The organism is Veillonella sp. 3_1_44 (assembly GCF_000163715.1).
GTDB lineage: Bacteria > Bacillota > Negativicutes > Veillonellales > Veillonellaceae > Veillonella > Veillonella parvula_A.
Genome location: NZ_GG770200.1, coordinates 518,686 through 634,028, shown reverse-complemented (window position 1 = coordinate 634,028; position 115,343 = coordinate 518,686). Strand labels below are relative to the sequence as shown.

Genomic DNA, 115,343 nt, shown 5'->3' with positions numbered 1-115,343 from the left:
GATCAGCTCCCATTCGCTGAGGCCCATGCAAATGTCCCAAAGCAGTATAGTGAAAGTCTTTAAAGACTTGAGGATTTACCTGTTCACTACCACCTACAGACAAGGTACGCTCTGAGCCCCCTACTTCACCTCCCATAACAAAGGCATGGCTAATGGCGATACTGCACATCCCCTTAGGTACTTGTTTATACAAGTGGTCGCTCCAAGCCTGATACATTTGGTCATAATTATGCAGGTTCAAAACGCTTTCACAATTTTGTTCATAACACGGTGTTACTATGTCAGCAATTTCAGTATCGGTAGTTTCTGTATTAGTAGACTCTACATCAGCAAATAAAGCCTCTCCTATGCGCCGGGGTTCACTAAAAGGCATAGGACAAATTGCCACCTTGCCATCTGTCCCTTCAAATTCAAAAGGCATCAACGCGTGATGAGGAGAGCCCCAAATATGGATACCCGATTGGCCCAACATAGAGCGCCCCATTTCAAGACGTTCCGCCCCATCGTGATTACCGCTCACCACAAAGAGAGGCACCTTGCAGTCCATAGCGAGACGAGTGATGATGGAGTCCCACAATTCGATAGCTTCAATGGGTGGCACCGCTCTATCAAAAATATCCCCTGCGAGCAATATACCATCGATGTTTTCATCTTTCAAAATATTAAAAAACTGATGTTCCAACACATGAGCTTGGTCCTCTGTTAAGTACTGGCCATAAAAAATACGCCCTAAATGCCAATCAGCAGTATGTAAAAAACGCATTTTGTCCCCCTTTCCAGCTCTCCCTATACCTTACACAATGTATGTATTCAAAGGCCAAAACAAGCTATTAGTCCCATAAGTTTATGGAAATTCAATAATTTTATATAACTTTAATAGCCTTAACAGTTTTAATAACTTTATGTATTTGCAATAACTAGTATAGTATCAGGTATTCTACATATTTATTATATAACTAAATTAACTTCTGTATTTTAATTATTTATTCTCTACGATAGAGCGTAGCATAGAAATTTCCTTTGCGTACCCGTCCAATTCATTTGGTGTTTCCAAATAGAATGGCAAGTTCGTCAATTTAGGATGTGTTACAACGCGAACAATAGCATCGATACCAATATGTCCTTCCCCAATTTTTTCATGACGATCTTTATGAGCACCCATAGGATTTTTAGAGTCATTCAAATGAATGGCTTTCAAACGATCAAGACCTACAATTCGATCGAACTCGTCAATAACGCCATCGAGATTATGTACGATATCATAACCCCCTTCGTGAATATGGCAAGTATCAACACACACACCCATGTACTCTTTTAGTTTTACGCCATCGATGATGCGTGCAATTTCTTCAAAACGAGAGCCAATTTCTGTACCCTTACCAGCCATTACTTCCAAGAGGACTGTTGTCTTCATACCTGGGAATAAGATTTCATTCAAGCACTCTACAATGTACTCAATACCTTGATCTACGCCTTGCTTCACATGGCTACCAGGGTGAAAGTTATACATTTGACCTGGTAAATATTCCATACGCTCTAAATCTTCCATCATAGATTGCTTCGCAAAAGCGCGTAAATCCTCTTTGGCGGCACATGGGTTATAAGTATACGGTGCATGGGCCAACAAGGTACCAAAGTTGTGTTCTTTCATATATATACTAAGGTTATTCATATCCTCAACATCGAGAGCTCGCATGCTACCACCGCGAGGGTTGCGCGTAAAGTATTGGAACGTATTGCCCCCAATTTTAGTCGCTTCCTTGCCCATATGTAAATAACCTTTGCTAATTGATAAGTGACTGCCTATTACAAACATAATACTCCTCTATATATGACTATACGATTTCTACAATTTTATAATTATAAAACGCCTAACTCTAATATCTATTGTATTATGCTTATAGCTATTTTTGTTACTATAGCTATTCTATAACACTAATAGATAAAGATATATGATAACTAATATAACCCCTGCCGTGAAGGAGCCCTTCAACAACAGGGGTTATCTATTAATGACTTTCTTTTTTTGCACACTCAGGGCAAACACCTTCGAAGGTAATATGTTGACCTGTGATTTGATATTCACTACCTTGATCAGCAATCGTTTTGATAGCTTTCAAATCAATGCCCATCATGTCCTCTACCTTATTACAACGAATGCAACGGATATGGGAATGAGCTTGTGTGTCCCAATCGTAATGAGCGCGCTCATCACCAACTTCTAGAATTTTAACAAGACCGATTTTTTCAAAAATCTCCATCGTCTTATACACTGTAGCCAAGCTCATGCTTGGATGTTCTGGGCGCAACGTATGATACAACATCTCTGCTGTTGGATGATCATGATGACCACGCAAAGCATCATAAATCGCAATACGTTGTGGAGTTACTTTAAACCCCTGGCTACGCAAAATTTGTGCGATATCCATAATAATCTACCTTTCTCCACTTGGAAATCTATAAGGCATAGGCCATTATCGACCGTTTACAAGAAATAATTATTATTTATTATACCAAAATTCTCAATACTTATCAAGATAAATAGTATTAACTATTAAGTAATAAAAAATGTGGATTGACAGAAGCAACCCACATCCTATTAGTCTTTAAAGTAAGGTTTAAAACCTTCACTTTGATGGCGAGTTTTTTTCTCGCCACGCGGACGATCAAATTTACGATCATCTCTGCGGCGGTCACCTTTACGGTCATTGCGACGATCACTTCTACGATCATCGCGACTGCGACGTGGGCGGTCATCTCGACGACGATCACCATCACGACGGCGACGATCACTTCGACCACTTTCACGACGACGGCGTACGCGCAATGGTTTTTCTTCTGTAATATTTACAGGAGTAGTATCTGGTTCTTTTGTTAACAATTTAAGAGCTGCCGCCAAAAGTGTTACGGAATCTGTATCATTCAACAATTCCTCAGCACTAGATTTGAAAGGCGCCAATGCTTCTAAATTATCTGTCATTTCAACGAGGCTTTCAATTGCCAAACGTTGTTGACCTTCAAGAACTTCACCTAAGGAAGGTGCACGACGACGTGCAATTTTACGTTTTGTTAAACGCTCGATAGCATGTAAATGCTCCATTTCACGAGGGATAACGAACGTGAAAGCTTGACCTGCTTTACCGGCACGACCTGTACGACCTACGCGGTGTGTGTAGCTTTCAGGATCTTGAGGCATATCATAATTATATACATGAGATACGCCAGAAATATCAAGACCACGAGCTGCCACATCTGTAGCCACGAGAATATCAATGGTACCTTCGCGGAATTGGCGAATTACGCTGTCCCGTTTTTGTTGAGACAAATCGCCATGGATGCCTTCCGCCATGTAACCACGTTTCTTAAGACCTTCTGTCACTTCATCAACACGACGTTTCGTACGCGTGAAAATAATAGCAAGTTCAGGTGTTTGGATATCAAACAAACGACAAAGAACATCGAATTTTTGACGGTCTTGCACTTCGATATAGTATTGTTCGATCAAGTCCATCGTAACTTGAGTCGGTTTCATGCGAATCAATGTTGGCTCTGTCAAATATGTTTCAGCTAATTGTTGGATAGCTTTAGGCATCGTAGCAGAGAACAACAATGTTTGATGGTCTTCTGGGATAGCACCCAAGATTTTATTGATATCATCAACAAAGCCCATATTTAACATTTCGTCGGCTTCGTCCAATACCACAACTTTCACATGGTCAAATTTAATAGAACCACGATCCATATGATCCATCAATCGGCCAGGAGTGGCAACGATGATTTGAGGGTTCTTTTTCAAGGCACGGAACTGACGATTAATATCTTGACCACCGTAGATTGGTAGTGCTGTGATATTCGTGTACTGAGCCATTTTGTTAAGCTCTTCAGCTACTTGAATAGCTAATTCTCGTGTAGGGGATAAAATAACTACTTGAACGTGACGCTCATTCCCGTCTACGCGTTCCAATACAGGCAAGCCAAATGCTGCTGTCTTACCAGTACCTGTTTGAGCTTGACCGATCATGTCCTTACCGCTCATGGCAACTGGGATAGCTTCCTGTTGAATTGGCGTAGGCTCTTCAAAGCCCATATCGTTTAACGCTCTTAGAACAGGTTCGCTAATCATTAATTGTTCAAATTTTTCTAACATCTAAATGTGTTTCCTCCTATCGCGCACGAACTATGCGCATTTAAGTAGTATATCATATTTCGAGGGCGAGCGCTATAAAAGTAATTCTGAATCTAAGCTAAATAGGATTTCTTTTCCCCTTAAAATGTTCAATCAACACAATTCCACCTGATACACATAACAAAACAAGATATGACAAATAAATAGGCATATACAAGCATTCAACAAGAACAACCCATATAATTAATAATAATTTAGAAATCCATTTTGTTGTTATTCTATCCGCTATCATAAATATAGATAAATTGATAATTACTTTAATAATTATCGCAGAGATAATAACTACTGACGTAAATTCTTCTCTATAAGCTGTCAGTTCATATAAGGGATATAATAAATAACTTAATAAAACGCTAAGTATTATTAAAAACCAAATATTGAGTCCCTTTAAAAGTTTAGATTTACTATAGTAAAATACGCCAACCAAAAGAAAAAGCAAAACACTAAGCAATATTCCTATAATTAATAGATAATCTAATTGAATCATGAATTATACTGTCCTTTAATCATTTTTTATTTCTAAAAATCATTCCATAAGTGCCCATACAAAACAATACTATATTGATAAAATCTGAATTGATATATTTACTACTAAAAGAACATATTCTTTAATGCATAACCTAAACCAGCAATACCAAATAATATAGAAAAAATAGCAAAAAGACCACGTTTATAATACAAACTATTCCGCTTTTGATAAAAACCTGTGCATATAATAAAAAGTACGTAAACTCCCCAAACAACACCATATTGGGCAATAAATAAATAATCTTTATCAATTAAAAATTTACAATTTAATAGGACTACACTTACAATTGCAATTATTGTTAAATACTTGGTTAAATTACCAAAAGCTCTATGCTTTTTAATATATTCATATTCTTCATCAATGACACGTTTACTAAGCTCAAGTTTATATAACCCTATAGATAATGACATAGATATAAAAATCCAAAAATATCCTAATATTTCAAATTTGTTCATTTTACACCATCCACTATATGGTTACTTACTCAAATACTGCTGCAGGGTTTGATTTTCTAATGGCCCTAATTGTAAAGCCTTTCGATTTTTAATCGCATCAATGGTTAATGCTTCAAAGGTAATTTTATCAAAATCAGAAAACTCGTTAAAGGAATTAAACACGATGAATCGTTGATTTAGTAAATTAGTTAATACCTCTATGTCTTTCGTTCTTACTTTATTTAACTCATTTCGTGCATAAGATTCATATCGCTCATCACCTGCATTATTCTTGCTAAACCGACCTATATCAAGATTATCAGAATAATAGCTATATATAGCCTTCTGATAGAAATCAATTTTAGTCAATTTCCCGAATTCAAAATTATAATAAGCATTATTTCTTAAAATATGCTCACTACCATACTCACCAATAATAGTCCCTGTAGAAAGATCTACTATATCATTATGCTTAATCTGATTTTCCTTTCTATACGATACATAGAAAGGTAGTTTTATAGGATGTCCAGCGTGTAAACTTATATATCGTTGTTTACTATCAAAAAAGATTTCATGCCATATATCTCTATCACTTTCATCAAGACTAGAAATATTAGGGTATAACTCATCAAGACTCACATTAAATTGCGTTTCTTTAGCATCTATCCGAGGAATGAAAGTGTTATATTTATTTATATCTTTATTCCAAGCATCTAGCAAACTTACATTTTCATCAAAAATACCAATACCGTCTAAAGTTATGTAATAGAGTTTATTATTCACCTCATGAACAGCAACTACATTATCAGCAATCTTACGATTTTCATTGCCATAGTATAATCCGCTCTCTTGAAGCTCACTTAAATAGATCAAACTATTTTTAAAGTCGCCACCTACCAAGAAATATATCAATACTCCCCATATGAGGATATAAAGCACTACTATTATGGCAACAATATATCCAATCCATTTAATTACTCTCTTCAAATTCATAATAGTCCTCTATAAATAACACGATTTTATATGGCTACAATTATAACATACCCTATACTTTTATATATAATAGACTATTGTTAAGTACAAAAAAGCGCCTCTTTCGGGCTGCTTCTTTATTATGATTTATTGAGAATTGTGTGGTATTAATCAGCTATATAAGTAAACATTTAATTTAGATATAATATAATTAAAATAGTGTACTCCAAAATGTACTCCAAAATTCTGCCAATAAATTAAACAATGTCTGTTAAGCAATTACGATTTACTAAACTTCCTAAAGTAGTATAAAAGGAATATACCATGAAACCTTTTACCCTAAAACGATTTATATTATTGCCACTGATTATACTATCCCTCATACTAACAACGGGTTGTCATCTTCTCTCACATTATAGTGAAGATGAGGTACAACAATATATAAATGAGGATTATCCTAATCTAACATATCACTTAGAGTCTCATAGGAACAATAGGTGGCAAGTCACCTTTGACAAATATCCACAAATGCCCATTGAAATATCTGAAGTCATGCACACCTCTGCACCTGTTGTACCACAAGTTGATCGAGTACTGATAACCAACATTCCGCTGATAACTGCATTCCCATTAATGAAAAACTATCTAACAGCAGAGGAGCTATCCTATGCCACATATGATACATCTTCTTTGTATATTGAAATGCCTATCCCCTATTCGGCTATACAAAACCAAGATGTAATAAACTTTTACAATCGCATGGATCAATTCTGCAAAGAATATGCTGCAACATATCCAGATTTCAAAGAAAAAATATATATTAGAGTCATCATAAAACCATCTGATGGATCTGATGCACCGCAAGAATATAGAAGAATATTCCGCTTATCCCAATATTAATAAAAGAGGTACCATCTAGGGTACCTCTTTTACGTATGAGACGACGTTATCATTTGAAATGTTAGAATTATTATATGTAACATCATTTCATATTGTCATTAATTCTTATAACTCGTCTAAAGAAATCATATCCGCCATTTATATTATTGCCAATTACCATTTCACTATCTTGAAAGTATGGTGAAACAGGTAAATAGCCCCAAATAACGCCTAAGCCTCCACATATATTGCGGCCACCGTCTCCACCTTTATAGGAAAATTCACCTTCATCATAGACGATTTCTCTACAATACGGATCATCACCTATAATCAAGCCAAAAAAGTTTTCCTTTTCTAATGTATACTCTCCATCATTATCCATCCATTCCATATGTTTTAAGTTCATAGAAAAATCTATATTGTTCCCCCATGGAAAAATGGTCCTACACCCCTTGCCAGCTAAATACTCCCACTCTCTTCGCGTCGGTAAAGAGTACCCATGATTTTTTATGTTCTGTAACAATTTCTTAAATGTAGTTTCTTCATAAAGTTTACCATACCAATGGTTATCGTCTGTTTGATATAAACAAATGGTATTATGAATCATTATTTCAGAAAGCCCCTTGCTTTCGGCTTTTTCTATCATCTGTTGCCACTCTTTATTTTGCCTGAGTTCCTCATCTGAAATAGGTATCCAACAAGTTTCACTATACTCTTTTTGTACCAATAATGGATGGATAACAAACTCATCTTCTTGAGTAAAATTATGTTTAAAATACGTTTCTATGTTGGATAGTACCTCTTCATCTTCTAGTGTTTCGCAAATCTTAGTTTGAACATCGTCTTCACTAAAGATTTCCTCTTCATATCCTTCGACAAATGGATAGGCAAGCTCCGCTAAATTTTCATCATTAAAAATATCCTGCAATGGTTTATTTTTAAAATCAAACCCTAACGTAACAGTATCGCCAGGAACAAATACAAAGTCTATACCATCATGTGAACGATATACTGCCGTATATGTGGATTGTCTAAATGCAGCAAAGTGTTTAAAGGATATTAATTCTAGATTATATATTTCGCCAATCTGATATAACAATTCCTCCTTATCACTAATAGATAACAGATCATATTGGGGATTATATAATTTTTTGATGGGAATAGACCTCATTATTTCACCTATCCTTATTTTTACACATATACGTACACAACAATTATCCGAATCCTCTTTATCGTAAAAGTGTATTTTATCTATAATAATATTATAATGAATAACACAAAAGGCACCAATAATTAAATTGGTGCCTTTTTTATGTAATTATAGGTAGAGTCTATTCAATTATTAATCTAAATCGTAGAAACCAGATGGTTTATCGCTCAAGTTTACGATGATGTTTTTCATTTGAGTGTAGTGCTCAAGGATAACTTTGTGAGTTTCACGTCCGATACCGGATTGTTTGTAACCGCCAAATGGAGCGCCTGCAGGGATAGAGTTATATGTATTTACCCACATACGACCTGTTTCGATACCGCGAGCTACGCGGATAGCACGGTTGATGTTTTGCGTGAATACGCCACCGCCAAGACCGTATAGGCTGTCATTAGCTTGTTCAATCACTTCTTCTTCGCTGTGGAATTTGATGACAACGGCTACAGGACCGAAGATTTCTTCGCGAGCTACGCGCATATCATTTGTAGCATCTGCAATAAGTGTAGGTCTTACGAAGCACCCTTTACCAAGTTCACCATCAGTAACACGTACACCACCGGCTACAATGCGAGCACCTTCTTCTTTTGCAAGGTCTACATAGCTAAGTACTTTGTTCACTTGATCTTCGTAAATTAAGGAACCAAGTTGTGTAGATTCTTCCCAAGGCAAACCGACTTTTACCTTATCGAATAGTGCGGCAAGTTCAGCTACGAATTTATCGTAAATTGTATCTTGTACGAAGATACGGGATCCTGCGCAGCATACTTGACCTTGGTTGAAGAGGATACCAAGCATTGCCCCATCAAGAGCCTGTTTCCAGTTCGCATCGTCAAAGAAGATATTCGCAGATTTACCACCTAATTCCAATGTGGCAGGAATCAAGCGTTCAGATGCTGCTTTATATACATCTAGACCTACCTCTGTAGAGCCTGTGAAAGCAAGTTTACTGAAACCTGGATGATCGAGGATATATTGACCGGATTTAGAACCTTTACCAGTTACGATGTTTACAACACCTGGCGGCAAGATTTCTTTCAAAATATCGCCAAGTTCTAATAAGCTAAGAGACGTGTGGCTAGAAGGTTTGATAACAACTGTACATCCTGCTGCAAGAGCTGGAGCCAATTTCCAAGCGGCCATTAGGAATGGGAAGTTCCAAGGTACAACTTGACCTACAACGCCAATCGGTTCGCGAACGATGAGGCTCAATGTATTTTCGTCAAATACTTGTGCAGAGCCTTCTTCGGAACGAAGCACGCCTGCAAAATAACGGAAATGGTCAGCCCCAAGTGGAATATCCACATTCAATGTTTCGCGGATAGGTTTACCATTGTCGTATGTTTCAACTTGCGCCAAATGTTCTTTATGCGCATCGATAGCATCCGCAATTTTTAACAAATAATCGGCACGTTCTACTTGAGATACTTTTTTCCATGTTTTGAAAGCTTCTGTTGCAGCCTCTACAGCTTTATCAACATCATCATTCGTCGCCTCTGCACAGATAGCGAGTTGTTCGCCATTAGCAGGGTTATATACATTAAATTCAGCACCGTCAGATGCCTTTACCCATTCATTATTAATTAAAAGTCCATATCTTTCTTTAAGGTTCAAGCTCATTGCATTACCTCCTCTTTAGGAATATGATTTAGGAATTCCCCCTCTTTGATTTCATCATACTCCTCATATCTAAAATTTTCAATCAGATATATTATTTTCGATATATCTATTCTGCATTAATATACATAGATTTTAGCTATATAGAAAAACCACACCCTCTAAAACCATAGAGGGTGTGGTTTTTAGTATAATGACTTTTAGTCAAGAATGACTATCATTTAAAATCTATTAATGTAGATTAACTAGACTTCTATTAAATTATGAATTACGAAGACTCCCATTATTACGAGAGCCATTATTGTGATTCTCATTTTGACGTCCACCATTATTACGGTTATTATTTCGGTTATCATTATTTCGACGCTGACCGTTATTATTTCTATTACGGTTATTATCGTTATTCTTCGGCTTTTCTGGTTGCAATGCTTTTACAGACAAACCGATGCGATTGCGTTTTACATCAACAGAAATAATTTGTGCTTCGATAATATCACCTACAGCAAGCACATCAGATGGATGCTGACGACTGTTGCAAAGCTCGCTGCGATGTAATAAACCATTCGTTTTAAGCCCAAAGTCTACAAAAGCTCCGAAATCAACTACGTTATGAACGGTACCTTTTACAATGGTGCCTACTTTAATATCTTCTAGGCTCACTACGTGCTTTCTAGTAAGCGGAGCCGGTAAATCTTCCCGAGGATCACGACCTGGTTTTGCAAGAGCCGCTAAGATATCCCTAACAGTCGGCACGCCAGCATCAAGTTTGGCAGCCATTTTCTCAGCATCTACAAGAGGTAATTTTACTTGCAACACTTCTAATTGAGCTTTATCTTGTAAGTCTTTTAACGTAAAGCCTAACTCACCAATGATGCGCTCTGCCAATTCATAAGACTCTGGATGAACAGATGTATTATCCAGTGGATTTTTACCATGTTGTAAGCGCAAGAAACCAGCACATTGTGTAAAGGCGGCAGGGCCTAAACGAGGCACTTTTAGCAATTCCTTACGGCTTTTAAATACACCATTCTCTTGACGGTATGCAACAATATTTTTAGCCACCGCACTAGAAATGCCTGCAACATGTTGCAAGATAGCTGGGGATGCAGTATTTAGCTCTACCCCAACATGGTTTACTACAGTTTCAACCACTTGATCTAAGGTATGAGTCAATTGTTTTTGGTTTACGTCATGTTGGTATTGACCTACGCCGATAGATTTTGGATCAATCTTAACAGATTCAGCCAATGGATCTTGCACACGGCGTGCAATAGATACAGCACCGCGAATAGTAACGTCTAATTCTGGTAGCTCATCGATAGCTAATTTAGATGCAGAGTATACAGATGCGCCTGCTTCATTAGTAATGATATAGTGGCAATCTAATTTTTCCTCTTCAATCATAGTAGACGCAAATTGCTCTGTTTCATAGGATGCAGTACCATTACCGATAGATAAAAGAGTAACCTTAAACTTACGGATTTTATCAGCCAATACCTTTTGAGCTTCCTTGCGAAGCTTTTCACTATTTGTTAAATAGTACGCACCGTAATCAAGCACATTGCCTTGTTGATCGATAATCGCCATTTTACAGCCAGTACGGTAACCAGGGTCAAGGCCCATGATAACATGTCCGGCCAATGGTGGTTGTAACAATAGATTTTTGAGATTTACACCAAATACCTTGATAGCTTGCTCATCGGCTTTTTCCGTCAATTCATTGCGAATTTCACGCTCTAAAGCTGGGAAAATAAGACGTTTGTACGCATCAGCTACAGCAGCCGCTTTATACTCTGCAAAGATCGACTTCGGATTTTTCTCTAACTTTTGTAACATATAAGCAATATAGGTGTCACCTGGTACAGTTAGAGCTAGTTTTAAAGCACCTAATTTTTCACCGCGATTTACCGCCAAGATACGATGGGACGGCATTTGACGTACGGGCTCAGCATATTCAGCGTATTGCAAAAATTGTTGTTGTTCTTCCTCTTCACCGCTCAATTCAGCTTGAATAAAGCCTTCATTCCACATCTTCTTACGCAAATACGCCCGGAAGTCTGCACTATCACTGACGATTTCCGCTACGATATCAGAAGCGCCTTGTATGGCATCCTCTGGCGTAGGAACCTCTTCTGTTATGTATTCTTTTGCAATCTCTAACGGATCTCCAGAGGTAACCGTATCATTGATAATCATATCAGCCAATGGTTCCAAACCACGTTCGCGGGCAATCATAGCACGCGTACGTTTCTTTGGACGATATGGCAAGTATAGGTCTTCTAACTCTTGTAGCTTTGTAGCAGCTTCCAAAGACTTCATCAACTCGTCTGTCATCTTTTCTTGCTCTGTAATAGAAGCAATGATTTCTTGACGACGTGTTTCTAAGTTGCGCAAGTATTTAATGCGTTCTTCAATGGTGCGCAATTGCTCATCTTGCAATTCGCCCGTTACCTCTTTACGATACCGCGCAATAAATGGCACCGTATTGCCTTCGTCCAATAATTCTACGGCAGCTTGCACCTGCTTTGGCTTAACATTTAATTCACTCCCAATAAGGGCAAACATTCTTTCACTCATTTAGCTGCCTTTCTGCGATAGGTTACAAAACGATGAGGATATTGATTCTTTTCATCCACAATGCCGTCTACAACGGATTCGATGGTGAAAGCATCCTCTGAGAATTCAGGGAAAAATGCATCCCCATCAAATTCATGGTCTACTTCAGTGATATACATAGTATCTACATAAGGTAGAAAAGCTTCGTATACTTGAGCGCCACCAATAACGTAGGCCGCATCAAGCGCACGTGCTGCTTCAGCAGCCGCCTCAGGGTTATGGAAAATCTTAACACCTTCTGGTGCATCAAAACCTTTATCACGAGTAATTACCCAATGCTCACGATTTGGCAACAAGAACGGTAAGCTTTCAAAGGTCTTACGGCCCATGATAATAACATGTCCTGTTGTTTTTTCCTTAAAGAATTTCAAATCATTTGGCAAATGCCAAATCAAAGTATTATCTTTACCGATTACACGATTATGTGCTACGGCTACGATTAATGCTAACATACTGCCCTCTTTCAGTTAATACTATATGGCAACAGTCATAAATTATACTATTTAGCAATGTCTATGAACACAATACTATATAGCAATAGCCATACATATTATGCTATTTAACAATTGTCATAAATACAATGCTATACAGCAACAGTCATGGATAATTTACCTAAATGTTCATATCCATCTAAGGTAATGTCCTCTGGTGTGAAGTCATAGAAGTCTTTTACCTCAGGATTCACGATAATTTTTGGAGCAGGCAACGCTTGTTCACGACGTGCTAATTGCTCACGCAATGCATCTACGTGATTTTCATAGATGTGGGCATTGTTGATAACATGTGTAAATTTACCGGGTTTTAGGCCGGTTACTTGACCGATCATACATTGTAATGCCGCATATTGAGCCGTGTTAAATGGGACGCCAAGCCCCATGTCGCCACTGCGTTGGATGAGCATGCAGTTCAAGTAACCATCCCCTACATCCCATAAGGTTTCATACGCACATGGTTGCAACGCCATATCCTCTAAATCTTCAATATTCCAAAGGGTTACAATCATTCGGCGGCTATCAGGATCTTCTTTAATCGTTTTGATGAGCTTATCTAGTTGTTTGTACTTCGCAATTTGATAGCCGTATGCTTTACCAATAGTACCATCTTCACGCATCCATTCATCCCATACGTGCACATTCATTTCTTGCAATTTGCGCACGTCATTGGACTGCATTTGCCAAATCCACAATAATTCTTTTACAGCTGTTTTGAAAGCTACAAATTTAGTGGTTAAAATTGGAAATTCCTCTTGCAAGTCAAATTGCATGATTTGTTGAGGCAATTTGTACGTTGCAATGCCTGTGCGATTTTGACCATAAATGCCATGATCTAAAATATTTTCAATAATACCGAGGTATTGTGTATCTGCTAAGCTCATTTATCCCCCTAGATCTATTTATAATAAGCAAAAAATACTAATGTATATCTTGATAATCTTACTAAAATATATAGTACTATCATACTAAAAAATATACAGTACTACCATATATACAGTAAAATTTATTATCCCTTATATTCTGCAATGGCCTGTAAAAAGGTAAGTCCATATTTTTTTAATTTTGCTTCCCCTACGCCTTTAACATTTCCAAACTCACCTAATGTTGTAGGTCGTAAATTTGCCAAATCTATGAGTACTGTGTCAGGGAAGATAAGATACGGTCTAAGACCCGCTTTTTCTGCCAAGCGTTTGCGATGTTGACGTAAATGTTCAAATAAGCCGCCCGATGTAGAGCTGGATTTTCCTCGCACCACTGAGGCAGCAGACTTACTGTTGCGAGAAGGCACAAACACTTGTTGTCTAATTTCCTCTACCTCTTTATGACCTGCTAGCACTTCCTCTGCACCAGCCGTTAAGGATAATACAGGATATTTTCCCGTCGAACTGCGCAAGTAGCCAGATGCTACAAACTGTTGGATAAGTCCTTTAATAGATTTTTCATCTACATTACTCAGTAAGCCAAAGACTGGCAATGCATCATGACCAGCACGCATAATCCGATCCGTTCGCTCTCCGCGGACGATAGAGGTTATCATTGATGCCCCATATCGCTCATCGGTGCCCATGATGGCACGGAAAATAGCCTTTGCTTCTTTCGTAACATTGACCTTATCAGCAGAGCCTTTACAAGAGCTACAATTATCACAGGTTGTCCAAACAGTACTTTCACCAAAGTAATTAAGCATATATTTACGCAAGCAATTACTACAGAAACAGTAATCAATCATGAACTGCAATTTGCGTAATTCCACATTTTGTCGCTCAGGCGTTTCGATAGACTGTTCAATTAAATACTTATGAACCTGCACATCCTGCCCACTATAAAGCAAGATACATTCAGCAGGTGCCCCATCACGGCCAGCTCGTCCTGCCTCCTGATAATAGGACTCCATATTACGCGGCATTTGATAATGTAGTACATAGCGTACATTGCTTTTATCAATACCCATACCAAAGGCATTCGTCGCCACCATAACCTGCAATTTATCGTCTGCGTAGGCATTCTGCATTTCGCGGCGCACCTCATCGTTGAGTCCTCCGTGGTAATGTCCCGCTTTGATGCCCGCACGGGTTAAATTTTCATACACACGATCTACATCCTTGCGCGTTGCACAATAGATAATACCATTTTCATTGGCGTGCTGACGCACATAATGAACAACGTAATCCATCCGCTTTGGTGTGCGGATAACAGAGAAGGATAAATTAGGCCGATCAAAACCCGTCACGTATACATTAGCCTTATCTAGGCCTAATAATTTTTTTATATCGTTTTCTACATATTTCGTCGCCGTCGCTGTGAAAGCCCCCACGATAGGTCTCTTTGGCAATGAATTGAGCCACTCACCGATAAGGCGATAAGACGGTCTAAAATCATGACCCCACTCAGAGATACAATGAGCCTCGTCCACAATGACTTGAGCAATCGGTAACGCTCGCAGTACATTACAAAAAAAATTAGAACTCAACCGCTCTGGTGCAATATATAAGAGTTTAATCTTACCACTACGTACTTCGTACATGGTCTTATTAAACTCAGATTGTGTAAGTGTACTATTGATGAGCGCTGCTGGTATATTCTGCACCAAGAGACCATCCACTTGATCTTTCATAAGAGAAATGAGAGGAGAAAACACAATAGTCAAGCCCTCCTTACAGAGCGCAGGTATCTGGAAACAGATAGACTTCCCAGCCCCTGTCGGCATGATTCCAATTACATCTTCATTCCGCAACAAGGATGCAATAGGAGCCTCTTGAGCTGGTCTAAAGGAGGTATACCCAAAGTAGGTCTCCAACATGCGCAATGCTTGTTGTTTCGTCACAACTTGATGTTGTCTAGATACATCTTGTTTTCCGCCTACCTGTTGTTCCATAGGGTCCTCCTTTCACGTTCCAGAAATATAAGTATTAATTTCGATTACTACTGACAAATATTTCGTACACTCAATACGAAATATCGTTTTTTCATTCTTTTATTTTATCATATTTCATTCGGTATGGGGCTTATTAATATATGATTTCATAAGTAATCAGCTAATGCGTATCTCTAAAATATATAGCCTAAATTAATATAGGAATCTTATTGATATCACCAATTTTTTACCCTCTAAAGTACTAATATGTGGTACAATAAAAATTATTTACTATACTATAGAATATAACTAGAACCTAAGGAGGTCTTATATAGGCATGACACAAGACAACTTAATGATTATTATCGCCTTTGCCTTATATCTAGGACTCATGATGTATATCGGGGTCTACTATTATCGCAAATCAAACAGCATTGGTGATTACATCCTCGGTGGCCGACAACTAGGACCATGGATCACAGCACTCAGTGCAGAGGCATCAGATATGAGTGGTTGGATGCTCATGGGTGTGCCTGGTCTAGCGTATACTACGGGGATTTCTGGTGTATGGATTGCCGTAGGCCTCACATTAGGCACATGGGCGAACTGGAAATTCGTTTCTAGACGCTTACGTAACCATACTGAGGTAGCTAGTGACAGCTTGACATTACCGGATTATTTGAAGAATCGTTTCCACGATCAATCTCATTCGGTAGCTGTCATTTCCGCCTTATTTATCTTGATTTTCTTCTTGATTTATACATCATCGGGCTTTGTGGCAGGGGGCAAATTGTTCAATACCATTTTTGGTCTTGATTACACCGTATCCCTCTTTATCACCGCCGGCATCGTCGTATTTTATACCTTCCTTGGCGGATTCCTTGCCGTATCTTGGACAGACTGTATTCAAGGCGCATTAATGTTCTTTGCTATCTTGGCAGTACCAATTACAGCAGCCATGTACATGGGTGGCCCTATTGAAACATTCCAACTCATCCAACATGAGTTTCCACAAGGACTTAGCTTGTTTGGTAATCCTTCTGATTGGTTTACTTGGGCTATCGGCCTAATTTCTTCTCTTGGTTGGGGTCTTGGCTACTTCGGTCAACCTCACATCCTAGTGCGCTTTATGGCTATCTCTGATGCGAAAGAGCTTAAGAAATCTACGAATATCGCCATGGTATGGGTTATCTTATCCCTTATGGCAGCTATTGCAGTAGGTCTCATCGGTCATGTTTACATGCTGCCAGATAAATTAGTAGGCACTGATGCGGAAACAATATTCCTCATCATGACTGAACGGCTCTTTACTCCATTTGTAGCAGGCCTTATCTGGTCCGCTGTATTGGCCGCTATTATGAGTACCGCATCTGCTCAATTATTAGTAACAGCCTCTGCTATTTCTAATGACTTCTATGCTAATATCATCCATCCAAAAGCAAGCGATAAAGAGCTTGTATTAGTAAGCCGTATCGTAGTACTTCTAGTGGCATTGATTGCCATCTATATGGCAATGGACCCAGACAGCTATATCTTGACGATGGTAGCCTATGCTTGGGCAGGCTTCGGCGCAGCCTTCGGTCCAGCAATCTTGTTCTCCTTGTTCTGGAAGCGCATGACGCGTCACGGCTGTATCGCTGGTATTGTTGTAGGTGGTTTAACAGTACTCATTTGGAAACAATTTGGATTCTTTGGCCTATACGAAATTGTGCCAGGCTTCATCCTCTCTTCTATCGCAATCTATATTGTAAGCCTCATGGGTAAATTGCCTCCACGTTCGGTTCTAAAAGACTATAGAGAAGCAGAAAAAATGCACGTTCTATAATATAACATAAAAAAGCTAGTTGATTCATCGATCAACTAGCTTTTTATTTATGAGTATTGGTGTAAACCTTCCTCAATTGCTTCTTTCACCTCAGCTACTAAAGAAGCTGGAGAAAGAACTTTTACACTTTGCATATATTGGAGCGCCCAATATTTAAAAGCGTCATGATTAACACGTACGCGGCATACAACATTATCAGCTGTTATATTTGTAAACTCTACATTGCCATCGAACCAATCTAAAATTTGATTTACGATGGAACGTCTAGCTTTAAACGTAACAGTAATAGATTCACCACCGAACATATAAATATGTTCCTTTACGTATTGTGACACGTTAAAGGTGCGTTGTTGTTGGTATCCCTTTATCTCCCGTAAAGGTTTTCTACGTTCATTTAGCACAGTAATATGTGCAATTCGATCAACGCGTAATGTAGACATATCATCATAACTTTCGTGATTTCCTACCAAGTAATAATGTCCTCGATTCATTACTAGTTGGAATGGATTAAATACATACTTCCGTTCCTTATGATCTGGCCCAAGATTAATATGTAATCGCTTATCCACATCTGGTTGGCAATAGGCCAATGAAATTTTTCTACCCTTTTGTATTGCTTCTTCTATGAGATCAATATTAAGAAATAAATCTTGGCTTCTATGAAGGTACCCCGTATTACTTTCAATATCAATACCATGAGGCTTAAAATAGGAGCTACCCAATTTTGCAACACGCCCGATTAAATCTTTACGTTGAGATGCAGTAATATGGCGAGATGCCAATATACCATCAATCAATAATCGCAATTCAGAATCTTCAAAGGTATGAATCATATAGAAATCAGTACGTCGAATTGTGCCATCTGCTCCCACAGCAGACTCTTCACATTGAATACTAAAATCTCCAGATTCATATAAATCATTTAAATGACGGCCTAAGGTTTTCCGATCGACGGATACCTCGTACCGTTCGGCTAATATACTACGAATCTCCTCTTGAGATAACGTATGATTAGCATCTGTTTCGTCTTTCAGGATTTCTAGTATGTATACTAGAACTGCCTTCTTAGATGCCATAAAAGACTCCTTTTACAAATAATACAATTAATACAACTTTATCAACTAATACAATTTATAGAATCATCCACAACACATCGGATGATATTTACAAAATACCCATACACATTATACCATACTTTCATGAACGGTTCATTTTTTCCTCATTAAAATTATCGATTTACTATACTTTTTCAGCAATATAAAATAACTAAAAGTAATAAATATAAAATAAAAGTAAATTTAATTATATTAAATAAAACCCGTTAACACTTAGTACATATATATGTTATAAGTGTAACGGGTTTCTATTTTAGCTATAAAATCAGCAGAATATAATACAGACCCATAGCAACAGAATCAAATAAAGGGAGCTATCACTTAGGAAATACTACCTGTTTTCTTACTTCTAACAAAGCCCAAATGTTCCATGCGCGTTGTTAATTCATTATAAAAAGCTTCAGCCATGGCATTTTGATGCTTTGTAGGTTGAGAGGGATCTGCACTAAAGAGAGCATCTTTAATCTTTTTAATTACCGTAGATTTCGCTTTTGGTTTGTTCAACAACTCCATAAATAATAAATCCTCTTCAGAAATATCACCAATAGCATCATTGAACATATCTGCTCCATACATATATTCACTGCCACCATGAACAATAGCTTTTACAAAGTTTGTAAAACGGGCAGGAATATAAGATAAGCCCTCCATATACTCTTCTTTTACAGGGAATGTTTTATAGAAACGAATACCACCGCGCACCATATGCTCTACTACGGCTTTATACAAGCTACATACAGCATGTTCTAATTCGTCATCAGATGCATTAGCCGCCTCATGAGCCGCTTTCAAAATAGCGAGGGCTTCAATCATATTAAATGTACCTCCGTCTTTGATTAGAGCTTGGAACGTATCTCTTACAAGCTCATTTTCAAACATTTCTAGTGCTTCCTCATCAAAGAGAATTTGGAAAACAAAGCTATTTACAATAGTACGTACAGGAATTGTATTCACTTCAGCCGGATTTGCAACAGCAAAGTTGATATCTTTGGCAACGCTAGCTTTACAAATAATAGACTTGCGGAATGTCGTATCTAGTATAAAATCTAAATATTGTTCTTGATCCACTTGACTATTAGGTGCCAATTGCTCAAGTTTAGCTGCAATACTTTCATCATAGGTACGAACCATAGATAGTGTAAGGTCTGCATCGCATACATACGCAAGATCATGCGCTTTCAAATGATCATTGAATTGATAGAAATAGCATGGATCATTATGAGGCTCTAGATGATCATGACCTACATAATAGTCATCCTTTTGCATAATAGAGCGCAATGCACCAAGGAATTTACTATTTCGTTCTTTAAGATTATCATAGTTAAGAATTTGAGCACCTACAAGACTGCCTACAGTCTTCCCGCGCAACACCTTTTCCTTATGGGTCAACTTATCTTGGCCACGATTAGCAAATAGCATAAGCTGACGAACCTCTTCCATGGTATGCCAGCCTGGATACGTATTGTACGACACATAGGCAATGCCATTATCAGCCAAATGACTAGAAATAATATTGAGCAATTTATCCTTCATTTCATCACTAATCCAAGAGTAGAATCCATGGGCAATAATGTAATCGAAGGTCCCCATCGATTCCTCAAAATTCAAGATGTTTCCTTGTATCAAGGATACATTATCTAGTTTGGCATCACTGATGATTTGATTGCCCTTCTCTACTTGGTCTTGTGAAAGCTCAATCCCTACAAAGGTCGCCTCTGGATTAAATACGGCTTGAGAAATAATATTACCGCCATAAGTAGCACCTAGTTCAAGAACGCGAGCTGTCTTCGCAGGTGGAGTATTTAGCCCTACAAGAGCACCATACGCTTCTAAATAGGCCGGCGTCGTAAAAGGAAATGGATAGGATTTATAGCCTAACTCTTTATATATCGTTTGTTGCATGTCTTCCGTTGTCATTTGTGTATTATCCTTAGCCATATGTACCTCTATATTTAATATTAGAATTATCCAAAATATGTATTACTAAAATTATGCATGACTCCTTATCATTATACCAAATTCCTAGTATATTACCTATGTTTTAAGCAGTTAATACGTAAGTAATACAATAGCAACTAGCACTATAACTGATTTATGGAAGATACTTAATATGATATTTAGAAAACTAAATTTACATACAAAAGAGGCACCCTCGAAAGGGTGCCTCATATAGTTTTCAGTCGTTAAATAACGAATTATTTTACGTCTTCAAAACCTTTTTGTAAACGAACATAGCTTAAGCGACGTTCTTTAGCATCTTGTTCAGTTTTAGCGAACAATTCTTCTGCCACATCTGGAGCAGCTTTAGCCAAGGAAGCGTAACGAACTTCACCTTTAAGGAAGTCTTGGAAGCTTTCAGTTGGTTCTTTGGAATCCAAGGAGAATGGATTTTTACCTTCTTCTTTAAGTTGAGGGTTGTATCTGTAAAGATCCCAGTAACCAGCTGCAACAGCTTTACGTTGTTCTTCTTGAGCTTTACCCATACCAGCTTTGATACCATGGTTGATACATGGGCTGTAAGCGATAATCAAGGATGGACCTGGATATGCTTCAGCTTCTGCAACAGCTTTCATCAATTGGTTTTTATCTGCACCCATAGCTACTTGTGCTACGTATACATAACCATAAGACATAGCCATCATGCCAAGGTCTTTCTTCTTAGTACGTTTACCAGAAGCTGCGAATTGTGCAACTGCTGCTACATTAGTGGATTTGGAAGCTTGACCACCAGTGTTGGAATATACTTCTGTATCGAATACGAAGATGTTGATGTCTTCGCCAGAAGCTAATACATGGTCAACACCACCGAAGCCGATATCGTATGCCCAACCGTCACCACCGAAGATCCAGTGGGAACGTTTGATTAAGAATTGTTTTTTCTCAAGAATTTCTTTCAATTCAGGAGTTGTAGCGCCTTCAGCTTCGATAGCTGCCACTAAACGTTCGGAACGTTGACGAGTAGCTGCACCAAGGTTAGCAAATTCAATCCATTGTTCTAAAGCTTCTTTCAATTCGCCAGTAGCAGTTTCAACTGCTTTAGAAGCCAATTCTACTAATTGTTGGCGGATTTTCTTAACGCCGATGTACATACCATAACCATACTCAGCATTATCTTCGAACAAAGAGTTTGCCCAAGAAGGACCATGACCTTGTTGGTTAGTTGTGTATGGAGATGCAGGCATGGAAGCACCCCAAATAGAGGAACAACCAGTCGCATTGGCAATCATCATACGGTCACCGAACAATTGAGTTAACAATTTAGCATAAGGAGTTTCACCACAACCTGCACAAGCACCGGAGAATTCGAACAATGGTTGTTCAAATTGGGAACCCTTAACAGTTTCCTTTTTCATAGGGTTTTCTTTTACAGGAAGGTTAACACCATAGTTCCAAGCTTCAGCTTGTTCGATTTCAGTATCGATGGATGTCATCACGATAGCTTTGCCCTTAGGAGCTGGACAAATATCAACACAGTTACCGCAACCCAAGCAATCTAATGGGGATACAGCGATACGGAATTGAAGGTCTTTAGCGCCCAATGCAGGGATTGTATCGAAATGTTCTGGAGCCGCAGCCACTTCTGCTTCAGTTGCCAAAATTGGGCGAATTGTAGCATGAGGACATACGAAGGAACATTGGTTACATTGAATACAGTTTTCAGGCAACCATTTTGGAACGAACAATGCAGGACCGCGTTTTTCGAATTTAGCAGTACCAGCAGGCAATGTACCATCTTCATAGCCAGAGAATGTGGATACAGGAAGATCATAACCAGCTTGTGCATTGATTGGTTGTGCAATATTTTGAACGAAGGATGGGCAAGATTCGCAACCAGGTTTAACTGCATGATTGCCATCATCTACTGCATCTTTCCAGCTAGCAGGAACATCTACTTTTACCAAAGCGTTAACACCTTGATCGATAGCAGCATTGTTCATGTCAACGATATTTTGACCTTTTTTACCGTAAGAAGTTACTACGGATTCTTTAAGGTATTTAACAGCATCATCTACAGGGATGATTTCAGTCAATTTGAAGAATGCAGCTTGCGTTACCATGTTGATACGACCGCCCAAACCGATTTCGGAAGCGATTTTCGCAGCATTGATGATGTAGAAGTTCAATTCTTTTTCTGCGATTTGACGACGTAATTTAGCAGGTAAATGTTCATCCAATTCTTCAGGAGACCAAGTACAGTTCAATAAGAATGTACCGCCTTTTTTGATGCCGCGAATCAAGTCGTATTCATGTACATAAGATTGACGGTGACATGCTACGAATTGAGGTTCAGTAATCAAGTAAGGCAAGTTGATTGGGTTTTTACCAAAACGAAGGTGAGACATTGTTACGCCACCAGATTTTTTGGAGTCGTAGTCAAAGTATGCTTGAGCATACATATCAGTGTGGTCACCGATGATTTTGATAGCGGATTTATTCGCACCAACTGTACCGTCAGAACCGAAGCCCCAGAATTTACATTCAGTCAAGCCTGGAGTTTCAACTTCTACGCCTTCAGCACGATCTAAGGACAAGAATGTAACATCATCATTGATACCCAATGTGAAGAATTTCTTGCCATTTTCAGCAGCTAAGTTATCGAATACAGCAACGATATCTGCAGGGATAACGTCTTTGGAGCTCAAACCATAACGACCAGCGATAACTTTTACATTACGGCCACCGTCAACTACAGCTGCTTGTACGTCTAAGAACAATGGTTCAGCCAAAGCACCTGGTTCTTTAGTACGGTCAAGAACTGCAATGCGTTCTACAGTTTTAGGAAGAGCTTTCAACAAACGATCTGTTGCGAATGGGCGGAACAAATGAACGTTGATAAAACCAACTTTGCGGCCCAATTTGTTGAGGTAATCCACAGTGGATTCTACAACTTGAGCGGAAGAGCCCATAGTTACAACAACGTCAGTAGCATCAGGAGCACCATGGTAGTTGAACAATTGGTAGTTAGTACCTGCCAATTTGTTAACTTCGTTCATGTAGTGTTCTACAACGTCAGGAACGTTCAAGTAGAATTTGTTGGATGCTTCACGATGTTGGAAGTAAACGTCAGGGTTTTCAGCAGTACCACGAGTTACAGGAGCATCTGGATTCAAAGCATTTTTACGGAAAGCTTTAACAGCATCCATGTCAACCAATGGTTTTAAATCTTCATAGTCCCAGATTTGAATTTTTTGAATTTCGTGGGATGTACGGAAACCGTCAAAGAAGTTGATGAAAGGTACGCGAGTTTTAATAGCTGTCAAGTGAGCTACAGCGGACAAGTCCATTACTTCTTGTACAGAGGATTCAGCTAACATAGCACAGCCAGCTGCACGAGCAGCCATTACGTCTTGGTGGTCACCAAAGATAGCCAAAGCATGTGCAGCCAATGCACGAGCAGCTACTTGGAATACACCTGGAAGTAATTCGCCTGCTACTTTATATAAGTTAGGAAGCATCAATAACAAACCTTGGGAAGATGTGAAAGTTGTTGTTAATGCACCAGCTTGTAAAGAACCGTGGGTTGCAGCAGCAGCACCTGCTTCAGATTGCATTTCTACAACTTGAACAGTGTTGCCGAAGATGTTTTTTCGACCAGATGCAGCCCATTCATCAATGTGTTCTGGCATTGGAGAAGATGGAGTGATTGGATAAATCGCAGCAACTTCTGTAAAACCATAAGAAACGTGAGCAGCCGCTTGGTTGCCGTCCATAGTTTTAAATTTACGACTCATGTGATTATTGCCTCCTTAAGCATTTAGCAAAAATAGAACACTTGCTTAATCTATCATTATGTTTAGGAATAACAACCATTACAAACTTGCGCACATGAAAAAATAATGCAATAATATATATGTTATATATAATATGGCATTATGTGTGAGCATACTTTTTTGTGATGGGCACAACCATAATTCCTAATATCATAACTTGATATAGCCCTATATGCTAATTATAACGTGCTGGGCCCTATCAACGCAACACATACAGTGACTGTCGCTTTGCCAATATTGCTATCCATGCTTTACATAAAGTAATAGCTAATTGCATTACAGTAATAACTATTCTCATTTAGTTAGGTCACGTCCTATAACCAAGTTTTATTTTTAGGGGGTTAATTATGGATTTTCATCATTTGAAATACTTCGTTGAAGTAGCTGATCAAAAAAGCTTTAGTAAGGCTGCAAGGAATTTACACATCTCCCAATCTGCAATCAGCCGTACAATTAAAGCTTTGGAAGACGAACTTGGTGTTGTTCTCTTCATGCGTAATGCTAAATCTGTAGAACTTACTGATGGGGGTACCATCTTCTTAACCCACGCTAAACGCGTTGTGTTTATGTTTGAACATCTAAAAACTGATTTTGAAAACGAGTTTCGTTTGGAACAAGGTTCCATCAGAATTGGTATTCCACCAATTACTGATGCTCCCATTTTTGCCCAGTTATTAGGTGAATTTAAAAAAGTATATCCACAAATCGAATTGGAACTCTACGAACAAGGTTCTAAAAAGGTTGAGATCAGCGTTCAGGAAGGTTTAATTGATATTGGCATCATCTGTACTAAACCAAACCCTAAAGAATTTGAATCCTTCTACCTTACGAGTGACCCACTGTCCGTTATCATTCCAAAATCTAGCCCTTTAGCAAAAGAAAAAGAAATTCGCCTAGAAATGCTAGCTGATGAATCCTTTGTATTGCATAAAGACGATTTCAACTTACATGATGAAATCATCAAAGCTTGTAAACACACCGGCTTCCAACCGCACATCGTGTTTGAAACAAGCCAACGTGATCTCATGTTACAAACGGTTAGTGCAAACCTTGCTATCGCATTATTACCATCTCGCCTCTGCCCTGAGGTAGGTGAAAATACAGAGGTTGGTTCTAAGGTTGTCGTAAGACCTCTCGTACCTGAAATTATTCATACTCTTTATGTAATTTGGAAAAAGGGTCATTACCTCTCCCACGCTTCTCGCTTGTGGTTAGACTTTGTAAACTCCAAATTACCATTACCTGGATTACAACTCGAGGATCGTCAATAATGAACAAACCATCTGGGCTCGCATCTAAATTGCGAGCCCTTTTGAAAGCTAAAGAAGCTCCCATGTGGGGCGTTATCATTGTGCTGGTTATCGTTATCATATTCCAGCAAATACAAATCTCTGAATTACAATGGCGTGTCGATGAAGACCACGATGGCTCTACCATCGACAGTGTAGCAGGTCGTCTTTACATTCTTGAAGGGATGGCTAATAAGCATAGTGATCAACTAGACGAAATCCTAAAAGATATTCGTCAACTACAAAATGACGGTGCCAAGTACGACTGGGAACTAAAACAACTGCAATGGTTGCATCCAGAGCTCAAAGTACAACCACCAGAGGCAAACCCACGCCCATTCAAATCCACAGATCTAAACCTCGATATGAATCCTGGGAAAGTGCCTGATGTAACAAAACAAAATCAATAAAGAAATCAGGAATAAATAAAAGCACCTTACATACCTACAAAAGTCATCACAAATGACTCTTCTTATAGGATATAAGGTGCTTTTATCGTTATTCTATTATAGATTTAATCGCTAGTTTTCCCATACATCTCTGCAATGACAAGTTGCTTCTATTTGCGATACGCTTCTAATTTATATGCATATTCACTTAAAAGCTCCTTTGAATAAATTTTTTCATTTTTTGAATCTCTAACTTCTTTCCAAATAATAGATGCTACTTTTAATTTATTCGAATAATTGCCACTAGATTCATCTGCACAAAAATCCTTAAAAAATTGATTCCATTGGCAAACCGAATTATCATACTTTGCATAATCTGATTCACCATAATATACTTTCAGCAAATCTCCAATTGTAAAGCTTATATTTTTTTCACTTTTTACTTTTCTCCAAGCAGTAGCCATATCAGCATTAAATTTAAATCGTGAAACACCTATTAAATCAGAGAAATATTCTCTAAACTTCGTATTAAAGGAAAAATTACATTCAAGTAATGGTGTATCTAAAGTAATAGTTTCCACTTGCCTTCTTCTATTTTTTATTGATGATTTTTTAATTAAATCGCCTTTAAAGTACTGCTCAATAATATGATTGAGTTCTTGTTTTGTTCCTCTATATTCTAATCCTAATGATTTACATATTTGTGAAAGTTCATCACGATACCAATAATATTTTTTAAATTCATCAAATGATGTAATTTCATCAAACTTAGGTCTACACTCTTTCAATATTCTGTCTCCTCAAGTTTAAATAATACTATTTTATAAATTGTAACATAAAATTGAATAGTATCCAAAATCACACCATTGAAGCATTCGTTAAATATTTTCCTATTAAGTTGTCTATAATCTAGTTATCTATAATATAGCTCTACTTAATCCTCTTTATGCTCCATAGATTTTGGAAGTGTCAAAATTAATAGACCAGCAAGGAACATACAAGCCCCCATTACATAGTAACCATAAGCAAAGCTACCAGTGTGACCATTGATAAATCCGAGCATATAAGGACCTACCCAGCCCCCCATATTACCTGAAGAGTTAATGAGTCCCATCGCCCCCGCTGCAGCAGCGCCAGATAAGAAGGTTGTTGGCATGGTCCACCATACACCCATACCACCGTAAACACCTACTGCAGTTAAGCATATAAAGAATAAGCTAACTTCTGGAGATGGACTGTGTGGTGTTGCTAAGAAACCAATAGTACCAATGAACAATGTAGTAGCAACGTGCCAACATTTTTCATTGCGCTTTTCAGAAGAGTAACCACAGTATATTTGTACAAGTAAGGCTGCTGTCATTGGAATAGCAATAGACCACGCTACCACACTTGGTGGCCATCCAGATAAGCTTTTAAGAACTTGAGGCATCCAAAAACTAAAGCCCCAGAAACCAATAACCCACAAGAAATAGATTAACGCTAAACGCAATACTTTTGGGTCTTTTAACGCTTGCCAAATAGTATATTTCTTTACGGCTTGCTTTTGTTGCTCTTCTTTTTCAAGCTCGGCTTTAATATATACCTTTTCTACATCAGTTACCCAAGATGCATGTTCAGGACGCTCTTTCATCCAGAATGCGAAAATGAACGCAAAGATCACAGCAGGAATAGCTTCAACGATAAAGAGTGTACGCCAACCATGTAGACCAAAGAACGTTGTATCCAATAAAATACCTGCCAATGGCCCACCAATGATGTTAGAGAACAATAAAGATGTCAACATCAAGGAGATTGCCTTCGCGCGCTCCTTTGGCAAGAACCAATTTGGAATGAGTAATGAATAAATTACAGGATATAAAGAGGCTTCACATAGACCGAGTAAGAATCGATAAATATAAAACTCCAACTCTGTAGTCATCGTCGTCATAAGAATACATACGAGACCCCAACTAAACATGATACGAGCCACCCAATGCATAGCGTTACAGCGAGCAGCTATTAAGGATGCTGGCACTTCAAATAAAACGTAGCCAATAAAGAAAATACCGGCCCCCATACCGAATACCTCTGGCGTTAACCATGGTAAATTCTCTTTCATGGTCAAGCCTGCATAGGCAATATTAACACGGTCTAAGAAGGCAATGATGGAAACAATAAATAAAGGTAAGACTACGTGTAGCATACGCCGCTTTGTAAAGTCTTTGAAATCGATGGCCCCACTTTGAGGCTCTGGTGTAGATGAGTTCATATAATTCCTTTCTACTACTTAAGATATTACATACCTTACTATCTTAAGAAAACAAAAGTCCTCTGTCAATGGAATTATATAGAATATAGAAATAACAAATAGGAATAGTAACACCAAAATAATAGCCTTTAAAAATAGAAAAAGGATATTTGCTAGGAATGACTGTATAAAACAAAAAGCACTTTATAGTATAAATATATCTCTATCACAAGATAAGAAAATACTATAAAGTGCTTTCATATTAATTTGTACTAACAGGATCATAATCAGCAGGCACAGGAGCAACGATACTTACAAAGATAACATCTTCTGTCCCAGTATTTTTTGCGCCATGACATTCACCCTTTTTAGATACTATAACTTGTCCCTTTGTAAAAGGCACCTCTGTATCAGGCGTTGGATAAAATACCCCCTTACCTTGCAATATAACCCATATATCATCAGAGTTATGATGGTAATGCTTTGGTAAGGTTTGCCCAGGTTTAATAACCCATACTGAACCACCTGTGGAATCAGTTTGATAAAATGGAGTCCTAACAGCTTTCTCCAAACTTTCAACTTTCACAAGTTCCATATCAAAAACACGTTGATCATTCATAATGCTCACACCTTTCATCGATTTACAACTAGCGAGTTCCAGATGCATATTCGCCCATATTAATATCTATAACAGTTCGAACAGGTTGAATCAAGGAATCCTCATACTGAACCGCCCATTTAATATCTGGATTCATATCTCCATTTTCTAAGCCTGCAATCGTTTGCCCGTCATCAATAGGATTATCATGCTCAAAGATATAATACAATACACTATACGCATGATTTACAATTTCATCGGGGTTCATACCGTGAAAATGATACTGCAAATCAGGGTAGAATAAGGTACTCATACCTAACGTATCAACCATCATATCATCTGTGCCTTGAATGCTAAAATATCGCACATTCACGGCATAATAAATAAAACGTGTTACAGCTTTATCTGGGTGATTTTCGATTGTTTCACGACTTAAGAACTTACGAGATGGTCCAAAAACAACAGCCTTGCAAGATGGATATAACTCTAATAGTGCATCTACATATTTTACGAGCATATCAGCCCGTTCTTTAGGCTCTAAACCTGATGCCAACATATCTGTAGCAAATACTCTATATTGGCACTCATCTAGCAACTCGTCTACATTTGGACAATCCCACACCTGACTACGCTCAAAATCATCTAGTACAGGTTTGTCGATTTTCTCACAATTCGTCACCATCAATGTCGGTGGAATATCAGCATCATTATCTTCATAATGAACCTTATAATTCTGAGGTGCAAAACCAGCAGATTCAACGCCATAACTAAAGCAATCAACAGGACCTAAATGCTTTGTGAATACCTCTACCATTGTATCTCGATTAGGCATATCACACTGCTTTGGCATTAATAACTCAACGAAAAACAAACCGCCAGGGCGAACAGAATCATCTGTTAAATCTTGTTTAAATACTTGAGTCATACACGCTCTCCTAAATTAAAACATAATGTAAAATATATCTTTCACTTTATAGTATATCAGATGTTTATAAGTACTACAATTACGTAACCACTGTTTCATAAATAATAAATAATCTATATTTCTACTACATGTTAGCGTAATATCGATATACTGTGGCATCACGATTATATAATCTAAAGATAATGACTCATACTCAAGTTCAAACGTCTTATTATTCTCCAAGGTTTGTAGAAATCGCGCATATAAATAATCAATACTTTCAGAATGATTACCAAGTTTGCAATTTCCCATATCAAATAGGTTACGATAGGAAGTGTCCCCTGGTAGCACAGACATCCAATCTAAAGCATATTCTGATACACCGAACACCGTTTTTTCAGGATTAGGTCCATCTAAATCATCCTGTAACCAAGCAGATATTATTTGGTACATATTTAGTGTTTCATATTCGCTTACATCACTATAAAACTCACTTAGCCCCTCTAGGTTAATCTCTAAATTGGCAATACAACGATACATAGAAACTACCTCCTAAAGATCTCCAATCTTCTTATAGTAAAAGTATAACTATATCTATGTACCATTTTTATCTCATTAAGTTTTGACCCTGTATCTAAAATTAACACTAAATCATTTATAACTACAAAAAGACCCTCTCCATAAGTCCGAGAACTATGGAGAGGGTCTTTATATTATCTAATCAGCATAGGATGATGAGCCGATGGCCTACCTGTTACGGTTTCCCTCGAACTCTCAGCACTACTTAATTATAGAGGTTTACGAACCACGTCAAGAATGGAGCCATCGCGGTATTCAACGATTGCCACGATGTCTTCATCTTTGTCGGATACAGGGATATCTTGTGGTTTACCTACTAAGTCAAATGCTAATTGTTGTAATTCTTCAATTGTGTAGATAGGCAAGTTGCTATCTTTGAAGCGTTCAATCAAATCAGTACGAGCTGGGTTGATTGCAATACCGTATTCAGTAACGAGTACGTCAACAGAGGAGCCTGGTGTAATAACAGTAGCGACTTTGTCACGAATCATTGGCAAGCGGCCGCGGATCAATGGGCAAGTAATAACTGTGCATTTAGCACCTGCTGCTGTGTCGGAGTGACCGCCGGAAGCGCCCATCAATACACCGTTGGAGTCAGTCATTACGTTTACGTTGAAATCAAGGTCGATTTCAGTAGCACCAAGGAATACTACGTCTAAGTAGTTTGTAGTGCAGTCTGTCCAAGGGTTAGCATACATGGAAGCGGACATTTCGATGTGTGCAGGGTTTTTATCCAAGGATGCAGCTGCAGTAGTATCGAATGTTTGAGTATCGTAAATAGCACGAATCAAGCCTTCTTCAAGCATACCAGTCAAGATACCAGTAGCGCCACCAATAGCGAAACCACCTACTTCACCGCGTTTACGAAGTTTTTCAGCGATGAATTTCGCTACAGTCAATGGAGCCCCACCAGCGCCCAATTGGAATACGAAACCGTCTTTGATGATGCCAGCTTGGTCAAGGAATTCACCAGCTAGTTCAGCAATTTTAATTTGGATAGGGTTTTTAGTGAAACCTACCGCACCAGAAGCGATACCTTCTGGATCACCAATGCTTTCAACCTCAACAACATAATCTACGTCAGTTTGAGGGATTGCATAGTTGTGTACATAGTCAACTAAGTTATCAGTGATGATAACAGTTGTGTCTGCATAATGGGAGTCAACTTTAGCATAGCCAAGAGCACCACATGCGGATTTACCCATACGACCAGTTGCATTACCGCGTGGGTCAGCTGTAGGAGCACCCATGAAAGCTACGTCGATATGAACTTCACCAGATTCGATAGCACGAGCACGGCCACCATGGGAACGAATCACTACAGGGCGTTTCAATACGCCTGGGTTTTGAGTTAAGAATTTACCAAGACGATCGCGCAAGCCAGATGTTTCGATAGCTGTTACAGTACCGTCTTGAATCATTTCTACCAAGAATTCATGGCATGGGGACAAGGAAGAAGACGCAATTGTAATGTCTTTAATGCCTTTTGCTTGAACGCGTTCCATAACCATTTTCATTACATAGTCACCGTTGCGCAAGTGATGATGGAAGGACAAAGTCATGCCATCTTTTACGCCAGCTTTTTCGATTGCTTCATCGATGGAAGCAAGTACTTTATTAGTGCCAACACGGCTCATGTGTACAGGTTTACCTGCACGATGAACTTTAGGTTCAATGACGAATTCACCTTGATATACTTCGCGACCTTCTAGTGCTGGGATATTTGTTGGGATATCGCGACCTACTTTATTTAACATCGTATTCTGCTCCTTCCTCTAATTCAACTTTAATGCCTGCTGCACGTGCTTTATCAACTACGCGTTGTGCACGAACTACGATAGGACCATCGATCATTTTACCATCTACGGAGATTACGCCTTTATTGTTGCGCAATGCATCTGCATAGCTGTTCAATACCTTAACGGAATGAGCGATTTCTTTTTCGTCAGGAGTGAATACTTCGTGGATAATTTTGATTTGGCTTGGGTGGATACAAGATTTGCCATCATAACCCAAAGCTTTAATGAATTCAACTTCTTCGCGGAAACCTTGTGGGTCTTTCACATCGGAGAATACAGTATCGATTACGCGGATACCTGCTTCGCGTGCTGCATGAAGGATTGTTTGACGAGCGAACAACAATTCAACAGCTGGTTTATGTTTACCTGTGCGAAGGTCTGCACGATAGTCTTCAGCGCCAAGAGCGATAGCAACTACGCGAGGGCCGTGGCAGATTTCACGAACATTGTATAAGCCACGAACGGATTCGATAGCTACGATAATATTGATTGTACCTTCTGGCCAGCCGTTAGCTTTTTCTACTTCTTCAATTTTCTTCGCTACGATTTCAACTTCAGAAACATCTTCAGTTTTAGGTAAACGAATCATATCAGGTTTAGCTGGAACGATAACATCAAGATCGTCATAGCCATAAGGAGTTTGTGTAGGATGGTTGATACGAACAACTGTTTCTGCACGGAATTTACGGGATTTCAATGCTTCTGCAGTTAAAAGACGAGCTGTGTCTTTTTCTGTAATTGGCACGGAATCTTCGATATCGATCATGATGGAGTCAGCACCGTGAATATCTGCACTGTTAATCATTTTAGGTGTATTACCTGGTACGAACATCATGGAACGAGACAAACGTTTTTTAGCAGCCTCTGTTAATGGGTTTGTTTTAACTTCTGGGAATGTTTTATCGTTAGCCATTATGCTTTGCTCCCCCTTTCCAATGCGCCCAACACGCGAGCTTTAATCGTGTAATCCCAAGCGTTTTTATCTTGTACGGTTACTTTTACGCCATCATAACCGGCTTCTTTCACTGTGTTCAAGATAACAGATTTAATTTGGTCGCCATATTGACGCATAACTTTGGATGTTAATTCGATTTCGATACCGCTAGCAATCGGTTCAACCGTTACTAATGCATCATTTTTTTCGTCGAAGCCAGCTTGTGCAGCTTTTACTAATTGTGCCATGTTGCATCCTTTCCTTGTGAAACATTTATAAAACTCAAGTCTGTACAGGCTCGTCGCGAGAGCCTATACAGACATTGAATACTAACAATTAAATTCTAACACTCCATAGTAATGATTTCTAATTACATGAAACCAGCGATTTTCCACCAAGGGATACCGATTACGTAGTTCAATACTAAACATACAACAGCGGAGATAAGACCAACTGTCCACCAGTCTTTTACATTGTTGTAACCAGCGGAGAAGATGATTGGACCAGGAGCCGCACCGTAGTGAGTTACGGAACCGCCATAGGAATTTGTACCAATTAAGATGAACGCTAATAATGTAGGATCGATTCCTGCGTTAATACCAACGATCAAGAATACTGGAAGCATTGCAGAAATGTATGCTGTACCTGATGCGAAGAAGTAACGAACCGCAACGGAGATTACAGAGATAAGGATAAGCATCATGAATGGATCTAAACCAAAGTTCATGTGAGTTTCTAAGAACTTAGCCAACCATTCGAAGAATTTTCCTTTGGTCAATGCAGAAGATAAGCCCAAGATGCCACCAAACCAAATCAATGTGTTCCAAGCTGCTTTAGTTTTGAGCAAATCATCCCAAGTAATAATGCCACATACAAATGTAGCAATCATCGCTACGATAGCCACTGCTGTAGCATCAATTTTAATACCAAATGTTGGAAGGATCCAACCTGTGATTGCAAGTAGTGCGATGGCGATAAGGCCTTTTTCAGACGCTTTCATAGGACCTAATTCTGCTAAACCATCAGCCGCAATTTTCTTGTTATCAATTTCTTTGACGGATGGACGTTCATACATATAGCCGATGAACGGAATACACATTAACATAATGAAGCCAGGTACGAACATAGCTAATGCCCATTGTCCCCAGTTCAAGGATACACCAGTCAATTTAGTAATGAAGTCTAATGCCAATAAGTTTGGCGCCATTGCTGTAGCGAATAAGAAGGATGTTACCTTTGTTGCAAAGTAACCATTCTGTAAAAGGTACGCACCTGCTTTTTTTGCAGTCTCACCAGGGTAAGAACCAACAGCTTCAGCGATGGACAAGTTGATAGGATATACGATACCTGCTGCACGAGCTGTGTTGGATGGAGTTGCTGGAGACAAGATCAAGTCAAGGAATGCCGTTACATAACCAAGACGAAGTGTTGTACTACCAAAAGCACGAACCAAGTAGTATGCGATACGATGACCAAGGCCAGTTTTACCAAATGCAACAGATAATGCAAAAGCTGCAAAGATTAACCATAATGCTGTATTGCTGTAACCAGCTAATACATCTTTAGTGTTGCTCAATAAGATAGAAGATGTAGCAACACCTAATAATACCGTAATAGGAACTGGGAATGGTTTTAATACCAAGCCCACGATAGTTGCTAAATAAATACCAAATAATTGCCATACTTGCGGTTTGAGACCATCTGGTGTGCCACCAAACCATGTGATTGCGACGATAGCAGCCATAACGCCAACGCGCCATAATTTGTCTTTCATGTGTGTCTTTCCCTTTCTGAATTAATTTAGGCATACATAAAATCATCTAGTCTTCAACAACATAATCGCTCGCGACGTCGATTACATTGATTAAGTCTACACTCATTATATATGTTTAAAAGAAATATGAATAATAGATTACCTTTATAGGGGTTATAAAAACTTTTATATCTACTAATCATACTTTTTATGCATTTTAAGCATAGAATTATAGTCCCAAATGAAAAAAATGCATGTATACCTCCTCAAAAGGATATACATGCACTTACATGGTACTATATTAATCTTAATCTATATTATGAGTTATTATATCGAAAAAGTCCAATACTGAAATAGCATGGATAAACAGTTAGAAAACCTCATAGATATGCTCTATTGATAATTCCTAGGACTTATATTCTCTAAGTATACTATTATCTACAACGGTGTGTTCCTTGTAATAATTACGGACATGTTCAATAAAGGTTTTAACAACGATTAAATTTTCCGAATCTTTTGTGTACACCATATTGGTATCACGGGTGATATATTCACCATTTTTACTGCGTAATGGACTCACATAGATATCTTTGTCCTTACAGGATCCAAGTCCCATATACGTCAAGATAGACCATCCTAGACCTGCGCGCACAAAGTGACGACACGTACTCATAGAATTTACGTCCATCGCCACACTTGGAGGCTCGTCAAAATGTTCTGCACACCAAGTTTCAATAATATTTGCCACCGATGCATCTGTTTGGTATTTAATGAACGGTACCTTTACTAAGGATTCAGGCGGCACTAATTCTTTATATACAAGACAATATGGCTCTGCTAGTAACAGTTCAGACTTACCAGACACGTCATAGCCACCACGAGCAAAGGCGACCATACAGTCACCAGTATTAAACATTTTTACCACTTGATGGCTGAAAGCAGTCTTCACTTGGATATGAACATCAGGATATTGTTCGCGGAAAGCTCTCAATAAAGCCGGTAGTTCATAATCTGCAAAGTTGATAGATGATGCGATTTTCAAGGTCCCTTGAATCTTGCCAGAAGCGGAGTTCATAGCGTGCTCCAAAGCCTCTTCTTCTTGCATCATTCGCTTACAGTAATCATAGAAAATTTCGCCTTGTGCCGTGAGGGCAATCCCCTCAGCAGTCCGCAACAACAGAGAATGGCCCAAGGCTTTTTCCATATGGCGCAACCGATAACTCAACGCTGGTTGCGATAAAAATAATTTTTCTGCAGCCCTTGTAATATTGCCTTCATCGACAACAGTAACAAAGGTTTGCCATTCTCTATCGTCCATACAAACTCCTTTATTATCGCTTATTACCAAAGATGCGTAATAAGGATAAGAATAAGTTAATGAAATCTAGGTATAGGCTCAAAGCGCCTGTGATTTCAATGCGGTCTAAAATTGTTTCATCCTCCATGAGCGCCACTTGTGTCACATTATTCTTAATGCGGTTCACATCGATAGCTGTAAAGATAGAGAATACTACAACACCTACATAACCTAGAACTAAACTAACAGTATCACTAAAGCCACTGAGTACAGTCCAGTTAAAGAAGCGGGCCCCCATCATCACCAAGGATACGATGATCATGCCGAACAATGCCGCCATCACATATGGTGTAAGGGATGATAAATTACGTTTAGTTGTAGCCCCTACCACTGCAAAGCCAATGAAGAAAGCAAGCGTACCTATTAACGCCGGAATAACAACATCAAACACATTGTATCGCAATGATACCAAAGTCAATGTGAGACCATTCAAAGCACTATAGAGGAAGAACATACCTCGTAACGTCATTACATTAGCAGAATATGCACGAGCACTAAAAAGGAATACCACACCTAGCTCTACTAATAAGATAATATTAAAATTTTGGTACGCAAAGCGTAACCAATTTGGATTCACTAATGCAGCAAAGCCAACACCAATAGTTGTAAGTAAGCCTACAACCATCCATAAAAAAGAGCCTTTTAATCGTTGGGATACGATACTTTCAACCTGTGCAACCTCAGCTGCAGTAGGTCCTGTTACATTATATGGATTCATACTATCCCTCCTTATTTAATTATCACTTATAGAGATTATCGAGCATTGGCAATGCCCGCAAACACCTTACCACGTTCGCCATCGATAGTCACTTCTTGACCTTCAAGAAGCACTTCATGAGCATTTTTAGCGCCTAAGATAACAGGAATACCATAGGTAATGCCCGCAATAGCGCTGTCCGATGTATAACCATCTTCTACGGCAATAATGCCACCTGCTCGTTTTGCAATAGCCATCAATTCAGGCTCAATTGTGCCTACCACAAGGATATCACCATCTTTGAAACTTTCATAATTACCCTTATGATTAGCCGCAATGTATACATTACCTGTAACGGATTTACGTAAAATACCATTGCCAGACAAGAGTACTCGACCTGCAATGTGAACGCGAATCATGTTTGTAGTACCGGTTGCACCGGATGGCACACCAGCGGTAACAACTACAAGGTCACCAGACTCGATAGCCCCAGTACCAAGCGCACCAGTAATGGCTTGTTTTACCATTTCATCGGAGTTGATAATTTCATGTCCCTTAATAGCCTCTACGCCCCAGCATAATTGCATGCGACGAATAGTTTCCTCATGAGGTGTGACAGCGATGATTTTACAATCTGGACGATGACGCGCCACGCTAAGTGCGGTGTGGCCAGATTCAGTACATGTCAAAATAGCAGCGGCCCCGAGATTTTGAGCTACGCGCACACTAGCCAAGCATACGGCGCTTGTAGTAGTCATTTCTTCATCCTCACGAGCGCGGCTATAGCTATCGTAAATAGCAGCCTTTTCCGTTACCTCTGCAATGCGAGTCATGGTCGCAACAGCTTCTATAGGATAGGAACCATTGGCTGTTTCACCAGATAACATAATCGCATCGGTACCATCCAAAATGGCGTTAGCTACGTCACTTGCTTCCGCACGTGTTGGACGTGGATTTTGAATCATAGACTCAAGCATTTGTGTCGCCGTAATAACGGGTTTACCCAAGTTATTGCATTTTTCAATCATCATCTTTTGAAGTACTGGCACTTCTTCTGCAGGGATTTCTACACCGAGATCGCCACGCGCAACCATGAGGCCATCAGCTACTTCCAAGATTTCATCGATATTTTTAACGCCTTCTGCATTTTCGATTTTCGCGATAATCTTGATATCTTTTTTCTCAGACTCAAGAATGCGGCGAATAGCCACAATGTCTTTACCGCGTTGCATGAAGGATGCGGCCACAAAGTCTACCCCTTGTTGACAGCCAAAGCGCAAGTCCGCTTCATCCTGTTCAGATACAGGTGGCAAGCTTAGTGCTACACCTGGTACGGCTACACGCTTGCGGTTGCCGATTTCCCCGCTATTTTGAACAGTTGTAATGATATTATTGCCTTCGATAGCATCGATGGTAAGTGTTACAAGCCCATCAGCCAATAGAATTTTATCCCCTACGGACACATCACCTGTAAGACCTTTGTGGTTCACGGAGCTAAGCTCTTTTGTGCCTTCCACATCATCTGTAGTCAACGTAAATGGTTGACCAGCTTCGAGGAATACCTTGCCTTCTTTAAATAGACCGAGACGAACCTCAGGGCCTTTTGTGTCGAGCAATAATGCGATCGGTTTATTCACAATCATCGCTGCATCGCGCACCATTTGCATGCGTTCTGCTTGCTCTTCATGGGATCCGTGAGAGAAGTTAAAACGAGCTACGTTCATGCCCGCCCGCATCATATCTTCTAAGATACCAAATTTATCCGTTCCCGGACCTACAGTACATACTATCTTTGTACGTTTCATCTTTCCTCCTATGAAAGCACATCCAAGATTGGATCTTTCATTTCTTATTATATCAATGTTGGTGAAAGCTATCTGTGCCCCACGCAACATATGTCTTTCTACACCGTTTATATACTTATTACATGTTGCATATATATGCTTATCACATGTCGCACGTGTGTTAACCTTATATGTTTACTGTACCTCTACGGAGCCCTCGCCTAGAATAGCTTCAATAGCCTTGATGGATTCATCACTGGGGTCAAAGCACATATTCGGTGGTAAATTAATGCGTTTCCGTTGACGGTGTAAATATAACGATGTTGGCACGGAGCCTGCTGTATTTACTAGCACACGTTTTAAGGCTTCACTATTTTCCGGCGTATCATATTGACTATAAATATGGATTGCCACCTGTTTTGCCTGATTATAGTTTACCTTTAGCGGCGTAATACGGTCTGCAATGATTTGCACGCCCTTTTCATCCGCATCAACGCGACCTTTTACCTTAACAATCATATCAACCGCAAGGAACTGTTGGCTTTGACTAAAGACCTTAGGGAACGCCACTACATTCGCCGCACCAGAATAATCTTCGATGCGAAGAATGGACATAAGCTCATTGCGCTTTGTCATGCGGTCCGATTTATTTTCAATGAGCCCCCCAAAGGTAATGGTTTGACCATCATATTGCTCTGGATTTTCTACAAGAGCCCCTAGTTCAAAGAGACCTTCTAATTCCTTCGCATAACCTTGCAATGGATGACCTGTAATATAAAAGCCAGTGTATTCCTTTTCATCCTTTAACTTATCGTCTTCCGATAGATCCTCCACATTGGGAACTGGAATAAACTCTACCGCCTCTTCCATATCACCAAAGAGACTCATGGTCCCCATAGCGGCATCCTTTTGCTCTTTAGCGCCAACAGCTTGAGCGCTTTCATACATGTGTAGCAACTGATTCCGATTTTCCTGGAAGCCATCCATGGCACCGCAACGGATGAGACTTTCAAGAAGTCGTTTATTCACAACTCGATTATCTACCCGTTTACAGAAGTCTACGATATCCGTATAGAGACCATGCTCATTGCGCTCGCGAATCAAGCGATCGATAGCATTGTCCCCTACGTTCTTGATACCACCAAGTCCAAAGCGAATAGCGTCGTCTTGTACGGCAAAGCTACGTTCAGAATAGTTAATATCTGGACCTAGTACCTTAACATTATGCTTCTTGCAAGAGTTAATATAATACGTCAACTTTTGCATATTCTGCATGAAGCTCGTCATGGTAGCCGCCATGAATTCAGGAAAATAGTGTGCTTTTAAGTACGCCGTTTGGTACGCAATATACGCATAGGCCGCACTATGTGATTTATTAAAGCCATAGCCTGCGAAGTATACGAGCAAGTCGAATACTTCGTTCGCCACAGATTCTTCTATACCATTGTTAATGGAACCTTGAATAAAGGACTCGCGCTGTGCCTTTAGAACAGATTCCTTTTTCTTGCCCATGGCACGGCGCATCAAATCCGCTTGACCAAGGGAGAATCCCCCCATAGCGGAGGCAATCTGCATAACCTGTTCTTGGTACAGGATTACACCAAAGGTATCTTTCAATATAGGTTCCAAAATTGGATGTAAGTAGGTAACCTCTTTTTTACCATGACGGCGGTCGATAAAATCCGCCACCATGCCAGAGCCTAATGGCCCTGGACGGTACAAAGCTACCAACGGGATTAAGTCCTCAAAATGCTCAGGCTTAAGATCCATTACAAGCTTCGTAATACCTTCCGATTCGAGCTGGAATACACCAGAGGTGTCGCCCTTTGTGAGGAGGTCGCAAGCCGCCTTATCATCGAGCGGGATAGCATCTAAATCGAGGTCAATGCCACGGTTAGCCTTGATGAGCTTTAAGGCATCCCCCATAACCGTTAAGGTGCGTAGGCCCAAGAAGTCCATCTTTAAGAGGCCTAATTCCTCGATGTTATCCTTATCGTATTGCGTAACAAAGCCTTCATCATTGGCATTTTGTACCGGTACGTGGTCATCTAGAGGGTCTGCAGAAATTACGACGCCCGCCGCATGAGTGGACGAATTACGCGCTATGCCTTCTAGCTTTTTACCAAAATCAAATAACTCTTTTACATTTGAATCCGATTCATACAGAGCCTTTAAGTCCTTGCCTTGTAACGCCTTATCTAAGGTAATACCCAATTCGTTAGGAATCATCTTAGCAATACGGTTTACCTCCGCTAGAGGTAAGTCGAGCACACGACCTACGTCACGGATAACGGCACGAGCAGCCTCAGTACCAAAGGTAATAATCTGAGATACGCGAGCTTGACCGTATTTTCTCGTCACATATTCGATGGCTTGACCACGCTTTTCATAGCAGAAGTCAATATCGATATCGGGCATGCTTACCCGCTCAGGATTCAAGAAACGTTCAAAGAGCAAATCGTATTTCAATGGATCAAGGCCTGTAATCCCTAGTAGATAGGCTACTACAGAACCAGCTGCCGAACCACGTCCAGGACCTACTAAGATATCATGCTCACGGGCATAGCGTACATAGTCCCATACGATGAGGAAGTAATCCTCAAAGCCCATGGTGCCAATAACATCTAACTCGTAGTCGAGACGTTTTTGTAATTCTTCAGAGGTCTCTCCATATAGGCGAGGAATTTCTCGTTCACAAACCTTACGTAAATACGTTTTAGAGGTTTCCCCTTCTGGCACATCAAAGTGCGGCAAGTGATGTTCATCAAAATTAAACTCTACATTACAGCGGTCTGCAATTTTTAAGGTGTTTTCAATGGCCCCCGGAATATGTCCAAATAGATCTGCCATTTCATCCCCAGACTTGAGATAGAACTCATCATTCGGGAATTTTAAGCGGTCTACCTCAGCACGGCGACGACCTGTAGAAATACATACCTTTATATCCTGCGCGTCTGCATCCTCTTTTAAGACATAGTGAAAATCGTTAGACGCTACAATGCCAAGACCATATTCCTTGCTGAGCTTAATGAGTTCCTCTTGCGCCTTTGCCTCCTCTGGCAAGCCATGGTTTTGAATTTCTAAGAAGAAATTATCCTTGCCGTATGTCTCGATATACCACTCGATGGAGCGTTTAGCGCCTTCCATATTGTCTTGCAAGATATACTGAGGAATCTCCCCTTGAATACACGCACTAAGGGCAATAATCCCTTTGCTGTATTGACGTAATAGATCTCGATCTGCACGAGGACGATATAACATACCTTCCGTAGATGCTTTAGACACGATTTTAACGAGATTACGATACCCTTCCATGGTCTCAGCCAATAGGATGAGATGTTTTAATCTTTCACGGCTGCGACCTTCGGGACGATCAAATCGGCTATGTTCCGTTACATACACTTCACAACCGATGATAGGCTTAACGCCTTGAGCCATACATTCTTTGTAGAAATAAATGGCTGCGTACATATTGCCGTGATCTGTAATGGCAAGGGCGGGCTGATTTAGCTCCTTCGCACGACGTACCATGTCAGGCAAACGACTGATGCCGTCAAGCAAACTAAACTCTGTATGACTATGTAAATGTACAAATGGCTGCATGGTACACCTCCTTTAAGGGCGATGAGCAAAATACACGTTCAATGACTTCTTACGAGCCTTCCAATCTGGCAAAAACTGTGCCACGAGATTGTGAAAGTTCTTGGAATGGTCTAAATATTTAAAATGAGCAAACTCATGAACCATAACGTACTCAATATACGCCTGTGGTCCCTCTAACAAACGGGTGTTCATCTTGACGAGCTGCTTTGCAGGCGTACAAGAACCCCAACGACTCTTCATGCGCTGCTGTTTTATGGTTGGCATAGGCACATCAATATGTTGCTTTTGAAAGCGCTGATACACGACCTTTGCCCAATGGACGAATACCTTCTCCCCTAAATTACGCCAATAACTTTGCATTAATTTATGTTTAGCTTCAAAGGTCGTACCCTGAGGTACAACCATGGTAAGGATGGCTTTTCCGTCAAAACCGATATGAGGCTTTCCGTCCTGCTCAACTAGGCGCAACGTAACGGGAATACCAAGAATTGATAAGCTTTCACCATTCACATACTGCAATGCATCGACGCGCTTGGCATTCAATGCATCAATCTTGTAACGAGCCCGCTCAATGAAGGGCATATTCTCGATGACAAACTTGTCCACCCTATAATCCGGCACATACCCATTCGCCGAAACATGGATCACACCATCCTTTGTAATGCGCATGTTCATGTTCTTCACACGCTTGATGGTTAACTCATATTCAATTATGTCGCCATTATAGGTAATAGACCTAGTTATTGAAGTATTCATACCTTTTATTTTATCATAAAACACTCATAAAATCGTAAAAATCTAGTGATTTTAATAGAACTACTTAGATTTTGAGTAATACTGATTTTTAATACGGGCTTATAAAAATGACACCTATATCTTCCCCATATGGGGGATATAGGTGCCATTAAAATAATCTGTAATATCAAATTATTTATTAGTGTATAAAAGTCTTAATAAATATATCACAAGTTTGTCTTACGGTGCATATAAATTACCTAAAAATATTAAGTACTATTATTTTACTTTAACAATGATAGAACGATTAGGATATCTCATCTTCTTATCTTTCAACTGATTATAAACATCCTGTTCTTCTAAAGTTAAGTCATTCTTATTAGACCAAATATATGTTAGTGTTGGTTTCTGTTCTCTTTTCTCTATTAAACATCTATTTAAAATATTATTTTTATATATTTCATCAGTTTGGTCATCAAACAAATAATGAGTTTGACCTGAGTTTAAATCAAGCTTTAAAAAACCTGTTTTTCCATAACTATATAAATAATCTGATTGCGCTTCATAAGAGTATCCATTATGTTCTAATGTAACACCAGTTTGAGTATCTAGTATATAATTTTCACCCTTTGAATAACCTAAAAAATAACGAGGTTCATATTTATAAGAATTAGATTCACCAATATAAATTATTGAACCTACTATTAAAAGAACAATACCTATAAAAATACCTAATATATATTTCATTTCACTATGCACTCACTTTAGTTTAAATAACAGTATCAATTTGAATTCCATATTTATAAGGCTTTATAATTCCAGCTCTCTGTTCTAAATAAGCAATATTATTTGCAGCAATTAATGCGCTTTGCTTTGATGTATCTTCCGCTATAGACAACAGTTTAGCTATATAATCAACAGAGAATTCCGCTGGTGGAACAGCTGGAATATCACTATCATAATCAGGAAGCCATTCAAAATTATACATATCTTTTGCTTGCCCAACCACATGAACTTTATCTTCAGAAATTTTTGTCATTCTAACACCAATCTTTAATTTTCCGAATGCAGCTTTAGCATTACCATCTGTTTTAATAACAAAGTATTGTACTTTACTTTCACCAACTGACAAATCTGCACTTTTTTCTTTCACTCCATTAATAAATGAAGAATGGTTACTTATTAATTGAGAGGCACCTGTACCTAGAGGAAAATATTGCTTTTCCCCATCACCATATAATGCATGTTTGTATAAAGCTACAGCTACACTATAGTTAGGAGAGTGTTTGCCAAATATAGAAGCTAACAAATCAGACCTTTCTCCAATCTGAGTGCCTTTAATTATTGACTTAGATAAAAAATTAAGGTCATCGTATTCTTGCTTATTTATTTCATCTAATATATCTCTATCTATAGCAGCATAAGCTTCTTCTAAAGAACTTTTTACACCAGATTCATCATTCCATTTAGTGGCATAAGATGTCACTGCTGCACCAGTATTTACTGAGCCGCCAGTTACTTTATTAACCACACCACCTACTGCAGCACTCAACCATTGTGCTAATGCGGGATCATGTTTAGCTACTTTCTTTATTTCACCAATTAGCAACTCATTAGTCATAGTAGCTTTAAACCCGCTACCCGGTGCATTACCAGCCATACGTGCAGACAACTCGCCAATGATACCATGTGCTATTGACTTAGCAACTTTTCCATCCTTAGTTGTTGGTTGCCAATTATGTAGTTGTTCATATGCGTTTTTAGAGAAAAGACGAGCTAATTCTTGACGTTCTTCAATTTTCTTTTTATCGAAAATCTTATCTAGTTGATGTAATGTATTTTCGGTATTCGTATTGATGGTTTTAGTATCAATTTCTTTACCATCTACTGTGAGTATACCATCAGAAATAGCAGATTGAGAAGTGGAGCTTGCTTTCCCTTTAGAGCCTACGCCTAAATTTGGAACTAGACCGATACTGTTATAAATCTTATCATAGCCTTTTTTATCGTTGGTCTTCATCTCTTCGAGTTTCTTTTTACTGCCATAGTAGTTATAGCCAATACCATTATTGCTATATGTATACTCAGCTTCGTTTTGGATATCTTTCATCTCTAGAGATTTAGTGGTCAACTTATTCTTAACTTTCGGAGCATCACTTTTTATTACAGCACCTTCTAATGTAGTACTATTACCGACATTAATGTCATAGCCTTCTTCTCCTGCAAGGATACCTGCTTGTTGAGTTACGCTTTTCCATTTGCTATCAATTCGTCCTACACTAGCATTTATACTGCCAGTTGGATCTTTGAAAGTAGGTTTTGAGGATACAGAGAATCCAGCGGATTTACTATGTTCTTTAAAGTTATCTACATCTTGCAAACTTTGAATATGTAAATCACGACCTGTATCTACTTCTACCTTTTTACCCGCTACAGTAGAGCCAATAATATTCGTATCTCGTTTAGCCTTAAGTTGTGCTAATTTAGCAGCTTTAATTTTTGTTGGCACATAACTTTCTTGATGGGTATCTCCATTTTGTCGTGCCATATGAGCACTCGCATTAATATCGAGAAGTCCACCACCAGTCAAACTAATACTCGCGCCTGCACTCCAGCCAGAACTCTTATAGTCATTCTTCACATCTACTGTATTCTTACCAGCCTCAAGATTAATATCGCTAGCGCTAGCCAAACTAATAGATTGAGCAGATACACTTTCACCAGTAAGGGTAATACCAGTTTTCTTAGTATCACGAGCCGTTATACGAATATCGCCGTCACTAATAACAGAGCCTCCCTTATAAGTTGCGGTATCTACAGTTTGACCTTGTTTCTGTGATGTGCTTCCAATTGATACAGATAAATTAATAGCATTATCAATATTTTTTGAACCTCGTTTAGCTTTACCATCTACTTTTTCAACTTTACCAGTTACTGCATCTCGTATTTTAGCTCCATGTAAAGCACTATCTACAGCTTCATATCCATCTTGTAACTGTTTACGAGCTTCATTAAGTTCAAGTGCTGCCAAACGTTTATCATCACGGCCACCAGCTTGTTTAATAGTTCGCGTTGCATTCGTTACACTATCAGCTATAGCACCACCTAATGCTACTGTTAAACCTGACTTTTTATAGCGATCATCATGTGTCATATGTTGCGTATCAGTATTACCATCAAGGGTCACTGCAGCCCCCTCAATTGTTGTACCGGTTTTACTCAATATGTCGGCACTAGTAAGATGTACCGTATCATTAGCCGCAATGTTTACCCGGCCCTTCGTACTAGCAATAGTATTACGTACAGTTTCCTCTTCACGATTGGTATCATCTATATTTCGTTTTTCTGTACCAATAGTAAATCCGATACCACTTCCCATTAAACCTGAAGTTTTATGACGATATGTACTCGTTTCTTTCGTTACATTCTTATCTGCACCGAGTTCAACCTTACCAACTGCCGTCACTTGAACACTTTGTTCACCCATCAGTTTAGCGGATTGTCCTGTCACATCATGACTAGATTTAATTGCAATATCTTTACCACTCACAACAGAACCTGTTACAGCCGTCACTTGTGCTACACTGGTTGCATCCGTACGTTCCCGTTTAACTAAACTTTTCTTCTTGTCCTTATACACATGGTCAACGGTACTTGTTGCCGATGCAGTATCAAGTTTTACATTCTGACCTTCCACCTGTACCTTATCAGCTGCCAAAATTTCACTACCACTAAGTGCTACATCATCATTAGTAGCCACAGTTACATTCTTACCTTCCACACTGCTACCTACAGATGTCGCTTCATTCACTAAATCATGTGTTTCTGTAGTCTGAGAATGACCACCACCGGATTTTCCTTTGTCATAGCGATGTTCCTCTAATTCATGATTCGCTGTCATAGACTGCATGTTTACCTGACGTCCAGCTACTAGAGTAACATCCTTATCGGAAGTCACTTTACCACCCTGCATAGCAACATCACGACCTGCTGTAACTACAGCATCGCCTTTCGCCGTAATTTGACCTTGATCTACAGCAGTTACCGTTTCACGGCGGCTATTGGCATTATTCCATACAACCTTACTATTGCTGGCTTCATACTTAACTCCGTTATTGATAACATCACGCTCTGCCACTACGACAAGCTTTCCTTTTTCATCGGTTTGCTTAATCGTACCGCCCTCATTTATCACATCATTCTTAGCATATACAGTTGTACGTTCACGGCCTTCTATCGTGCCTTGTGTATTACGAACATCGGTATCCGCCACCACTGTTGTTGTGCGACCTTTAATCAGTCCGTTATCATTGTGTATCGTATTACCATGTACAGTTATCGCATCATCCGCCACTATGCTACCGCGATTATGCATCGTACCTACTTGCAAATTAATCGATTGAGCCTGCATATTCGCAGCCCCCTCAACACGTTGTGTGGTCGGCGCCAAATATAATGTTGGTACGAGTAAGGTTTCAGTCTTACCGTTCGGCAATACTACCGGTTGACTAACAAGCATTACCACATCTTCCGTCAATTGCTGTTGCTCCGACTCAGTTAATCCTTGTCCGAGCATCATCGATTTAGACTTCATCACGGTAAGACCTGCATCCATTAATTTACGGTACTGCTCTTCTTCTGTAAGTCCTGCCTGTAGTCTACTTCTACCTGTTTGACGTAAAATAGCCTGCATTACCAATTGTTGTTCGTAGTAACCATCACCTAATCGTTTTTGTGTACGCATAGGATTGAGTTGTAAACGATTGATGACATAATCAGAGGATAAGAAGCTTCTTCGATTGGTAAAATTTGGGTCAGTTTCCATCGCATACGTTGTATTCGGATTAGTGGATAACTGACTCATAGACGTCAATACCGACGTATCTACCGTAGCACCTGTTGTGCTGTTCGCTATATTGCTTCCATAAACAGCTACCGGTATATCTATCGGTTGTACTACATCATTATGATACTCCGCCTCACGAATATTTGTGGAATCCCATCCATGATGTTTATGGCGACTATAACCAGTAGCAGTTCCATTCTCACTAATATATTCATTTCCTTTCGGATTAAGCGCTTCATAATGGCCGATTTTACCAGCCAAAGTACCTGCTGCACTGATTTGGCTAGCATCATTAGTAACAACGTCTGCTTCAATCTGTAAGTTACCACCCGAAATAATACGCCCTGGTTTGGACGTATCCACTACTTCTTTTACTCGTGTACGATCATATTCATATTTCGTCCAGCTATCATGATGCTCTCCATTAATAGACAATTGTAAATTTTCAGAAGAGTGAACTACAACCTTATCTTGTGGAATTGGATCATCATGATCATAAATACGTTCCTCAGATAGCTGATATCGTTTGATACTGCCTGCCGGTGCCACTTCATTTTTAATATGCTCCGTAGTTCCTGTAGTAGCCCGTTTCAACGTAACACCACCATTTGTATTAGCAATGGATTTTGCAAGAATCACTCCCTGCTGACCGGCCTCGATAGTAGCCGCCACATTAGTCAACGCATCCATCTTGCCGGCTATAGCGCCGTTATAATCCATCGTCTTTCCTAGTTGTAGTACGCCTTCAGACTTCAGCACACTACCATTCGTATTTTTTATTGTATTGGTAGCCACCGCTAAATTATTACGCGCAATGAGTACTGGTGCATTTTTCGTAACAGCATTACCAGTTTGTGTAAAAGAGTCTGCCGAAATACGTGCCGAATCAGCATACAATTTAGCCTTACCGACTTGTGTAAAGCCTTTTGCACTAATGCTTATATCCGGTGCCACCACAGTGCCACTATTTTGTACCTTGCCGGTACTGTCTACAGAAATATGATTTTGTGCGGAAAGAATCCCTTTATTATTCACGCCAAAACCATCATTGGTTCCTACTAAGTACATACTATTCGCATACATACCACCGATTTGAGATACATCCAGACCTACTTGCTCTGAGTTACCGGTCTTCGTAACATTAGTTACCTTACCACCACCATCGACAGATACTGTGTTTTTACCAGTTACAACATGGCTTTCATCAGCCCATACCTTTCCGTTGAGCTGTACCGCTTCCGCCAAAATATCTGTACGTGATGTACGCGATGTATCGAGCCCTTGTCCCGATACCGTCACAGTACCTTGTTTCACATCATATCCAGAAATTTTTCCATCAGTAATAATAGGATTACCTGTTGTTAATGTAGCTGCACTGGTATTAATAAATGTCCCATTATTAACAGCAATCCCATTTGGATTAGCAATGATAACATGTGCCTTACGCCCCGCTACCTCTAAGGCACCATTCATTGCAGTCGCACCCGTTCCAGTTACTTCATTTAAAATCGTCTTAGCTGCAGCACCTCTCAAGTTAGGATTACCCATCACATAGCCAGCTAATTCTGTAGATATAGGTCTCCTTGAGTTATTTAGAATAACCCCTTTATCATCTACATTAAACATATCATATTGATTGTGAGATAATCCATTAGCATTCGGTTTATTAATATTGACAATGGGCGTCCCATTAGGGGCTTCATCCATAGTTGGACCCATTTTTCCTTGATTCGGTACAATAGATTGTGCCACTGCTAGCGGAATCCACGGTCCAGAATTTGTAGCTAATAAGGCTGCACACAATGCGGTTGCTGTATACTGTTTAATTTTCATTATTCTTTCCTTATACTCTCTCATTTAATAACACACATTTTTAATTAAAACTGATAACTGGATCTGAAAGCCCATACACTTGTATCAGTAGTAAAACCGTCCGGCTTTTTAAGTGGAGTGCCTAATGACACATCATAGCGAAATGCATCACCGATATTCCCACGAACACCGATAACCCCACCTACTAAGGTATTACCAATTCGTGTCGCTGTGGACGGCCCCCATACATGACCTATATCTATACCTATATACGGAGTTATTCGTTGTCGTCTAAATGGTAAGGCCCATTCATTTTGAATGTAGTAACCGGAGTCACCACGTAATGTTTCTTCCCCACTGAAGCCACGTACGGAATAGCGTCCACCGATACTAAATTGATCAGTTCCAAACAATCGTTGATTTGTAAACTGACTTCTAAAACGCATCGTATACACACCTTGTTTATGACCGATGCGTACACCGCTTTGCACTTCGCCCTCAAGTCCCGCCATTTTATATAACGTAGTCGGATTATCTGCCACGCCTTCCCAGCTGCGAACTGTAGCACCTAGACCTCGTATGCCTTGACGATAAAAGAGATATATATCAGACATGGTATTCCCACTATACTGACGATGGGATAATCCTAGTTCCAATGCTGTGGTATGTTGCTCTTGTACACCGATTTCTATATCATCAATGTAACTATGGCGTGTTTTATGAATCACCTTAGCAACAGCAGCGGTCTTGGAGCGACTCGTCCGATTCAAAACCTGCTCTACAGAAAACTCAATCCCCCGAGTATTCCCAGAAGAACGGAATGCTTCTGGCATAAATACCAATTGATGATAACTATATTGATACGTGGATAAGCGATACATTCGATTTCCATCAGGTACGGCATAATTTATGGCATACTGCTTTGATCCATGTCCATCACCATGATGACCAATATCCTTCGTTATACTAGCCGATAAAGTATCATTAAGCCTTGCCAACTGACTAAATGATACATACATAGTATCTTGGTATTTCCCTGTCGATTCGTAACCTGCATTGTCTAAAATCAACGACCCATGCACAAATCCTTTTTGTTCTACCGTTAGCTTCACAATAGAGTGAAGTGGCTTTGTACCTGGCTCAATACTAAGCTTTACATCTTGTCCCGGTACATTTCGCATCTGGTCTATACCTTGCTCTAATGCTTGTCTACGCAGTACATATCCGGAACGAACAGGAAACGCACTTTGCCAATTCGTGCGAGCTTTTGGATTCGTGAGAACAATATCTTCCACATAGCCCGGTAAAATTTCAAAAGTAAGTGTACCCGATTGTAAATCCTGATTCGGAACTACCACTTGACTCGTTACATATCCATCAGCAAGAATTTGCTCTTGTAATTGCTTTTGTAAAACAGCAATCCCCTCTGCCCCAATGTTGTTATGATTATATATTTTAAGTCGATTTCTATACTTCTTAAAGACCGGTTCTGATGACGTAATCACAATCTGGTCAATTGGAAATGACACTGCTTCTTGTGGTAATGCATCCATAGGTGCGCCATTTAAATTGTCATAACTTGATTCTGAACGCGACAAAGCGGCCCTTGCCATCGGTGCCTCCGCGCGTTGACGCAAAGAAGCATCGGCTCGAGCCGCTTCTTGTTGAATAAATGAGGAAGGTACATCCGCTGCCAAAGTTGTCGTTGCACACATAACGCCAACTAAGCCCACACAACCGGCAGCGATTGATACTACTTTCATAATTCTCTCTCCTATATATTACTTTCAAATAATTATTAACTTATTAGTCTGATTATATCTCTCAGAAAACATAAAATCAACATTTTATGTATATATATGTTTTATATCATAAACAGAGAGTTACTTCATATAACTCTCTTTCACTAATCAATCAAAATATACTTAATTTTAGTTATATTCAGTTTCATATTGCAATTTAAGATTATTTAAAATTATCAGTTATCACATTAAAAAGAATCATAAGCATAAAAATAACTATTATAGGTATTACAGAATAAAAATCTTTTTTTGCTTTTTTCAATAGAATAGGCATTTTCTCTAAAGTAAGTGAAGAGTCAGACTTAATGGCCAAAATTCTCAACCACAATTCTAATACCCAACTCAATATGCCTATAACAGCTAAAACATGAATTAAATTAGCACCATCATAAGGAATATTAATGAGTATAAAAACCAGACAACCTATTCCTATTTCCGTATATAACATGGATTTAGAACGTTTAACTTGTTTCTTTTCTAATACAAAATAAGGGTTCTTAATAAAATATAGACAATATATACCTAATAAAAATAATGAAAGACCAATCTTCATATATAGCTCCATTTAAAATAAAATTATAAATGCAATCTTTCTAACCAATTATTACGAGCTAACACTACAATATATCCATCATTTACCGGATCCTTTGTTACATATACTCTATATGATTGATTTTCATATACATAACGAGTCTCAGTTTGGTCAACTAAGGTCCAATTCCCACATAATGGTTTTATTAATTTTATATCTCTATGTAGTGAATCCTTCTTTATATTTATGGATACAGCTATAGATAAGAGATTTTTTCTACTCGAATCATGTACATCTCCATCGATTATATAGTGATCTCGTGGAAAAGCTGCATTTAAAGCTTGCGTCAGTTCTATTCTAGACTGTTCAACAGTATCATTAAACAAAAACCTATAGCCTAATCCACAAATTAGCCATAAACTAAAACAGCCTATAAATATATACCAAACAACAGAATAAATTGTTTTAAAATTCATCCCTAATTTTCCCTCTTACCTCATCAATATCACTAATATCAGAGTCAGTTCCATTAGTTGACTCTTTGTAATATAGTATGCCACCCATCGATTCCGAACACCTAATGAACAGATGCGTAAAAGCTCATCCAATCAATTTCATCAACGAACTTAAAATCATTTATCTCCATAAGTTAGCTCTAAAGATACCTCACCATTAGATGTTAATGTATATACTAAACCAGAGAATGGGTTTTGATTATAGAATTTAAAAGTCTCAATCATCTCTAAAACCTCATTCTTTAAATCATACATAACCTCCGAAATAATAGCCGGCTCTTCATCATTATTTTCTACATACTTTGTAATATATGAATCATACTCAGTTTTATAAACGAAAAGCTCTACAGAAGGATTATCAACATTCATATCAAAGTGTAATTTAGCACGATGCCAATTTAGAGGCGTTAACTTGTATATACTTTTGGCCACTTTATTATAATGTTTTTCAAGTTCCGATTCTAAGCTTTTATGCTTTAACTTAAACGCCTTATCAATAGCAGTATAATTTTTTGCTAATACACGAGATTCCATATCTTCCAATAATAAAATACCTCGTGGACCTTTTAGCATTTCTTTATATACATCTGGCTCAAATTCATCTTCTCTAGCTAGAACACCAAAATTCTGATATTCCCACTTATATCTATTTTGAAGCCAATAATCATCAGATACAGGGTCATTATGAAATTCACAATGGGGCTCATAATCATCGCGTGAAATATACATTGTTCCCCAAGTCCACTTCTCAATCGATACTTCGTGTAATAATCTAACATTCGTTAAAATATCATACATCCCCTGTTTTATTCGTTCGCTATTTTCATCAGAAAAATTATATATAAATTCACCATATTGAATAATAGATCCACCTGGCGTTTTTATATAATAACAACCTGATGTTGATCCTAACTCAGAACATTCAAAATACAAATAAATTTTATACCAATGCTTGGGCATTAAATCAACTAATATATCTCTTATTTTATTAATGTATATATTCATATGTACTCCTATTAATTATTTAAAATTATATTTACATAGTAATATGCTGAGTTCATTGATCCAGTTTGTGTACTAGCAAAATATAAATAAGCCTTATACCAATGTTCAGGCATACAATCAATAAGTAAATCTCTTATTTTATTAATATATCTATCCATATATCCTCACATTAATTATTAGGAATTTCATCGGAGGATCTTCTATTCCTCTTACATCATCATTAGTAATGATTCGATGTTTATCTAAATCAAGAAATATTAGTTCATAACCTAAATAATATTAGCGATTATTATTAGTATTTAACGCCATAGTCTGAGTTCATTAGCATTTTTCTAAGTTATACTAGCTCAGTTCTCCTAAAAAATAATCATAAGTATATAAACAACTTAAAAATCTTATAGAATCTATAATCCTAAATCTATAAACTCCCCTGAAACTTTAATCTGCCAAAACATCCCTTTAGTGGCTTTTAAATCAATGCCTGTTTTTAACTTGTCAAAACTCACATCATAAAATGGTAATAATACCTGTAATGATGCTAGTTTTGCTTTCATATTAATTAAATCTTTACTTAATTGCCCGGATATATTAGTATCGGCTATCTCCTGTAAATTGGAAATACATGCCTGAAAGCCTTCATTCTGAATACGTTCACGCGTATATATTTCAGACAAATAGGACTGTTTAATACAACTTAAGATTGATTCAGAAATGAATTCAGTTTTTTGTAAGACTTCATACAGCCCCAACAAAAACAACGCCCAAAATATCTCCTCTACATAATCGGTAAAGAAATAGATACCGAACTTCTTTTCATCATGTGTAGAAATTTTTAACGCTTCAGATAAAGTATTACCCTCTAACTCCCGTTCTATTAAAGCAATCCAACTACTGCATTCAATATCATCTAACGTATCATTTAATGCTGGTATAGGGATTCTACGAGCCATCCACTCATCAACATCCTCTAAACTCATCCCATCACCAATTATATTTAACAGTTTATCGGACAGATGTGCTTTTCTACACATTAATCGAATTAACATACTAAATATGTAATATTCTAGAATGGTCAAGTCAATATAATTTCGTCTATATGCCTTAACAGCACCCAATATAAAGACCATTAAAAATGTATCTAAGCTTTTTTTATTATTAAAATAGATCATATTTATACCCCTGTCCAATAATTTATTCTAGCTTAAAATCTATACGTTCATCATTAACCCGTTTTACTTAGTGAATTATAATAGTCCATTATCCATCAGCAACCCCAACAAAGTAAATATTGCAAAAAATAAGAAGATACTCAAAATAATCCTTACTACACGTCTCACTATAGGCTTAGCTGAAGTAAAAGATTCTATACTATCATGATTACCAATCAACTCAGGAATACAAATAAATGCAATTAAAAATCCTATAGCCTGAATTGTACCTTTAACCTCATAATTGATATTATATAAATTCACTAAAGAATCAAAAAACTCCATTTATCTACTAAATCTCCATATAATTAAGATAATAAATACTAAATACAATATTTACATTACCTATCTTTTTCAAAACTAACAACTCCATCAAATCAACTCGTTAAAGTACTCTCAATTTTTACTACACATTATTATGAATATAAATATAATGTATTACTACTTTTTATTAATATAGTTATCTCTTAATTGTAATAAAATAGTTCGTTCTGCTTCACCAATTTCATCAAGACTATTTAATATGGTTAGATGATTGTCATAGGTATATTTCAACATAGTAATTAAAGAGTCTCTAACCTTTTTACCAGCAATACTTTCATCAAAGTATACTTGTATATTATTTGTTTCTTTATCAATGATAATAAAACCACTAACATTAAATATTAGGATTTTAGTAGGAGTCTCTTTTATTCCTCTTACGTCATTTGTAATAATTAGATGCTTATCTAAGTCGAGAAATGTGGCTTCATAGCCTGAATGATACCACCGTTTATTATAGTATTTAGCACCACGTTCTGAGTTCATCAGCATTTTTCCAAAGTTATCTAAAGTTTCTTTTGAAAAATCTTCTAACTTAGATTTCTTATTAACAATCATCTTAGATCTTGAATAGTTAATTTTATGCTTACCAGTCTCATCACCGTAAATTTCAAATTCTAGAACATCTAACATGTGATTTCTAATATCATATCGACCGATTCCATCATAGCCTAAAAAATAATAGTAAGGCTCATCAAGATATACGGCTAAAATACGACTAGAGACGGTTTCTTTAATTGATGTATCTACTAATTCATGGGACTCATCCAGAATAACTATATCATTAGGAGAACCATCGTGATAATAATACTGATAAATAGCGGTACTAATAATTACTATAACGATCAGTATTAAAGAACAAATTTTTTTCATACCAAACTACCTAATCTATATAATCAAATATTTTTATACAAAACATCAACATTTTTCAATAACATCAAATATCATATCTAATAAATATTTATTCCACGTCTATAATTCAATTATATGTTAAACTAACGTATACCACCAACGAATATTTTGTTATATATGGCAAAAAAGCACCATCTATCGAGGGACAACTTATGTTTCGTTTAGTCCCTAAATAGATGGTGCTTTTTATTTTAGATTCCGTCGTGCCGTTAAACTACCCGCACTGCTAGCTAGTCCAGCCCGATTGATATGAGGGTTCCCATGTTTGTACGTCTTTGGCTTACTGTCTTTATCTTCTACCTTTGATTTCTCAAATTTAGTAAATAGATTGTCGAGCTCGCGCAAGAGCGCACGTTTTTGTGAGTCTTTCAACTCGAATACTTCACCTTTATAGGCGATATATTTATTTTTTAATACAGGACTGAGATCATAGATGGGCTCGTGTTGTTCTCCATTTACATCCAACAGCTCATCCAAGGTCAATCCATAATAGCGAGACAGGGCACAGAGTGTATCTAAATCTGGTTCGCGATACCCTGTTTCGTAATTTGAAAGCGCCGCATTACTGATACCTACGGCCTTTGCTACTTCGATTTGGCTTTTGCCCATGCGCACGCGAGCACGCTTTAAGTTCTTGTAAAACTGCATGTTCATCACCTGTATCGATACATAAACAACTACAAACTATAACTTCTTATAATAATGTATCACTGATTTTTTTGAAAGCTTCATCAGCAACGGCTAATGTACGTTCCACTTCACTGCTCTTATGGCAGATAGATACAAAGTTACTTTCATAAGGACTTGGCGCATAGTAGATACCATGGCTCAAGTTATGATGGAAGAACATTTTAAATTGTTCTTCGTTGCAAGATGCTGCATCATCAAAGTTCTTAACTGGTTTGTCAGTAAAGAAGATGGTGAACATAGAGCCTACTCGTTGCACAACAACAGGCACATTGTATTGTGCCGCCAATCTTTCAAAGCCTTCGCAAAGGGCAATCGTCGTATCTTCTACTTGTTTAAACACCGTTGGATCCCGTTGCAGAATGGAAAGTGTTGCCAAACCAGAAGTAACAGCAATAGGGTTACCACTCAATGTACCAGCTTGGTAAATAGGACCAGCTGGAGCAATTCGGTTCATAATCTCACGAGAGCCACCGAATACAGCAAGTGGCATGCCACCACCAACGATTTTACCAAGGCATGTAAGGTCCGGTTTAATATTGTAGCGTTTTTGAGCACCACCGCTGCTAGCGCGGAAGCCACACATAACTTCGTCAAAGATCAGTACAGCACCGTGAGCCTTAGTTACTTCTCGCAAGGTTTCGAGGAAACCTGGTACTGGAGGTACGCAGCCCATATTACCCGCTACAGGTTCAACGATGATTGCCGCAATAGTATCGCCCATATCGTCGAATAATTTACGAACTGCCTCAGAGTCATTGTATGGCAATGTTATGGTATTTTCTGCTACGCCTTGTGGAACCCCAGGGCTATCTGGTACACCAAAGGTAGCAAGGCCAGAGCCAGCTTTTACCAAAAGCGCATCACTATGACCATGGTAACAGCCCACAAATTTCACGATACGATCGCGACCAGTATAGCCACGAGCAACGCGCAAGGCACTCATGGTAGCCTCTGTACCAGAGTTTACGAGGCGGATTACCTCCATAGACGGCATGAAGGCTTGTATCTTTTTAGCCAATTCTGTTTCTAGTAGTGTAGGCGCACCGTAACTAGTACCGCGAGGAATAGCCTCTTGCAGGCTCGCGATGACTTCAGGGTTCGCATGGCCCAAAATCATAGGGCCCCAGCTCAACACATAGTCGATGTATTCGTTGTTATCGATATCATAAATGCGGCTGCCACTGGCACTGCTGATAAATGGAGGGTTAGATCCTACGCTGCGATAGGAGCGAACCGGACTGTTTACGCCGCCCGGCATATAACGTTTAGCCTCTTCAAAGGCCTTTTCAGATTTACCGAGTTGGAACATAGTTCCTCCTTATTGTTGTAACCATTTAGCAATATCTAAGGCATGGTACGTAATGATGATTTTAGCACCAGCACGCTTCATGGAAAGCATTGTTTCCATAACGAGGCGTTCTTCATCGATGAGACCAGCCGCAGCAGCAGATTTAACCATCGCATATTCACCGGATACATTGTATACTGCAACTGGCAATTCATAGCGGTCACGCGTTTCACGAACGATGTCCAAGTAGGACAAGGCCGGTTTAATCATGATAATATCTGCACCTTCAGCGATGTCGAGTTCGATTTCTCTGAAAGCTTCTAAACGATTAGCCGGGTCCATTTGATAAGATTTGCGGTCACCAAATTTTGGCGCAGAATTAACAGCTCCGCGGAACGGACCATAGTAAGCAGATGCATATTTTGCTGCATAACTCATGATGGATACATTGGTATAACCTGCCGCATCAAGGGCTTCACGGATGGCACCTACACGGCCGTCCATCATGTCGGATGGAGCCACCATATGTGCACCTGCTTCCGCTTGGCTTACCGCAACTTTACAAAGCAAAGGTAATGTTTCATCGTTCAAGATTTCATGGTCATCAATCATGCCACAATGCCCTGTCGTAGTATATTGGCATAAGCACACATCAGCTACGACCAATAGGTTTGGCACCGCTGCACGGATGGCTTTGATGGCTTGTTGAACTGGTTGAGACATGTCCCACGCAGAGGAACCTTGCTCATCCTTGTATGTAGGAATACCAAAGATTTCTACACCGCGCACACCAAGATCATACGCCTCTTGCGCTACTTTCACAGCCTCATCAACAGACAAGTGATATTGACCTGGCAATGTGTCGATTTCTTTTTTGATACCTTCACCAGGCACAATAAATAATGGATAAATCAAATCAGTTACGTCGAGTGTCGTTTCGCGTACCAAATCTCGCATTTCTGGATTGATACGCAAGCGGCGAGGACGGTATGTTAAATCGTACATGTAATCCTCCTAAATATCTTTTACAATAGCGTTTACTAAGCCATCAGTTGTATATACATCACTAATGATAGCCGGTTTAAGACCTGCACTCATAGCCGTAGCAGCCGTAATTGGACCGATGCAAGCCACTTTAGTATTGCCTAATAGCTCTAGTGCATTGTCGCCCAATAATTGGATTGTATTTGTTACAGTAGAAGAACTTGTAAAGGTAATATAATCTACTGTGCCTTCTGTTAACGCTGTTACTAATGCTTCTTGTTGAGATGTATCTTGTGTCGTTTCATACAAACGCAAGATATCTACATTCATATTGCGGTGACGCAAGCAACGTGGAATCACATCGCGTGCAACCTTTGGTTGAATCAATAATACGGAATCCCCTGCATTGAGTTCTTCTTCAAGAGCCTCTACAGCAGATTCAGCCTTGTAATCTACAGGAATGATATCCGGTACGATGCCATATTTTTGAAGTTCACGAGCCGTAGCACAGCCGATAGCCGCCACTTTAGAGTTGCCTAAAGCACGTGTATCTTTGCCTTCTTTATATAGAGCATCGAAGAAGTAGCGAACCCCTTCACCAGATGTGAATACGATGCATTGGTATTGTTTTGTATTATTGATGATACGTTTATCTTCCTCAAACAATTCCAATGGAGATGTTTTGATTGCCGCTGCTTCCACTACATTTGCGCCTTGAGCCGCTAATTTTTCGCGGAATGCACTTGCTTGGGAGCGAGCGCGTGTGACCACAACAGTTTTCCCGAATAAAGGTTTATTATCGAACCATTGTAGTTTTTCACGAAGGTTGACTACATCACCTACTACGATGATAGCTGGTGCTTTCAATTGAGCCTTTGCTACATCTTCAACGACATGTTCAAGGGTAGAAACTAATACCTCTTGTACTGTTTTTGTTCCCCACCGAACAAGCGCTACTGGTGTAGAGGCTGCTCGCCCATGAGCCATCAATTTTTCCGCAATGACAGGCAAGTTACCGACACCCATTACAAAGCAAAGTGTATCTACCGCCGTAGCAAGGCCTTCCCAATGGATGCCAGATACTGCTTTTGTAGGATCCTCATGACCTGTTACCACCGCAAAGGATGTGGCCATAGCGCGTTGTGTTACAGGAATCCCTGCATAGGCAGGCGCTGCGATAGGCGATGTTACACCTGGCACGAACTCAAATGGCACACCGGCTTCGCCAAGAGCCATCGCTTCTTCACCACCACGACCAAATACGAGCGGATCACCGCCTTTTAATCGTGCTACGATTTTACCTTCTTTACCTTTTTGGACTAATAGCTCATTGATTTCCCATTGATGCATTGTGTGATCTTTACATTGCTTACCAGCGTAAATCAGTTCAGCATCTGGACGTGCCCATTCTAACAGATGGGCATCCGCTAAATAGTCATATACAATTACATCTGCTTTTTCGATGCATTCACGGCCTTTTACAGTGATGAGTTTAACATCGCCAGGGCCCGCACCAATTAGATATACCATACCTGTCATTTTATGATTCCTTCCTCTATGAGAGCATCCACAATACGTTTGCCACCTTCTTCATATAAGGCTTTTGCAAGATTTTTGCCAAGGATCTCGCCCTTTTTAGCAGGACCAGAAATTTCCCCTTCGTACACAGTTTTTCCATCGAGGGATGCAATCATAGCCTTTAAAGTCAATTGACCTTTATTGATGGTGCCATGTACGCCCATTGGCACTTGACAACCACCGTTTAGTTGACGCAAGAAACTGCGTTCCCCTTCAACGGCATAGCGCGTTGCTTCATCGTTGATAGGAGCCAACATATCAAGCATTTCCGCATCGTCGGCGCGACACTCGATAGCGAGCGCCCCTTGACCTACAGCAGGAATCATTTCATCAGCCTTGAAGACTTGTGTAATTTGGTCTTCTAAACCTAATCGTTTAAGCCCTGCTTGAGCCAAGATAACACCATCTAGCTTTTCCGTTTCAATCTTGCTCAAACGAGTCTGTACATTACCGCGAATAACCTCTACCTTTAGGTCAGGGCGAACGTGTAGCAATTGAGCTTGACGGCGCAAGCTACTGGTACCAACACGAGCCCCTTGTGGCAATTTATCTAGTGTTTTATACACAGGGCTCACCAGCGCATCATAAGGCACTTCACGAGCAGAAATAGCCCCAAGAGTGAGGCCTTCTGGCAACTCTGTAGGCATGTCCTTTAAGCTATGTACGGCAATATCGATATCGCCTTTATGCATAGCCGCTTCTAATTCAGCGGTAAATAAACCTTTACCACCAACTTGAGCCAGTGGTTTCTCTAGGATACGGTCACCCTTTGTATTAAAGTGAACTAGCTCTACCGTAATATTGGGGTACAGACGTTGTAATTCTGCACTAATATGTTCAGCCTGCCACAGGGCAAGGGCACTTCTTCGCGTGCCGATTCGAATATGATCTCTCATGGCATTAGCCTTCTTTCTCAAGATTAAACATATCTTTGAATAAATCCCAGTACAAGCCTTCTTCCTCTGTACCAGCGATTTCGTTGAAGTGAATCATCGGTTCACGCAACATTTTGCGAATAATCATGCGACTCATAGAGTCCATAATGCGGCGTTCCTTATCGGAAATATCTGGCAATTTAGCTAATGCGCGATGTAATTCACGACGGCGAATACGCTCAGCCTTTTCCGTGAGCAATGCCATCATAGGACGCACTGTTAAATAGCTCAACTTATCCAATAACTCTTCAATAGCATCATGAATAATAGGCTCCGCACGACGAGCTTCTTCTTCGCGCTGCGCCTTATTTTCTTCTACTACACTTTCAAGAGAGTCAATATTAAATAGGTAAATACCATCCAAATCTGCCACCGCAGGATCGATATCACGAGGTACCGCTATATCGATCATAACGATTGGTTCACCCTTGCGAAGAGTCGTAATTTTCTTCGCTTCTTTTTCAGTAATAATATAATGCGGTGCCCCTGTAGATGTGATAAGAATATCCGCATCTTTAGCATACTCTACAAAGTTATCGAGCTTAACAGCTTTACCATTAAAGCGTTCCGCTAACATTTCAGCCTTAGCAAAGGTTCTATTAGATACGAAAATCGTTTTTACACCCTTCGCTTGTAAATGAGTAGCTGTCAATTCACTCATCGTACCAGCACCCAAAATAAGTACTGTAGCTTCGGATAATGGCTTATCTAAACTGTCCTCCGCAAGATTGACCGCCGTGTAACTAACAGATACAGGCGTATTAGCAATGCCCGTATTAGTACGTACCTTTTTACCAACGCTAATAGCCCGTTGGAATAAAATATTAAAAATTGTTCCCGTACAGCCTGCGCTATAAGCCTGAATATAAGCCCCTTTTAATTGGCTCAAGATTTGGCCTTCCCCTAACACAAGGGAATCAAGACTAGCAGAAACGCGGAATAGATGCTCAATACAATCTCGTTCTTCGTAGAAGAAGAATGCATCTGCATCGATATGATCTGCTCCTTTTAAATCTTTTAACACTGCCAACATGTAATCCTTCGGGAATTCTACACCTTCTAAAGCAGCATAAATTTCCGTTCTATTACAGGTGGATAATATAACGCATTCTGAGATACAGTCAAATTCATAGAGGCGATTTAGTGCGGCAACTACCTCGTCTTTATCAAACGAGAAACGTTCACGCACCTCTACAGCGGCACTTCTATGATTTAGACCTAATACCACTAATTGCATAGTTTAGTTTCTCCTCTATAATCATCCACTCTCCCTTGAGAATGGCTTCAAATGTTTCTACCGTCAGATTGTCTCGCCAAAATTTCTGTCGAGCCTCTGGAGTAGGAAGTAGTAACTTTACTTCTTCTCTAAATATTTTAAGTCTAGGCATAGCCTTTTGCAACTGACCATAACGATTCATCATATCTTGTCGTACGAGACGATTGATACGAGGTCCTACATTATTGGCACTAATAGCAATATGAAGATCGCCGAGTTCAAGGGATGACGGCACAGTAAAGCTACACGCGCTCGGATCATCACTGCGGTTGGTCCACACGCGATGTTTTTTTCCTAGCTCATACAAGGTATCGTTTAGTTCATGATTATCGGTGCAGATAAACAGCAAACTACTCGAAATAATATGCTCTTCGTCGTCCATTGTGAAAGCCCGATCACACCAAGTGATGCGATTTCCCTTTGCCCATTGGCTAATCGTATCCGTCACAGTTGGAGCAATAACGACAATTTGGCAAGGCTCCTCAATAAAAAGCTGCATCCGTCGTTCCGCTACTTCTCCGCCGCCTACGAATAGGATTATATCTTCAGTTGTAGGTTGAAATGTTATGGATACCATGGCTGTCCTACTATATACAAAAAAATCGGCTTGATGGTCAAGCCGATTTTCAACTGCCTACATAAATCGTTTCAGATATACGCCGATACGCCCTTTACGAGAGGTACCTGTAATAGCTTCTACCTTCATTCGGCCACGACCACGCATGGAAATGACATCCCCTTCTTTAACCTCTTGGGATGCCCCCTTAGCTGGTTGCCAGTTTACTTGTAATAAGCCCGCATTGATAGCACTCACCAATTTAGTGCGAGATACACTAAAGCCAGAGCTTGCTACCGCATCTAAGCGCAAGGAAGCGACTGTAGTACGGACTTCTTTAATTTTTTCTTCTTTTGGTGCAATATCTGATAACTCAATAGTCTCTACAGATACAGAAACCATAGCAATTTTCGTAAAGTTTTGAATTACGAAATCAGCCACGCTTTCATCCACCATAATCTGAGCGCCCCCTTGCTGGACGATAACGTCCCCAAATTTGGAGCGATCAATGCCAAGGCCCATCAAGGAGCCTAGCACATCGCGGTGAGTGAGCAATCGGAACCGAGGGTCCCAATTCACCTTAAGAGCGCGAATACCCATATCCACAGTACCGTTAAAATCGCTGTCTACAAAAGCGATACGAATACGTTCCGCCCCTTCATAGCCACCGTCAGTTTTAACTGTTAACTGTGGGTAATTAGCCTTGATAGCATCTGCAATAACAAGGCCTGCAGGACTCGTAAAATCCGCCACACGGTATGGGCGACCTTTTACGACCTGCTCAGCCAAATCTAGCATGCGACGAGCTTCCTCGCCACTGCCACTGGCCTCGAAATATCGTATTAATTTACTAGTATCTGCCAAAATTATTTCCCCAACTCATTCGACCGAGCAAGACATGCTACTACGCCATCTTGGAGAGAACTGCGAAGTCCACCTTTTTCCATGGCACCAATACCCGCAATGGTGGTGCCACCAGGGCTTGTCACTTGATCTCGTAGTACCGCTGGATGATTGCCACTTTCAAGAGCCATCTTACCTGCACCGTACATCGTTTGAGCCGCTGCCTTTATAGCCAACTGACGTGGCAAACCAATGCGAACGCCCGCATCAGCCAATGCATCAAGGATGACAAACATATAGCCAGGGCCCGCACCAGATAGTGCGCCTAAGCGATCTAAATCGGCTTCGCTCACCACTGCTACCTCGCCTACAGCCTCAAATAAGGCTTGTACAGCACGACCTAAGTCAGTATTCACATCATCCCCGGCAAGTGCCGTCATGCCCGCACCGATAGAAGCCGGTGTATTTGGCATAGCTCTAAACCAGTTAGCTTGTGGAATAGCCGCATCAAGAGTATCTAAGGTGACACCTGCGGCAACAGAAATCATAACAGTCCCATAAGGTACTTCTTTTAAAGTCTCTAACACAGATGGTAACACTTGTGGTTTCACAGCCAATAGAATAGTGTTGTACTCGTTTACATTAGGCAATGTAGTAAAACCTACTACACCAAGCTCCTCTGCAAGAGCCTTACATTGTTCTTCGCGACGCACTAGAATGTGTGTATCACAGGCTTTCAACACACCATGCTGTAATGCACCGCGCAATAGAGCGCCCCCCATTGAGCCAACGCCTATACATAGGGTTTTACCTAACATAGTTATCACCACCATTTATAGAGAGATTATTTGTTTTCCCAAGAATATTCGTTTTGCTCAGTTGTGTTGCTTTCATTGTCATTATAATCAATGGAAATATTTACAGGTACACACATGAAAATGTCTTTACCTACTTTTTCCAATTTGCCATCCAATGCATAGGTCGCACCAGATACGAAATCTACAATACGAGCTGCTTCATGAGGGTCTGTATTTTCAAAATTAATCAATACAGGACGCATGTCGCGCAATTGATGTGTAATATTTTCAGAATCTTCAAATACTTTTGGTTCAATTACAACTACTTTCATAGCTGTTGGACGTTGTGTCATCGTAGATTGGCCTCCTACCTTGCGTGGATGAAATTCAGATGCGCCGGACACGGGAGCCGCTGTTGCTACTGGGGTAGGTTCAGCTTCGTATTCCTCTTCATCTTCGTATTCGTAATCATCATATTCATAGTCATCATCAGTTCTGCCTAAGAATAAGTTTTTTGCTTTGTCTAAATAATCTCCCAATGCCATTTGGATTTCCTCCTAATACAATTAACGCTTCCGATTATCAGGTAACCCGAACCTTAATAATATACACGTTCCCCAAAAATTGCTGTGCCTACACGAACGATGTTAGCCCCTTCTTCCAAAGCGACCTCAAAGTCATGAGTCATCCCCATAGATAAATATTGAATCTGCCCTTCTTCAAAGTAGCGTTTCATATCCTCAAACAAGGCATTCGCTACGCGAAAGATTGGACGAGCTTCCTGTGGATCATCGAAAAATGGCGCCATACACATCAAGCCCCTTACGCGTACATGAGGCAATGTTTTTGCATAATCTCGTATTTCTGGAAACTCTTCGACGGTCATTCCCGTTTTAGAAGCTTCGCGGGCCACATTGACTTGCAGTAATACATCTTGTATTTTATCGTGCTTTGCAGCAACCTTTTCGATTTCATCTAATAATTTACGGCTATCCACAGAATGAATTAAATCAAACATAGGAACCGCTTGGCGCACCTTATTGACCTGTAAATGACCAATCAAATGCCATGTTAATTGTGGCCCCTTATAGGTTAGCTGTTTTTCTTTGGCCTCTTGTACTCGATTTTCTCCTACATGAGTGACACCGAGCCGTGCGACCTCTTCCACAGCCGACACAGGGTGGTTCTTTGTAACCGCCACTAATAATGCTGTATCTACGCGACCAACACGCGCCATAGCATCGGCCATGCGCTGCTGTATAGCGTGTAGGGATTCTTCAATCACGTGAATGCCCCCTTCAATCTATATATCATAATCATCAAATATATTTGTATAGACTATTCTATTATATAGTATTTAGGGTCAAATGTACATGATTTAGGGCTTATTCCCTCCACAAATCAAAGCATGTATATACTTAAAATATCATACTTTATTATGATTCCTGTGAAAGTCAAATTTTATCGGTCTTGTAACATCGCAAATAAGGCCATCCGACCTGTTAGGCCTGCCTCTCGACGATAAGAATAACAGTCTATTTCACTTACACTATCGGTACCACCAATTGTGATGTTCTCTGGAGGAACGCCATTTACAACGAGATCCTCACCAATAAAGTTCCATAAATTGATATAAGCCTTGTCTAATTTATCACCAGGATAATTGACAACATCAGATGAATCTCTGTCTGTCATATCTCTCCAGGCTAATTCAAAGCGTTTACCTAGTTCTATATCTACTTCAAAGGACTCTGGTCCAATACTAGGCCCAAGATATATATAGCAATCTTTGAACTCGGTCCCATAAGCCTCTTTCATGGCCTCAATAGTAAGTACTGGTAAGCGGCCAATGGCACCACGCCAACCTGCATGTGCCGTTGCAATCGCATGATGTTTGGCATCGTAAATGCCTACGCCAACGCAATCTGCAGTGAACAGAAATAATGGCACATGAGGTAGATTTGTAAATACCGCATCACAATCATCGATGGCCGTATCTTCTGCAAAAGCACCGGCCCCAATAAGGTCTTCTGTGATTTCTACAGCCTTTAAACCATGGACTTGATTGCCACAAGAAATACGGTTTGGTTCAACACCTAAATATTTCGCAACAATAGCTCGATTTTCTCGTACTTTCTGAGCTTCATCCCCTACATGAAAGGCTAGATTTAGTGACTCATAAGGGGCACTAGATACACCTCCATGACGATAGGTATCTCCCATACTAATAGGGAATTGATCAGCCCAACTCGGGGCCTCATAAGACCACGTTCCATGGGGACCTTTCACATCTATACGCTTTACCGATTGATTCATCAATTTCTCCTATTTACAAACACCGCATCGTTTACACCCTTGTGTGCATGGCGGTGTATAGGCTTCATCGATGGATCGTTTCCATTCCATTTCGAGATAGCCCTCGTCCATTCCCATGTCTAAATGGCTCCACGGCAAGAATTCATCAAAACTGCGTTCCCGATAATTCATATCGTCCATATCAAGGCCTGCCGCCTTCATTTCGGACTTAAAAGATTTACTGCCCCGATCGGCTGCACACGCTGCAATAACAGCACCTAAACGACGATCTCCACGAGCAAGAACCCCTTGAATATATGCCTCTTTAGGGGACTCTACAAGAACCTCAATGCGGCGATTCTTTTGCAATGCTTTCTTTATATATTGTAATTTTTTCTCCACCGTTTTTTGATTATCCATGGCCATCCATTGAAATGGTGTAAAAGGCTTAGGAATAAACGGATTAATACTGAGCGTCAAACGACCTTTACAGCCTACCTCAGCCATATGAGCCTGTGTTCTCTCCGCAAGACCTACAATAGCCTCAATATCTTCATCGGTTTCCGTAGGTAGCCCAATCATTATATATAAGCGCATATGCTGAATACCTGACTTTGCAGATAAGGTGGCTGCATTTTGTAAATGCTCTTCACTGATACCCTTGTTAATGACACGACGCAACCGTTCACTACCCGTTTCTGGTGCAATGGTAATCGTCTTTTGTCCACTATCCGCTAGTCCATCCACCACGGCTTGTGTTAACGAGTCAGCACGCAAGGATGCACAAGAGTAACGCATATCTTTAGAGCGAATATAATTAACTAGTTCGTCTACCTCAGGATAATCTGAAATAGCGGCACCCATGAGGCCCACCTTTTTACCTAGCTTTTCTGCGCGCTCTACGCCTTCTTTCAAAATGTCTAAAGGACGTACACGAGGTACGCGGAAACAATACCCAGCCATACAAAAGCGACAGTGACGACCACAACCACGGGCTACTTCGATGATATACATAGCGCCAAATTCAGTATAATTCGTAGCCACTACCGTTTCACCACCGCTAGTAAGCATTTCAAAGTGACGTTTAATCCTCTTAGGTACGCCCTCTGTAATATCATAGCCTTTGAATTTACCGTCCTCGCTATAGATAGGCACATACAAGGATGGTACATATACGCCCGATATATCCGCTAACTGACGTAAAATAGCATGGCGATCTAGACCCTCCATTTTCCCATCTCGAATGATATCTAGGACGCGACTAACGATGCCTTCCCCTTCACCGATGATAAAAGCATCGATAAAGTCGGCAAAAGGCTCAGGGTTAAAGGTCGCACAAGGGCCCCCTGCAATAACGATAGGGTCAAATTCGGTACGGTCTTTTCCCATAATAGGTACACGGCCATGGCGCAACATCAAAGGAATATGGAAATAATCCATTTCGAAGGTGACATCAAAAGCAACTACATCAAATTGATGCATAGGCCTTTGTGTTTCAACGCTCATAAGCGGAGTCTTAGTCTTATCGTAAGCTTCTAATTCCTTTTTCTCAGGCAAGAAGATTCGTTCGCAGACGCTATCATTTCGTAAATTGATTTCCTCATAAATGATATGAAGTCCAAGATTACTCATGCCCACAAAGTATGTATTCGGATAAACAATAGCTACTTTTTGCCCTGCATGAGGATTTACTGTTACCCGACTGTCTTCATCTTTATATAATTCTTGTAATCGATCTATTAAATCTTTACGATTCACTAATTTCCTTTCTATATAAGCCCACTACGAATAGTGGGCTTAATAACATTATATATATTATTTATATATTTATAAGACTACGAAATACGTATCTCGCCTATACTATAAGAGCAATAGATATTATAATTTAGATTTCAATTTATCTTTAGTATAATTGGTCTTACTTTTAAGAGTGCTTACAATTTGTGGACGATGTTTTCTTTCGTAAGGATATACAACAACTTTTCCATCTTTATATTCTGCAATATATATATCCTTAACAGAGTATCCTTGAGCTTGGATTTCTTGTTCAAGCCACTCTCTATCTTTTTCAATTACATCGAGGGTAAACTGATTAATTTGACCATCATCGATAAGATCAAATCGGATATTATCTTCACCGAATTGAACCACGTTGAGCTGACCGTTTTGCTCCAATACGGCACGCTTAACATCCGTAACATATTGAACACCGGCAGCACGAAGTTTTAATTTAAGTTCAGCCGCTTGTATACCATAACGCATACATTCTTCTGTTAGAATATGACCTTTTTCGATTACTATAACTGGATGACCATCAAGAATTGCTTTAAAAATACGAAGATTCCCTTTTAAAAACTTAAGAGTCATTACGAGGATAGTCCATAAAATAAGGACTAACATAAATTGTAAAATACCAATTTGATCATTGTAAATAATGGCACCGATAATACCACCAAGTACGTAGTTTTGCAGTTGATCTAAGGCAGAGGTTGGGGCTAAATTGCCCTTACCCATTAAATTGATTTGTAAAATAATCGCCAAGAGACCGATGGCGAGTTTTGCAAAGACCATCCCATAGACGGCCATAGCTTCTGTCATATGTGGTCCTCCTTATTGTAATGCATCCTCTTTATCGTGAATTCGATCTATAGGGCTTACCTTATAAACACGTGTAATAGTATAGGTTGAAAATTCTGGATTAAATTGAACCTCATAGTAAGCGTCACTTACTTTTAAAATCATACCATTACGAATCTTTAAGGAGTTAACCGCCAATTGGTCGCTCGGTACGGAACGATCTGAACTAAAAGAATGTAAAAATTGAGCCATACGAGAGGAGTCCTCAGAATAGGTTTTCATCCGATTATACTCTTGGTATTCAAGCCCTAAGAAGAACACTACGATTAAAGACAATATAATCATCAGGTCACGATAGCGACTAGTAAAACCATTTCGCAATACTTGTACTCCCAAAATGAGCAATGCTAACAGAACAGCTACAATTATAATAAAGCCCCAAGTTTGACCTATTACAGCCTGACTTTCAACATAGGCTAATGTGTAAAAATCCATGCTACACTCCTTTCAAATATTACTTTTTATTATACCATATTTGATTCCAATATTTTCGATGTAATCGTCAAGATGGCCCAAAATAATGTAAGAAAAGATAAAAAATAGTGACCCCTTACGGGGTCGCTTTTAATAAGCATATAATCTCACAAAAGATTACCTAAGTAATACTCTTATTTTAACCAGCTCATCAAGTTGCGAAGTTCTGCGCCAACTGGTTCAATTGGATGATTAGCAGCTGCTTCACGATGTTCTTTAAGGAATTTTTGACCATTTTTAGAATCTGCTAAGAATTCATCAGCAAATTTACCAGATTGAATATCCGCCAAGATTTGTTCCATAGCTTTTTTAGTATCTGCAGTGATTACGCGAGGACCTGCATGGTAATCGCCGTATTCAGCAGTGTTGGAGATGGAGTGGCGCATTTTTTGGAAGCCACCTTCGTAGATAAGGTCTACGATTAATTTCATTTCATGCAAGCATTCGAAGTAAGCGTTAACAGGTTCATAACCAGCTTCAGTTAATACTTCAAAGCCAGTTTTGATCAACTCAGTAACACCACCACACAATACAGCTTGTTCACCAAAGAGGTCAGTTTCAGTTTCGGATTTGAAGTTAGTTTCCAAAATACCAGAACGGCCACCACCGATACCAGATGCCCATGCTAATGCCACTTCTTCAGTATCGCCAGATGGGTCTTTTTCTACAGCGTACAAACAAGGAACGCCAGAACCTTCTTGGTATGTACGACGAACTAAATGACCAGGACCTTTAGGAGCTACCATGAATACATTGATGTCTTCACGAGGTACGATTTTACCAAAGTGAATGTTAAAGCCATGAGCAAATGCCAAGTACGCACCTTGTTTCAAGTTTGGAGCAATATCTTGTGCATATACGTCTGCTTGCAATTCGTCTGGAATCAATACCATAACGATATCAGCGCCTTTAACGGCTTCTGCAGTTTCTTTTACTGTAAGACCTGCTTCTTCAGCCGCTTTCCAGCTAGAAGAACCACCGCGAAGACCAATTGTTACGTCCATACCATTTTCTTTCAAGTTCAATGCATGAGCATGACCTTGGGAACCGTAACCTAACACTGTAATTTTTTTGCCTTCCAATTTGCTTAAATTACAATCTGCATCATAATAAACTGTAGTACCTAAAATTTTACCTGCCATATTAGACAACCTCCAAACATATTCAATAGAATATAGATTATATATACTGTACACAATCTAACAAATTTTTGCAAGATGTGGCGTACATTAATTTAGTATCAGTAAGCCGAGTTTTAAGCCTCTGATAAAAAAATTTGATAACTAGCGAACCATCACCCATGGACGATCATCTTTCCATACAACTTGTACGGAAAGTCCAAAGACATCAGATAAAATATCATCAGTTAGTACCTTGTGTTTAGGACCTGCATGAATCATCTTACCCTCTCGCAAGATAGCTACATGAGTAATAAACGATAGTATCTCTTCAATTTGATGTGACACATAGATAATCGGTGTCTGCTGCTCAGCTACCAAAGTGGATACGGTGCGTAAAAACTGCTCCCTCGCTGGTAAGTCCAAACCAGAGCAAGGCTCATCCAAAATCAATAATTCTGGATTTGCCATAATAGACCTCGCTAACAATACCCGGCGCTGTTCGCCAGCAGATAAGGTGCGAAAACGATGACCTTCCAAATAGTCTAGTCCAAATTCAGATAATAATTGCATACCTCGTTGGCGCACCTCAGGTGCTACCTCTTGGTATATACCAATACTACTAAATGCACCAGAAATAACGATATCTTCAACGACTTGTTTATCCAAGGTTGACTGAAATTGTCCAAGCGCAGAGCTAACAAATCCTAGTCTAGCCTTGATTTTGGGCCACGCATATTTACCAAATTCCTTGCCAAACACACGTAAAGTACCCGTTGTGGGAATTTGATAAGCAGGTATCATGCTGAGCAGCGTCGATTTACCAGCCCCATTAAGCCCTAATAAAGCCCAATGTTCACCGTCCTCTATATGCCAATTTACATTATCTAAAATAGGTCTACCATCACGGCGAAAGCAGACATTTTCATAATGGAGTAATTCACGCCCCACGTTATCAACTCCTACATTTTTTCTCCGCGGCTCATAGCGGTGATACCTGTTTTGGCAATTTCAAGAATACCATAAGTTTCCATAATTTGAATGAAGCCACGTAATTTTTCTACACTGCCAATGACTTCAATGATCATAGATGTAGGAGAAATATCTAACACATTACCACGATATACATCGGCAATCTGTACAATTTGTGATCTTGTAGAAGCAGATGCTTTTACCTTGATAAGCATTAACTCACGGCATACCACATCATGATCTTCAAACACTTTAACCTTAACAACATCGATAAGCTTGTAGATTTGCTTTTGCACTTGATCGAGAATTCGGTCATCGGCCTCTACAGTAATAGTAATACGTGCATAACCTGGCTGATTTGTAATGCCAGATGTCATTTTTGTAACGTTAAAGCCACGACGGTTAAAGAGTGCCAAGATACGTGTACCAATACCCGGTGCATTTTTTGCAATGATTAAGACTTGATGTTCTTTCGCCATTATAGCACCCCTTTCTTCCCCATCATACCGCTTATCGTGCCGCCTGCTGGAATCATTGGTAATACATTATCCTCTCGTTCAACGCGACAATCCAAGACAATGCTTTCATCCGATGTAATGTATGATTTAAATTCTTTATTGAAAGTTTCAACATTATCCAGACGAGCTGCTTTCAAGTCAAATGCATCTGCGAGTTTCAAGAAGTTCGGACTCACTTCTAAGTCCACATAGGAATAGCGTCTATTATTGAATATTTCTTGCCATTGACGAACCATACCAAGATAGCCATTATTAATAATAACAATCTTAATTGGCAAATTATATTGGCGCACCATCATGAGCTCTTCACAAGTCATCTGGAATCCACCATCACCGACAACGAGGATAACTTGTTTCTTAGGCGCCCCTACTTGAGCACCGATAGCCGCCGGCAAGCCATACCCCATGGTACCCGCACCGCCAGAGGTAACGATAGTATGAGGTTTTTTATGAGTTAAGAATTGAGCCGCCCACATTTGATGTTGGCCTACATCACTTACGATTATGGCATCATCCTTGGCAATTTTATTAAGCTCAGATAACACATATTGTGCATGCAATACACCATTTTTAGACTCAGGTATCACCATAGGGTATTCCGCTTGCCATTCTCGGATTTGCTCAAGCCACGCTTCATGCGTTGTAGGTTCTACAAGAGCATTAAGCTCCGTTAATACCTGTTTTAAATCCCCTACGATAGGCACATTGATTGTAACATTCTTATCAATTTCAGCTGGGTCAATATCGATATGGATGATTTTAGCTTTTTTACAGAAGAAGTCTGGATGGCCTGTGATGCGGTCATGGAAACGAATCCCTGCAGCAATCACGAGATCAGCCTCATCTGTACTATTATTAGCTGCAACAGAACCGTGCATACCAACCATACCAAGGGCCAATTCGTGATCTCCCGGGAAGCCACCAAGGCCAACTAATGTATTCGTCACTGGGATTTGAGCCTTTTCAGCTAATTCTTTAAGCTCATCCATAGCACCAGACTTCAATACGCCTGCCCCAGCAATAATAAGTGGACGCTTTGCATTTTTGATGAGAGTAGCTGCTTTTTTGATTTGACCTTGATGACCTTTATAGGTTGGATCATAGCCTTCAAGATGAATAGGTACTTCGTACAATTTGTTGTATTCCGCCATGGATATTTTTTCGGTTTGAATATCCTTCGGAATATCAATGAGTACAGGGCCTGGACGACCTGTGCCAGCAATAAAGTACGCCTCTTTAATGATGCGAGGCAAATCATGAATATCTTGAACAAGATAGTTATGCTTGGTTATAGGCATCGTAATGCCTTGGATATCCGCCTCTTGAAAGGAGTCCTTACCGATAAAAGGGCGACCAACCTGACCAGTAATGGCCACCATAGGTACGGAGTCCATGTACGCAGTCATAATACCTGTTACAAGATTCGTTGCGCCAGGACCAGACGTAGCAAGACATACACCTACGCGACCAGATACGCGAGCATAGCCATCTGCCGCATGAGCTGCACCTTGTTCATGACGGACGAAGTAATGTTTAATTTCAGGGAAGCTATAAATTTCATCATAAATTGGGATTACTGCGCCACCTGGATAACCGAACATATCGGTTACGCCTAAGCGATGCAATGTTTCAAGGACAATGCGTGCCCCATTGATTGTTTCTGCGCTCATAGGAACCCTTTCAACCAGCTATTCAGACAATATTTCGCTGGAATTTAAACGTTTAATAATGTAACCATTATGTTTGAAAGTATCAATAATGTGTTGGATATGCTCTTCACCATTTGTTTCTACCGTTACTTGCAATTCCACTTCATGGAAACGGTCAAGGTTTTTGAACTGATTATGGTCGAGTTTAATAACATTTGCATCTGCATCCGCCAGCATTTGAGATACCGCAACCAATTGACCTGGTTTATCAGGAAGATTAACGGAGAAGGTAAAGATACGACCACGCAATACGAGACCTTTATTAATCATGGACGATATAGTAAGTACGTCGATATTACCACCGCTGACGATAGCTACCACCTTTTTGTCGCGGCACTCTAATTTCTTAAGACCAGCGAGTGGTAAAATACCAGAATTTTCGGCTACTAACTTATGTTTTTCAACAAGCAATAAAAATGCTTCCATCAATTCATAATCAGAAACGGTAATAATTTCATCTACATATTGCTTGATATATTCTAATGTAGTTTCTCCAATTTGACGTACTGCCGTACCATCTGCAATCGTCGCCACTTCATCGAGAGGTACAGGATGATCAGCCTTTAAGGCAGCTAGGGCACTCGCTGCACCTTCTGGTTCTACACCGATAATCTTAACGCGGGGATTTTTTAATTTCGCAGCAGCCGCAATACCAGATACGATACCACCGCCCCCAACAGGAACGAGCAAAATATCCGCATCAGGCAATTCATCAAGAACTTCAAGGGCAATCGTACCTTGCCCTTCTATTACATCTTCATCATTAAACGGATGAACGAACACATAACCGTGTTCTTTTTGCAACTCCATCGCCTTTTGATAGGCTTCGTCATAAATCTCGCCAAATAGTACAACATCTGCACCATATTGTTTTGTAGCATTCACCTTGATAAGAGGTGTATGTTTCGGCATGACAATAGTCGCTTTAATGCCAAGACGTTTCGCAGCAAGGGCCACGCCTTGTGCATGATTACCGGCAGACGCAGCGATAACACCGCGCGCCTTTTCTTCTTCTGTTAGTTTTGCAATTTTATTATAGGCTCCACGAACCTTAAATGAGCCTGTTATTTGCAAGTTTTCTGGCTTGATGTATACATCATTGCCACACTCGTCAGAAAACACATCACTATGAAGTAACTTCGTTTTCACAGTGATTGTGCTCAAGCGCTCACGAGCCTCCATAAAATCATATAACTTATACATATACACGGTCTCCTCTAGTTAGTATTAAATGAAAGTCGAGTATTAGTCTTCAAATACTTCGATAGCACCTTGTGCAGCAGAGGATACGTGAAGAGCGTATTTTTTAAGATATCCAGTTACATTGGATTTGAATGGTTTCAATGCAGCTTTACGACGAGCGATTTCATCATCAGATACAGCTAGTTCCAATTTACCGTTTGGAATATCGATGTTGATAATATCACCATCTTCAACGATAGCAATGGTACCGCCTGCAGCTGCTTCTGGAGATACATGTCCTATGGATGCACCACGAGTCGCACCAGAGAAGCGTCCATCTGTCAACAAAGCTACATCTTTATCTAGACCCATACCAGCAATCATAGATGTTGGGGTCAACATTTCACGCATACCAGGACCACCTTTAGGGCCTTCGTAGCGGATAACTACAACATCACCTTTTACGATTTTACCGCCCGTAATAGCTTCAACCGCTTCTTCTTCGCTGTTGAATACCTTTGCTGGACCAGAGTGAACAAGCATATCTGCATCTACGGCACCGGCTTTTACAACGGAACCATCTACAGCAAGGTTACCTTTGAGAACCGCGATACCACCAGTTTCATGTACTGGATTATCCCATGGATGGATAACATCTTCATCCACAACATGAGCGGCCGCTGCAATTTCACCTTGTGTTTTAAGAGCAACAGTTTTGCAATCTGTATGAAGGCGACCATTTTCTGCTAAACGTTTCAACACCGCAGATACACCACCTGCAGCGTACAAGTCTTCGATGAAGTATACACCAGATGGAGATAATTTAGATAATTGAGGTGTATTTTGGGCGATGCGATCGAAATCGTCTAAGGATAATGGTACACCTGCTTCGTGAGCAATAGCCGGTAAATGAAGCGCCGTATTAGAGGAGCCACCCAAAGCCATATCAAGAGCTACCGCATTTTCAAAGGCTTCACGAGTCATAATATCTTTAGGGCGAAGGTTTGCTTTTAATACCTCTACCGCTTGCATACCAGCTAACTTAGCTAAACGCAAACGTTCAGAATATACCGCGGGGATTGTACCATTGCCAGGAAGGCCCATACCGAGAGCTTCTGTTAAGCAGTTCATTGTATTTGCCGTATACATACCAGAGCAAGAACCACATGTAGGACATGCCGTATTTTCGATATCAGCTAACTCAGCATCATCCATTTCACCAGTTTGATGTTTGCCTACGGCTTCGAATACGTCAGACAAACCAATTTTTTTACCTTTATGTACACCAGCGAGCATGGCCCCACCAGACACGAATACAGATGGGATATTAAGGCGAGCAGCTGCAATCAACATGCCTGGCACTACCTTATCGCAATTTGGAATGAATACCATCGCATCGAATGGTGTAGCCATAGCAGTAGCTTCGATAGAATCTGCAATGATATTGCGTGTAACTAAGGAGTATTTCATGCCGATATGGTTCATTGCCAAACCATCGCAAATACCGATAGTATTGAACTCGATTGGCACACCACCTGCGTTGCGGATGCCGTCTTTTACGGCTTGTACAATATTTTTCAGGCCTACGTGACCAGGGATAATTTCGTTGAAAGAGTTGGCAATACCGATGACTGGTCTACCCATTTCTTCATCAACAAAACCCAGAGCTTTTAATAAAGATCTGTGTGGTGCACGTGCTACGCCTGTTTTCAAATTGTCACTTCTACAACTCATGTTAATCTCCTCACTTTTGAAAGCATCCACTTGGACAGCTTTCACGACGCATAAAAAAAGACGATTCCAATGAATCGTCTTAAAAGTTTACAAATGATATTCCTTTTGTTTACAGAATTCCTATATACATAAATAATCCTATGTACCCCTTGGAAAATATACACATAAGAAACAAACCATATAGTCAAATCTTATTGATTGTATATTAAACCATTCGCGGAACTTCTAAGACAAAAACGTGTTAAGTTGTTGTTCATAATTCGAATGTCATTAATAATCACGACTAGCGCAATAATCAATAAGCTAATGACTAAACCTAACATGTTTCCTCCTAAAATATTCTGTAATAATAATCACGGAATAATAATAACACGTTATATTATCCCGCGCAAGATAATTCACAATAAATTCTATAGATTCATCATAGTTTTTTTATGAAGTTCACCATACCCAAAAACTATAGCAAACCTAGTAAGGTATAAAAAATATAGATATAACAAGAAAAATCCCTCACCGTAGTGAGGGATTGAATATATTATAAAATACCAAAGAGCCACATGCCAAAAGTGCCGCCCCAGAAATGAATGAGGAAACTTACCACAGAAATGGCAAGGCCTACGCGCCACCACGTACCTTGTGGCACATAACCAGCACCGAAGAAGATTGGTGTTACACCTGAACTATAGTGAGTCAATGTACAGCCAGGGCTGTTCATCAAACCAAAGAGCAATATTGTAAACGGAATAGGAGCCCCCATCGCCACTAAAATAGCTGCAAAGGCGGAGAACAGAGCCGTAATACGCGCCGTACCACTGGCAAAGAAATACTGAGAATACACAAAGGTAGCGGAAATGATAAAGGATGCCCAGAACCAATCGAAGCCAGCTAAATGTTGACTTATAAAGTCTGCAAACACAGCTACTACACCGAGTTTACCAAGCAGCCCAGCCATGCCCACAAGCGTACCCATCCAGATGAGGATATCCCAACCGGTGCGTTCACCCAAAATATCCTCCCACCTAAGAGAGCCAGTCACAACACACGCCAGAACCCCCATCATCGCAACAGCTGTAGGATGAAGCTTAGTCCAAATTGCTGTAGCCCAAAGCAAGATGCAAAGTACAAAGATAATAGCAACAGAAATTTCAGCCTTCGTAATAGGTCCAAGAGCATCTAGTTCTTTTTGAGCCATTGCAGCAGCCTCTGGTGTTTCCTTGATTTCTGGTGGATAGATTTTATAGATGAACCAAGGCATCAAAATCATACAAATCACACCAGGAATGACACCTGCTTGGAACCATTCCCACCAAGATATATCATAGCCAAACAGTTTAGCACCTAAAGACGTAATAAGCAAATTACCGCTACATGCGGTCAAGAAGATTGTCACAGTAATAGTGTTAATAGTATGTGCTGTCGTCATCAAGTACGCCCCAATGCGGCGGGCCGTATTACCATAAGGTTCAGAACCAAAAGCTAAGGAAATATTTTGTACGATGGGGAATACAATACCACCTCCACGCGCCGTATTAGATGGTGTAGCTGGAGAAATAATCAAGTCCGTACAAGCCAACGCATAGGCAAGCTTTAATGAGCTTGTGCCAAAGGAGCGAATCAAGGTGTACGCAATACGCTTACCAAGACCAGAATTAATAATACCTCGTGAAAAGAATACCGCCGCTACGATAAGCCACACATTCGCCTCTGCATAGCCACCTAGAGCCTGTACCATAGTGATAGAATTAGTGGCTACGGCTACAACAATACCAAAAAGCGCCATAATGCCCGTTGGCCAGGGACGTAAGATAAAGCCCACAATAGTAGCCGTAAAGATAGCTAATAAATGCCAACCTTCAGGCTTGATTGCCTCTGTATGAGGTAAAAACCAAATAACGAGGCCCACTAAAACGGTAAGGGCCGCTCGTGTAAAAGTATTCATAGAACCTCCACCAGACTCAACAACTTTCCAAGAATTCTTTGATTTTAGGTTTTGCTCGTAACATTTCCATCTCTTCAGGGGATAATAATTTCACCTTATCCCGGTCTTGATTTACCAAGCAGAGAAAACCAATATAATCGTCCTTATTAGCACGGAACTGATGGATTGTGTTACCGGGAATTTCGATAAAATCACCAGCTTCTACATCGTGAATTTCATCGCCCAATAAGACTTGCCCTTTGCCGCGGAATATCATAACCATATGAGTATGATCGTGATACTCTAAGGTAGAATATCCCCCTGGCAAACATTCAAAATAGCGGAATTGACACGGAATATCATAAGCACCATCGTATAATACTTGACGTGTTACATCTTTAAAAGGACTACCATCTTGTTTATACACCAAGGTTTCGATACCATCCCACTTAAAATTTTTAGCATCAAACTTACGTATCATCGTATTACCTCTTTAAACAAAAAAGGGCTGCATCGAAACAAGGTTTCAATACAGCTCCATCGGTTCGATTATTTGAAGAGACGTTTCAAAGTACCTAGTAATCCATGACTATGTTTTTGTACATCGTCTGCAACGCCTGTCACTTCAAAGCCAGTTCGTTCAATGGCTTTTGTAATAACTTCTACAGATGCTTTTGTTGGATCAAAAGAAACGGTAGCTGTCTTTTCTGGCAAATCTACTTCTGCACTTAATACGCCAGGCAAACCTAGAGATGCCCCTTCAACTGTTTCTTTACAGTTGTTACACATCATCCCCGGTACAGTAAATACCTTTGTTACAACGCCATTATCTTCGCCACAACCACAATCTTTGCACATAGTGTTACCTCCTATTAATCGTTAGCTTCTTTATGTTTATCGTCGTTCTTAGCCCCTGCTGTTACGTCGATAGTAGTCGCTTTCTTAACGGCTTCTTTCGTTTCATCAACAGCCTTTTTAGGCCCCGAAATAGCATCTTTAAACTCATTGATGCCTTTACCAATAGCTTTACCGACTTCAGGCAATTTACCAGGTCCGAAGATAACTAGAGCAATCACTAATATAACTATTAATTCAGGTGTTCCTATAGACCCCATATGTATCTCCTTTATTTTTACTACTACTTATACTCTTTAGTGTACATCATCATAGGCTGCCTTGTCCACATACCAGGTCATAGCTTTTTGTGAAAGCACCGCTCCAGGCAATACACGACCAATGCGTTTTTCCCAAGGTAAATCCTCGTAATCTTCGCGTTGATACAATACCTTTGTCAATGCAGTACGCTTACTTTCACCAGTTACGGTAAACCAAACCGCATCAGATTTTGCTAAGAACGAAAAGGTCATAGAAATACGTTCCCACACCTTTCCATCCTCAACAGCTACCACCTCTTGATCTGTGACACGCAATGCATGAGAACCTGCAAATAGACCGGCTGTATGACCATCTTCTCCAAGATCGAGCAATGCCAAATCTAGTCCACTTTTTTTACAGGCCTTGAGAACATTCTTAACCTCTTTCTCGTATTCCGCTGCCGCTTCTATTACAGTTTTAGAATCTGTATTGATTGGCAAGAAATGAGCCGCCCCTTTCGCCTTACACAACAAGTAAGGTTTCACGCGATTGAAGTAATTATCCTCATGAGATTGCGGCAAGAATCGCTCATCAGTCCACACAAAGAATATGCGTTCCCAATTGAGGCGTTCAATATATTCTGGGGAATTAAGCAATTCTAATAAACCATTAATAACAGTCCCGCCCGTAATACCAACAACACACGTTTCAGTGCGATTGATTTCCTCGTTGGTGAAAGCAATAAAATCCTCTGCCAATGCTTGAACTACATCGCTAGGGCTATCATAACATTTAATTGTATCTTGAGCCATGTAATAATGACCTCCTAAAACTATTTCAATAGTTCTATTATATACACTTTTTCTGTGTAATGAAAGCAAAACCGATGCAACTCAATAGTTGGAGCCACATCGGTTCTAATTATATTTGTATTTACCTATGAATTACAGGAAATTCCAGTCCGTATATTCATAAATCAATATTATTGTTGACCAAATTTAGGACGGCGACGCTCTGTGAAAGCACGTACACCTTCTTTAAAGTCCTCTGAAAGACCTAATGCACATTGGTTTTCTACTTCAAACTTCTTGTACTCTTCCCAGCCAGCTAAGAAGCTATTCCACATCATTTCCTTCATAACTCGATAAGATTGTGCAGGTCCTTTTGCCAACTTCTCAACAAGGCGTCTTGTAGCAGTCTCTAAATCTTCTAATTCACAAACCTTATACACAAAGCCAAGTTCCTTACCCTTTTCAGCAGATACGGCTTCACCGGTCATAACAATATGCATAGCACGGTTCATACCAATAGAGCGAGTTAGTAGGAATAAACCGCCTGCATCAGGAGCAAGACCTACATTTACGAAGGCTTGAATAAAGCGTACGTTATTAGCAGCCACAACAAAGTCCGCCGCCAAAGCCATATTGAAGGCAGCACCTGCTGCAGCCCCTTGAAGGCTCATGATAACAGGTTTTGGTAACTTCTTCATAGCCATAGAAATCTCAGCTACCAGCTCAACAATTTCAAATAAAGACTCAGTATCCCCTTCGTTTACAGCGCGCTCCATCTCTGTTAAATCGCCCCCCGCAGAGAACACCTTTCCCTCTGCATTGATGAGCAACGCTCGAACGCTTTCATCATTATGAGCTTTATCTAAGACCTCAAGGATCTCCTTGCACATCTCGATATTAAAACCATTGGCTACGGTTGGACGATTAAAGGTCAACGTACCAATACCGTTGTCCACTACGTACTGAATTGTATTATAAATCATATGATTTCTCCTATATAAAAATCTATTTTCGAAAAAATTCGATTATTATATATCTATTATAGGAGAATTAAATGTCCCTGTAAATGATAGAATTATATAACCCAATAAATTCAAAACAATACGGTAATCGTATACGCCATAAACTAAAAATAAAACCTAAGCTATAAACAGTCTATAATGCAAAAACACCTGCAGACATTGTCTGCAGGTGTAATGACCTGTTGTCCAAATATTAACGTTTGGAGAATTGGCTTGCTTTGCGGGCTTTTTTAAGACCGTATTTGATAAGTATGGGTTTCAGTTTAGTTAAAAACAGCTTAGTTATCCACTCTTTTTTTCAGATAGTGTTTTTAAAGTTATGACGTAAAATGCCGCAATTAAAACACTATACATCATAATCGGAGGATAGACAATTGCGGATAGAATCAATCCCACTCCTTTAATTATTAGGTCAGGTATCAAGAACTTTCTATATTGTGCGGTAGCTTCAAGTAATTCTTTCTGATCTATATTGGGTTTATCAATTGCTTTATGTAAAAACCAGTTTCCTACCGTTGAAACAATAACGATCAGTCCATAAAAGAGCTGTGCCGTATGATTCATGAAATGACTACTAACTATTCCAGTAGCATAGGGCATAAACGAAACAAAAAATAAAAGATACAAATTCCACCAAACAACTTCTTGAGAAATTCTCTCAACCTTTTCCCATAATTTGTTTAGTGCCATCCATAACGATCCCAACCAGAAAAAGGAAAGAAAATAAGCAAAGAAATTTTGCCGTAAATCCCAAAAAGCTTGAAGACTTGGTGTCGTTGGTTTTTCTAATTCTAAGATTAGGATAGTCATTATAATTGCTAGAACCGCATCTGTCAATGCAATTAATCTATCTTTCTTCATCAGATTACATCGCCTTTCATTTTGTAGCATTCTATCTCATCGTATAATATTTATTAATCTTAAATAATAGATATTCATTTCATACTTTGAGTACAAACAAGATACACTAAAAAACATGCATCTGTCATATCTTATTTAATTTTAGAAATATTCATTCATCTAATTAATAAATATATCATATTTCACAATAAATGCCTACTATCAAAGATACATTTTCTTTCAATTTTCTCCCTTTTCACTTGATCACTTATTGTTGCTTAGATTTATCAAGAACAATCAAATTTGTATCAATTTCAAGTATCACCTAATTACAAAAATTTGGGGTGAACAGAAAAAGCATTCCGTATTTTTGATACGAAATGCTTTCAATAAATGTAAGTAAGTTTTAACGTTTACTAAATTGTGATGCTTTACGAGCTTTTTTAAGACCGTATTTTTTACGTTCTTTCATACGTGGGTCACGAGTCAAGAAGCCAGCTTTTTTCAAAGATTGACGAAGTTCGCCATCTACGTCCAATAACGCACGGGAGATACCGTGACGAATTGCACCAGCTTGACCGGAAGGACCACCACCAGCTACAGTTGCGATTACATCGTATTGTTCAACTGTGTTAGTCAAGTTCAAAGGTTGTTTTACGATCAATTCCAAAGTTTGGCGACCGAAATAATCATTAAGTTCACGTTTGTTAACAGTGATTTTACCTGTGCCCGGTACCAGACGAACTCTAGCAACGGAAGATTTTCTACGACCAGTGCCGTAATATTGTGCTACTGCCATTATATATTCCTCCCTCTAGATTATCGTACGGAAATTTCTAACACTTCTGGTTTTTGAGCTGCATGTGGATGCTCAGGACCAGCGTATACATTTAATTTACGGTATTGTTGTGCACCCAATTTATTTTTTGGAAGCATACCACGAACTGCCATCTCAACAACACGTTCAGGTTGTTTTTCAAGCATCATACCCAATTTAGTGAAACGGGAACCACCTGGGTAACCAGAGTGACGGAAGTATTCCTTTTGTTCCAATTTTTTACCAGTTACGCGAATTTTTTCTGCGTTTACAACGATCACATGGTCACCAGTGTCTACGTGTGGTGTGAAAGTTGGTTTATTTTTGCCCCGAAGAACTTTTGCAACTTCGGCAGCAAGGCGTCCTAAAGTTTTACCTTCAGCGTCAACAACATACCATTTCCGTTCGATTGTGTTCGGATTGGCCATATATGTAGTTTTCATGCTGCTTATCCTCCTAATAACGTCATAATTCTACCAAAATCAGCTTGTCCTTTGCTTCCGGGGCTAATGGAAACACGACTAAAGCTTACTCAAAATAGTATACAGATTTTATGGGTTTGTGTCAATTAAAAGTTACTATGATTTTTGTCTTAAAGCCTATCTATTTACGAGCCCCATGGATTGACTATAATATCCTATTCAAACATTCCAGTTTTAGGATTCCAATAACCCGTTTCTAATGTTATATCCTTCTCTACACCACTATTACTTGCTATCGTTACAATCTCTTTTTCTTTTGCCTCAATATTATTAGAAATATTAAAAGTATTAGTATCCTTTATAAACTTAATCTTTTGTCCATTGACCTTTACAATTAAATCTCCAACTTTTAATCCAGCTTTTTCAGCAGGACTATTAGGATCGATTTTTTCAATTGGATATCCTTTTTTACCTTTTGTACGACTAAGAGTGTATCCATTTGTATATCCGCCATCAAAATGTAGTTTGATTTTATTTAAAATTATTCTTTCTGATTCATCAGTGCTCGTTCTTTCAACACCAAAGCCACCTTTTTGTAGACTATATAGCTCAGCATTTTCAGAATAAGATACCTCACTACCTAAATGCTTTAAAGATGTAGATATAGTAAAATATGTATAGCGATTTGTTTTTACAGAAGCTTCACCAAACAATCCCACTCTTAACTTTTTCGCTGAGTTAAATACTATCATCTCAGAACTATCGCTACCTATTTGTAATGCATTAACTCCCTGCTGAGGAATTAAAGTAACTGTCGAATTTGGATGTCTCAACTCTTTGTTTATTAAAATATATGATTTAATTTCCATTGGTGTTGCATTATTGATTTGAATCGATGCAGCTATTGCAGTAGATAGAGAAAATAATATTAATAGACCTGTACATAAAGCCCATTTTTTTAATCTAGATATTACCATAATTAGCCCTTTTTTAATAATACAATATATAGAAATACCCGCAGTGCATAGCACTGCGGGCAATAGCGCCAAATTATTTGGAGTACAATTCGACGATAAGTGTTTCGTTAACTTCGATAGGAAGTTCTTCACGTTGAGGAAGACGAGTGAAAGTAGCTTTGAAGCCGTCCAAGTCTTTTTCAATGTAAGGAAGTTCGAAAGAACGAAGTTCTTGGAAGTTGGTTTTGAACATTTCGTTGTCACGAGATGCTTCGCGTAATTCGATTACATCGCCTGGTTTGCAGGAGAAGGAAGGAATATCTACGCGACGGCCGTTTACCAAGATGTGGCCATGGTTTACCATTTGACGAGCTTGACGAATGGAGTTACCGAAACCGATGCGATATACAAGGTTGTCAAGACGTTGTTCCAAAAGGATCAACATGTTTTGACCTGTAACACCTTGCATTTTTTTCGCTTTATCATAATAGCGTACGAACTGGCGTTCTAGCAAGTTGTAGTAAGCTTTAACTTTTTGTTTTTCTAATAATTGTGTGCCATACTCAGACATTTTCTTCTGACGTTGGTCTTTTTTGACGCGATTCAAGGCTTTTGCGTGACCGAATACGTTCACACCAAAGCGACGACAAAGTTTGAATCGAGCCTCTCTTCTCGTTGCCATGTGATTATCACCTCATAAGATTAAAATAAACTTGTACCTACACATAATGGTACCCAAGTATAATATCATTTTCATCTACTTATGTCAATTATCGATACCTATGAAAGTCATTGAAATAAGTGCATAATCACAATTTTTAATTACACTTTTTTACGATAATACTACTCACTATATCGATTGTGCATGTTTCATCATATTTTATAGATTTAGATGAAAAATCAATTATAGTATGCTACAATATGAATAAGTAAGGTAATAGGTATCATTGGAGTCTTATGTCTAAGTTGGGGGAATAACATGAAAGAGTTACCTACAATGCAAGAGCTACAAAGTTTTATTACCTATAATAAAACAGGAAGCTTTACATTAGCTGCACAATCTATGAATATTACACAATCAGCTTTCAGCGCTCAAATGAAAAAATTAGAGCGTTTAGTTGGTGTGAAATTAATCTCCCGTTCTACAAGAGGTAGCCGTTTAACACCAGAAGGTGAGTTATTCCTACCAGAAGCAGAACAAGTTCTCGACACATTGGAACGCGCTATCCAATCCATTCGTTTGGCTAGCAAGGTTGAACGCCCAATTCTAAATATTGGCGTATTACGTAGTCTTGGGGATATCCGTCTAAACGGTTACGTTTCCCACTTTTTCCAAAACCATCCTGAATTCTCTGTTAGTATTTACGATATGGAAGAAGAAGAATTGATGCTCGACTTGCGAGAAAACCGCATCGATATTGCATTACTCTATTTACCAAATAATAAGGATATGTCCGCATACGAATCCACCGCGCTTAGAGAAGACGAATTTGTATACTATGCACCAAACTTAGTGAACGGTATGGAAACAGCCAGTTTAAAAGCTATCCAGCAACAACCACTGCTCATGTATCCACCTAAATACTTTATGTATCGCACATTAAAAAACTATGTTGGGAACGGTCAACAAAACCTTCATATCCGCGGTAGCCGTCTATCCAATCCATATACAATGATCGACTACTGTCAAAAGAATAAATCTGGTTGCATCGTAGCACGCCAAATTTTAAGTTCTTTAAACATCAACGATGGCTTTGTGCCTTTAGAAAAACCATTCAAACTACAAGTGTGCTTCGCATTTAAGAAGAATAATTCTAAAACAGAAACTATGCATACCTTCATGGATTATGTACAAAGCGAATCACCACCACGTTTATAATAAAACTACTAGAACCCCGTATACCTTTTGGTGTACGGGGTTTTACTATAAACAACAAATGACCTATCTATGCAAAACAATTGCCCTCTCTTGTCCTAAGTTGTAAAATAGAGAATAGATTTCAATTAATATAGTAAGAATACAGTGAGGTTACTATGCTCTTATCTATTCTATTCTTTATACTAGCAGGACTTGCGGAAATCGGTGGCGGCTATCTCGTATGGCTCTACATGCGTGACGACAAAGGACCTATTTACCTGATCGCAGGTGCATTTATACTATTTTTATACGGTATTATCCCTACCTTCCAACCAGAAGCTAGCTTTGGTAAGGTATATGCAGCATACGGCGGCGTATTCATTGCCCTCTCTATTCTATGGGGCTGGCTTGTGGACGGCTTACGACCAGATACGTACGATATCATCGGCGGCCTTGTATGTCTCGTAGGTGTATATATCATCATGTATGCGCCACGTTAAATATGTAGTTTCCAGATATAACTATAATAAAATTTATATTTTTTAGATATAACAATAACTAACTATATATTTTGAAAGTACAACCATAGCAACTATATATTTTTTACATAAAACTATATAAGCATTACAGCAAAAGGAGTACAACTATAACAGTTGTACTCCTTTATTTATCTACATGACCATATGTATTTTTTACATACTAAAAAAACGGCTATCCGAAGATAACCGTTTGCTTTGGTGGACGATGACAGGATCGAACTGCCGACATCCTGCTTGTAAGGCAGGCGCTCTCCCAGCTGAGCTAATCGTCCATGTGGTGACCCGTCCGGGAATCGAACCCGGGATACCGCCGTGAAAGGGCGGTGTCTTAACCGCTTGACCAACGGGCCAATAAAAATGGCTCCTCGAGTAGGACTCGAACCTACGACCGATCGGTTAACAGCCGATTGCTCTACCGACTGAGCTATCGAGGAATGTTTATGGAGCGGGAAACGAGATTCGAACTCGCGACCCCCGCCTTGGCAAGGCGGTGCTCTACCGCTGAGCTATTCCCGCAAATGGTGGACGATGACAGGATCGAACTGCCGACATCCTGCTTGTAAGGCAGGCGCTCTCCCAGCTGAGCTAATCGTCCATATGTGGTGACCCGTCCGGGAATCGAACCCGGGATACCGCCGTGAAAGGGCGGTGTCTTAACCGCTTGACCAACGGGCCAGAAATGGTGACTCACCCGCGACTCGAACGCGGGACACCCTGATTAAAAGTCAGGTGCTCTGCCAACTGAGCTAGTGAGTCAAATGGCTCCTCGAGTAGGACTCGAACCTACGACCGATCGGTTAACAGCCGATTGCTCTACCGACTGAGCTATCGAGGAATGTATGGAGCGGGAAACGAGATTCGAACTCGCGACCCCCGCCTTGGCAAGGCGGTGCTCTACCGCTGAGCTATTCCCGCATACAGAACCGATAATTACTATAACATAATTATCAATCTGTCGTCAAGGATGAATTAAGTCCGTCCTGACTGCCATATAATAATATCAATTTACACATATAGTGTCAATGGTTTTTCCATAAAATGCTAGTAAATATTGGTTTAAAGACCATCGCCCACATAAGAAAAAGGGAGATGGTACAATCCCCCTTTAAAACGGGTTATTCTTTATTCTTTTGTCTACCTTTACCAGCCCCATCTTCGGCTACACTCACCTCCGCTTCAACGAAGGTTTTCATGTCATTTAGCATATGCATAGATGCATTGATAACAGATAGGCCCATGGTAGAACCTAAGGCTTCATCAATTAGCAGTTTATAGTCTAAATAAGGCTTTACTCCTAAGAAGCGACATTGTTCCTTATGTATGGGCTCATCATGTATAGGCTCATCATAGGCAGCCGACGGGAACACATAGTCCTTAACTAGCGGTTCAATGGTAACCGCCGCTAAAACAGCTGCACCTGTTACTATATTATCAAAGACTACAGCCATGCGATGACTAGCAGCTCCTAATATAAAGGCCGTTAAAAATGCAATATCTAAACCACCCGCTATGTGAAGCAAGTGCAATACCGCATCACGGCGCTCACTTTCACTAATAGCAGACCAATCATCCACAGAAATATTAAATCGATCTACAAAAGAATGAATATGAGCAGCACGTTCATCCACTGTAGGTCCCCATTCATTGTGTACGAGAATATCATTGTAGGCACAGCCTGTAATAGTAGCCGTCGTTACGAGAGAATCTAAGAAAGCTCTCTCCCCTACGTTACCAATCGCCACCACTTGTAGTCCATCTCTATGTAACTTATCTGCATAGGTAAAACCTAGCTCAAGAGCACGCTCTAATTCATCTCGAGAAATAACGGGTTCTACACCAAAGAAATGAGACCCTTTTCGAATCACCTGTTGCTCAATATTTGCTAAATCAGAAGTGTCTTGTTCTAGACCTACATTCACCACATATACAACAGCATTTAATTTAGCTGCAGCCCCTTGTGTAGCTGTTCTTCCCTCATTAAAGCGTTTTATGGCAGCATAACTTTCACTACCATGTTGATCATTTTGCGGTCCATCTACCAAGTGATCAGCTGCCACAACGAGCACACCTTGACGCAAATGATTTGGTTTAGGGTCTCCTAAAATTCCTGCAAAACGCTCCGCTATAGTTTCTAACGTAGCCAGGCTATAGATGGGCTTTGTCAAATTATCAATACGGAATCGACATGTTTCCATTGCTTGTGTATCTAACGGCTCAATTTTGAAAGTTCTCATTTATTACCTCCTGTAATGGCCATATACATATGCACCGCAAGATCTAGCATCCCCATTTGTACCGAACTGCCAGAGGCCTCACCCAAACAAAGCCCTAAGTCTACATACGCTTCTAGGCCTAGATTTTCTAAGGAGGACTTCGCCGCCTTTTCTGCAGACAAATGAGATGCCATCACATAATCCATCGCTTTTGGAGCCAATGTTTTAGCCACCAATGCACAAGCCGATGTATTAAATCCATCGATAATAACTAACCCATGATTTGCTGCAGCGCCTAAGATAACACCAACAATACAAGCAAATTCAAAACCGCCTACAGACGATAAAATACCAAGAGCATCATCCTTACTAATATCCTTATATTTTTCTAGCACATCATGAACGATCCGCTGTTTTAGTTTGAGTCGTTCATCGGAAATATTCGTTCCTCGTCCCGTCACCTCTTCCGCTGTAAGTCCTGCAAACTTAGCGGTCATAAGGGCACTAGCTGTCGTATTTGATATGCCCATTTCACCTACCAAAAATACGTTAAAGCCTTCATCGATTTTTTCTTTTACTAGACGAATCCCTGTTTCGATGCCCTCCACGGCTTGTTCGCGCGTCATAGCAGGCTCTTCTACAAAGTTTTTCGTTCCCATCCCAAGTTTATGACTACGAAGGCCTGGAACCCAACTCATATCCGCATCAATCCCCATGTCGATAACTTCCATTTGGGCCCCACAATAATTAGCTAGGGAGTTAGCACCCGCCCCTTTAGGGATTAGATAATTTTGTGTCATCCCAACAGTTGTTTCCTTGGGATACGCACTGACCCCCATATCAGCTACGCCATGATCCGCAGAAGCAATAATCATACATGGTTTTGGCACGGTTACCTGTTCTTGATTCGTAGCAGCCCCATATTGAGCCACAACATCTACAAGACGACCATATAGTTCCACCGGCGATTCTGCATTCCAGCTATTAAATATATGTTGTTCAATCTTTAAGCTGCGACCTGTAATAGCGCCACAAGTTTCTTGTAACAAACTCATAAAAGCTCCCTTAACATAATATATTTACATACTCATATCGATATATAGTATACACGATTCTAGATATATGTCATGTTTTTTCAGTTACATTTACTCTCTTATAGGATACAAAACTACGCCATTTTAATTATCCTTGATTTGACCAGTTAAATACGGTAACTTTCCTCGAATCTCGCGACTTCGTTCAAGATAGATTTCTAATTCTTGACCGTCATCCTCTTGTAAAAGTATTTCTTTTACGCGTTGAATTTCTGCTTCAACTTGTGTGAGACCTTCAATGACATTACGACGATTTCCATAGATAATTTCGCGCCACATAGATGGTAATCCACCAGCCACACGTGTACAGTCTCTAAAGCCCCCTGCGGACAATTTCATACGCAATTCGCCCAATTCATCGCCTCCCGAAACTTGTGTTAAAATAGAGGCCAATAAGTGAGGCATATGACTAACCATAGCCAGATATGCATCGTGAGCATAAATATCGACAAACTCGATACGAGACCCTAAGGCACGACCCATGTCAGCTAATTCTTGAGCTACTTCTTCACTATATACATCAGATGCCTTATCTTCTAACACGATCCAGCCCATACCTTTGAATAGGTTTTTATGAGATACTTCATACCCACCCTTTTCGGATCCTGCCATAGGATGGACAGATACGAAAACGGTCCCCTTAGGAATCGATTCATAAACGGCTCGTACAAAATTTTCCTTCGCACTAGATACATCGGTTACGACTTGTCCCGGTCTAAATAGATGAGCCGTTTCAGTAAAAAGTCGTGCATTTGTATCAGGTGGCAAGGAGAACACAACGATATCTGAGTTCTTAATCAATGGCTCAACTTCAGTCCACGCAGCTTTTACCACACCATCTTGAATGGCCGCATCACAGACCTCTTGACGACGTGCATAGCCTACTACCTCATAATCTGTATATTCCTTTAAGGCCTTTGCCAAGGATCCACCTAATAGGCCTAAGCCAATAATGCCCACTGTCTTACTCATATAAACCTACTTTCAAGTAAAACTAGCAATGTCTATTCTCCAATATAATGCTAGTTATATTACATTATTATTTAGCTAATTGAAAATCAAAATTAGGGAAAATGAAATTAAGCTTCGATAAGATTCTTGTTTCTCCATTTACCGCTATACCAACGATATATAAACAATAAACCTCGCAAGATTTCATCAGCGGCCATGGCAATCCATATACCAACAAGGCCCCAACCCCAATAAATACCAAATAGATACGATAATGGCACGGCGCATAACCACATGCCAAAGATTCCCACTAGCATAGGCGTACGAATATCACCGGCAGCCTGCAAACAACCAACCATAACGATATTTACTGCACGTCCTAACTCAAGAAAGATCTCAACCAGTAATACATTATGTGCTAACTCTAGGATTTCCGGATCCGAAGTAAACACAGATACAACAAAATCACTAGTCACATAGAAGAATGTAGCAAGACCTACGTTAATAGCAATCGCTAAATACATGGACTTCCATACACGACTAGTAACCTCCTCTTGGCGTTTAGCGCCCATTAGGAAACCTACGATAACTTGTGAAGCGTTGGATAGCGCTATGGTGTATACATAACAAAGCATGGCAATAACAGATACATAAACTTTAGTATTAATAACTGCTAAGCCTAACATGTTGACCATTTTCATGATTGTAGTTTGAGATAATTGATAGCTCAATGTTTCTCCACCAGAAGGAACACTGATATGCAATAAAGACTTAATCGTATGCCACGAAAATGGTTTTAAGAATTTAAAGCTCACCTCTAAGGTTAATAATTTCTTAAAAGTATATCCAATAATCACGAGCCCTACTACTTTAGATAGCCATGTTGAAATAGAAACACCTAATACACCAAGGCTTGGTATTGGACCATGTCCAAAGATTAATACATAGTTTGTTAGAATATGAATGATATTCATTACAAGGGCAATGTACATGGTAACGCGTGTTAATGAGTGACCTCTAAATACGGCTACTAACGCATAATACATCGCTTGTATCGGTAGCCCTGCAGCAACGATAGTAGTATATATCGACGTATCACTCATCGTTTCTGGTGGTATACCTAGCCATGTAAAGATCCATTCATGGCAAGTAATAAAGAATACTGCCGCTATAGATGAAAAGAGAAAATTCATCATTAAGCTGACCGTACATACCTCTGATAGCTTGGACTGGTTTCTCGCTCCTAAATATTGGGCAATCAAAATCGTCGTAGCTGTACTCATGACGATGATGAGCATAATAAAGATATTTAAAATTTGATTGGCATTAGCTACCGCTGCTACCGCTTGAGGCGAGTAGTGACTCATCATCAATTGGTCTATATTACCTACTAGCATCTGTAGGAACACTTCAATAAATATAGGCCAACTCAAAGTCCAGATAGATAGACTAATCCCCTTTTCGTATGCTTTCATAAAAACCTCTGCAATGAATACGATACAATTGCAATGAATATCATACAATGTCCTTATTATATCACGTTATATAACCACATGGGACAAATCGCAGAAAGCAATATACTAAATAGTTTTTCATAAAATAGTACATACAAAAAACGTGCCACCCGAAGGTGACACGTTTCTTTAATCAGCATCCTACCTAATGGGTACGATACTAATATTATTTAAATTGATTGCAAAGACTATCAAATAATGCTTGGTCAGGTTTTACAACATCTTCAGTCAATGGACGAGGATGTGGTCCGCCATTTGCTGCAGCCATTGCTTTTTCAAAGGAAGGTTTAGATGTATTTTGATAGATAAGGCCTGTAACCAAACCATCAGTATCACCCAAAGTTTTAAGCGCTGTTGCACGATCTGTTGGGTCATAACCTTCAGGCAATGCTACTAAATGTTCTTTGAACCAATCATAACTATTGCGTTTATTATATGTAACACATGGGCTAAATACATTGATGAAGGAGAATCCCTCATGATCCATAGCTTGTTGAATCAAATCAACGAGCTCTTTACGATTCACCATATAGCTTTGTGCTACAAATGTAGCACCTGCTGCAATCGCAGTTTCACAAACGGACAATGGAGACTCAAACGCACCATGAGGAGTTGTTTTTGTAACAAAACCGATGTCAGAACGAGGGGATGCTTGACCTTTAGTCAAACCATATACATGGTTATCCATTACTACGTATGTCATGTTTACATTACGTTTAAAAGCATGAATGGTGTGACCCATACCAATAGCAAAGGCATCACCGTCACCGGAAAATGCAATAACTTCTAGGTCTTGGTTAGCAAGCTTAACGCCTTGCGCATAAGGAAGCGCACGGCCATGAGTTGTATGCGCACCATAAGCGTAGAAATAGCCACCGATACGGCTAGAACAACCAATACCGGAAATTACGGCTAATTTTTCTGGTGGAATATTTTTCGCTACTACGGCATCAGTAATCGCCGCTTGAACCCCATAATGGCCACAGCCTGGACACCAGTTAGGACGAATATCATTTCTGTAATCTTTAGCTGTTGTCATATTATAGGACCTCCTTAATCGCATTTTTCACATAACTTTTTGTGAATGGATTACCATCGTATTTCAAGCAGCTAGAAATCTTATGTTTCTTATGCATGTTGATTTTAAATAAGTTAGCCAATTGACCAGTTTTATTGTGTTCTACAATAACTACTTTTTTCGCCGCATCAAAGAACGGTTGTAATTGCTTTGCTGGGAATGGTTTAATTAAGCGCAATTGTAAATGGTTAACTTTAACACCTTCTTGATCGAATTCAGCAACAGCTTCTTCGATAGCACCACGACTAGAAGCCATACCTACAACGAGTACATCCGCTTCATCGTATTTAGCATTGTTCAAGAATGGTTCATAATTGTCAGCTACAGTTTCCAATTTACGGAAACGTTTATCAGTTTGCGCTACGTGCATTGTAGGCGCTTCTGCTGGTTTACCTTCTTCATTATGCTCTAAACCTGTGGAAAGGAATAGACCATTTTTCATACCTGGAATTGTACGAGGAGAAATGCCATCTTCAGTCAATTCAAAGCGTTTGAAATAGTTAGGTTGTACCAATTCAGGAAGCTCAGCTTCTTTCATCATTTTACCTCGATTAATAGGTACGCGGTTCAAATCGAAAGAAGGAACGGATTGTTTATTCAAACCTTGTTGTAAGTCAGGCATAAAGATAACTGGACATTGGTACATTTCTGCCAAGTTGAAAGCTTTTTGAATTTCATAGAAACATTCTTCAATAGATGTTGGAGAAATTACGATACCAGAGTAGTCACCATGTGCATTGTAGCAAGCTGCATCAATATCGGATTGTTCAACTTTTGTAGCCATACCAGTGGATGGGCCAGAACGTTGAACGTCAATAACAACCATTGGCAATTCAGCCATGGAAGCCATAGACAAGGATTCTGCCATCAAGGAAAGGCCTGGACCAGAAGTACATGTAAAGCCACGAACACCTGCGTATACACCACCCATAGCTGTCATACATGCTGCGATTTCGTCTTCTGTTTGAACAACAGTTGAGCCCAACTTATCCATAGTTTTAATCATGTATTCCATAACTTCGGATGCTGGCGTAATAGGATATGATGCCATGAAACGGGAGCCCGCAGCAATAGCACCAAGAGCACATGCTTCGTTACCTAATAAGAACATTTGATCTTTCTTACCAGGCGCTGGCAATGTATCGATCTCAACATCGCCCAATTTTTCCATTACAAGGCTATGACCATCATCGAAAGCAGCCAAGTTTTTATCTATAATCTCTTGGGATTTCTTTGCAAATTTCTCAGTAATAGCATCTTTAAACATCTTAGTATCAAAGCCAAGAAGCGCTACGGACATTCCAAGTGCTACGATATTACGCATCAACAAGGAGCCTTGTTTCATTGCTGTTTCAGAGATAGGCAAAGATAAACAATTAATCTTTGTACCTTCAAATTTAGAAAAGTCTGGATTAACTTTGCTATCACAGATGATATATCCACCATCGCGTACTTCGGAACCGTGCATATCAACGGTTTCTTGATCAAGGGAAAGCAAGAAGTCTACCCCTTCACCAATGGACATAATTTGTTCCAATGCTACGCGCAATGCGAATGTAGTATGACCACCTTTGATGCGAGATGCAAATAAACGTTGGCTATACAAAGAGTAGCCTTCTTTAGCAAGGATTGTGGCCATGATTTCACCGCAACTCTCTATACCTTCACCTTGTTGGCCGCCCATTTTCCAGATAAAATCTTTACGTTTTTGCAAGAGATTCACCCTCCTTAGGATAAAAATTACACTGCTGACAAGAGTCTACCTTACTATTTTAATGTATGTATAGTACGAACCTGTCTTATATCGTCATTGTATCATGTATATTTTAGGTTTACAATGTATCATTTCACATAATAATAGGTATAAATTAAGGTATTATAACTAAAAATTATAAGAGAAAAAGGATACCACTTTTTAAGTAGTATCCTTTTAGTATTTATGCTTATCGTTTTATATTCAGACGGCAAAAAAAGAGTCTATATAAAATTATATAGAATATTTATTCTCGAATCATCTAAAATATTTATTTCGTAACACCTCTTGTTGACGCTCCTCAGTGAAGAATATTTCTTCTAAACATAAGCCTTGAGCGGGTGCAGTTTTTCCTATAACACGGCGGTCCTTAGCTACTAAGTACCCTTTAATGTCCTCCACCTTACGGCGACCAAGTCCGACATCTACGAGTAGTCCCACAATATTACGCACCATATGGTATAAGAACCCATCACCGACCACAGAAATCGTTACGTGAGCCTCCTTTACCTTAACATGGATTCCCAGGATTGTTTTTACAGGATCAGCAGGGGTTGAATTCGTTCCCTTTAAGGTTGTAAAGTCATGCGTACCTAATAGTTCATTACCTGCAGCCTGCATCCGATCAATATCTAAGGGCTTTTTCACATGCCAATGATACCGCTTCGTCAAAGGATCTGCAATGAGCTGATTATGAATCGTATATACATACTCTTTACCGTATATATTCCACCGTGGCTTCCAATCTAGCGGAATTTCTACCGCTTCTAGAACGACTATATCCTTAGGAATATGAGCTATCATGGCGCGAGGAATATTTTCTACTGGTATAGTGCCCGACGTTTGAAATGTACAAACTTGAAATTTAGCATGCACCCCCGCATCAGTACGAGAGGCACCATAAATTTGAATGGGTTCATTACAAATACGTGATAAACCATATTCCAAACAACCTTGTACCGTTAACCCCTTATCATTAGGTTGCTTTTGATAACCTGCTAAATCTGTACCATCATAAGCCACTATGATCCGTATATTTCTCATAGATCTAACCACCACAATGCGACAAGTACAATAGTTACCAAAACAACAGCGCCAACACCAATATAATCGACATAAGTAACTTGTAATTCCTTCATACGCGTACGGTTGACACCACCTCTATAGCAACGCGCTTCCATAGCGATAGCTAATTCATCGGCCCGTCGAAACGCACTAATAAATAATGGCACTAAAAGTGGCACCATGTTTTTCGCTCGTTGAATAATAGAGCCTGTCACAAAGTCTGCACCACGAGCAGATTGTGCTTTCATAATACGATCTGTCTCATCCAATAAGGTAGGGATAAAACGCAACGCAATAGTCATCATCATGGCCAGTTCATGAGCAGGAACACCAATGCGACGGAATGGATTGAGCAAGTGCTCGATGCCATCAGTTAAGCGAATCGGTGATGTGGTATAGGTCAACAAAGAAGAGAACAAGATTAAGAAGATTAATCGTGCCGCCATTTGAAGGCCCATTGCCACCCCATGATCTGTAATATTAATAATTCCCCATTGGAAAATTGGATTACCAGGCGTCGTAAAAATATGAATACCCATGGTAAATACGATGATAATCCAAAGCGGTTTAATAGCAGACCACATCAGGCGTAATGGCAAACGCGATAATAGCATTGCAAAGATGGTAAAACCACCAACAATACCATATGCCAACGGAGAATTCGCCAAGAATATAGCTACAACAAAGATTGTAGTGGCTATAATCTTTGCACGAGGATCCATGCGATGTAAAAAAGAATTCCCTGGGAAGTATTGACCAATAGTAATGTTATTTAACATGGCTACCTCCCTCTAGAATTGCTTGTACCGCATCATCTACGGATAGTACGCGATTAGACACATCAAGGCCTTGTTCACGCAAATATTCCATGGTAACAGACACTGGTGGAACATCTACACCAACAGCTTGTAACTCATCACGATGATTATTAAAGATGTCCATCGGCTCACCATCGAGGACGACACGACCTTTATCGAGTACTACGAGACGGGAAGCCATGCGAGAAATATCTTCCATATTGTGAGATACAAGAATTACAGTTATGCCCTTTTCCTTATGAAGGCGAATGATTTCTTCAAAGATTTCTTCCCGACCAAATGGATCAAGTCCGGCAGACGGTTCATCAAGCACCAGGAAGTCTGGGTTCATAGCCACTACACCAGCAATAGCAACGCGGCGCATTTGACCACCAGATAAATGGAATGGAGAACGTTCTGCATATGTATCGTAATCGAGTCCTACGAACTTCATCGCATCGCGTACACGCTCGTCTACGTCATCAGCACTAAGCCCTAAATTTTTAGGACCAAAGGCGATATCTTGAGCGATGGTTTCTTCGAATAATTGATGCTCTGGGTATTGGAATACCATACCAACCTTATGGCGCATTTTTTTAGCTTCCTCTGTGGAGGCGCTAATATCTACACCATTGACCGTAACGGTACCAGTTGTAGGATGTAATAGACCATTTAGATGCTGTACAAAGGTAGATTTACCGGAACCAGTATGACCGATAACACCTAAAAACTCCCCATTTTCAATGGTAAGAGATACACCACTAAGTGCAGTCTTTTCAAAAGGAGTACCCATGCCGTAAGTATATGTAATATTATCTAATACGATCGCCATTAGTGGGTTCCCTCCCCTCTTGAAGCATCTGTTGAGTGTATAGCGGATAATTGCTTGCCTAACTTTGAGCCTTTGAGCCCTTTTGCTAACTCTTCATTATTAATGATGCTCTTACCAACTTCATACCCTTTAGCATTCAGTTTGAAAGCAATCTCAGAGGCTACTGGTACATCGAGGCCCAGACCTTTTAAGGTATCTACATGGCTAAAGATTTCACGAGGCGTACCATCATGTAATTTCACACCATTTTTCATAACCACAACGCGGTCTGCCGTAACAGCTTCCTCCATGAAGTGTGTAATATATACAATGGTAATACCTTCTTCTTTATTGAGCTTATGAACTGTTTCAAGAACCTCACGACGACCTTTTGGATCGAGCATCGCTGTTGGTTCATCAAGAACGATACAATCAGGCTTCATCGCTAATACACCTGCGATAGCAATACGTTGTTTTTGTCCGCCCGATAATAAATGGGGACCATGTTCTCTATATTCAGTCATATTAACAGCAGCTAACGCTGCATTAACACGTTCTCTAATTTCTGCACTAGGAATACCTAAGTTTTCTGGACCAAAGGCAACGTCCTCCTCTACGACGGCCGCTACGATTTGGTTATCAGGATTTTGGAATACCATTCCTACATGTTGGCGAATATTCCAAATATGCGCTTCATCCCGCGTATCAAAGCCACATACATTGATATGACCTTCACTAGGTTGTAATAACACATTAAAATGCTTGGCAAGCGTACTTTTACCACTGCCATTAGTTCCAATGATACAAACAAATTCACCACGCTTAATGGATAGATTCACATCATCCAAGGCACGTACATCATTGCCGTTTTCATCAGTATAAATATGACTCATATGATTGACCTCAATCATAATGTCTTGTTCATTCATGGATAACCTCATATCTTTCTAGTCAATTTCGTTTCTATGAAAGTAGAACCATTTGCATCATCTATTATACTCATGTGGTGCATAATCCCCATATTTCAATTTATCCTATTTAATAGAACTTGAATTTAATAATCTCTTAGATATTATGCAAAAGGTTGACAATACATATTCATCCTTTACGATAACTGCTAACATATTACGATATTATACTAGTCGATTGTACCATAAAATTGACAATAAAAAAACGGTGCTGCAACATAAGTTACAACACCGTATGAGTTTGATTAAACTAACTCGATAATAGCCAAAGGTGCAGCGTCACCTTTGCGAAGACCAGTTTTGATTACACGAGTGTAACCACCTTGGCGGTCTGCATATTTTGGAGCAATTGTATCAAACAATTTTTTTACTACACTTTCATCCATGAGGTATGCAAGAACTTGGCGACGTGCATGAAGATCACCACGTTTAGCCAAAGTCACCATTTGATCAGCTAAAGAACGAAGTTCTTTCGCTTTAGCTTCAGTCGTTTCAATACGCTCATATTGGAAGAAAGATGTTAACATGCTACGGAACAACGCTTTACGAGCGGAGCTGTCGCGGCCTAATTTTCTGTACATTCGTCTTCCTCCTTATTCGCCTTTTTGTTTAAGTTGAAAACCACCTGGATGATTATTGAGTTTTTCCTCAATTTCATCGATAGATTTTTTACCTAAGTTGCGAACTTTTCCTAAGTCATCAATGGTTTTGTCTAGCAAGTCTGCAATTGTATTAATGCCAGCACGTTTCAAGCAGTTATACGCACGAACAGAGAGTTCCAACTCATCGATGGAAATCTTTGCTGGGCCGTCATCTACAGCTGGTTCTTCATTATCGGAACCTACTGGATCTATAACGATACCGCCTTCACCAGTGTTTACATCTACAACATCTGCAGAATGCGCTAATTTAGTGAAGTTCCCTAAATAACCAATCATAATGGCAGCAGATTTTGCCACTGCATCAGCAGCAGTAATGGAGCCATCAGTCCAAACTTCTAATGTAAGTTTGTCGAAGTCCATTTCATTGCCTACACGAACATCACTCACTTCGTATTTAGCACGAAGAATTGGAGAGAAGATGGAATCGATAGGAATACAACCAATAACATCAGTATCTTTTTTATTCTTCGTTGAAGGAACATAGCCTTTACCTCGTTCGATTACTACGTCCATTACGAAATGAGCTGTCTCATCCATTGTCGCAATCACGAGTTCAGGATTCAATACTTCTACCTCTGGTGGGAATTGTTCAGCTAAATCAGCAGCTGTCAATATTCCATCCTTTTGGAAGTCAAAATGAACTTCCAAAGGTAATTGTGCTTCTTCTTCAACTTTGATGCACAATTGCTTTAAGTTAAGGATGATATCCGTAACGTCTTCGCGAATACCAGGAATAGTAGAGAATTCATGAAGAACTCCATCAATTTTGATAGAGGTGATAGCTGCCCCATCCAAGGATGAAAGCAAAATTCTGCGTAAGCTATTACCGAGAGTGATCCCATAACCACGATCTAATGGTTCACATACGAACTTACCATAACGACCGCCATCGGCGATGTCCACTTTCTCGATTTTAAGTTTCTTTTCTTCGCTCATCAGGAACATCCTCCTATATAACACACGTTCATAGTTAATTATAGCACCGTATCATATCGGTCGCTATAAATTATACACGACGGCGTTTTGGAGGGCGACAACCATTGTGAGGAATTGGAGTTACGTCTTTAATGGAAGTAACTTCAAGACCTGCAGCTTGTAAAGCACGGATTGCAGCTTCACGGCCGGATCCAGGACCTTTTACGAATACTTCAACAGTGCGAAGACCATGTTCCATTGCAGCTTTAGCAGCTTGTTCAGCAGCCATTTGAGCAGCAAATGGAGTGGATTTACGAGAACCACGGAAGCCCAAGCCACCAGCGGAAGCCCAAGACAACGCATTACCGTTTGTATCTGTCAAAGTTACGATAGTGTTATTGAATGTAGAACGAATATGAGCCGCACCGGATTCAATATGTTTCTTTTCTTTTCTTTTAGTTCTAACAACTTTTTTAGCCACGCTTTATCCCTCCTTTATCTTATTTCTTTTTACCAGCAATTGCTTTTCTAGGACCTTTGCGAGTACGTGCATTCGTTTTAGTACGTTGACCACGAAGTGGTAAACCCATACGATGACGTTTGCCTCGATAGGAGTTGATTTCAATTAAGCGTTTAATGTTAAGAGCTTCTTCACGACGAAGGTCACCTTCTACTTTGTAATCAGCATCTAACAATTCACGGATTTTCGCTACTTCATCTTCAGAAAGATCGCGAACGCGTGTGTCAGGATTGATACCAGTTTTAGCAATAATTTCAGATGCTAAAGTCGGACCAATACCATAAATATAAGTTAAACCAATTTCCACTCGTTTATCACGAGGTAAATCTACACCGGCGATACGTGCCATCTAATCATCCACCTCCTATCAGATTATCCTTGTTTTTGTTTATGTTTTGGATTTTCGCAAATAACCATTACACGGCCTTTGCGTTTAATGATTTTACATTTTTCGCATATCTTTTTAACTGATGGTTGAACCTTCATTAGTACCTCCTTTGTGGACCCTATGCTTATTTAAAGCGATAGGTGATGCGACCACGATTTAAGTCATACGGTGTCAGTTCCATAGTAACTTTATCACCAGGAAGAATACGGATAAAATTCATACGCATTTTACCTGACACATGAGCCAATACGATATGACCATTTTCCAATTCAACTTGGAACATGGCATTCGGTAATGCCTCAACGACCGTACCTTCCACCTCAATAACGTCTTCTTTTGACATATCTTTTCCTCCGGTTACCTGTTTATTTAATTAACCGCGGTTCTTCCCGCATAGTTAATATTTCAGGGCCGTTTTCTGTAACAACCACTGTATGTTCGAAATGAGCAGCAGGTTTACCATCTACTGTAACTGCTGTCCAGTCATCCCCTAATACACGAACACGGTGAGTACCTAATGTAATCATCGGTTCAATACACAATACCATACCTGGTTTCATAAGAGGTCCTTGATCAGGACTACCATAGTTTGGTATTTGCGGATCTTCATGCATTTCGCGGCCTAAACCATGACCTACGAAGTCGCGTACGACACCGTAACCATGTTTCTCACAATACGTTTGAACAGCGTGACCGATAGCACCAATACGGTTACCGACTTTCACTTGTTCAATTCCCTTGAACAGACTTTCCTCTGTAACTTTTAACAATTTCATCACATCGGGTTTGACGTGACCGATAGGAATCGTCACAGCCGAATCGCCGTGATATCCATCAATAGATGATACGAGATCAATACTGAGGACATCGCCGTTTTTAAGCTTACGCTTAGCGCTCGGAATACCATGAACGACTTCTTCGTTAATAGAAGCACAGATTGTAGCGGGGAATCCATAGTACCCTTTACAACTTGGTATACCACCGTGGCTGCGAATATATTCTTCGGCAATTGTATCTAACTCAAGCGTCGTGATGCCAGGTTTAGCCTTTTTTACTAACAAGGACAACGTGTCTGCTGTAAGCTTACTTGCCTTGCGGATACATTCAATCTCATGGGGCGATTTTAAAATAATCATAGATTATTTCTCCAACGCCTTAATGATGTCAGCAAATACTGCGTCTACATCTTGTAAACCATTAATTTCTTGATATAATCCGCTATTGCGATAGTAATCAATTAATGGTTTAGTAGATTCTTCGTACACAGCTAGACGTTTCTGTACTGTTTCAGGGTTATCATCAGCACGATTTTCTAGAACAGCTCGTTCGCTAATACGTTTAACCAATTCCTCGGAAGGAACGTTTAAGTTAAGTACAGCGTCCAAAGAAATTCCTAATTCTTTAAGGATTGCATCCAAGGATACAGCTTGCGCTGTAGTTCTTGGAAATCCATCAAGAATAAATCCAGATTTGCAGTCATCTTTCACCAAGCGATCACGTACGATACCAACAGTTACACTGTCTGGTACCAATTGACCAGCATCGATGTATTTCTTAGCCTCAACTCCAAGAGGTGTTTCGTTCTTAATCGCAGCGCGGAACATATCACCTGTTGAAATTTGGGGAATACCGTATTTTTCAATAAGTCGAGCTGCCTGAGTGCCTTTACCTGCACCAGGAGGTCCCATTAATAAAATATACATATCGTTTCCCTCCTATTTCACAAAGCCTTTATAGTGGCGTGTTACCATGAGCGACTCAATTTGTTGCATTGTATCAAGTGCTACACCTACAACGATAAGAAGAGCCGTACCACCAAAGTATACGCCTTGGACGCCGGTTATACTACCGAGGAAATTCGGTATAATAGCAACGACAGCTAAGAATACAGCGCCAGCCAAAGTGATCTTGGTCATCACGTTATCCACATAATCAGCAGTTGGTTTACCCGCACGAATACCTGGGATAAAACCACCGTATTTTTTCATATTATCTGCCATATCTGTAATGTTGATAGAGATTGCAGTATAGAAATACGTAAAGATAAAGATCAATATCGCATACAATGCCGTTTGTAACGGCGTCCCCCATGTAAATAAATCAGCAGCTTTATGAACAAATTCATTGTCAATAAATTGTGCAATTGTTACAGGGAACATCAACACAGATGACGCAAAGATAATTGGGATTACACCTGCCTGATTGACTTTCAACGGCAAGAATGTAGAGTGACCACCGTACATTTTACGCCCTACTACGCGTTTTGCGTATTGGATAGGAATGCGACGTTGGCCTTGTGTAACTGCCACTACGACAGCGATCATCGCAAGTGCAATTACAGCAAATAAGAATGCTTGGAACATGTTAATGGTTCCGTTTTGGATATATTGATAAATAGTTTCGAGACCATCTGGCAATCGAGCTACGATACCAGCAAAGATGATCAAGGAAATACCATTACCTATACCATATGCTGTGATTTGCTCACCAATCCACATCAACAAACATGTGCCTGCTGTGAGGATGATGGCCACAACGAATACGCTAAGGAAATCATTATTTACCAAAGCGTTGTTTGCTCTAAGAGCAAATGCCATACCAGCGGCTTGTACAAAGCCAAGGACTACGGTGCCATAACGAGTTACCTTCGCTATTTTCTTACGCCCGTCTTCACCATCTTTACTCCATGCTTCAAACTGAGGAACTACAGACTGAAGCAGTTGCATGATGATGGAAGCATTAATGTAAGGGGTAATACTCATCGCAAAGATAGAGAACTTACTTAGCGCACCACCAGCAAACAAGTCTAATAGACCAAATAGGTTACCGGATGTAAACAAGGATTCGATAACAGATGCATCTACACCTGGTACTGGGATGTGAATGCCGGCTCTAAACACAGCAAACATCATCAATGTGTACAAAATCTTGTTACGTAACTCAGTAATCTTAAAGATGTTCGAGAGGCTATCTAGCACCCTAGATCACCTCAACTTTTCCGCCTGCTGCTGTGATTTTTTCTTCAGCAGCTTTAGTGAAGCCATTAGCGATAACAGTCAAGTTTTTAGTTTCCAATGTGCCGTTACCTAAAATACGAATACCATCGCGTACATTTTTCAAAATGCCAGCTTCAATAAGAGCTACTGGATCAACTGTTGCACCATCTTCAAAGCGATTTAATTGTGCTACGTTAACTTCAGCATATTGTTTAGCAAAAACGCTGTTGTTGAAACCGCGTTTTGGTAAACGACGATAAAGAGGCATTTGGCCGCCTTCAAAACCGGAGCGAACGCCACCGCCAGAACGGGAGTTTTGACCTTTTTGACCACGACCAGATGTTTTACCCAAGCCAGAACCTAAACCACGGCCTACACGAGTACGAGTTTTTTTAGAACCAGCTGCTGGTTGTAATTCATGAAGTTTCATTCAGTGCACCTCCTTATCAGTATTAAACTTCTTCAACTTTTACTAAATGTCTAACTTTATGAAGCATACCTTCGATTTGAGGTGTTACTTCTTTTACGACTTGAGAATTAGTTTTTTTCAAGCCCAAAGCTTTAACTGTCGCGCGTTGATCTTCAGGACGACCGATTAAGCTTCTTGTTAATGTTACTTTAACTTGTGCCATTTCTTGTCTCCTTATTACGCGTTATAGATTTCTTCAACGGTTTTACCACGAAGCTCAGCAACTTCGCTAGCGCGTTTCAAATCTTTCAAACCTTCGATTGTAGCGCGAACCATATTGTTAGGGTTAGAAGAGCCCAAAGATTTAGTCAAGATGTTACGAACACCTACTAATTCCAATACGGCACGAACAGGGCCACCAGCGATAACGCCAGTACCTTCAGCAGCTGGTTTCAAGAATACGCGGCCTGCACCGAATACGCCTGTTACGCTGTGAGGGATTGTACCATTTTTAATAGCTACGTTTACAATATTTTTCTTAGCATCATCGATACCTTTGCGAATTGCTTCTGGTACTTCCGCTGCTTTACCTAAGCCAACGCCTACATAACCGTTGCCATCACCAACAACTACAAGAGCGCTGAAGGAAAAACGACGACCGCCTTTAACTACTTTGGCTACGCGGTTGATGAATACTACTCTTTCTTTAAGATCAAGACTGGTGTAATCAATTCTCGCCATGTCTATAGTTCCTCCTTCTTAGAATTTTAAGCCTGCTTCACGAGCACCTTCTGCAAGGGCTGCTACGCGGCCGTGGTAAATGTAACCACCACGGTCAAACACTACAGTGTCAATGCCTTTAGCGATAGCTTTTTTAGCAACTGCTTCACCAACAGCTTTAGCAGCAGCTACGTTACCACCATAGGATAAGTTCAAATCTTTATCTAAAGAGCTAGCAGCAACCAAAGTTGTACCTGCTACGTCATCGATTACTTGTGCGTAAATGTTGCTCAAAGAACGGTAAACGTTCAAACGTGGGCAAGTTGCCGTACCAGAGATGTGACGGCGAATACGAAGATGACGTTTTGCTCGAGCGATATTTCTACTAGATTTACGAGGCAAGATATTCACTCCTTTCATTCATATAGATGATATTACTATTTACCTTTTGCACCAGCTTTACCAGCTTTGCGACGAACAACTTCGCCTTCATAGCGGATACCTTTACCTTTGTAAGGTTCAGGTTTTCTCCATTTACGGATATCAGCTGCTACTGCACCTACAACTTCTTTGTCTGCACCAGACACAACGATTTTGTTAGGAGCTGGAACGTCGATTGTAATACCAGCTGGAGCTTCCATTTCTACTGGATGAGAGAAGCCAAGTGTAAGAGCTAATTTATTGCCTTGTTTAGCCGCTCTGTAACCAACACCGTTGATTTCAAGAGTTTTTGTAAATCCTTCAGATACGCCTGTTACCATATTAGCAACAAGAGCGCGAGTCAAACCGTGAAGGGAACGATGATTTTTATCGTCGGAAGGACGAGTTACTGTGATTGTGTTACCTTCTACAGTGATATTCATATCTGGATGCAAATCGCGAGATAATTCACCTTTAGGGCCTTTTACGTTCATATGATGGTTATCATATGTAACAGTAACGCCTGCAGGGATCTCGATAGGCATTCTACCGATACGTGACATTATTTCTACCTCCTATTGCTACTATTACCAAACGTATGCGATTACTTCGCCACCAAGACCTTCTTTACGAGCTTGTTTGTCGCTCATAACGCCTTTGGACGTAGAAATAACTGCGATACCCAAACCACCAAGTACACGAGGAAGTTCTTCCTTTTTCGCGTAAACACGTAAACCTGGTTTGGAAATACGTTTAATTCCTGTAATAACTTTCTCGTTATTGGAACCATATTTCAAAGTTACTTTTAAAGTGTTTTCTTCTTTTTCAACGTTCTTTACAAAGCCTTCTTGTAAAAGGATGTCAAGAACGGCTGCTTTCATTCTAGATGCAGGAATGTTTACCGTTTCATGAAGTGCAGCGTTTGCATTACGGATGCGCGTAAGCATATCCGCGATAGGATCGGTCATTACCATAATCTAAAAACCTCCTCTCGTCTAATATTACCAGCTGGCTTTTTTAACACCAGGAATTTGTCCTTTGTACGCCAATTCACGGAACGCAATACGGCTGATACCGAATTTACGCATATAGCCGTGAGGACGACCAGTTAAGTTGCAACGGTTGTGCAAGCGTGTTGGGGATGCATTTGCTGGTAATTTGGATAAGCCTTCATAATCACCTGCTGCTTTTAACGCTTCACGTTTAGCTGCATATTTTTCAACGATTTTAGCGCGTTTCTTTTCGCGTTCAATCATAGATTTTTTAGCCATCTATATGTTCCTCCTATTATTTTTCAAAAGGCATACCGAATTGAGTCAACAATTCACGAGCTTCTTCATCTGTCTTAGCACTTGTTACGATAATGATATCCATACCAGTAACACGTTCTACCTGATCATATTCGATTTCAGGGAAGATGAGCTGTTCTTTAAGACCCAAAGCGTAGTTACCACGGCCATCGAATGCAGTAGCGCTGATACCGCGGAAGTCACGTACACGAGGTAATGCCGCATTGATCAATCTATCAAGGAATTCATACATGCGTTCGCCACGAAGAGTAACTTTTGTACCCAACGCCATGCCTTCACGAACTTTGAAGTTCGCAATGGATTTTTTAGCTTTTGTGATAACAGGTTTTTGACCAGCAATAATAGTCAAGTCATTAACTGCTGCTTCCAATGCTTTTGCATTGCCTACTGCATCACCTACGCCGATGTTGATAACGATTTTTTCCAATTTAGGAATTTCCATTACATTGCCGTATTGGAATTTTTCTTGCATACTCTTTTTGATTTCAGAGTTGTATTGTTCAAACAAACGAGACATTTATGTAGCTCCTCCTTTCCTGATTATTTAAGTACTGTACCGGATTTAACAGTAGCGCGAACGAATTTACCGTCCTTGCCTTCTACCTTTTTGATACGAGTAGCTGTTTTAGTTTCTGGGTCGACAACCATTACGTTAGAAACATGAATGCCAGCTTCTTTAGTAACGATGCCGCCTTGTGGGTTAGCTTGGGAAGGTTTTGTGTGACGTTTTACAGTGTTAACGCCTTCAACAAATACGCGTTCTTTTTTAGGTTCAGTTGCGATAACTGTACCTTGCTTACCTTTATCTTTACCGGAGATAACAACAACTGTATCGCCTTTTTTGATTTGTAGCTTAGCCATATGCTGCGTTCCTCCTTCTTATAATACTTCTGGAGCCAAAGAAACGATTTTCATGAAGTCTTTTTCACGAAGTTCTCTAGCTACAGGTCCAAAGATACGAGTACCACGAGGGGTCTTGTCATCTTTAATAACTACTGCTGCGTTTTCATCGAAACGAATATAGGAACCGTCTTGACGGCGGATACCTTTTTTAGAACGAACAATAACAGCTTTAACTACGTCGCCTTTCTTGACAACGCCACCGGGTGATGCATCTTTTACAGAAGCAACGATTACGTCACCGATATTGCCGAATTTGCGATAAGAACCGCCCATGACTTGGATGCACATAATACGTTTAGCACCAGTGTTGTCGGCAACATTCAAAATTGTTTGTTGCTGGATCATCGTCTATTCCTCCTTACATCACTCTTATTTTTGTCTTTCAAGAATTTCAACAACTCTCCAACATTTATCTTTAGAAAGTGGACGAGTTTCTACAATTTTAACTGTATCGCCAATTTGACACTCATTATTTTCATCATGAGCTTTGAAGCGTTTTGTGCTAACCATTGGCTTGTTATATAATGCGTGAGGTACTTTACGTTCAACAGCAACAACAACAGTTTTGTCCATTTTGTCGCTAACAACTTTACCTACGCGGACTTTACGTACGTTTCTTTCTTCTGCCACGATTTTAAGCCTCCTTTTCAAACTTTAACAAATCTGTTATTATGCGTTTTCAGATTTAAGTTCAACTTCACGTTGTACAGTTTTAATACGAGCGATTGTCTTCTTAACTTCACGAATGCGCATAGGATTTTCTAATTGACCTGTTGCAAGCTGAAAACGGAGGTTAAATAACTCTTCCTTAAGACCGGAAACTTTTTGTTCCATTTCGGCAGCGCTCATATTGCGAATGTCATTAACCTTCATTTACGTCACCACCCAATTCTTTACCCTTAACAACAAATTTGCATTTGATTGGAAGTTTATGGCTTGCAAGACGCATAGCTTCACGAGCTGTAGCTTCTGGCACACCGTCCATTTCAAACATTACACGACCTGGTTTAACCACTGCTACCCAGTATTCAGGAGAACCTTTACCGGAACCCATACGAGTACCAGCTGGTTTAGCTGTGATTGGTTTGTCAGGGAAAATTTTAATCCATACTTTACCACCACGTTTGATATAACGAGTCATAGCAATACGGGCAGCTTCGATTTGACGGTTAGTGATCCAAGATGGTTCGCATGCTACCAAGCCGAACTCACCATGAGACACTGTATTACCGCGCATAGCACGACCTTTCATACGGCCGCGGAATTGCTTACGATGTTTTACGCGCTTTGGAATAAGCATTACTTGCCACCTTCTTCCTTCTTAGCAGGTGCTTGTTTTGCTTCTGGCAAAACTTCACCTTTGTAAATCCATACTTTAATGCCGATACAACCATATGTTGTATGAGCTTCAGCAGTACCGTAGTCGATGTCTGCACGAAGTGTATGCAAAGGAATAGAACCTTCACGATAGGATTCGCTACGAGCGATTTCAGCACCGCCAAGACGACCGCTTACCATGATTTTAATACCTTTTGCACCTAAGCGCATTGTACGACCTACAGCTTGTTTCATTGCACGGCGGAAGCCGATACGACGTTCCAATTGGCCCGCAATGTTTTCAGCAACTAATGTTGCATCCATGTCTGCTTGTTTAATTTCTGCAATGTTAACGTCCACTTGTTTATCAGTGAAACGAGTCATTGCTTTTTTGATATCTTCGATACCAGCACCACCACGACCGATAACCATACCTGGTTTCGCAGTGTGGATAGTCAATTTAATACGTTTATTTGTACGCTCGATTTCAATGCGGGAAATACCAGCAATGAAAAGGGTTTCTTTCAAGAAGTTACGAATTTTTACGTCTTCATGAAGATTAGCAGCGAAATCTTTATCTGCATACCATTTTGCGTCCCAATCTTTTACGATACCGACACGCAAACCGTGTGGATTAACTTTTTGACCCACTCTGTTTCCCTCCTTCTTAAGCTCTTTCTTTAACTACTACTGTTACGTGGCTAGTACGTTTCAAAATTTTGAAAGCTTGACCACGGGAACGAGGATGAATGCGTTTTAATGTAGGGCCTTGATCAACGAAGATCTCGGATACGTAAAGATTGTCAACATTCATATCGAAATTATGTTCAGCGTTTGCGATTGCAGAACGCATAACTTTTTCTACTACATCAGCGCCAACTTTCGGAGTGAACTTCAAGATGGCAAATGCTTCGCCGATGTTTTTACCGCGCACTAAATCTGCAACGATACGGATTTTACGAGGCGCGATTCGGATATGTCTAGCGATTGCTTTTGCTTCCATGTATTATTTCCTCCTATTTTTTGCCTGTAGATTTTTCGTCCTTACCATGACCTCTATAAGTACGTGTAGGAGCGAACTCACCTAATTTATGACCTACCATATCTTCTGTAATGAATACAGGTACATGTTTGCGACCATCATGCACAGCAATTGTGTGGCCTACAAAACTTGGGATAATAGTAGAGGCACGGGACCAGGTTTTTACAACTTTCTTTTCGTTAGTTTCGTTTAAAGCTTCAACTTTCTTAAGCAAATGATCTGCTACGAAAGGGCCTTTTTTAATAGATCTGGACACTATTTTATCTCCTTTCCTTTATCCTATTTTGTACGACGTTTAATGATTAAGCTGTTAGAAGCTTTTTTCTTGTCGCGAGTTTTAACACCATGTGCTGGTTTGCCCCAAGGTGTAACAGGATGTTTACGACCAACAGGAGATTTACCTTCACCACCACCATGTGGATGGTCACAAGGGTTCATTACAACACCACGGTTGCCAGGGCGAACACCCATCCAACGATGACGACCAGCTTTACCGATTACAAGGTTACTGTGGTCAGCGTTACCAACAACACCAATTGTTGCACGGCACTCTTGACGAACACGACGCATTTCACCAGATGGTAAACGAAGAATAGCGTAGCCATTATCTTTACCCATCAATTGAGCAGATGTACCAGCGGAACGAACGATTTGACCACCTTTACCGATTTTCAATTCGATATTGTGGATTTGTGTACCGTCTGGAATATTAGCCAATGGTAAGCAGTTACCAGGTTTAATATCGGACTCAGGACCGGAGAATACAACGTCACCAACTTTTAGACCGTTAGGAGCTAAAATGTAGCGTTTTTCACCATCAGCGTAGTTAAGCAAAGCGATGCGAGAAGAACGGTTAGGATCATACTCGATTGTTGCTACTTTAGCTGGAATATTATCTTTAGTACGTTTGAAGTCAATAATACGGTATTGACGTTTGTGACCGCCACCTTGGTGACGAACTGTCATTTTACCAGTATTGTTACGACCACCTTTTTGAGAAATCTTAGCGAGCAAGGATTTTTCTGGTTTGCTTGCTGTGATTTCGTCGAAGGCGGATACTGTCATAAACCGGCGACCAGCGGAGTACGGTTTAAATGATTTAATTGCCATTAGTGGGCCTCCTTACAACTAGACTCTTAGACACCTTCAAAGAATTCAATGGATTCGCCAGCTTTTAAGGTTACGATAGCTTTTTTGTAATCGCTACGTTTACCTTGTGTACGACCCATGCGTTTAGTCTTACCTAAAACACGAATAGTAGCTACTTTTTCTACTTTTACATTGAAGATTTTTTCAACTGCTTGACGGATTTGCACTTTATTTGCAGTCAAAGGCACACGGAAAGTGTATTTGCCTTCTTCCATAAGCATAGTGGATTTTTCGGTAATAACCGGGCGGATTAGTACATCATGTAATTGCATTATCCGAGCACCTCCTCGATTTTTGCGACAGCGCCTTTAGTAATGAAGAGCTTATCGTAATGAAGAAGATCGAAAATGTTCATACCTTCGCAAGCCAAAGCTTTAACACCTTGGATGTTACGAGCGGAACGTTCAACATTTACATCACCTTCAGTGATGAACAATACTTTTGCATCACCAACGTTGAAGCTGTTAATAATGTTCAACACTTCTTTTGTTTTAGGAGCTGCTAATGTGATTTCTTCCAAAACGTATAATTCGCTATTATTCACTTTATCGCTAAGAGCAGATTTAACTGCTAAACGTCTAGCCTTACGAGGCATAGCTTTGTAATAGCTGCGAGGTTGTGGGCCAAATGTAGTACCGCCACCGATCCAGATTGGGGAGCGGCTGGAGCCTGCACGAGCACGGCCAGTACCTTTTTGTTTCCAAGGTTTGCGGCCACCGCCACGAACCATACCTCTAGTTTTTGTTGCATGTGTGCCGAGACGTTCGTTAGACAATTGACGAACTACGGCTTGATGCATTACGGCTTCGTTAACTTCAACGCCGAATACTGCATCGTTTAACTGTATTTCACCGACTTTAACGCCGGATTGATTATATGTTGCTACTGTAGGCATTACATAATCCTCCTTTCGACAAATGATTATTTAACAGGTTTAACCGTGTTGCGAACCATAACCAAGCTACCTTTAGCGCCTGGGATACCACCTTTAACCAATAAAAGGTTACGTTCAGCATCAACTTTCACAACGGATAAGCGTTGTACGGTAACTCTGTAACCACCCATTTGTCCAGGGAGTTTTTTACCTTTGTATACCTTACCGCCGCCACCGGAGATCATAGGACCGATGGAACCAGGTTCACGGTGAGATTTGGAGCCATGAGTTTCAGGACCACGGGAGAAGTTATGGCGTTTAATTGTGCCAGCAAAACCCTTACCTTTACCTGTACCCACTACGTCCACCAATTCACCTTCTGCGAAGATATCAGCTGCCAGAGTTTGGCCTACTGTGTAGTCAGCTGCATTAGCTACGCGAACTTCGCGAAGATATTTCACTGGAGCTACGCCAGCTTTGTCGAACTGACCTTTTACAGGTTTTGTTAAATGTTTTTCTTTAATGGAACCGTAACCAATTTGTACTGCTTCGTAGCCGTCTGTTTCTACAGTCTTTACGCGCACTACAACGCTTGGGGTAGTTTCCACTACTGTTACAGGAACTAATTGGCCTTCAGCTGTGAAGACTTGTGTCATTCCTAATTTTTTACCCAAAATAGCTTTAGACATTATCGCACCTCCTTATAGTTTTATTTCAATAGATACACCAGCTGGTAAATCTAAACGAGTGATAGCATCTACTGTTTTCGAATTTGGTTCAAGAATATCGATTAAGCGTTTATGTGTACGCATTTCGAATTGTTCACGAGAATCTTTGTTTACGTGTACAGAACGAAGAATTGTGAAGATATTCTTTTCTGTTGGCAATGGAATCGGACCAGATACCATAGCGCCATTTCTTTTTGCAGTGTCTACGATCTTAGCAGCGCTTTGATCGAGAGCTTTGTGGTCGTATGCCTTAAGGCGAATACGGATTTTTTGCTGTTTAGCCATTATTAATAATTCCTCCTGTCGTCCATTTCGTGAATGGGCTGCTCCATAGAAATTCTCCTCCGCAGAGGCAACCTTCTACTTCATAGTTTAAAAACACAACACGAGAGCGGCATTATCTGCCGCTCTGAGTGCTGCATGTATTGTGCTCAACGCATTCTACGATGAGCATAAAAGGTTAAATTAACCTTCGATTTCTGTTACTACGCCAGCGCCTACTGTATGGCCACCTTCGCGGATCGCAAAGCGAAGACCTTCTTCGATAGCGATTGGAGTAATCAATTCGATTTCCATTGTTACGTTATCGCCAGGCATACACATTTCTACACCTTCAGGAAGGTTTACAACACCTGTTACGTCTGTTGTACGGAAGTAGAATTGTGGACGGTAGTTGGAGAAGAATGGAGTATGACGGCCACCTTCTTCTTTAGTCAATACGTATACTTCTGCTTTGAATTTTGTGTGTGGGTTGATGGAACCTGGTTTAGCCAATACTTGACCACGTTCGATGTCTTTACGA

The 115,343-nt window shown here is 39.8% G+C and carries 118 protein-coding genes, 9 tRNA genes and 1 pseudogene (1 of these 128 running past the window's edge); 6 read left to right on the top strand and 122 right to left on the bottom strand.

Annotated features, from left to right (window positions below; translation table 11 throughout):
* The 7 genes from HMPREF0873_RS06590 to HMPREF0873_RS06560 form a co-directional block, all read right to left on the bottom strand.
* Window positions 1–763, bottom strand: partial view of an exonuclease SbcCD subunit D gene (locus HMPREF0873_RS06590; protein WP_008715066.1) — the 5' portion only. It extends 470 nt beyond the left edge of the window; only the first 763 of its 1,233 coding nucleotides appear in the window; its start codon is at window positions 761–763; the stop codon falls past the left edge of the window.
* A gap of 216 nt (window positions 764–979) precedes the next feature.
* Window positions 980–1,816: a deoxyribonuclease IV gene (locus HMPREF0873_RS06585; protein ID WP_008715064.1), complete on the bottom strand. Its 837-nt coding sequence runs from the start codon at window positions 1,814–1,816 to the stop codon at window positions 980–982.
* Between the two features lie 193 nt (window positions 1,817–2,009).
* The gene (locus HMPREF0873_RS06580) at window positions 2,010–2,429 is read right to left on the bottom strand and encodes a Fur family transcriptional regulator (RefSeq protein WP_004695325.1); all 420 of its coding nucleotides are present in this window, start codon (window positions 2,427–2,429) and stop codon (window positions 2,010–2,012) included.
* Between the two features lie 170 nt (window positions 2,430–2,599).
* Window positions 2,600–4,147 (bottom strand): DEAD/DEAH box helicase, encoded by a 1,548-nt coding sequence (locus HMPREF0873_RS06575; RefSeq protein ID WP_008715062.1) that lies wholly within the window; start codon window positions 4,145–4,147, stop codon window positions 2,600–2,602.
* A 97-nt stretch (window positions 4,148–4,244) separates the two neighbouring features.
* Entirely contained in the window at window positions 4,245–4,673 is a 429-nt protein-coding gene (locus tag HMPREF0873_RS06570; protein ID WP_008715060.1) for a hypothetical protein, read from the bottom strand.
* Between the two features lie 104 nt (window positions 4,674–4,777).
* A complete protein-coding gene (locus tag HMPREF0873_RS06565) occupies window positions 4,778–5,170 on the bottom strand; it encodes a hypothetical protein (protein WP_008715059.1) in 393 nt (130 codons plus the stop codon).
* A gap of 21 nt (window positions 5,171–5,191) precedes the next feature.
* Window positions 5,192–6,142 (bottom strand): hypothetical protein, encoded by a 951-nt coding sequence (locus tag HMPREF0873_RS06560; RefSeq protein WP_008715057.1) that lies wholly within the window; start codon window positions 6,140–6,142, stop codon window positions 5,192–5,194.
* Between the two features lie 303 nt (window positions 6,143–6,445).
* Here HMPREF0873_RS06560 and HMPREF0873_RS06555 point away from each other — a divergent pair, with 303 nt between their 5' ends.
* The gene (locus tag HMPREF0873_RS06555; RefSeq protein ID WP_008715054.1) at window positions 6,446–7,021 is read left to right on the top strand and encodes a hypothetical protein; all 576 of its coding nucleotides are present in this window, start codon (window positions 6,446–6,448) and stop codon (window positions 7,019–7,021) included.
* 82 nt (window positions 7,022–7,103) lie between these two features.
* Here HMPREF0873_RS06555 and HMPREF0873_RS06550 read toward each other — a convergent pair whose 3' ends face one another.
* The 6 genes from HMPREF0873_RS06550 to recQ form a co-directional block, all read right to left on the bottom strand.
* Window positions 7,104–8,171, bottom strand: coding sequence for a hypothetical protein (locus HMPREF0873_RS06550; protein ID WP_008715051.1), 1,068 nt, complete (start codon window positions 8,169–8,171; stop codon window positions 7,104–7,106).
* Between the two features lie 171 nt (window positions 8,172–8,342).
* Window positions 8,343–9,827, bottom strand: a complete 1,485-nt coding sequence (locus HMPREF0873_RS06545; RefSeq protein WP_008715049.1) for an aldehyde dehydrogenase family protein — start codon at window positions 9,825–9,827, stop codon at window positions 8,343–8,345.
* A 258-nt stretch (window positions 9,828–10,085) separates the two neighbouring features.
* Window positions 10,086–12,401, bottom strand: a complete 2,316-nt coding sequence (locus HMPREF0873_RS06540) for a Tex family protein (RefSeq protein ID WP_038125715.1) — start codon at window positions 12,399–12,401, stop codon at window positions 10,086–10,088.
* Window positions 12,398–12,892, bottom strand: coding sequence for a dihydrofolate reductase (locus HMPREF0873_RS06535; protein WP_008715045.1), 495 nt, complete (start codon window positions 12,890–12,892; stop codon window positions 12,398–12,400). The genes HMPREF0873_RS06540 and HMPREF0873_RS06535 overlap by 4 nt, the downstream gene beginning before the upstream one ends.
* A gap of 131 nt (window positions 12,893–13,023) precedes the next feature.
* The gene (locus tag HMPREF0873_RS06530) at window positions 13,024–13,815 is read right to left on the bottom strand and encodes a thymidylate synthase (protein WP_008715044.1); all 792 of its coding nucleotides are present in this window, start codon (window positions 13,813–13,815) and stop codon (window positions 13,024–13,026) included.
* Between the two features lie 125 nt (window positions 13,816–13,940).
* Window positions 13,941–15,809 (bottom strand): DNA helicase RecQ, encoded by a 1,869-nt coding sequence (recQ, locus tag HMPREF0873_RS06525; protein WP_008715042.1) that lies wholly within the window; start codon window positions 15,807–15,809, stop codon window positions 13,941–13,943.
* A gap of 316 nt (window positions 15,810–16,125) precedes the next feature.
* On the opposite strand from recQ, the gene putP reads away from it, so the two are divergent.
* Window positions 16,126–17,613, top strand: a complete 1,488-nt coding sequence (gene putP, locus HMPREF0873_RS06520; RefSeq protein ID WP_004695300.1) for a sodium/proline symporter PutP — start codon at window positions 16,126–16,128, stop codon at window positions 17,611–17,613.
* A gap of 47 nt (window positions 17,614–17,660) precedes the next feature.
* Here the strand turns inward: putP and HMPREF0873_RS06515 are convergent, their stop codons facing one another.
* From HMPREF0873_RS06515 to nifJ, 3 genes are all read right to left on the bottom strand, one after another.
* A complete protein-coding gene (locus tag HMPREF0873_RS06515) occupies window positions 17,661–18,689 on the bottom strand; it encodes a YafY family protein (RefSeq protein ID WP_004695299.1) in 1,029 nt (342 codons plus the stop codon).
* Between the two features lie 360 nt (window positions 18,690–19,049).
* On the bottom strand, window positions 19,050–20,666 hold the full coding sequence (locus HMPREF0873_RS06510; RefSeq protein WP_008715039.1) for a methyltransferase regulatory domain-containing protein: 1,617 nt from the start codon (window positions 20,664–20,666) through the stop codon (window positions 19,050–19,052).
* Between the two features lie 257 nt (window positions 20,667–20,923).
* Window positions 20,924–24,460 (bottom strand): pyruvate:ferredoxin (flavodoxin) oxidoreductase, encoded by a 3,537-nt coding sequence (gene nifJ / locus HMPREF0873_RS06505; RefSeq protein WP_008715037.1) that lies wholly within the window; start codon window positions 24,458–24,460, stop codon window positions 20,924–20,926.
* Between the two features lie 386 nt (window positions 24,461–24,846).
* On the opposite strand from nifJ, the gene HMPREF0873_RS06500 reads away from it, so the two are divergent.
* Together HMPREF0873_RS06500 and HMPREF0873_RS06495 are read left to right on the top strand one after the other, a co-directional pair.
* Window positions 24,847–25,770 carry a LysR family transcriptional regulator gene (locus HMPREF0873_RS06500; protein ID WP_008602616.1) on the top strand — a complete coding sequence of 308 codons (924 nt, stop codon included), beginning with the start codon at window positions 24,847–24,849 and terminating at the stop codon, window positions 25,768–25,770.
* Window positions 25,770–26,198, top strand: coding sequence for a hypothetical protein (locus HMPREF0873_RS06495; protein WP_038125714.1), 429 nt, complete (start codon window positions 25,770–25,772; stop codon window positions 26,196–26,198). The genes HMPREF0873_RS06500 and HMPREF0873_RS06495 overlap by 1 nt, the downstream gene beginning before the upstream one ends.
* 149 nt (window positions 26,199–26,347) lie before the next feature.
* On the opposite strand, the gene HMPREF0873_RS06490 is transcribed toward HMPREF0873_RS06495, so the two are convergent.
* From HMPREF0873_RS06490 to rpsD, 56 genes are all read right to left on the bottom strand, one after another.
* Window positions 26,348–26,965 carry an SAP domain-containing protein gene (locus HMPREF0873_RS06490; RefSeq protein WP_008715035.1) on the bottom strand — a complete coding sequence of 206 codons (618 nt, stop codon included), beginning with the start codon at window positions 26,963–26,965 and terminating at the stop codon, window positions 26,348–26,350.
* Between the two features lie 146 nt (window positions 26,966–27,111).
* The gene (locus HMPREF0873_RS06485; RefSeq protein WP_008715033.1) at window positions 27,112–28,425 is read right to left on the bottom strand and encodes an MFS transporter; all 1,314 of its coding nucleotides are present in this window, start codon (window positions 28,423–28,425) and stop codon (window positions 27,112–27,114) included.
* Between the two features lie 241 nt (window positions 28,426–28,666).
* Window positions 28,667–29,023: a cupin domain-containing protein gene (locus HMPREF0873_RS06480; RefSeq protein ID WP_038125713.1), complete on the bottom strand. Its 357-nt coding sequence runs from the start codon at window positions 29,021–29,023 to the stop codon at window positions 28,667–28,669.
* 28 nt (window positions 29,024–29,051) lie between these two features.
* The gene (locus HMPREF0873_RS06475; protein WP_008715029.1) at window positions 29,052–29,927 is read right to left on the bottom strand and encodes a DUF4261 domain-containing protein; all 876 of its coding nucleotides are present in this window, start codon (window positions 29,925–29,927) and stop codon (window positions 29,052–29,054) included.
* A 15-nt stretch (window positions 29,928–29,942) separates the two neighbouring features.
* Window positions 29,943–30,446, bottom strand: coding sequence for a hypothetical protein (locus HMPREF0873_RS06470; protein WP_008715026.1), 504 nt, complete (start codon window positions 30,444–30,446; stop codon window positions 29,943–29,945).
* Window positions 30,447–30,694: 248 nt separating this feature from the next.
* Complete coding sequence (gene citF / locus HMPREF0873_RS06465) at window positions 30,695–32,242, bottom strand: citrate lyase subunit alpha (RefSeq protein WP_008715025.1); 1,548 nt, start codon at window positions 32,240–32,242, stop codon at window positions 30,695–30,697.
* Window positions 32,232–33,197, bottom strand: a complete 966-nt coding sequence (locus HMPREF0873_RS06460) for a CoA ester lyase (protein WP_004695279.1) — start codon at window positions 33,195–33,197, stop codon at window positions 32,232–32,234. The genes citF and HMPREF0873_RS06460 overlap by 11 nt, the downstream gene beginning before the upstream one ends.
* Window positions 33,197–33,466, bottom strand: a complete 270-nt coding sequence (gene citD / locus HMPREF0873_RS06455; protein ID WP_008715023.1) for a citrate lyase acyl carrier protein — start codon at window positions 33,464–33,466, stop codon at window positions 33,197–33,199. Before citD ends, HMPREF0873_RS06460 begins: the two co-directional genes overlap by 1 nt.
* Before the next feature lie 122 nt (window positions 33,467–33,588).
* Window positions 33,589–34,992 carry an anion permease gene (locus tag HMPREF0873_RS06450; protein ID WP_008715021.1) on the bottom strand — a complete coding sequence of 468 codons (1,404 nt, stop codon included), beginning with the start codon at window positions 34,990–34,992 and terminating at the stop codon, window positions 33,589–33,591.
* A 385-nt stretch (window positions 34,993–35,377) separates the two neighbouring features.
* Entirely contained in the window at window positions 35,378–36,289 is a 912-nt protein-coding gene (locus tag HMPREF0873_RS06445; protein ID WP_008715019.1) for a LysR family transcriptional regulator, read from the bottom strand.
* Window positions 36,290–36,302: 13 nt separating this feature from the next.
* A complete protein-coding gene (locus tag HMPREF0873_RS06440) occupies window positions 36,303–37,046 on the bottom strand; it encodes a Bax inhibitor-1/YccA family protein (protein ID WP_004695271.1) in 744 nt (247 codons plus the stop codon).
* A gap of 35 nt (window positions 37,047–37,081) precedes the next feature.
* Complete coding sequence (pyk, locus tag HMPREF0873_RS06435) at window positions 37,082–38,830, bottom strand: pyruvate kinase (protein ID WP_008715016.1); 1,749 nt, start codon at window positions 38,828–38,830, stop codon at window positions 37,082–37,084.
* Window positions 38,831–39,004: 174 nt separating this feature from the next.
* Window positions 39,005–42,412, bottom strand: a complete 3,408-nt coding sequence (locus tag HMPREF0873_RS06430) for a DNA polymerase III subunit alpha (protein ID WP_008715014.1) — start codon at window positions 42,410–42,412, stop codon at window positions 39,005–39,007.
* Between the two features lie 12 nt (window positions 42,413–42,424).
* Window positions 42,425–43,192, bottom strand: coding sequence for a M48 family metallopeptidase (locus HMPREF0873_RS06425; RefSeq protein ID WP_008715013.1), 768 nt, complete (start codon window positions 43,190–43,192; stop codon window positions 42,425–42,427).
* A 234-nt stretch (window positions 43,193–43,426) separates the two neighbouring features.
* Window positions 43,427–43,894 (bottom strand): hypothetical protein, encoded by a 468-nt coding sequence (locus HMPREF0873_RS06420; RefSeq protein WP_004695264.1) that lies wholly within the window; start codon window positions 43,892–43,894, stop codon window positions 43,427–43,429.
* 22 nt (window positions 43,895–43,916) lie between these two features.
* Window positions 43,917–49,826 (bottom strand): hemagglutinin repeat-containing protein, encoded by a 5,910-nt coding sequence (locus HMPREF0873_RS06415; RefSeq protein ID WP_038125712.1) that lies wholly within the window; start codon window positions 49,824–49,826, stop codon window positions 43,917–43,919.
* Between the two features lie 44 nt (window positions 49,827–49,870).
* On the bottom strand, window positions 49,871–51,568 hold the full coding sequence (locus HMPREF0873_RS06410) for a ShlB/FhaC/HecB family hemolysin secretion/activation protein (RefSeq protein WP_008715007.1): 1,698 nt from the start codon (window positions 51,566–51,568) through the stop codon (window positions 49,871–49,873).
* 202 nt (window positions 51,569–51,770) lie between these two features.
* A complete protein-coding gene (locus HMPREF0873_RS06405) occupies window positions 51,771–52,160 on the bottom strand; it encodes a hypothetical protein (protein WP_038125711.1) in 390 nt (129 codons plus the stop codon).
* A gap of 23 nt (window positions 52,161–52,183) precedes the next feature.
* On the bottom strand, window positions 52,184–52,615 hold the full coding sequence (locus HMPREF0873_RS06400; RefSeq protein WP_008715000.1) for a hypothetical protein: 432 nt from the start codon (window positions 52,613–52,615) through the stop codon (window positions 52,184–52,186).
* A gap of 156 nt (window positions 52,616–52,771) precedes the next feature.
* Entirely contained in the window at window positions 52,772–53,659 is an 888-nt protein-coding gene (locus tag HMPREF0873_RS06395; RefSeq protein WP_008714999.1) for an immunity protein YezG family protein, read from the bottom strand.
* Between the two features lie 11 nt (window positions 53,660–53,670).
* The gene (locus tag HMPREF0873_RS10070; RefSeq protein WP_255324394.1) at window positions 53,671–53,817 is read right to left on the bottom strand and encodes an immunity protein YezG family protein; all 147 of its coding nucleotides are present in this window, start codon (window positions 53,815–53,817) and stop codon (window positions 53,671–53,673) included.
* A 246-nt stretch (window positions 53,818–54,063) separates the two neighbouring features.
* Window positions 54,064–54,828, bottom strand: a complete 765-nt coding sequence (locus HMPREF0873_RS06390; protein WP_008714998.1) for a DUF3969 family protein — start codon at window positions 54,826–54,828, stop codon at window positions 54,064–54,066.
* 75 nt (window positions 54,829–54,903) lie between these two features.
* A complete protein-coding gene (locus HMPREF0873_RS06385; RefSeq protein WP_008714997.1) occupies window positions 54,904–55,152 on the bottom strand; it encodes a hypothetical protein in 249 nt (82 codons plus the stop codon).
* A 156-nt stretch (window positions 55,153–55,308) separates the two neighbouring features.
* Complete coding sequence (locus HMPREF0873_RS06380) at window positions 55,309–56,061, bottom strand: hypothetical protein (protein ID WP_008714995.1); 753 nt, start codon at window positions 56,059–56,061, stop codon at window positions 55,309–55,311.
* A 225-nt stretch (window positions 56,062–56,286) separates the two neighbouring features.
* Window positions 56,287–56,748 carry a helix-turn-helix domain-containing protein gene (locus HMPREF0873_RS06375; RefSeq protein WP_008714993.1) on the bottom strand — a complete coding sequence of 154 codons (462 nt, stop codon included), beginning with the start codon at window positions 56,746–56,748 and terminating at the stop codon, window positions 56,287–56,289.
* Between the two features lie 46 nt (window positions 56,749–56,794).
* Window positions 56,795–58,099 carry a glutamate-1-semialdehyde 2,1-aminomutase gene (gene hemL / locus HMPREF0873_RS06370; protein ID WP_008714991.1) on the bottom strand — a complete coding sequence of 435 codons (1,305 nt, stop codon included), beginning with the start codon at window positions 58,097–58,099 and terminating at the stop codon, window positions 56,795–56,797.
* A gap of 9 nt (window positions 58,100–58,108) precedes the next feature.
* Window positions 58,109–59,083: a porphobilinogen synthase gene (gene hemB / locus HMPREF0873_RS06365; RefSeq protein WP_008714989.1), complete on the bottom strand. Its 975-nt coding sequence runs from the start codon at window positions 59,081–59,083 to the stop codon at window positions 58,109–58,111.
* Window positions 59,084–59,092: 9 nt separating this feature from the next.
* A complete protein-coding gene (gene cobA, locus HMPREF0873_RS06360; RefSeq protein ID WP_038125710.1) occupies window positions 59,093–60,601 on the bottom strand; it encodes a uroporphyrinogen-III C-methyltransferase in 1,509 nt (502 codons plus the stop codon).
* Window positions 60,598–61,536 carry a hydroxymethylbilane synthase gene (gene hemC, locus HMPREF0873_RS06355; protein ID WP_038125709.1) on the bottom strand — a complete coding sequence of 313 codons (939 nt, stop codon included), beginning with the start codon at window positions 61,534–61,536 and terminating at the stop codon, window positions 60,598–60,600. The genes cobA and hemC overlap by 4 nt, the downstream gene beginning before the upstream one ends.
* Before the next feature lie 4 nt (window positions 61,537–61,540).
* On the bottom strand, window positions 61,541–62,812 hold the full coding sequence (hemA, locus tag HMPREF0873_RS06350) for a glutamyl-tRNA reductase (protein WP_008714987.1): 1,272 nt from the start codon (window positions 62,810–62,812) through the stop codon (window positions 61,541–61,543).
* Complete coding sequence (locus HMPREF0873_RS06345) at window positions 62,781–63,428, bottom strand: bifunctional precorrin-2 dehydrogenase/sirohydrochlorin ferrochelatase (protein ID WP_008714985.1); 648 nt, start codon at window positions 63,426–63,428, stop codon at window positions 62,781–62,783. Before HMPREF0873_RS06345 ends, hemA begins: the two co-directional genes overlap by 32 nt.
* A gap of 57 nt (window positions 63,429–63,485) precedes the next feature.
* Window positions 63,486–64,271, bottom strand: coding sequence for an RNA-binding protein (locus HMPREF0873_RS06340; RefSeq protein ID WP_008714983.1), 786 nt, complete (start codon window positions 64,269–64,271; stop codon window positions 63,486–63,488).
* A gap of 2 nt (window positions 64,272–64,273) precedes the next feature.
* The gene (proC, locus tag HMPREF0873_RS06335; protein ID WP_038125708.1) at window positions 64,274–65,068 is read right to left on the bottom strand and encodes a pyrroline-5-carboxylate reductase; all 795 of its coding nucleotides are present in this window, start codon (window positions 65,066–65,068) and stop codon (window positions 64,274–64,276) included.
* A gap of 26 nt (window positions 65,069–65,094) precedes the next feature.
* Window positions 65,095–65,592 (bottom strand): cell division protein SepF, encoded by a 498-nt coding sequence (locus tag HMPREF0873_RS06330; RefSeq protein WP_004695224.1) that lies wholly within the window; start codon window positions 65,590–65,592, stop codon window positions 65,095–65,097.
* 53 nt (window positions 65,593–65,645) lie between these two features.
* Window positions 65,646–66,332: a YggS family pyridoxal phosphate-dependent enzyme gene (locus HMPREF0873_RS06325; RefSeq protein ID WP_004695221.1), complete on the bottom strand. Its 687-nt coding sequence runs from the start codon at window positions 66,330–66,332 to the stop codon at window positions 65,646–65,648.
* A 176-nt stretch (window positions 66,333–66,508) separates the two neighbouring features.
* Entirely contained in the window at window positions 66,509–67,363 is an 855-nt protein-coding gene (locus HMPREF0873_RS06320) for a polyphenol oxidase family protein (protein WP_038125706.1), read from the bottom strand.
* A gap of 9 nt (window positions 67,364–67,372) precedes the next feature.
* Window positions 67,373–69,100, bottom strand: a complete 1,728-nt coding sequence (locus HMPREF0873_RS06315; protein ID WP_008714977.1) for a TIGR03960 family B12-binding radical SAM protein — start codon at window positions 69,098–69,100, stop codon at window positions 67,373–67,375.
* A gap of 120 nt (window positions 69,101–69,220) precedes the next feature.
* Window positions 69,221–69,940 carry a DUF421 domain-containing protein gene (locus HMPREF0873_RS06310; RefSeq protein WP_038125705.1) on the bottom strand — a complete coding sequence of 240 codons (720 nt, stop codon included), beginning with the start codon at window positions 69,938–69,940 and terminating at the stop codon, window positions 69,221–69,223.
* A gap of 12 nt (window positions 69,941–69,952) precedes the next feature.
* Window positions 69,953–70,414 carry a DUF3290 family protein gene (locus HMPREF0873_RS06305; protein WP_008602566.1) on the bottom strand — a complete coding sequence of 154 codons (462 nt, stop codon included), beginning with the start codon at window positions 70,412–70,414 and terminating at the stop codon, window positions 69,953–69,955.
* A gap of 173 nt (window positions 70,415–70,587) precedes the next feature.
* Window positions 70,588–71,595, bottom strand: a complete 1,008-nt coding sequence (gene ilvC / locus HMPREF0873_RS06300) for a ketol-acid reductoisomerase (protein WP_004695212.1) — start codon at window positions 71,593–71,595, stop codon at window positions 70,588–70,590.
* A 141-nt stretch (window positions 71,596–71,736) separates the two neighbouring features.
* Complete coding sequence (locus HMPREF0873_RS06295; protein ID WP_008714969.1) at window positions 71,737–72,522, bottom strand: ABC transporter ATP-binding protein; 786 nt, start codon at window positions 72,520–72,522, stop codon at window positions 71,737–71,739.
* 11 nt (window positions 72,523–72,533) lie between these two features.
* Window positions 72,534–73,022 (bottom strand): acetolactate synthase small subunit, encoded by a 489-nt coding sequence (ilvN, locus tag HMPREF0873_RS06290; RefSeq protein ID WP_004695208.1) that lies wholly within the window; start codon window positions 73,020–73,022, stop codon window positions 72,534–72,536.
* Window positions 73,022–74,731: a biosynthetic-type acetolactate synthase large subunit gene (gene ilvB / locus HMPREF0873_RS06285; RefSeq protein WP_038125703.1), complete on the bottom strand. Its 1,710-nt coding sequence runs from the start codon at window positions 74,729–74,731 to the stop codon at window positions 73,022–73,024. The genes ilvN and ilvB overlap by 1 nt, the downstream gene beginning before the upstream one ends.
* An 18-nt stretch (window positions 74,732–74,749) precedes the next feature.
* The gene (gene ilvA, locus HMPREF0873_RS06280) at window positions 74,750–75,973 is read right to left on the bottom strand and encodes a threonine ammonia-lyase (RefSeq protein ID WP_004696872.1); all 1,224 of its coding nucleotides are present in this window, start codon (window positions 75,971–75,973) and stop codon (window positions 74,750–74,752) included.
* 42 nt (window positions 75,974–76,015) lie between these two features.
* A complete protein-coding gene (gene ilvD / locus HMPREF0873_RS06275; RefSeq protein ID WP_004695202.1) occupies window positions 76,016–77,686 on the bottom strand; it encodes a dihydroxy-acid dehydratase in 1,671 nt (556 codons plus the stop codon).
* A gap of 535 nt (window positions 77,687–78,221) precedes the next feature.
* The gene (locus tag HMPREF0873_RS06270; protein WP_008714966.1) at window positions 78,222–79,625 is read right to left on the bottom strand and encodes a DASS family sodium-coupled anion symporter; all 1,404 of its coding nucleotides are present in this window, start codon (window positions 79,623–79,625) and stop codon (window positions 78,222–78,224) included.
* 16 nt (window positions 79,626–79,641) lie between these two features.
* Window positions 79,642–80,085 (bottom strand): cupin domain-containing protein, encoded by a 444-nt coding sequence (locus HMPREF0873_RS06265; protein ID WP_008714965.1) that lies wholly within the window; start codon window positions 80,083–80,085, stop codon window positions 79,642–79,644.
* 68 nt (window positions 80,086–80,153) lie between these two features.
* Window positions 80,154–80,462: a heavy-metal-associated domain-containing protein gene (locus tag HMPREF0873_RS06260; RefSeq protein WP_004695195.1), complete on the bottom strand. Its 309-nt coding sequence runs from the start codon at window positions 80,460–80,462 to the stop codon at window positions 80,154–80,156.
* A 14-nt stretch (window positions 80,463–80,476) separates the two neighbouring features.
* Entirely contained in the window at window positions 80,477–80,719 is a 243-nt protein-coding gene (locus HMPREF0873_RS06255; RefSeq protein ID WP_004695192.1) for a twin-arginine translocase TatA/TatE family subunit, read from the bottom strand.
* Window positions 80,720–80,755: 36 nt separating this feature from the next.
* Window positions 80,756–81,511 (bottom strand): 6-phosphogluconolactonase, encoded by a 756-nt coding sequence (pgl, locus tag HMPREF0873_RS06250; RefSeq protein ID WP_004695191.1) that lies wholly within the window; start codon window positions 81,509–81,511, stop codon window positions 80,756–80,758.
* Window positions 81,512–81,681: 170 nt separating this feature from the next.
* Window positions 81,682–82,473: an enoyl-CoA hydratase gene (locus HMPREF0873_RS06245; protein ID WP_004695189.1), complete on the bottom strand. Its 792-nt coding sequence runs from the start codon at window positions 82,471–82,473 to the stop codon at window positions 81,682–81,684.
* 321 nt (window positions 82,474–82,794) lie between these two features.
* Window positions 82,795–83,373, bottom strand: coding sequence for a TMEM175 family protein (locus tag HMPREF0873_RS06240; RefSeq protein ID WP_038125724.1), 579 nt, complete (start codon window positions 83,371–83,373; stop codon window positions 82,795–82,797).
* A 385-nt stretch (window positions 83,374–83,758) separates the two neighbouring features.
* Window positions 83,759–84,151, bottom strand: a complete 393-nt coding sequence (gene rpsI, locus HMPREF0873_RS06235; RefSeq protein WP_004695188.1) for a 30S ribosomal protein S9 — start codon at window positions 84,149–84,151, stop codon at window positions 83,759–83,761.
* A 20-nt stretch (window positions 84,152–84,171) separates the two neighbouring features.
* Entirely contained in the window at window positions 84,172–84,612 is a 441-nt protein-coding gene (gene rplM, locus HMPREF0873_RS06230; protein WP_008714963.1) for a 50S ribosomal protein L13, read from the bottom strand.
* Between the two features lie 194 nt (window positions 84,613–84,806).
* On the bottom strand, window positions 84,807–85,568 hold the full coding sequence (locus HMPREF0873_RS06225; RefSeq protein ID WP_038125702.1) for a PDZ domain-containing protein: 762 nt from the start codon (window positions 85,566–85,568) through the stop codon (window positions 84,807–84,809).
* A gap of 73 nt (window positions 85,569–85,641) precedes the next feature.
* Entirely contained in the window at window positions 85,642–86,229 is a 588-nt protein-coding gene (gene rpsD / locus HMPREF0873_RS06220) for a 30S ribosomal protein S4 (RefSeq protein ID WP_008602541.1), read from the bottom strand.
* A 297-nt stretch (window positions 86,230–86,526) separates the two neighbouring features.
* Here rpsD and HMPREF0873_RS06215 point away from each other — a divergent pair, with 297 nt between their 5' ends.
* Together HMPREF0873_RS06215 and HMPREF0873_RS06210 are read left to right on the top strand one after the other, a co-directional pair.
* Window positions 86,527–87,426, top strand: coding sequence for a LysR family transcriptional regulator (locus tag HMPREF0873_RS06215; RefSeq protein ID WP_004695178.1), 900 nt, complete (start codon window positions 86,527–86,529; stop codon window positions 87,424–87,426).
* Window positions 87,427–87,581: 155 nt separating this feature from the next.
* Window positions 87,582–87,905, top strand: coding sequence for a YnfA family protein (locus HMPREF0873_RS06210; RefSeq protein ID WP_008714961.1), 324 nt, complete (start codon window positions 87,582–87,584; stop codon window positions 87,903–87,905).
* A gap of 235 nt (window positions 87,906–88,140) precedes the next feature.
* Here HMPREF0873_RS06210 and HMPREF0873_RS06205 read toward each other — a convergent pair.
* The 50 genes and pseudogenes from HMPREF0873_RS06205 to tuf all read right to left on the bottom strand — a co-directional run.
* A tRNA-Val gene (locus HMPREF0873_RS06205) sits at window positions 88,141–88,216 on the bottom strand.
* A 3-nt stretch (window positions 88,217–88,219) separates the two neighbouring features.
* Window positions 88,220–88,294, bottom strand: a tRNA-Glu gene (locus tag HMPREF0873_RS06200).
* A gap of 8 nt (window positions 88,295–88,302) precedes the next feature.
* Window positions 88,303–88,378 (bottom strand) — tRNA-Asn (locus HMPREF0873_RS06195).
* Between the two features lie 7 nt (window positions 88,379–88,385).
* Window positions 88,386–88,460 (bottom strand) — tRNA-Gly (locus tag HMPREF0873_RS06190).
* A 3-nt stretch (window positions 88,461–88,463) separates the two neighbouring features.
* A tRNA-Val gene (locus HMPREF0873_RS06185) sits at window positions 88,464–88,539 on the bottom strand.
* Between the two features lie 5 nt (window positions 88,540–88,544).
* A tRNA-Glu gene (locus HMPREF0873_RS06180) sits at window positions 88,545–88,619 on the bottom strand.
* Window positions 88,620–88,624: 5 nt separating this feature from the next.
* A tRNA-Lys gene (locus HMPREF0873_RS06175) sits at window positions 88,625–88,700 on the bottom strand.
* A 3-nt stretch (window positions 88,701–88,703) separates the two neighbouring features.
* Window positions 88,704–88,779: transfer RNA gene (locus HMPREF0873_RS06170), tRNA-Asn, on the bottom strand.
* A gap of 5 nt (window positions 88,780–88,784) precedes the next feature.
* Window positions 88,785–88,859 (bottom strand) — tRNA-Gly (locus HMPREF0873_RS06165).
* Between the two features lie 200 nt (window positions 88,860–89,059).
* Window positions 89,060–90,178 (bottom strand): nicotinate-nucleotide--dimethylbenzimidazole phosphoribosyltransferase, encoded by a 1,119-nt coding sequence (locus HMPREF0873_RS06160; protein WP_008714960.1) that lies wholly within the window; start codon window positions 90,176–90,178, stop codon window positions 89,060–89,062.
* Window positions 90,175–91,212 carry a nicotinate-nucleotide--dimethylbenzimidazole phosphoribosyltransferase gene (cobT, locus tag HMPREF0873_RS06155; RefSeq protein ID WP_008714959.1) on the bottom strand — a complete coding sequence of 346 codons (1,038 nt, stop codon included), beginning with the start codon at window positions 91,210–91,212 and terminating at the stop codon, window positions 90,175–90,177. Before cobT ends, HMPREF0873_RS06160 begins: the two co-directional genes overlap by 4 nt.
* Window positions 91,213–91,335: 123 nt before the next feature.
* Window positions 91,336–92,223: a prephenate dehydrogenase/arogenate dehydrogenase family protein gene (locus tag HMPREF0873_RS06150; protein ID WP_008714958.1), complete on the bottom strand. Its 888-nt coding sequence runs from the start codon at window positions 92,221–92,223 to the stop codon at window positions 91,336–91,338.
* Window positions 92,224–92,330: 107 nt separating this feature from the next.
* The gene (locus tag HMPREF0873_RS06145) at window positions 92,331–93,677 is read right to left on the bottom strand and encodes an MATE family efflux transporter (protein ID WP_008714952.1); all 1,347 of its coding nucleotides are present in this window, start codon (window positions 93,675–93,677) and stop codon (window positions 92,331–92,333) included.
* Window positions 93,678–93,882: 205 nt separating this feature from the next.
* On the bottom strand, window positions 93,883–94,755 hold the full coding sequence (locus HMPREF0873_RS06140) for a 2-oxoacid:ferredoxin oxidoreductase subunit beta (RefSeq protein ID WP_008602530.1): 873 nt from the start codon (window positions 94,753–94,755) through the stop codon (window positions 93,883–93,885).
* 1 nt (window position 94,756) lies between these two features.
* Window positions 94,757–96,508 carry a 2-oxoacid:acceptor oxidoreductase subunit alpha gene (locus HMPREF0873_RS06135; protein WP_004698101.1) on the bottom strand — a complete coding sequence of 584 codons (1,752 nt, stop codon included), beginning with the start codon at window positions 96,506–96,508 and terminating at the stop codon, window positions 94,757–94,759.
* Between the two features lie 297 nt (window positions 96,509–96,805).
* The gene (gene truA / locus HMPREF0873_RS06130) at window positions 96,806–97,591 is read right to left on the bottom strand and encodes a tRNA pseudouridine(38-40) synthase TruA (protein WP_038125701.1); all 786 of its coding nucleotides are present in this window, start codon (window positions 97,589–97,591) and stop codon (window positions 96,806–96,808) included.
* Entirely contained in the window at window positions 97,588–98,391 is an 804-nt protein-coding gene (locus HMPREF0873_RS06125; RefSeq protein ID WP_008602525.1) for an energy-coupling factor transporter transmembrane protein EcfT, read from the bottom strand. The genes truA and HMPREF0873_RS06125 overlap by 4 nt, the downstream gene beginning before the upstream one ends.
* Window positions 98,381–99,241 carry an energy-coupling factor transporter ATPase gene (locus HMPREF0873_RS06120; protein ID WP_038125700.1) on the bottom strand — a complete coding sequence of 287 codons (861 nt, stop codon included), beginning with the start codon at window positions 99,239–99,241 and terminating at the stop codon, window positions 98,381–98,383. Before HMPREF0873_RS06120 ends, HMPREF0873_RS06125 begins: the two co-directional genes overlap by 11 nt.
* A complete protein-coding gene (locus tag HMPREF0873_RS06115; RefSeq protein ID WP_038125699.1) occupies window positions 99,241–100,149 on the bottom strand; it encodes an energy-coupling factor transporter ATPase in 909 nt (302 codons plus the stop codon). The genes HMPREF0873_RS06120 and HMPREF0873_RS06115 overlap by 1 nt, the downstream gene beginning before the upstream one ends.
* 284 nt (window positions 100,150–100,433) lie before the next feature.
* The gene (gene rplQ, locus HMPREF0873_RS06110; RefSeq protein ID WP_004695155.1) at window positions 100,434–100,769 is read right to left on the bottom strand and encodes a 50S ribosomal protein L17; all 336 of its coding nucleotides are present in this window, start codon (window positions 100,767–100,769) and stop codon (window positions 100,434–100,436) included.
* A gap of 12 nt (window positions 100,770–100,781) precedes the next feature.
* Window positions 100,782–101,786, bottom strand: coding sequence for a DNA-directed RNA polymerase subunit alpha (locus HMPREF0873_RS06105; RefSeq protein ID WP_008714948.1), 1,005 nt, complete (start codon window positions 101,784–101,786; stop codon window positions 100,782–100,784).
* 70 nt (window positions 101,787–101,856) lie between these two features.
* Complete coding sequence (gene rpsK / locus HMPREF0873_RS06100) at window positions 101,857–102,246, bottom strand: 30S ribosomal protein S11 (protein WP_004695151.1); 390 nt, start codon at window positions 102,244–102,246, stop codon at window positions 101,857–101,859.
* A 19-nt stretch (window positions 102,247–102,265) separates the two neighbouring features.
* Entirely contained in the window at window positions 102,266–102,634 is a 369-nt protein-coding gene (gene rpsM, locus HMPREF0873_RS06095; RefSeq protein ID WP_004695149.1) for a 30S ribosomal protein S13, read from the bottom strand.
* Between the two features lie 23 nt (window positions 102,635–102,657).
* Entirely contained in the window at window positions 102,658–102,771 is a 114-nt protein-coding gene (gene rpmJ, locus HMPREF0873_RS06090; protein ID WP_004695148.1) for a 50S ribosomal protein L36, read from the bottom strand.
* Window positions 102,772–102,797: 26 nt separating this feature from the next.
* The gene (gene infA / locus HMPREF0873_RS06085; protein WP_004695147.1) at window positions 102,798–103,016 is read right to left on the bottom strand and encodes a translation initiation factor IF-1; all 219 of its coding nucleotides are present in this window, start codon (window positions 103,014–103,016) and stop codon (window positions 102,798–102,800) included.
* Window positions 103,017–103,038: 22 nt separating this feature from the next.
* The gene (gene map, locus HMPREF0873_RS06080) at window positions 103,039–103,809 is read right to left on the bottom strand and encodes a type I methionyl aminopeptidase (protein ID WP_004695146.1); all 771 of its coding nucleotides are present in this window, start codon (window positions 103,807–103,809) and stop codon (window positions 103,039–103,041) included.
* Between the two features lie 3 nt (window positions 103,810–103,812).
* Window positions 103,813–104,376: an adenylate kinase gene (locus HMPREF0873_RS06075; protein ID WP_004695145.1), complete on the bottom strand. Its 564-nt coding sequence runs from the start codon at window positions 104,374–104,376 to the stop codon at window positions 103,813–103,815.
* Between the two features lie 12 nt (window positions 104,377–104,388).
* A complete protein-coding gene (gene secY, locus HMPREF0873_RS06070; RefSeq protein WP_004695143.1) occupies window positions 104,389–105,651 on the bottom strand; it encodes a preprotein translocase subunit SecY in 1,263 nt (420 codons plus the stop codon).
* A gap of 1 nt (window position 105,652) precedes the next feature.
* A complete protein-coding gene (gene rplO, locus HMPREF0873_RS06065; protein ID WP_004695141.1) occupies window positions 105,653–106,099 on the bottom strand; it encodes a 50S ribosomal protein L15 in 447 nt (148 codons plus the stop codon).
* A 22-nt stretch (window positions 106,100–106,121) separates the two neighbouring features.
* The gene (rpmD, locus tag HMPREF0873_RS06060) at window positions 106,122–106,301 is read right to left on the bottom strand and encodes a 50S ribosomal protein L30 (RefSeq protein ID WP_004695138.1); all 180 of its coding nucleotides are present in this window, start codon (window positions 106,299–106,301) and stop codon (window positions 106,122–106,124) included.
* Between the two features lie 14 nt (window positions 106,302–106,315).
* Complete coding sequence (gene rpsE, locus HMPREF0873_RS06055; protein WP_004695136.1) at window positions 106,316–106,819, bottom strand: 30S ribosomal protein S5; 504 nt, start codon at window positions 106,817–106,819, stop codon at window positions 106,316–106,318.
* An 18-nt stretch (window positions 106,820–106,837) separates the two neighbouring features.
* The gene (gene rplR, locus HMPREF0873_RS06050; protein ID WP_005385510.1) at window positions 106,838–107,218 is read right to left on the bottom strand and encodes a 50S ribosomal protein L18; all 381 of its coding nucleotides are present in this window, start codon (window positions 107,216–107,218) and stop codon (window positions 106,838–106,840) included.
* A 17-nt stretch (window positions 107,219–107,235) separates the two neighbouring features.
* Window positions 107,236–107,781: a 50S ribosomal protein L6 gene (rplF, locus tag HMPREF0873_RS06045; protein WP_004695131.1), complete on the bottom strand. Its 546-nt coding sequence runs from the start codon at window positions 107,779–107,781 to the stop codon at window positions 107,236–107,238.
* Window positions 107,782–107,805: 24 nt separating this feature from the next.
* Window positions 107,806–108,192: a 30S ribosomal protein S8 gene (rpsH, locus tag HMPREF0873_RS06040; RefSeq protein WP_004695128.1), complete on the bottom strand. Its 387-nt coding sequence runs from the start codon at window positions 108,190–108,192 to the stop codon at window positions 107,806–107,808.
* 27 nt (window positions 108,193–108,219) lie between these two features.
* Window positions 108,220–108,489 carry a 30S ribosomal protein S14 gene (rpsN, locus tag HMPREF0873_RS06035; protein ID WP_004695122.1) on the bottom strand — a complete coding sequence of 90 codons (270 nt, stop codon included), beginning with the start codon at window positions 108,487–108,489 and terminating at the stop codon, window positions 108,220–108,222.
* A gap of 16 nt (window positions 108,490–108,505) precedes the next feature.
* Complete coding sequence (rplE, locus tag HMPREF0873_RS06030; RefSeq protein WP_004695119.1) at window positions 108,506–109,045, bottom strand: 50S ribosomal protein L5; 540 nt, start codon at window positions 109,043–109,045, stop codon at window positions 108,506–108,508.
* 23 nt (window positions 109,046–109,068) lie between these two features.
* Window positions 109,069–109,389 (bottom strand): 50S ribosomal protein L24, encoded by a 321-nt coding sequence (rplX, locus tag HMPREF0873_RS06025; RefSeq protein WP_004695118.1) that lies wholly within the window; start codon window positions 109,387–109,389, stop codon window positions 109,069–109,071.
* Between the two features lie 18 nt (window positions 109,390–109,407).
* Window positions 109,408–109,776 (bottom strand): 50S ribosomal protein L14, encoded by a 369-nt coding sequence (gene rplN, locus HMPREF0873_RS06020; RefSeq protein WP_004695117.1) that lies wholly within the window; start codon window positions 109,774–109,776, stop codon window positions 109,408–109,410.
* A 24-nt stretch (window positions 109,777–109,800) separates the two neighbouring features.
* A complete protein-coding gene (gene rpsQ, locus HMPREF0873_RS06015; protein WP_004695116.1) occupies window positions 109,801–110,061 on the bottom strand; it encodes a 30S ribosomal protein S17 in 261 nt (86 codons plus the stop codon).
* Window positions 110,062–110,100: 39 nt separating this feature from the next.
* A complete protein-coding gene (gene rpmC, locus HMPREF0873_RS06010) occupies window positions 110,101–110,304 on the bottom strand; it encodes a 50S ribosomal protein L29 (protein WP_004695115.1) in 204 nt (67 codons plus the stop codon).
* Window positions 110,294–110,731: a 50S ribosomal protein L16 gene (gene rplP, locus HMPREF0873_RS06005; RefSeq protein ID WP_004695114.1), complete on the bottom strand. Its 438-nt coding sequence runs from the start codon at window positions 110,729–110,731 to the stop codon at window positions 110,294–110,296. The genes rpmC and rplP overlap by 11 nt, the downstream gene beginning before the upstream one ends.
* Complete coding sequence (rpsC, locus tag HMPREF0873_RS06000; protein ID WP_004695113.1) at window positions 110,731–111,399, bottom strand: 30S ribosomal protein S3; 669 nt, start codon at window positions 111,397–111,399, stop codon at window positions 110,731–110,733. Before rpsC ends, rplP begins: the two co-directional genes overlap by 1 nt.
* A gap of 16 nt (window positions 111,400–111,415) precedes the next feature.
* A complete protein-coding gene (gene rplV / locus HMPREF0873_RS05995) occupies window positions 111,416–111,751 on the bottom strand; it encodes a 50S ribosomal protein L22 (RefSeq protein WP_004695112.1) in 336 nt (111 codons plus the stop codon).
* A 13-nt stretch (window positions 111,752–111,764) separates the two neighbouring features.
* Window positions 111,765–112,046, bottom strand: coding sequence for a 30S ribosomal protein S19 (rpsS, locus tag HMPREF0873_RS05990; protein ID WP_004695110.1), 282 nt, complete (start codon window positions 112,044–112,046; stop codon window positions 111,765–111,767).
* A gap of 23 nt (window positions 112,047–112,069) precedes the next feature.
* Window positions 112,070–112,900, bottom strand: a complete 831-nt coding sequence (gene rplB / locus HMPREF0873_RS05985) for a 50S ribosomal protein L2 (protein ID WP_004695109.1) — start codon at window positions 112,898–112,900, stop codon at window positions 112,070–112,072.
* A gap of 26 nt (window positions 112,901–112,926) precedes the next feature.
* Entirely contained in the window at window positions 112,927–113,211 is a 285-nt protein-coding gene (rplW, locus tag HMPREF0873_RS05980) for a 50S ribosomal protein L23 (protein ID WP_004695108.1), read from the bottom strand.
* Window positions 113,211–113,834: a 50S ribosomal protein L4 gene (rplD, locus tag HMPREF0873_RS05975; protein WP_004695105.1), complete on the bottom strand. Its 624-nt coding sequence runs from the start codon at window positions 113,832–113,834 to the stop codon at window positions 113,211–113,213. The genes rplW and rplD overlap by 1 nt, the downstream gene beginning before the upstream one ends.
* Window positions 113,835–113,860: 26 nt before the next feature.
* On the bottom strand, window positions 113,861–114,502 hold the full coding sequence (gene rplC, locus HMPREF0873_RS05970) for a 50S ribosomal protein L3 (RefSeq protein ID WP_004695102.1): 642 nt from the start codon (window positions 114,500–114,502) through the stop codon (window positions 113,861–113,863).
* Window positions 114,503–114,514: 12 nt separating this feature from the next.
* Window positions 114,515–114,826: a 30S ribosomal protein S10 gene (rpsJ, locus tag HMPREF0873_RS05965; RefSeq protein WP_004695100.1), complete on the bottom strand. Its 312-nt coding sequence runs from the start codon at window positions 114,824–114,826 to the stop codon at window positions 114,515–114,517.
* A 180-nt stretch (window positions 114,827–115,006) separates the two neighbouring features.
* Window positions 115,007–115,343: pseudogene (gene tuf, locus HMPREF0873_RS05960) on the bottom strand (elongation factor Tu); the annotation flags it as partial.

Bases quoted from the DNA above. Each gene is read 5' to 3' on its own strand.
- HMPREF0873_RS06585 (WP_008715064.1), bottom strand. From the start codon at position 1,816: ATGTTTGTAATAGGCAGTCACTTATCAATTAGCAAAGGTTATTTACAT.
- HMPREF0873_RS06580 (WP_004695325.1), bottom strand. From the start codon at position 2,429: ATGGATATCGCACAAATTTTGCGTAGCCAGGGGTTTAAAGTAACTCCA.
- HMPREF0873_RS06575 (WP_008715062.1), bottom strand. From the start codon at position 4,147: ATGTTAGAAAAATTTGAACAATTAATGATTAGCGAACCTGTTCTAAGA.
- HMPREF0873_RS06570 (WP_008715060.1), bottom strand. From the start codon at position 4,673: ATGATTCAATTAGATTATCTATTAATTATAGGAATATTGCTTAGTGTT.
- HMPREF0873_RS06565 (WP_008715059.1), bottom strand. From the start codon at position 5,170: ATGAACAAATTTGAAATATTAGGATATTTTTGGATTTTTATATCTATG.
- HMPREF0873_RS06560 (WP_008715057.1), bottom strand. From the start codon at position 6,142: ATGAATTTGAAGAGAGTAATTAAATGGATTGGATATATTGTTGCCATA.
- HMPREF0873_RS06555 (WP_008715054.1), top strand. From the start codon at position 6,446: ATGAAACCTTTTACCCTAAAACGATTTATATTATTGCCACTGATTATA.
- HMPREF0873_RS06550 (WP_008715051.1), bottom strand. From the start codon at position 8,171: ATGAGGTCTATTCCCATCAAAAAATTATATAATCCCCAATATGATCTG.
- HMPREF0873_RS06545 (WP_008715049.1), bottom strand. From the start codon at position 9,827: ATGAGCTTGAACCTTAAAGAAAGATATGGACTTTTAATTAATAATGAA.
- HMPREF0873_RS06540 (WP_038125715.1), bottom strand. From the start codon at position 12,401: ATGAGTGAAAGAATGTTTGCCCTTATTGGGAGTGAATTAAATGTTAAG.
- HMPREF0873_RS06535 (WP_008715045.1), bottom strand. From the start codon at position 12,892: ATGTTAGCATTAATCGTAGCCGTAGCACATAATCGTGTAATCGGTAAA.
- HMPREF0873_RS06530 (WP_008715044.1), bottom strand. From the start codon at position 13,815: ATGAGCTTAGCAGATACACAATACCTCGGTATTATTGAAAATATTTTA.
- recQ (WP_008715042.1), bottom strand. From the start codon at position 15,809: ATGGAACAACAGGTAGGCGGAAAACAAGATGTATCTAGACAACATCAA.
- putP (WP_004695300.1), top strand. From the start codon at position 16,126: ATGACACAAGACAACTTAATGATTATTATCGCCTTTGCCTTATATCTA.
- HMPREF0873_RS06515 (WP_004695299.1), bottom strand. From the start codon at position 18,689: ATGGCATCTAAGAAGGCAGTTCTAGTATACATACTAGAAATCCTGAAA.
- HMPREF0873_RS06510 (WP_008715039.1), bottom strand. From the start codon at position 20,666: ATGGCTAAGGATAATACACAAATGACAACGGAAGACATGCAACAAACG.
- nifJ (WP_008715037.1), bottom strand. From the start codon at position 24,460: ATGAGTCGTAAATTTAAAACTATGGACGGCAACCAAGCGGCTGCTCAC.
- HMPREF0873_RS06500 (WP_008602616.1), top strand. From the start codon at position 24,847: ATGGATTTTCATCATTTGAAATACTTCGTTGAAGTAGCTGATCAAAAA.
- HMPREF0873_RS06495 (WP_038125714.1), top strand. From the start codon at position 25,770: ATGAACAAACCATCTGGGCTCGCATCTAAATTGCGAGCCCTTTTGAAA.
- HMPREF0873_RS06485 (WP_008715033.1), bottom strand. From the start codon at position 28,425: ATGAACTCATCTACACCAGAGCCTCAAAGTGGGGCCATCGATTTCAAA.
- HMPREF0873_RS06480 (WP_038125713.1), bottom strand. From the start codon at position 29,023: ATGAATGATCAACGTGTTTTTGATATGGAACTTGTGAAAGTTGAAAGT.
- HMPREF0873_RS06475 (WP_008715029.1), bottom strand. From the start codon at position 29,927: ATGACTCAAGTATTTAAACAAGATTTAACAGATGATTCTGTTCGCCCT.
- HMPREF0873_RS06470 (WP_008715026.1), bottom strand. From the start codon at position 30,446: ATGTATCGTTGTATTGCCAATTTAGAGATTAACCTAGAGGGGCTAAGT.
- citF (WP_008715025.1), bottom strand. From the start codon at position 32,242: ATGTTAAATAAAGTAGGTCGCGATATCCCAACAAATATCCCAGCACTA.
- HMPREF0873_RS06460 (WP_004695279.1), bottom strand. From the start codon at position 33,197: ATGGCTAACGATAAAACATTCCCAGAAGTTAAAACAAACCCATTAACA.
- citD (WP_008715023.1), bottom strand. From the start codon at position 33,466: ATGGCACAATTAGTAAAAGCTGCACAAGCTGGCTTCGACGAAAAAAAT.
- HMPREF0873_RS06450 (WP_008715021.1), bottom strand. From the start codon at position 34,992: ATGAAAGACAAATTATGGCGCGTTGGCGTTATGGCTGCTATCGTCGCA.
- HMPREF0873_RS06445 (WP_008715019.1), bottom strand. From the start codon at position 36,289: ATGGACGATAGAGAATGGCAAACCTTTGTTACTGTTGTCGATGAAGGC.
- HMPREF0873_RS06440 (WP_004695271.1), bottom strand. From the start codon at position 37,046: ATGAATCCATATAATGTAACAGGACCTACTGCAGCTGAGGTTGCACAG.
- pyk (WP_008715016.1), bottom strand. From the start codon at position 38,830: ATGAAACGTACAAAGATAGTATGTACTGTAGGTCCGGGAACGGATAAA.
- HMPREF0873_RS06430 (WP_008715014.1), bottom strand. From the start codon at position 42,412: ATGCAGCCATTTGTACATTTACATAGTCATACAGAGTTTAGTTTGCTT.
- HMPREF0873_RS06420 (WP_004695264.1), bottom strand. From the start codon at position 43,894: ATGAAATATATATTAGGTATTTTTATAGGTATTGTTCTTTTAATAGTA.
- HMPREF0873_RS06415 (WP_038125712.1), bottom strand. From the start codon at position 49,826: ATGAAAATTAAACAGTATACAGCAACCGCATTGTGTGCAGCCTTATTA.
- HMPREF0873_RS06410 (WP_008715007.1), bottom strand. From the start codon at position 51,568: ATGAAAGTAGTATCAATCGCTGCCGGTTGTGTGGGCTTAGTTGGCGTT.
- HMPREF0873_RS06405 (WP_038125711.1), bottom strand. From the start codon at position 52,160: ATGAAGATTGGTCTTTCATTATTTTTATTAGGTATATATTGTCTATAT.
- HMPREF0873_RS06400 (WP_008715000.1), bottom strand. From the start codon at position 52,615: ATGAATTTTAAAACAATTTATTCTGTTGTTTGGTATATATTTATAGGC.
- HMPREF0873_RS06395 (WP_008714999.1), bottom strand. From the start codon at position 53,659: ATGAATATATACATTAATAAAATAAGAGATATATTAGTTGATTTAATG.
- HMPREF0873_RS10070 (WP_255324394.1), bottom strand. From the start codon at position 53,817: ATGGATAGATATATTAATAAAATAAGAGATTTACTTATTGATTGTATG.
- HMPREF0873_RS06390 (WP_008714998.1), bottom strand. From the start codon at position 54,828: ATGATCTATTTTAATAATAAAAAAAGCTTAGATACATTTTTAATGGTC.
- HMPREF0873_RS06385 (WP_008714997.1), bottom strand. From the start codon at position 55,152: ATGGAGTTTTTTGATTCTTTAGTGAATTTATATAATATCAATTATGAG.
- HMPREF0873_RS06380 (WP_008714995.1), bottom strand. From the start codon at position 56,061: ATGAAAAAAATTTGTTCTTTAATACTGATCGTTATAGTAATTATTAGT.
- HMPREF0873_RS06375 (WP_008714993.1), bottom strand. From the start codon at position 56,748: ATGCAGTTTTACAAGAACTTAAAGCGTGCTCGCGTGCGCATGGGCAAA.
- hemL (WP_008714991.1), bottom strand. From the start codon at position 58,099: ATGTTCCAACTCGGTAAATCTGAAAAGGCCTTTGAAGAGGCTAAACGT.
- hemB (WP_008714989.1), bottom strand. From the start codon at position 59,083: ATGTACGATTTAACATACCGTCCTCGCCGCTTGCGTATCAATCCAGAA.
- cobA (WP_038125710.1), bottom strand. From the start codon at position 60,601: ATGACAGGTATGGTATATCTAATTGGTGCGGGCCCTGGCGATGTTAAA.
- hemC (WP_038125709.1), bottom strand. From the start codon at position 61,536: ATGAGAGATCATATTCGAATCGGCACGCGAAGAAGTGCCCTTGCCCTG.
- hemA (WP_008714987.1), bottom strand. From the start codon at position 62,812: ATGCAATTAGTGGTATTAGGTCTAAATCATAGAAGTGCCGCTGTAGAG.
- HMPREF0873_RS06345 (WP_008714985.1), bottom strand. From the start codon at position 63,428: ATGGTATCCATAACATTTCAACCTACAACTGAAGATATAATCCTATTC.
- proC (WP_038125708.1), bottom strand. From the start codon at position 65,068: ATGTTAGGTAAAACCCTATGTATAGGCGTTGGCTCAATGGGGGGCGCT.
- HMPREF0873_RS06330 (WP_004695224.1), bottom strand. From the start codon at position 65,592: ATGGCATTGGGAGATTATTTAGACAAAGCAAAAAACTTATTCTTAGGC.
- HMPREF0873_RS06320 (WP_038125706.1), bottom strand. From the start codon at position 67,363: ATGAATCAATCGGTAAAGCGTATAGATGTGAAAGGTCCCCATGGAACG.
- HMPREF0873_RS06310 (WP_038125705.1), bottom strand. From the start codon at position 69,940: ATGACAGAAGCTATGGCCGTCTATGGGATGGTCTTTGCAAAACTCGCC.
- HMPREF0873_RS06305 (WP_008602566.1), bottom strand. From the start codon at position 70,414: ATGGATTTTTACACATTAGCCTATGTTGAAAGTCAGGCTGTAATAGGT.
- ilvC (WP_004695212.1), bottom strand. From the start codon at position 71,595: ATGGCAGGTAAAATTTTAGGTACTACAGTTTATTATGATGCAGATTGT.
- ilvN (WP_004695208.1), bottom strand. From the start codon at position 73,022: ATGGCGAAAGAACATCAAGTCTTAATCATTGCAAAAAATGCACCGGGT.
- ilvB (WP_038125703.1), bottom strand. From the start codon at position 74,731: ATGAGCGCAGAAACAATCAATGGGGCACGCATTGTCCTTGAAACATTG.
- ilvA (WP_004696872.1), bottom strand. From the start codon at position 75,973: ATGTATAAGTTATATGATTTTATGGAGGCTCGTGAGCGCTTGAGCACA.
- ilvD (WP_004695202.1), bottom strand. From the start codon at position 77,686: ATGAGTTGTAGAAGTGACAATTTGAAAACAGGCGTAGCACGTGCACCA.
- HMPREF0873_RS06270 (WP_008714966.1), bottom strand. From the start codon at position 79,625: ATGAATACTTTTACACGAGCGGCCCTTACCGTTTTAGTGGGCCTCGTT.
- HMPREF0873_RS06265 (WP_008714965.1), bottom strand. From the start codon at position 80,085: ATGATACGTAAGTTTGATGCTAAAAATTTTAAGTGGGATGGTATCGAA.
- HMPREF0873_RS06260 (WP_004695195.1), bottom strand. From the start codon at position 80,462: ATGTGCAAAGATTGTGGTTGTGGCGAAGATAATGGCGTTGTAACAAAG.
- HMPREF0873_RS06255 (WP_004695192.1), bottom strand. From the start codon at position 80,719: ATGGGGTCTATAGGAACACCTGAATTAATAGTTATATTAGTGATTGCT.
- pgl (WP_004695191.1), bottom strand. From the start codon at position 81,511: ATGGCTCAAGATACAATTAAATGTTATGATAGCCCTAGCGATGTAGTT.
- HMPREF0873_RS06245 (WP_004695189.1), bottom strand. From the start codon at position 82,473: ATGATTTATAATACAATTCAGTACGTAGTGGACAACGGTATTGGTACG.
- HMPREF0873_RS06240 (WP_038125724.1), bottom strand. From the start codon at position 83,373: ATGAAGAAAGATAGATTAATTGCATTGACAGATGCGGTTCTAGCAATT.
- rpsI (WP_004695188.1), bottom strand. From the start codon at position 84,151: ATGGCAGTAGCACAATATTACGGCACTGGTCGTAGAAAATCTTCCGTT.
- rplM (WP_008714963.1), bottom strand. From the start codon at position 84,612: ATGAAAACTACATATATGGCCAATCCGAACACAATCGAACGGAAATGG.
- HMPREF0873_RS06225 (WP_038125702.1), bottom strand. From the start codon at position 85,568: ATGGTAATATCTAGATTAAAAAAATGGGCTTTATGTACAGGTCTATTA.
- rpsD (WP_008602541.1), bottom strand. From the start codon at position 86,229: ATGGCAACGAGAAGAGAGGCTCGATTCAAACTTTGTCGTCGCTTTGGT.
- HMPREF0873_RS06215 (WP_004695178.1), top strand. From the start codon at position 86,527: ATGAAAGAGTTACCTACAATGCAAGAGCTACAAAGTTTTATTACCTAT.
- HMPREF0873_RS06210 (WP_008714961.1), top strand. From the start codon at position 87,582: ATGCTCTTATCTATTCTATTCTTTATACTAGCAGGACTTGCGGAAATC.
- HMPREF0873_RS06160 (WP_008714960.1), bottom strand. From the start codon at position 90,178: ATGAGAACTTTCAAAATTGAGCCGTTAGATACACAAGCAATGGAAACA.
- cobT (WP_008714959.1), bottom strand. From the start codon at position 91,212: ATGAGTTTGTTACAAGAAACTTGTGGCGCTATTACAGGTCGCAGCTTA.
- HMPREF0873_RS06150 (WP_008714958.1), bottom strand. From the start codon at position 92,223: ATGAGTAAGACAGTGGGCATTATTGGCTTAGGCCTATTAGGTGGATCC.
- HMPREF0873_RS06145 (WP_008714952.1), bottom strand. From the start codon at position 93,677: ATGAAAGCATACGAAAAGGGGATTAGTCTATCTATCTGGACTTTGAGT.
- HMPREF0873_RS06140 (WP_008602530.1), bottom strand. From the start codon at position 94,755: ATGACAACAGCTAAAGATTACAGAAATGATATTCGTCCTAACTGGTGT.
- truA (WP_038125701.1), bottom strand. From the start codon at position 97,591: ATGAGAAATATACGGATCATAGTGGCTTATGATGGTACAGATTTAGCA.
- HMPREF0873_RS06125 (WP_008602525.1), bottom strand. From the start codon at position 98,391: ATGTTAAATAACATTACTATTGGTCAATACTTCCCAGGGAATTCTTTT.
- HMPREF0873_RS06120 (WP_038125700.1), bottom strand. From the start codon at position 99,241: ATGGCGATCGTATTAGATAATATTACATATACTTACGGCATGGGTACT.
- HMPREF0873_RS06115 (WP_038125699.1), bottom strand. From the start codon at position 100,149: ATGAATGAACAAGACATTATGATTGAGGTCAATCATATGAGTCATATT.
- rplQ (WP_004695155.1), bottom strand. From the start codon at position 100,769: ATGTACAGAAAATTAGGCCGCGACAGCTCCGCTCGTAAAGCGTTGTTC.
- HMPREF0873_RS06105 (WP_008714948.1), bottom strand. From the start codon at position 101,786: ATGAGCGAAGAAAAGAAACTTAAAATCGAGAAAGTGGACATCGCCGAT.
- rpsM (WP_004695149.1), bottom strand. From the start codon at position 102,634: ATGGCACGTATCGCCGGTGTAGATTTACCTCGTGATAAACGAGTGGAA.
- rpmJ (WP_004695148.1), bottom strand. From the start codon at position 102,771: ATGAAGGTTCAACCATCAGTTAAAAAGATATGCGAAAAATGTAAAATC.
- infA (WP_004695147.1), bottom strand. From the start codon at position 103,016: ATGTCAAAAGAAGACGTTATTGAGGTGGAAGGTACGGTCGTTGAGGCA.
- map (WP_004695146.1), bottom strand. From the start codon at position 103,809: ATGATTATTTTAAAATCGCCCCATGAGATTGAATGTATCCGCAAGGCA.
- HMPREF0873_RS06075 (WP_004695145.1), bottom strand. From the start codon at position 104,376: ATGTATATTTTATTAATGGGACCTCCTGGTGCAGGTAAAGGCACTCAG.
- rplO (WP_004695141.1), bottom strand. From the start codon at position 106,099: ATGAAACTTCATGAATTACAACCAGCAGCTGGTTCTAAAAAAACTCGT.
- rpmD (WP_004695138.1), bottom strand. From the start codon at position 106,301: ATGGCACAAGTTAAAGTAACATTAACAAGAAGCTTAATCGGTCGTCCT.
- rpsE (WP_004695136.1), bottom strand. From the start codon at position 106,819: ATGGCGAGAATTGATTACACCAGTCTTGATCTTAAAGAAAGAGTAGTA.
- rplR (WP_005385510.1), bottom strand. From the start codon at position 107,218: ATGAAAGGAGTGAATATCTTGCCTCGTAAATCTAGTAGAAATATCGCT.
- rplF (WP_004695131.1), bottom strand. From the start codon at position 107,781: ATGTCACGTATCGGTAGAATGCCTATCGAGATCCCTGCAGGCGTTACT.
- rpsH (WP_004695128.1), bottom strand. From the start codon at position 108,192: ATGGTAATGACCGATCCTATCGCGGATATGCTTACGCGCATCCGTAAT.
- rpsN (WP_004695122.1), bottom strand. From the start codon at position 108,489: ATGGCTAAAAAATCTATGATTGAACGCGAAAAGAAACGCGCTAAAATC.
- rplE (WP_004695119.1), bottom strand. From the start codon at position 109,045: ATGTCTCGTTTGTTTGAACAATACAACTCTGAAATCAAAAAGAGTATG.
- rplX (WP_004695118.1), bottom strand. From the start codon at position 109,389: ATGGCTAAGCTACAAATCAAAAAAGGCGATACAGTTGTTGTTATCTCC.
- rplN (WP_004695117.1), bottom strand. From the start codon at position 109,776: ATGATCCAGCAACAAACAATTTTGAATGTTGCCGACAACACTGGTGCT.
- rpmC (WP_004695115.1), bottom strand. From the start codon at position 110,304: ATGAAGGTTAATGACATTCGCAATATGAGCGCTGCCGAAATGGAACAA.
- rplP (WP_004695114.1), bottom strand. From the start codon at position 110,731: ATGCTTATTCCAAAGCGCGTAAAACATCGTAAGCAATTCCGCGGCCGT.
- rplV (WP_004695112.1), bottom strand. From the start codon at position 111,751: ATGGAAGCAAAAGCAATCGCTAGACATATCCGAATCGCGCCTCGTAAA.
- rplB (WP_004695109.1), bottom strand. From the start codon at position 112,900: ATGGCAATTAAATCATTTAAACCGTACTCCGCTGGTCGCCGGTTTATG.
- rplW (WP_004695108.1), bottom strand. From the start codon at position 113,211: ATGCAATTACATGATGTACTAATCCGCCCGGTTATTACCGAAAAATCC.
- rplD (WP_004695105.1), bottom strand. From the start codon at position 113,834: ATGCCTACAGTAGCAACATATAATCAATCCGGCGTTAAAGTCGGTGAA.
- rplC (WP_004695102.1), bottom strand. From the start codon at position 114,502: ATGTCTAAAGCTATTTTGGGTAAAAAATTAGGAATGACACAAGTCTTC.
- rpsJ (WP_004695100.1), bottom strand. From the start codon at position 114,826: ATGGCTAAACAGCAAAAAATCCGTATTCGCCTTAAGGCATACGACCAC.